Source organism: Moorena sp. SIO4A1 (assembly GCF_010672065.1).
Classification (GTDB): domain Bacteria; phylum Cyanobacteriota; class Cyanobacteriia; order Cyanobacteriales; family Coleofasciculaceae; genus Moorena.
Map to the genome: position 1 here is coordinate 57,672 of NZ_JAAHHX010000002.1, position 115,343 is coordinate 173,014.

General features: G+C 44.0%; 115 protein-coding genes, 1 tRNA gene and 2 pseudogenes (1 of these 118 only partly in view). 69 read left to right on the forward strand and 49 right to left on the reverse strand.

The genetic code is table 11. From position 1 onward, the window contains the following. The 3 genes in view from F6K53_RS01055 to F6K53_RS01065 are tightly spaced (at most 58 nt apart) and all read left to right on the forward strand, a layout consistent with a single transcriptional unit that may run on beyond the window. Positions 1–1,435 carry the 3' end of a formylglycine-generating enzyme family protein gene (locus F6K53_RS01055; protein ID WP_293079658.1) on the forward strand. 1,463 nt of this gene lie to the left of the window's left edge, so only the last 1,435 of its 2,898 coding nucleotides appear in the window; the start codon falls outside the window, past its left edge; it ends in the stop codon at positions 1,433–1,435. Positions 1,436–1,448: 13 nt separating this feature from the next. Further along, on the forward strand, positions 1,449–2,399 hold the full coding sequence (locus F6K53_RS01060) for a formylglycine-generating enzyme family protein (protein ID WP_293079661.1): 951 nt from the start codon (positions 1,449–1,451) through the stop codon (positions 2,397–2,399). 58 nt (positions 2,400–2,457) lie between these two features. Then, positions 2,458–2,814, forward strand: a complete 357-nt coding sequence (locus F6K53_RS01065; protein WP_293079664.1) for a four helix bundle protein — start codon at positions 2,458–2,460, stop codon at positions 2,812–2,814. A gap of 116 nt (positions 2,815–2,930) precedes the next feature. Here the strand turns inward: F6K53_RS01065 and F6K53_RS01070 are convergent, their stop codons facing one another. Further along, complete coding sequence (locus F6K53_RS01070; protein ID WP_293079667.1) at positions 2,931–3,176, reverse strand: hypothetical protein; 246 nt, start codon at positions 3,174–3,176, stop codon at positions 2,931–2,933. A 334-nt stretch (positions 3,177–3,510) separates the two neighbouring features. On the opposite strand from F6K53_RS01070, the gene F6K53_RS01075 reads away from it, so the two are divergent. Further along, positions 3,511–3,738 (forward strand): hypothetical protein, encoded by a 228-nt coding sequence (locus tag F6K53_RS01075; RefSeq protein ID WP_293079670.1) that lies wholly within the window; start codon positions 3,511–3,513, stop codon positions 3,736–3,738. 26 nt (positions 3,739–3,764) lie between these two features. On the opposite strand, the gene psbA is transcribed toward F6K53_RS01075, so the two are convergent. Further along, positions 3,765–4,844: a photosystem II q(b) protein gene (psbA, locus tag F6K53_RS01080; protein WP_293019530.1), complete on the reverse strand. Its 1,080-nt coding sequence runs from the start codon at positions 4,842–4,844 to the stop codon at positions 3,765–3,767. A 543-nt stretch (positions 4,845–5,387) separates the two neighbouring features. Here psbA and F6K53_RS01085 point away from each other — a divergent pair. Together F6K53_RS01085 and F6K53_RS01090 are read left to right on the forward strand one after the other, a co-directional pair. Continuing rightward, positions 5,388–5,729 (forward strand): hypothetical protein, encoded by a 342-nt coding sequence (locus F6K53_RS01085; RefSeq protein WP_293079673.1) that lies wholly within the window; start codon positions 5,388–5,390, stop codon positions 5,727–5,729. Between the two features lie 457 nt (positions 5,730–6,186). Then, positions 6,187–6,912 carry a helix-turn-helix transcriptional regulator gene (locus tag F6K53_RS01090; protein WP_293079676.1) on the forward strand — a complete coding sequence of 242 codons (726 nt, stop codon included), beginning with the start codon at positions 6,187–6,189 and terminating at the stop codon, positions 6,910–6,912. Here F6K53_RS01090 and F6K53_RS01095 read toward each other — a convergent pair. Further along, positions 6,909–7,070 carry a hypothetical protein gene (locus F6K53_RS01095; RefSeq protein ID WP_293079679.1) on the reverse strand — a complete coding sequence of 54 codons (162 nt, stop codon included), beginning with the start codon at positions 7,068–7,070 and terminating at the stop codon, positions 6,909–6,911. The genes F6K53_RS01090 and F6K53_RS01095 overlap by 4 nt on opposite strands. A gap of 55 nt (positions 7,071–7,125) precedes the next feature. Here F6K53_RS01095 and cofG point away from each other — a divergent pair, with 55 nt between their 5' ends. The 5 genes from cofG (at position 7,126) to F6K53_RS01120 (ending at position 11,592) form a co-directional block, all read left to right on the forward strand. After that, positions 7,126–8,124: a 7,8-didemethyl-8-hydroxy-5-deazariboflavin synthase subunit CofG gene (gene cofG / locus F6K53_RS01100; protein WP_293019535.1), complete on the forward strand. Its 999-nt coding sequence runs from the start codon at positions 7,126–7,128 to the stop codon at positions 8,122–8,124. A gap of 364 nt (positions 8,125–8,488) precedes the next feature. Next, positions 8,489–8,977: an SET domain-containing methyltransferase gene (locus F6K53_RS01105; RefSeq protein ID WP_293019536.1), complete on the forward strand. Its 489-nt coding sequence runs from the start codon at positions 8,489–8,491 to the stop codon at positions 8,975–8,977. Positions 8,978–9,199: 222 nt separating this feature from the next. Further along, positions 9,200–10,390, forward strand: a complete 1,191-nt coding sequence (locus F6K53_RS01110) for an LL-diaminopimelate aminotransferase (protein ID WP_293019537.1) — start codon at positions 9,200–9,202, stop codon at positions 10,388–10,390. A gap of 57 nt (positions 10,391–10,447) precedes the next feature. Further along, a complete protein-coding gene (locus F6K53_RS01115; protein ID WP_293019538.1) occupies positions 10,448–11,128 on the forward strand; it encodes a 2OG-Fe(II) oxygenase family protein in 681 nt (226 codons plus the stop codon). A 197-nt stretch (positions 11,129–11,325) separates the two neighbouring features. Further along, positions 11,326–11,592 carry a tetratricopeptide repeat protein gene (locus tag F6K53_RS01120; protein ID WP_293019540.1) on the forward strand — a complete coding sequence of 89 codons (267 nt, stop codon included), beginning with the start codon at positions 11,326–11,328 and terminating at the stop codon, positions 11,590–11,592. Positions 11,593–11,656: 64 nt separating this feature from the next. Here the strand turns inward: F6K53_RS01120 and F6K53_RS01125 are convergent, their stop codons facing one another. Together F6K53_RS01125 and F6K53_RS01130 are read right to left on the reverse strand one after the other, a co-directional pair. Beyond that, complete coding sequence (locus F6K53_RS01125) at positions 11,657–13,831, reverse strand: ABC transporter substrate-binding protein (protein ID WP_293019542.1); 2,175 nt, start codon at positions 13,829–13,831, stop codon at positions 11,657–11,659. A gap of 177 nt (positions 13,832–14,008) precedes the next feature. Then, on the reverse strand, positions 14,009–14,287 hold the full coding sequence (locus F6K53_RS01130; protein ID WP_293079684.1) for a hypothetical protein: 279 nt from the start codon (positions 14,285–14,287) through the stop codon (positions 14,009–14,011). Positions 14,288–14,578: 291 nt separating this feature from the next. Here F6K53_RS01130 and F6K53_RS01135 point away from each other — a divergent pair, with 291 nt between their 5' ends. Then, on the forward strand, positions 14,579–14,809 hold the full coding sequence (locus tag F6K53_RS01135; protein WP_293065228.1) for a hypothetical protein: 231 nt from the start codon (positions 14,579–14,581) through the stop codon (positions 14,807–14,809). Positions 14,810–14,884: 75 nt separating this feature from the next. Here the strand turns inward: F6K53_RS01135 and F6K53_RS01140 are convergent, their stop codons facing one another. Continuing rightward, complete coding sequence (locus F6K53_RS01140) at positions 14,885–15,991, reverse strand: hypothetical protein (protein WP_293079687.1); 1,107 nt, start codon at positions 15,989–15,991, stop codon at positions 14,885–14,887. A gap of 190 nt (positions 15,992–16,181) precedes the next feature. Between F6K53_RS01140 and F6K53_RS01145 the strand changes: the two genes are divergently transcribed. Beyond that, positions 16,182–18,452: a zinc metalloprotease HtpX gene (locus tag F6K53_RS01145; protein WP_293079690.1), complete on the forward strand. Its 2,271-nt coding sequence runs from the start codon at positions 16,182–16,184 to the stop codon at positions 18,450–18,452. Here F6K53_RS01145 and F6K53_RS01150 read toward each other — a convergent pair. After that, positions 18,388–18,606 carry a hypothetical protein gene (locus F6K53_RS01150; RefSeq protein ID WP_293065240.1) on the reverse strand — a complete coding sequence of 73 codons (219 nt, stop codon included), beginning with the start codon at positions 18,604–18,606 and terminating at the stop codon, positions 18,388–18,390. The genes F6K53_RS01145 and F6K53_RS01150 overlap by 65 nt on opposite strands. A gap of 16 nt (positions 18,607–18,622) precedes the next feature. Here F6K53_RS01150 and F6K53_RS01155 point away from each other — a divergent pair, with 16 nt between their 5' ends. From F6K53_RS01155 to F6K53_RS01195, 9 genes are all read left to right on the forward strand, one after another. Then, a complete protein-coding gene (locus F6K53_RS01155) occupies positions 18,623–19,102 on the forward strand; it encodes a cupin domain-containing protein (RefSeq protein ID WP_293065243.1) in 480 nt (159 codons plus the stop codon). A 46-nt stretch (positions 19,103–19,148) separates the two neighbouring features. Beyond that, positions 19,149–19,286: a hypothetical protein gene (locus tag F6K53_RS01160; protein ID WP_293079693.1), complete on the forward strand. Its 138-nt coding sequence runs from the start codon at positions 19,149–19,151 to the stop codon at positions 19,284–19,286. A gap of 231 nt (positions 19,287–19,517) precedes the next feature. Continuing rightward, a complete protein-coding gene (locus tag F6K53_RS01165; protein ID WP_293036622.1) occupies positions 19,518–19,700 on the forward strand; it encodes a hypothetical protein in 183 nt (60 codons plus the stop codon). A gap of 78 nt (positions 19,701–19,778) precedes the next feature. Next, positions 19,779–19,973 carry a hypothetical protein gene (locus F6K53_RS01170; protein ID WP_070395662.1) on the forward strand — a complete coding sequence of 65 codons (195 nt, stop codon included), beginning with the start codon at positions 19,779–19,781 and terminating at the stop codon, positions 19,971–19,973. Positions 19,974–20,461: 488 nt separating this feature from the next. After that, the gene (locus F6K53_RS01175) at positions 20,462–21,220 is read left to right on the forward strand and encodes a phosphoadenylyl-sulfate reductase (protein ID WP_293018643.1); all 759 of its coding nucleotides are present in this window, start codon (positions 20,462–20,464) and stop codon (positions 21,218–21,220) included. A 94-nt stretch (positions 21,221–21,314) separates the two neighbouring features. Continuing rightward, on the forward strand, positions 21,315–21,485 hold the full coding sequence (locus F6K53_RS01180) for a hypothetical protein (RefSeq protein WP_293018633.1): 171 nt from the start codon (positions 21,315–21,317) through the stop codon (positions 21,483–21,485). Between the two features lie 76 nt (positions 21,486–21,561). Then, positions 21,562–21,735, forward strand: a complete 174-nt coding sequence (locus tag F6K53_RS01185; RefSeq protein ID WP_293018631.1) for a hypothetical protein — start codon at positions 21,562–21,564, stop codon at positions 21,733–21,735. A gap of 71 nt (positions 21,736–21,806) precedes the next feature. After that, positions 21,807–24,158, forward strand: coding sequence for a HEAT repeat domain-containing protein (locus F6K53_RS01190; protein WP_293065249.1), 2,352 nt, complete (start codon positions 21,807–21,809; stop codon positions 24,156–24,158). Positions 24,159–24,214: 56 nt separating this feature from the next. After that, on the forward strand, positions 24,215–25,723 hold the full coding sequence (locus tag F6K53_RS01195) for a HEAT repeat domain-containing protein (protein WP_293065252.1): 1,509 nt from the start codon (positions 24,215–24,217) through the stop codon (positions 25,721–25,723). On the opposite strand, the gene F6K53_RS01200 is transcribed toward F6K53_RS01195, so the two are convergent. The 5 genes from F6K53_RS01200 to F6K53_RS01220 all read right to left on the reverse strand — a co-directional run bounded on the left by F6K53_RS01200 (position 25,695) and on the right by F6K53_RS01220 (position 30,884). Then, a complete protein-coding gene (locus tag F6K53_RS01200) occupies positions 25,695–26,018 on the reverse strand; it encodes a hypothetical protein (protein ID WP_293065255.1) in 324 nt (107 codons plus the stop codon). The genes F6K53_RS01195 and F6K53_RS01200 overlap by 29 nt on opposite strands. 350 nt (positions 26,019–26,368) lie before the next feature. Continuing rightward, positions 26,369–27,340 (reverse strand): Rpn family recombination-promoting nuclease/putative transposase, encoded by a 972-nt coding sequence (locus F6K53_RS01205; protein ID WP_293079696.1) that lies wholly within the window; start codon positions 27,338–27,340, stop codon positions 26,369–26,371. A gap of 381 nt (positions 27,341–27,721) precedes the next feature. Beyond that, the gene (locus F6K53_RS01210) at positions 27,722–28,312 is read right to left on the reverse strand and encodes a DUF2808 domain-containing protein (protein WP_293079699.1); all 591 of its coding nucleotides are present in this window, start codon (positions 28,310–28,312) and stop codon (positions 27,722–27,724) included. 265 nt (positions 28,313–28,577) lie between these two features. Further along, on the reverse strand, positions 28,578–30,317 hold the full coding sequence (locus F6K53_RS01215) for a serine/threonine-protein kinase (protein WP_293079702.1): 1,740 nt from the start codon (positions 30,315–30,317) through the stop codon (positions 28,578–28,580). Positions 30,318–30,428: 111 nt separating this feature from the next. Beyond that, entirely contained in the window at positions 30,429–30,884 is a 456-nt protein-coding gene (locus tag F6K53_RS01220) for a helix-turn-helix domain-containing protein (protein ID WP_293079705.1), read from the reverse strand. A gap of 211 nt (positions 30,885–31,095) precedes the next feature. Here F6K53_RS01220 and F6K53_RS01225 point away from each other — a divergent pair, with 211 nt between their 5' ends. Continuing rightward, positions 31,096–32,070 carry a M48 family metallopeptidase gene (locus tag F6K53_RS01225; RefSeq protein ID WP_293079708.1) on the forward strand — a complete coding sequence of 325 codons (975 nt, stop codon included), beginning with the start codon at positions 31,096–31,098 and terminating at the stop codon, positions 32,068–32,070. Between the two features lie 78 nt (positions 32,071–32,148). Here F6K53_RS01225 and F6K53_RS01230 read toward each other — a convergent pair whose 3' ends face one another. Then, a complete protein-coding gene (locus F6K53_RS01230) occupies positions 32,149–32,484 on the reverse strand; it encodes a hypothetical protein (RefSeq protein ID WP_293079711.1) in 336 nt (111 codons plus the stop codon). Between F6K53_RS01230 and F6K53_RS01235 the strand changes: the two genes are divergently transcribed. Next, complete coding sequence (locus tag F6K53_RS01235) at positions 32,472–32,624, forward strand: hypothetical protein (protein ID WP_293065271.1); 153 nt, start codon at positions 32,472–32,474, stop codon at positions 32,622–32,624. The two genes, F6K53_RS01230 and F6K53_RS01235, sit on opposite strands and share 13 nt — an antisense overlap. On the opposite strand, the gene larC is transcribed toward F6K53_RS01235, so the two are convergent. After that, the gene (gene larC, locus F6K53_RS01240; protein WP_293079714.1) at positions 32,609–34,027 is read right to left on the reverse strand and encodes a nickel pincer cofactor biosynthesis protein LarC; all 1,419 of its coding nucleotides are present in this window, start codon (positions 34,025–34,027) and stop codon (positions 32,609–32,611) included. The two genes, F6K53_RS01235 and larC, sit on opposite strands and share 16 nt — an antisense overlap. Before the next feature lie 282 nt (positions 34,028–34,309). Here larC and F6K53_RS01245 point away from each other — a divergent pair, with 282 nt between their 5' ends. The 3 genes from F6K53_RS01245 to F6K53_RS01255 all read left to right on the forward strand — a co-directional run bounded on the left by F6K53_RS01245 (position 34,310) and on the right by F6K53_RS01255 (position 37,685). After that, entirely contained in the window at positions 34,310–34,951 is a 642-nt protein-coding gene (locus F6K53_RS01245; RefSeq protein ID WP_293018607.1) for an L-threonylcarbamoyladenylate synthase, read from the forward strand. Positions 34,952–35,398: 447 nt separating this feature from the next. Further along, positions 35,399–36,607 (forward strand): HetZ-related protein, encoded by a 1,209-nt coding sequence (locus F6K53_RS01250; RefSeq protein WP_293018641.1) that lies wholly within the window; start codon positions 35,399–35,401, stop codon positions 36,605–36,607. A 367-nt stretch (positions 36,608–36,974) separates the two neighbouring features. Then, a complete protein-coding gene (locus tag F6K53_RS01255) occupies positions 36,975–37,685 on the forward strand; it encodes a PHP domain-containing protein (protein WP_293079717.1) in 711 nt (236 codons plus the stop codon). A 226-nt stretch (positions 37,686–37,911) separates the two neighbouring features. On the opposite strand, the gene F6K53_RS01260 is transcribed toward F6K53_RS01255, so the two are convergent. Beyond that, complete coding sequence (locus F6K53_RS01260) at positions 37,912–39,048, reverse strand: zinc ABC transporter substrate-binding protein (RefSeq protein WP_293079720.1); 1,137 nt, start codon at positions 39,046–39,048, stop codon at positions 37,912–37,914. Between the two features lie 125 nt (positions 39,049–39,173). Between F6K53_RS01260 and F6K53_RS01265 the strand changes: the two genes are divergently transcribed. From F6K53_RS01265 to F6K53_RS45645, 7 genes are all read left to right on the forward strand, one after another. After that, a complete protein-coding gene (locus tag F6K53_RS01265) occupies positions 39,174–39,893 on the forward strand; it encodes a metal ABC transporter ATP-binding protein (RefSeq protein WP_293018602.1) in 720 nt (239 codons plus the stop codon). Positions 39,894–40,179: 286 nt separating this feature from the next. After that, positions 40,180–40,662 (forward strand): DUF2656 domain-containing protein, encoded by a 483-nt coding sequence (locus F6K53_RS01270; protein WP_293079724.1) that lies wholly within the window; start codon positions 40,180–40,182, stop codon positions 40,660–40,662. Positions 40,663–40,910: 248 nt separating this feature from the next. Beyond that, a complete protein-coding gene (locus F6K53_RS01275; protein ID WP_293079727.1) occupies positions 40,911–41,108 on the forward strand; it encodes a hypothetical protein in 198 nt (65 codons plus the stop codon). Next, complete coding sequence (locus F6K53_RS01280) at positions 41,092–41,985, forward strand: metal ABC transporter permease (protein WP_366511309.1); 894 nt, start codon at positions 41,092–41,094, stop codon at positions 41,983–41,985. Before F6K53_RS01275 ends, F6K53_RS01280 begins: the two co-directional genes overlap by 17 nt. A 201-nt stretch (positions 41,986–42,186) precedes the next feature. Beyond that, positions 42,187–43,545, forward strand: a complete 1,359-nt coding sequence (locus tag F6K53_RS01285; protein ID WP_293079730.1) for an AAA family ATPase — start codon at positions 42,187–42,189, stop codon at positions 43,543–43,545. A gap of 6 nt (positions 43,546–43,551) precedes the next feature. Continuing rightward, positions 43,552–43,992: a hypothetical protein gene (locus F6K53_RS01290; protein ID WP_293079732.1), complete on the forward strand. Its 441-nt coding sequence runs from the start codon at positions 43,552–43,554 to the stop codon at positions 43,990–43,992. Positions 43,993–44,138: 146 nt separating this feature from the next. Beyond that, a complete protein-coding gene (locus F6K53_RS45645) occupies positions 44,139–44,447 on the forward strand; it encodes a DNA adenine methylase (RefSeq protein WP_366511310.1) in 309 nt (102 codons plus the stop codon). On the opposite strand, the gene F6K53_RS01295 is transcribed toward F6K53_RS45645, so the two are convergent. Further along, the gene (locus F6K53_RS01295; protein ID WP_293066965.1) at positions 44,369–44,635 is read right to left on the reverse strand and encodes a hypothetical protein; all 267 of its coding nucleotides are present in this window, start codon (positions 44,633–44,635) and stop codon (positions 44,369–44,371) included. The genes F6K53_RS45645 and F6K53_RS01295 overlap by 79 nt on opposite strands. Positions 44,636–45,377: 742 nt before the next feature. Between F6K53_RS01295 and F6K53_RS01300 the strand changes: the two genes are divergently transcribed. Beyond that, positions 45,378–46,916, forward strand: a complete 1,539-nt coding sequence (locus F6K53_RS01300; RefSeq protein ID WP_293079735.1) for a reverse transcriptase domain-containing protein — start codon at positions 45,378–45,380, stop codon at positions 46,914–46,916. Between the two features lie 86 nt (positions 46,917–47,002). Here F6K53_RS01300 and F6K53_RS01305 read toward each other — a convergent pair whose 3' ends face one another. The 3 genes from F6K53_RS01305 to F6K53_RS01315 all read right to left on the reverse strand — a co-directional run bounded on the left by F6K53_RS01305 (position 47,003) and on the right by F6K53_RS01315 (position 49,543). Next, complete coding sequence (locus F6K53_RS01305; protein ID WP_293026901.1) at positions 47,003–47,230, reverse strand: hypothetical protein; 228 nt, start codon at positions 47,228–47,230, stop codon at positions 47,003–47,005. 595 nt (positions 47,231–47,825) lie between these two features. Continuing rightward, on the reverse strand, positions 47,826–48,077 hold the full coding sequence (locus F6K53_RS01310; protein ID WP_293079738.1) for a hypothetical protein: 252 nt from the start codon (positions 48,075–48,077) through the stop codon (positions 47,826–47,828). Between the two features lie 1,130 nt (positions 48,078–49,207). Beyond that, the gene (locus F6K53_RS01315; RefSeq protein ID WP_293079741.1) at positions 49,208–49,543 is read right to left on the reverse strand and encodes a XisI protein; all 336 of its coding nucleotides are present in this window, start codon (positions 49,541–49,543) and stop codon (positions 49,208–49,210) included. 370 nt (positions 49,544–49,913) lie between these two features. Between F6K53_RS01315 and F6K53_RS01320 the strand changes: the two genes are divergently transcribed. Next, a complete protein-coding gene (locus F6K53_RS01320; RefSeq protein WP_293026920.1) occupies positions 49,914–50,555 on the forward strand; it encodes an LON peptidase substrate-binding domain-containing protein in 642 nt (213 codons plus the stop codon). Between the two features lie 151 nt (positions 50,556–50,706). On the opposite strand, the gene pheA is transcribed toward F6K53_RS01320, so the two are convergent. Beyond that, positions 50,707–51,567: a prephenate dehydratase gene (pheA, locus tag F6K53_RS01325; RefSeq protein ID WP_293079744.1), complete on the reverse strand. Its 861-nt coding sequence runs from the start codon at positions 51,565–51,567 to the stop codon at positions 50,707–50,709. Between the two features lie 593 nt (positions 51,568–52,160). Here pheA and F6K53_RS45650 point away from each other — a divergent pair. Beyond that, positions 52,161–53,168 (forward strand): annotated as a pseudogene (locus F6K53_RS45650) (cobalamin biosynthesis protein); the annotation flags it as partial. On the opposite strand, the gene F6K53_RS45655 reads toward F6K53_RS45650, so the two are convergent. Continuing rightward, complete coding sequence (locus F6K53_RS45655) at positions 53,163–53,291, reverse strand: pentapeptide repeat-containing protein (RefSeq protein WP_364303417.1); 129 nt, start codon at positions 53,289–53,291, stop codon at positions 53,163–53,165. The pseudogene F6K53_RS45650 and the gene F6K53_RS45655 overlap by 6 nt on opposite strands. Before the next feature lie 357 nt (positions 53,292–53,648). On the opposite strand from F6K53_RS45655, the pseudogene cobJ reads away from it, so the two are divergent. Then, positions 53,649–54,380, forward strand: a pseudogene (gene cobJ, locus F6K53_RS45660) (precorrin-3B C(17)-methyltransferase); the annotation flags it as partial. 95 nt (positions 54,381–54,475) lie between these two features. Here cobJ and F6K53_RS01335 read toward each other — a convergent pair. Next, positions 54,476–54,892 carry a hypothetical protein gene (locus tag F6K53_RS01335; protein ID WP_293026927.1) on the reverse strand — a complete coding sequence of 139 codons (417 nt, stop codon included), beginning with the start codon at positions 54,890–54,892 and terminating at the stop codon, positions 54,476–54,478. 397 nt (positions 54,893–55,289) lie between these two features. On the opposite strand from F6K53_RS01335, the gene F6K53_RS01340 reads away from it, so the two are divergent. Continuing rightward, positions 55,290–56,135, forward strand: coding sequence for an alpha/beta fold hydrolase (locus F6K53_RS01340; RefSeq protein ID WP_293069666.1), 846 nt, complete (start codon positions 55,290–55,292; stop codon positions 56,133–56,135). A 21-nt stretch (positions 56,136–56,156) separates the two neighbouring features. On the opposite strand, the gene F6K53_RS01345 is transcribed toward F6K53_RS01340, so the two are convergent. Both F6K53_RS01345 and F6K53_RS01350 read right to left on the reverse strand, forming a co-directional pair. Continuing rightward, positions 56,157–56,363, reverse strand: a complete 207-nt coding sequence (locus F6K53_RS01345) for a DUF433 domain-containing protein (RefSeq protein WP_293069635.1) — start codon at positions 56,361–56,363, stop codon at positions 56,157–56,159. A 170-nt stretch (positions 56,364–56,533) separates the two neighbouring features. Then, positions 56,534–57,151, reverse strand: coding sequence for a hypothetical protein (locus F6K53_RS01350; protein WP_293026931.1), 618 nt, complete (start codon positions 57,149–57,151; stop codon positions 56,534–56,536). Between the two features lie 926 nt (positions 57,152–58,077). Between F6K53_RS01350 and psbQ the strand changes: the two genes are divergently transcribed. The 4 genes from psbQ (at position 58,078) to F6K53_RS01370 (ending at position 61,760) form a co-directional block, all read left to right on the forward strand. Next, a complete protein-coding gene (psbQ, locus tag F6K53_RS01355; RefSeq protein WP_293079747.1) occupies positions 58,078–58,578 on the forward strand; it encodes a photosystem II protein PsbQ in 501 nt (166 codons plus the stop codon). Positions 58,579–58,813: 235 nt separating this feature from the next. After that, positions 58,814–59,950 carry an FAD-dependent oxidoreductase gene (locus tag F6K53_RS01360; RefSeq protein ID WP_293069639.1) on the forward strand — a complete coding sequence of 379 codons (1,137 nt, stop codon included), beginning with the start codon at positions 58,814–58,816 and terminating at the stop codon, positions 59,948–59,950. Between the two features lie 233 nt (positions 59,951–60,183). Then, the gene (locus F6K53_RS01365) at positions 60,184–60,900 is read left to right on the forward strand and encodes a hypothetical protein (RefSeq protein WP_293069641.1); all 717 of its coding nucleotides are present in this window, start codon (positions 60,184–60,186) and stop codon (positions 60,898–60,900) included. Between the two features lie 29 nt (positions 60,901–60,929). Further along, positions 60,930–61,760, forward strand: a complete 831-nt coding sequence (locus F6K53_RS01370; protein WP_293069643.1) for a biotin--[acetyl-CoA-carboxylase] ligase — start codon at positions 60,930–60,932, stop codon at positions 61,758–61,760. An 85-nt stretch (positions 61,761–61,845) separates the two neighbouring features. On the opposite strand, the gene F6K53_RS01375 is transcribed toward F6K53_RS01370, so the two are convergent. After that, complete coding sequence (locus F6K53_RS01375) at positions 61,846–62,016, reverse strand: hypothetical protein (protein WP_293028244.1); 171 nt, start codon at positions 62,014–62,016, stop codon at positions 61,846–61,848. A gap of 159 nt (positions 62,017–62,175) precedes the next feature. Between F6K53_RS01375 and F6K53_RS01380 the strand changes: the two genes are divergently transcribed. Then, positions 62,176–63,660 carry a peptidoglycan DD-metalloendopeptidase family protein gene (locus F6K53_RS01380; RefSeq protein ID WP_293028247.1) on the forward strand — a complete coding sequence of 495 codons (1,485 nt, stop codon included), beginning with the start codon at positions 62,176–62,178 and terminating at the stop codon, positions 63,658–63,660. 151 nt (positions 63,661–63,811) lie between these two features. Here the strand turns inward: F6K53_RS01380 and F6K53_RS01385 are convergent, their stop codons facing one another. Continuing rightward, positions 63,812–64,777: a GDP-mannose 4,6-dehydratase gene (locus tag F6K53_RS01385; protein WP_293028250.1), complete on the reverse strand. Its 966-nt coding sequence runs from the start codon at positions 64,775–64,777 to the stop codon at positions 63,812–63,814. Positions 64,778–65,854: 1,077 nt separating this feature from the next. Here F6K53_RS01385 and F6K53_RS01390 point away from each other — a divergent pair. Then, on the forward strand, positions 65,855–67,402 hold the full coding sequence (locus F6K53_RS01390) for an SLBB domain-containing protein (RefSeq protein WP_293079844.1): 1,548 nt from the start codon (positions 65,855–65,857) through the stop codon (positions 67,400–67,402). Between the two features lie 174 nt (positions 67,403–67,576). Here the strand turns inward: F6K53_RS01390 and F6K53_RS01395 are convergent, their stop codons facing one another. Next, positions 67,577–68,734, reverse strand: coding sequence for a histidinol-phosphate transaminase (locus F6K53_RS01395; RefSeq protein ID WP_293079750.1), 1,158 nt, complete (start codon positions 68,732–68,734; stop codon positions 67,577–67,579). A gap of 41 nt (positions 68,735–68,775) precedes the next feature. Then, complete coding sequence (locus F6K53_RS01400) at positions 68,776–71,829, reverse strand: CBS domain-containing protein (RefSeq protein ID WP_293018938.1); 3,054 nt, start codon at positions 71,827–71,829, stop codon at positions 68,776–68,778. 328 nt (positions 71,830–72,157) lie between these two features. Between F6K53_RS01400 and psbZ the strand changes: the two genes are divergently transcribed. The 6 genes from psbZ (at position 72,158) to F6K53_RS01430 (ending at position 76,645) form a co-directional block, all read left to right on the forward strand. Continuing rightward, positions 72,158–72,346: a photosystem II reaction center protein PsbZ gene (gene psbZ, locus F6K53_RS01405; protein ID WP_070394766.1), complete on the forward strand. Its 189-nt coding sequence runs from the start codon at positions 72,158–72,160 to the stop codon at positions 72,344–72,346. A 61-nt stretch (positions 72,347–72,407) separates the two neighbouring features. Beyond that, positions 72,408–72,995 (forward strand): 6,7-dimethyl-8-ribityllumazine synthase, encoded by a 588-nt coding sequence (gene ribH, locus F6K53_RS01410; RefSeq protein ID WP_293035875.1) that lies wholly within the window; start codon positions 72,408–72,410, stop codon positions 72,993–72,995. A 112-nt stretch (positions 72,996–73,107) separates the two neighbouring features. After that, a tRNA-Gly gene (locus tag F6K53_RS01415) sits at positions 73,108–73,179 on the forward strand. A gap of 428 nt (positions 73,180–73,607) precedes the next feature. Next, positions 73,608–74,894: an RNA-guided endonuclease IscB gene (iscB, locus tag F6K53_RS01420; protein ID WP_293018935.1), complete on the forward strand. Its 1,287-nt coding sequence runs from the start codon at positions 73,608–73,610 to the stop codon at positions 74,892–74,894. Positions 74,895–74,962: 68 nt separating this feature from the next. Next, complete coding sequence (locus F6K53_RS01425) at positions 74,963–75,370, forward strand: hypothetical protein (RefSeq protein WP_293018933.1); 408 nt, start codon at positions 74,963–74,965, stop codon at positions 75,368–75,370. A gap of 6 nt (positions 75,371–75,376) precedes the next feature. After that, positions 75,377–76,645 carry a glutamate-5-semialdehyde dehydrogenase gene (locus F6K53_RS01430; protein WP_293018932.1) on the forward strand — a complete coding sequence of 423 codons (1,269 nt, stop codon included), beginning with the start codon at positions 75,377–75,379 and terminating at the stop codon, positions 76,643–76,645. On the opposite strand, the gene F6K53_RS01435 is transcribed toward F6K53_RS01430, so the two are convergent. After that, positions 76,642–77,787, reverse strand: coding sequence for a CO2 hydration protein (locus tag F6K53_RS01435; RefSeq protein WP_293065744.1), 1,146 nt, complete (start codon positions 77,785–77,787; stop codon positions 76,642–76,644). The genes F6K53_RS01430 and F6K53_RS01435 overlap by 4 nt on opposite strands. 226 nt (positions 77,788–78,013) lie before the next feature. Here F6K53_RS01435 and F6K53_RS01440 point away from each other — a divergent pair, with 226 nt between their 5' ends. Continuing rightward, a complete protein-coding gene (locus F6K53_RS01440) occupies positions 78,014–78,148 on the forward strand; it encodes a hypothetical protein (RefSeq protein ID WP_293018929.1) in 135 nt (44 codons plus the stop codon). Between the two features lie 3 nt (positions 78,149–78,151). Here the strand turns inward: F6K53_RS01440 and F6K53_RS01445 are convergent, their stop codons facing one another. Together F6K53_RS01445 and F6K53_RS01450 are read right to left on the reverse strand one after the other, a co-directional pair. Beyond that, positions 78,152–79,648, reverse strand: coding sequence for an NADH-quinone oxidoreductase subunit M (locus F6K53_RS01445; RefSeq protein ID WP_293018928.1), 1,497 nt, complete (start codon positions 79,646–79,648; stop codon positions 78,152–78,154). Positions 79,649–79,890: 242 nt separating this feature from the next. Then, positions 79,891–80,067, reverse strand: coding sequence for a hypothetical protein (locus F6K53_RS01450; protein ID WP_293065748.1), 177 nt, complete (start codon positions 80,065–80,067; stop codon positions 79,891–79,893). Here F6K53_RS01450 and F6K53_RS01455 point away from each other — a divergent pair. Beyond that, a complete protein-coding gene (locus tag F6K53_RS01455) occupies positions 80,045–80,419 on the forward strand; it encodes a pentapeptide repeat-containing protein (protein ID WP_293065751.1) in 375 nt (124 codons plus the stop codon). The genes F6K53_RS01450 and F6K53_RS01455 overlap by 23 nt on opposite strands. On the opposite strand, the gene F6K53_RS01460 is transcribed toward F6K53_RS01455, so the two are convergent. Beyond that, positions 80,346–82,238, reverse strand: a complete 1,893-nt coding sequence (locus F6K53_RS01460) for an NAD(P)H-quinone oxidoreductase subunit F (RefSeq protein ID WP_293065754.1) — start codon at positions 82,236–82,238, stop codon at positions 80,346–80,348. The two genes, F6K53_RS01455 and F6K53_RS01460, sit on opposite strands and share 74 nt — an antisense overlap. Positions 82,239–82,473: 235 nt before the next feature. On the opposite strand from F6K53_RS01460, the gene F6K53_RS01465 reads away from it, so the two are divergent. From F6K53_RS01465 to F6K53_RS01495, 7 genes are all read left to right on the forward strand, one after another. After that, positions 82,474–82,656 carry a hypothetical protein gene (locus F6K53_RS01465; protein WP_075902542.1) on the forward strand — a complete coding sequence of 61 codons (183 nt, stop codon included), beginning with the start codon at positions 82,474–82,476 and terminating at the stop codon, positions 82,654–82,656. Between the two features lie 666 nt (positions 82,657–83,322). Beyond that, entirely contained in the window at positions 83,323–83,634 is a 312-nt protein-coding gene (locus F6K53_RS01470; protein WP_008185070.1) for a carbon dioxide-concentrating mechanism protein CcmK, read from the forward strand. 183 nt (positions 83,635–83,817) lie between these two features. Continuing rightward, positions 83,818–84,159, forward strand: a complete 342-nt coding sequence (locus F6K53_RS01475; RefSeq protein WP_293018921.1) for a carbon dioxide-concentrating mechanism protein CcmK — start codon at positions 83,818–83,820, stop codon at positions 84,157–84,159. A gap of 167 nt (positions 84,160–84,326) precedes the next feature. Beyond that, entirely contained in the window at positions 84,327–84,626 is a 300-nt protein-coding gene (locus F6K53_RS01480; RefSeq protein WP_008185074.1) for a EutN/CcmL family microcompartment protein, read from the forward strand. A gap of 316 nt (positions 84,627–84,942) precedes the next feature. Beyond that, complete coding sequence (locus F6K53_RS01485) at positions 84,943–86,619, forward strand: ribulose bisphosphate carboxylase small subunit (protein WP_293079754.1); 1,677 nt, start codon at positions 84,943–84,945, stop codon at positions 86,617–86,619. 40 nt (positions 86,620–86,659) lie between these two features. Continuing rightward, a complete protein-coding gene (locus tag F6K53_RS01490; RefSeq protein WP_293018914.1) occupies positions 86,660–86,821 on the forward strand; it encodes a hypothetical protein in 162 nt (53 codons plus the stop codon). A 144-nt stretch (positions 86,822–86,965) separates the two neighbouring features. Continuing rightward, on the forward strand, positions 86,966–87,661 hold the full coding sequence (locus F6K53_RS01495) for a hypothetical protein (RefSeq protein WP_293079757.1): 696 nt from the start codon (positions 86,966–86,968) through the stop codon (positions 87,659–87,661). Between the two features lie 3 nt (positions 87,662–87,664). On the opposite strand, the gene F6K53_RS01500 is transcribed toward F6K53_RS01495, so the two are convergent. The 3 genes from F6K53_RS01500 to F6K53_RS01510 form a co-directional block, all read right to left on the reverse strand. Then, a complete protein-coding gene (locus tag F6K53_RS01500; RefSeq protein ID WP_293065765.1) occupies positions 87,665–87,820 on the reverse strand; it encodes a hypothetical protein in 156 nt (51 codons plus the stop codon). A gap of 18 nt (positions 87,821–87,838) precedes the next feature. Further along, on the reverse strand, positions 87,839–88,294 hold the full coding sequence (locus F6K53_RS01505) for a cupin domain-containing protein (RefSeq protein ID WP_293065767.1): 456 nt from the start codon (positions 88,292–88,294) through the stop codon (positions 87,839–87,841). 129 nt (positions 88,295–88,423) lie between these two features. Then, on the reverse strand, positions 88,424–89,917 hold the full coding sequence (locus tag F6K53_RS01510; RefSeq protein ID WP_293065770.1) for a transposase: 1,494 nt from the start codon (positions 89,915–89,917) through the stop codon (positions 88,424–88,426). 453 nt (positions 89,918–90,370) lie between these two features. Here F6K53_RS01510 and F6K53_RS01515 point away from each other — a divergent pair, with 453 nt between their 5' ends. From F6K53_RS01515 to F6K53_RS01530, 4 genes are all read left to right on the forward strand, one after another. Then, positions 90,371–90,985: a PEP-CTERM sorting domain-containing protein gene (locus F6K53_RS01515; protein WP_293065773.1), complete on the forward strand. Its 615-nt coding sequence runs from the start codon at positions 90,371–90,373 to the stop codon at positions 90,983–90,985. Between the two features lie 122 nt (positions 90,986–91,107). Further along, entirely contained in the window at positions 91,108–91,518 is a 411-nt protein-coding gene (locus tag F6K53_RS01520; RefSeq protein WP_293065777.1) for a HEPN domain-containing protein, read from the forward strand. Beyond that, positions 91,515–94,172 carry a ParA family protein gene (locus F6K53_RS01525; RefSeq protein ID WP_293018907.1) on the forward strand — a complete coding sequence of 886 codons (2,658 nt, stop codon included), beginning with the start codon at positions 91,515–91,517 and terminating at the stop codon, positions 94,170–94,172. Before F6K53_RS01520 ends, F6K53_RS01525 begins: the two co-directional genes overlap by 4 nt. Positions 94,173–94,465: 293 nt before the next feature. Beyond that, on the forward strand, positions 94,466–94,720 hold the full coding sequence (locus F6K53_RS01530) for a hypothetical protein (protein WP_293018906.1): 255 nt from the start codon (positions 94,466–94,468) through the stop codon (positions 94,718–94,720). 174 nt (positions 94,721–94,894) lie between these two features. Here the strand turns inward: F6K53_RS01530 and F6K53_RS01535 are convergent, their stop codons facing one another. After that, on the reverse strand, positions 94,895–95,080 hold the full coding sequence (locus tag F6K53_RS01535) for a hypothetical protein (protein ID WP_293018905.1): 186 nt from the start codon (positions 95,078–95,080) through the stop codon (positions 94,895–94,897). Between the two features lie 52 nt (positions 95,081–95,132). Between F6K53_RS01535 and modA the strand changes: the two genes are divergently transcribed. Further along, a complete protein-coding gene (gene modA / locus F6K53_RS01540) occupies positions 95,133–95,825 on the forward strand; it encodes a molybdate ABC transporter substrate-binding protein (protein WP_293079760.1) in 693 nt (230 codons plus the stop codon). On the opposite strand, the gene F6K53_RS01545 is transcribed toward modA, so the two are convergent. Then, positions 95,791–95,988, reverse strand: coding sequence for a hypothetical protein (locus F6K53_RS01545; protein WP_293065784.1), 198 nt, complete (start codon positions 95,986–95,988; stop codon positions 95,791–95,793). The two genes, modA and F6K53_RS01545, sit on opposite strands and share 35 nt — an antisense overlap. Positions 95,989–96,005: 17 nt before the next feature. On the opposite strand from F6K53_RS01545, the gene modB reads away from it, so the two are divergent. Next, the gene (gene modB, locus F6K53_RS01550) at positions 96,006–98,003 is read left to right on the forward strand and encodes a molybdate ABC transporter permease subunit (protein ID WP_293065787.1); all 1,998 of its coding nucleotides are present in this window, start codon (positions 96,006–96,008) and stop codon (positions 98,001–98,003) included. A 219-nt stretch (positions 98,004–98,222) separates the two neighbouring features. Here modB and F6K53_RS01555 read toward each other — a convergent pair whose 3' ends face one another. Together F6K53_RS01555 and F6K53_RS01560 are read right to left on the reverse strand one after the other, a co-directional pair. Then, positions 98,223–98,963 carry a hypothetical protein gene (locus tag F6K53_RS01555; protein WP_293065790.1) on the reverse strand — a complete coding sequence of 247 codons (741 nt, stop codon included), beginning with the start codon at positions 98,961–98,963 and terminating at the stop codon, positions 98,223–98,225. A gap of 2 nt (positions 98,964–98,965) precedes the next feature. Next, the gene (locus F6K53_RS01560) at positions 98,966–100,012 is read right to left on the reverse strand and encodes a hypothetical protein (RefSeq protein WP_293035767.1); all 1,047 of its coding nucleotides are present in this window, start codon (positions 100,010–100,012) and stop codon (positions 98,966–98,968) included. A gap of 372 nt (positions 100,013–100,384) precedes the next feature. Here F6K53_RS01560 and F6K53_RS01565 point away from each other — a divergent pair, with 372 nt between their 5' ends. Beyond that, a complete protein-coding gene (locus F6K53_RS01565) occupies positions 100,385–100,615 on the forward strand; it encodes a type II toxin-antitoxin system HicA family toxin (RefSeq protein ID WP_293065793.1) in 231 nt (76 codons plus the stop codon). A 13-nt stretch (positions 100,616–100,628) separates the two neighbouring features. Then, positions 100,629–101,057, forward strand: a complete 429-nt coding sequence (locus F6K53_RS01570) for a hypothetical protein (RefSeq protein ID WP_293018900.1) — start codon at positions 100,629–100,631, stop codon at positions 101,055–101,057. 47 nt (positions 101,058–101,104) lie between these two features. On the opposite strand, the gene F6K53_RS01575 is transcribed toward F6K53_RS01570, so the two are convergent. The 3 genes from F6K53_RS01575 to F6K53_RS01585 form a co-directional block, all read right to left on the reverse strand. Then, complete coding sequence (locus tag F6K53_RS01575) at positions 101,105–101,389, reverse strand: type II toxin-antitoxin system mRNA interferase toxin, RelE/StbE family (RefSeq protein ID WP_293018899.1); 285 nt, start codon at positions 101,387–101,389, stop codon at positions 101,105–101,107. Beyond that, positions 101,386–101,613, reverse strand: coding sequence for a hypothetical protein (locus tag F6K53_RS01580; RefSeq protein ID WP_293018897.1), 228 nt, complete (start codon positions 101,611–101,613; stop codon positions 101,386–101,388). Before F6K53_RS01580 ends, F6K53_RS01575 begins: the two co-directional genes overlap by 4 nt. Before the next feature lie 165 nt (positions 101,614–101,778). Then, positions 101,779–102,030 carry an AbrB/MazE/SpoVT family DNA-binding domain-containing protein gene (locus F6K53_RS01585; protein ID WP_293018895.1) on the reverse strand — a complete coding sequence of 84 codons (252 nt, stop codon included), beginning with the start codon at positions 102,028–102,030 and terminating at the stop codon, positions 101,779–101,781. An 86-nt stretch (positions 102,031–102,116) separates the two neighbouring features. On the opposite strand from F6K53_RS01585, the gene F6K53_RS01590 reads away from it, so the two are divergent. Continuing rightward, positions 102,117–102,242 carry a hypothetical protein gene (locus F6K53_RS01590; protein ID WP_293018893.1) on the forward strand — a complete coding sequence of 42 codons (126 nt, stop codon included), beginning with the start codon at positions 102,117–102,119 and terminating at the stop codon, positions 102,240–102,242. 20 nt (positions 102,243–102,262) lie between these two features. Here F6K53_RS01590 and F6K53_RS01595 read toward each other — a convergent pair whose 3' ends face one another. The 7 genes from F6K53_RS01595 to F6K53_RS01625 all read right to left on the reverse strand — a co-directional run bounded on the left by F6K53_RS01595 (position 102,263) and on the right by F6K53_RS01625 (position 115,146). Continuing rightward, entirely contained in the window at positions 102,263–107,989 is a 5,727-nt protein-coding gene (locus F6K53_RS01595; protein WP_293065798.1) for an AAA family ATPase, read from the reverse strand. A 445-nt stretch (positions 107,990–108,434) separates the two neighbouring features. Beyond that, positions 108,435–108,734: a hypothetical protein gene (locus tag F6K53_RS01600; protein ID WP_293018889.1), complete on the reverse strand. Its 300-nt coding sequence runs from the start codon at positions 108,732–108,734 to the stop codon at positions 108,435–108,437. 42 nt (positions 108,735–108,776) lie between these two features. Further along, positions 108,777–110,177 (reverse strand): tetratricopeptide repeat protein, encoded by a 1,401-nt coding sequence (locus F6K53_RS01605; RefSeq protein WP_293065801.1) that lies wholly within the window; start codon positions 110,175–110,177, stop codon positions 108,777–108,779. 273 nt (positions 110,178–110,450) lie between these two features. Next, complete coding sequence (locus F6K53_RS01610) at positions 110,451–111,359, reverse strand: tetratricopeptide repeat protein (RefSeq protein ID WP_293018885.1); 909 nt, start codon at positions 111,357–111,359, stop codon at positions 110,451–110,453. Next, complete coding sequence (locus tag F6K53_RS01615; RefSeq protein ID WP_293065804.1) at positions 111,359–112,204, reverse strand: SAM-dependent methyltransferase; 846 nt, start codon at positions 112,202–112,204, stop codon at positions 111,359–111,361. Before F6K53_RS01615 ends, F6K53_RS01610 begins: the two co-directional genes overlap by 1 nt. A gap of 533 nt (positions 112,205–112,737) precedes the next feature. Next, a complete protein-coding gene (locus F6K53_RS01620) occupies positions 112,738–114,135 on the reverse strand; it encodes an AAA-like domain-containing protein (protein ID WP_293018881.1) in 1,398 nt (465 codons plus the stop codon). Between the two features lie 873 nt (positions 114,136–115,008). Beyond that, positions 115,009–115,146 carry a hypothetical protein gene (locus tag F6K53_RS01625; protein ID WP_293018879.1) on the reverse strand — a complete coding sequence of 46 codons (138 nt, stop codon included), beginning with the start codon at positions 115,144–115,146 and terminating at the stop codon, positions 115,009–115,011. Positions 115,147–115,343: the final 197 nt, after the last annotated feature.

Genomic DNA, 115,343 nt, shown 5'->3' on the forward strand with positions numbered 1-115,343 from the left:
ACACTGGCATCTGGCAGAAGTTTTTTTTAGTGGTCTTATCCGAAAGTCTTCCTTGGGGCCAGACCAGGCAACTGTTCCCGAAACTTGGTATGAATTTCGTCCGGGAATTCGGGAGTTACTGCTAGGAAATAGTCCAGTTCAACGCACCACTGAGATTTGGCGGGAAATTGGAGATTTCATAGAGCACCGTTATGGTAGTCTCCGGGATTTTCCAGCACGGATTCCCAACCCAGCCGGGTCTGTTCCAGGTATTGCTGGGGATCGAGACCTCTATTTTGCTGAAGTCAAAGCAGCAGTTCTCACCACTTGGGGAGGAGAATACGCCAATTTAGCACAGGAACTCAGTGAAAAAGTAGCAAAACGCAAACGGGAGAAAGATGAGATTGGTAAGGGGACAGTTGATCTCACTGACAACTTAGAACCTTTTGAATTTGAAGCGGAAGTTCCCATCATTGTTTTTGAAGAGGAGCCAGAGGAGGATGAAGAGAAATTACAACAGTGGACATTTAAAACCCCGACTGTTAACCATCAGGGGGAAATTACCGAAACAACCACCTACACTGCCTCTTACTTCACCGACACCCTAACCGATAATGTCGAATTGGAAATGGTGGCTATCCCTGGAGGAACGTTTACAATGGGTTCCCCTGAAAGCGAAAAAAATAGCTATGACGATGAAAGACCTCAACATGATGTCACACTCCAACCCTTCTTTATGGGGAAATATCCTGTCACTCAAGCCCAATGGAAAGCGATCGCATTAATGACAGACTTGAAAGTCCAGAGAGACTTAAATCCAGACCCCTCAAGGTTTAAAGGAGAGAACCGCCCCGTTGAAAAAGTCAATTGGTATGAAGCAGTAGAGTTCTGTGACCGCCTTTCTCAGCTAACAGGAAGGGAGTATAGACTACCTTCTGAAGCCCAATGGGAATATGCTTGTCGAGGTGTCACAAAACCCCTCAACCTTGATACTGGAAAATCCTATCCCCCATTCTACTTTGGAGAGACGATTACCGGACAGTTAGCAAATTACGACGCCTCAATAACTTATGGGGATGAACCAGAAGGAGAAGAAAGCCAGAAAACCAACCCTGTGGGTGAATTTCCTCCGAATCCCTTTGGGTTATATGATATGCACGGGAATGTTTGGGAATGGTGCGCTGATGATTGGCATGATAACTACAAAGGTGCGCCCACAGATGGCAGTGCTTGGATTGAAGATAATGAAGCGGAAAATGTCAATGCTGAAAATAAGTCAGATTCAGATAAAAATGAGAATAATAGATTATATTCTTTGCTCAGAGGCAGCTCCTGGGCTAATCGGCCTAGGCACTGCCGTTCTGCGATTCGCAGCGAGAGCCTTAGGCGCGACGAGCGCCTCGACATTGTTGGTTTTCGTGTAATGTGCGTATCCGGAATGAAGTTTGAAGTTTGAAGTTTGAAGAATTATGCCAAAATTGGCAATAAAACGCCCAAAACAAACCTTTCGAGGCTACAGAGAATACATAGACGGTATCCCTCTCGAAATGGTCTTAATCCCTGATGGAACCTTCACAATGGGCGCACCGGAGAGTGAAGAAGGGAGTCGCAACAATGAAAGACCCCAACATGATGTAACTATTTCCTCGTTTTTAATGGGACGTTACCCCATTACTCAAGCTCAATGGAAAGCGATCGCATCTCGATCTGACCTTAAGGTTAATCAAGATTTAAATCCAGACCCCTCTTATTTTAAAGAGCCCTATCAAGGAATAGATAGATGGCAAAGACCTGTTGAACTAGTCAATTGGTATGATGCTGTCGAGTTCTGTAACCGCCTTTCTAAGCTAACAGGAAGGGATTATAGACTACCTTCTGAAGCCCAATGGGAATATGCCTGTCGAGGGGTTACAAAACCCCTGAACCTCGAAAACGGAGAATCCTATCCCCCATTCCACCTCGGAGAAACCATTACAACAAATTTGGCTAATTATCGCGGGGCGGATGATAAACACTCTAGATGGTCAGGATCTTATGGTAGAGGGCCACAAGGAGAATACCGTGGGCAAACAACACCAGTAGGCTATTTTAAAGTCGTCAACTCTTTTGGACTGAGTGATATGCACGGGAACGTTTGGGAATGGTGCGCTGATGATTGGCATAATAACTATAAAGGTGCGCCCACTGACGGCAGTGCTTGGATTGATAATAATGAACTGGAAAATGTCAATACTGAAAATCAGTCATATTTAGACAAAAATGATGATAAAAGCTTGTATTCAGTGATGCGGGGGGGCTCATGGTTCGACTATCCTTCTTACTGCCGTTCTGCGCTTCGCTTCATCGACTTTAGGCGCGTGGACTGCGACGACTTTCTTGGTGTTCGTGTAGTGTGCGCTGGGATGAAGTCAGAAGTTTGAAGTCAGAAGTTTGAAGTTTGAAGTTTGAAGTTTGAAGTTTGAAGTTTGAAGAAATAATTTGAGTTATCAACAAGTTTCAATTCAGGACAGAACAAAAAAGTTTGCGGTTAGAATAGTCAAAGCTTGCATTTGGTTAGAAGAAGAATCTAAAGTTCCTAGAACGTTAGCAAATCAGTTATTAAGGTCAGGAACTTCTATCGGAGCTAATTGTAGTGAAGCTCAGTCAGCCCAATCCCGCAGAGATTTTATCAGTAAATATGAAATTGCTCTCAAGGAAGCAAGAGAAACAAAATACTGGCTAGAGGTTCTAATAGAAGCTGAACTAGTTTCTTCAGAAAAGTTCAAAGGACTAATCCAAGAAACCGAAGAAATTATTAAAATATTAGTCACCACCGTCAAAAAACTCAAAGAATAGACTTCTGACTTCAAGCTTCTGACTTCAAACTTCTGACTTCTGACTTAATAAAAACTTCTGACTTCAAACTTCTGAATTCTGACTTAATAAAAACTTCTGACTTCTGACTTCAAACTTCAAACTTCTGGTAATTTTTCCATCTCCTGAGCAATTAGCGTCTGAAATTCTTCTCCACAATGAACATTTAGATGAATTGCAGCAGCCAGCAATTCTGCCAGAATCTCAGCTTGTTGTCTAGCACTGAGGTGAGGTGACTTAAGCTGATAGATTAATCCCGTAACCGTTTGGCATTCTGAGCCTAATTCTGTAATTAATGTTTTCAGAGTATTGCTAGTAATAGGAATGGAGCGATCGCGAAACATATAACTTATATCATTTTCGGTTGAACAGTTATAAATATTAGGTAATAGGGAACAGGGAATAGGGAACAGGGAACAGGGGATGGAGATTACCTACTAGAAGAAAGCTATAGCAATTCTCTGTCTTGATGCAGTCGCTCATGGGGGAAACCCCCAAGACCGCGCTGCATCGCTATGCCATGATGTACAAAGGGATCCCCCTAAATCCCCCTTATCAAGGGGGACTTTGAGCTTGAAAAGCGTACTTCATAAATCCTATAAACGCTATTTTTTTATAACTGATTATCTGAATTTGATATTAGATATTGCACCAGTACAAAAAAAATTAATAACGGAAGTGATAACAATCAATTTCAGTACTGACATAGTCAAATATTATCACTGTTCCCGATTCCCGATTCCCGATTCCCGATTCCCGATTCCCGATTCCCGATTCCCGATTCCCGATTCCCGATTCCCGATTCCCGATTCCCGATTCCCGATTCCCGATTCCCGATTCCCGATTCCCGATTCCCCTTATATAAAAACAAAAAAGCGCCCCCCAAACGGAGAGCGCTCTATTTGAATTTAACCAATTAAGTCAAATTTATATTAGCCGTTGATAACTGGAGCAGTTAAAGCAACAGGAGTAGCTTCACCAGCAGCTAGATCTAGAGGGAAGTTGTGAGCGTTACGCTCGTGCATTACCTCGAAACCTAGGTTAGCGCGGTTAAGAACATCAGCCCAAGTGTTGATTACATGACCTTGAGAGTCAATAACACTCTGGTTGAAGTTGAAGCCATTGAGGTTGAACGCCATGGTGCTGATGCCCAAAGCGGTAAACCAGATGCCTACTACAGGCCAAGCACCCAAGAAGAAGTGCAAGGAACGGCTGTTGTTGAAGGACGCATATTGGAAGATCAAACGACCGAAGTAGCCGTGAGCTGCAACGATGTTGTAAGTTTCTTCCTCTTGTCCGAACTTGTAACCATAGTTCTGAGACTCGGTTTCGGTGGTCTCACGCACTAAGGAGGAGGTCACCAAAGAACCGTGCATAGCACTAAACAGCGAACCGCCGAATACGCCAGCTACACCCAGCATGTGGAAGGGGTGCATAAGAATGTTGTGCTCAGCTTGGAACACGAACATGAAGTTGAAGGTACCGCTGATTCCCAAAGGCATACCATCGGAGAAGGAACCTTGTCCAATGGGGTAGATTAGGAACACGGAGGTAGCAGCAGCCAAGGGAGCGCTGTAAGCAACGCAGATCCAAGGACGCATGCCTAGACGGTAGCTCAGCTCCCACTGACGACCCATGTAGGTGAAGATACCAACAAGGAAGTGGAAGATGATTAGCTGGTAAGGACCACCATTGTAGAGCCACTCATCTAAGGAAGCTGCTTCCCAGATTGGGTAGAAGTGCAAACCAATGGCGTTAGAAGAAGGAACAACAGCACCAGAGATGATGTTGTTGCCATAGATCAAGGAGCCAGCAACAGGCTCACGGATGCCATCGATGTCCACAGGGGGAGCAGCGATGAAGGCGATGATGAAGCAGATGGTAGCGGTTAGCAATGTGGGGATCATCAGTACACCGAACCAGCCTACATAAAGGCGGTTGTTGGTGGAAGTGATCCAATCGCAGAACCGATCCCACACGTTAGCGTTACGCTGGTTTAATGTGGTAGTCATGTTCGGATGATTGCGTTTATTTGATTATCTAGGTTCAGCAGGCTTGTTTCGCCTGTCTGTATTTATCCTAATACAATGCTGAAGATAAATACATTTTCGGGGTTTAATCGTAACTTTATTTAAAACTACTTAACTCTACTTAAGAAAAACTATGCGATCGCTTTCGTTAATGATTACTGAAAGCTGGCACCATTTTGCTTAATCCGAGGGATGAATCAAAGGGATTAATCCTATACTGGGCAAGACTTAGGCCATTATATGGCCAGCTTGGTTAATCCGTTTGATCCAGTGCTATATTAGCTTAACATTGCTTAACAAAAATAGCAGTGATTGCTTTAGTCAATGATTGCTCAGAGCTGGGAAAATTTTGATTAATCCTAGGGATTAATCCTAGGGTGGGCACTGCCTACCAACGCTATGACAAGCTTCTGAATCTGTCTGATTGACTGCTATAACAACTTAACATTACTTAATAAAAAAGGTGCGATCGCTTTCGTGACCATATATTAGGTTTGTTAGACCTGTGGGCAGGAAACGGGCAAGATGCCCGTTCCACAACGGGCAAGATGCCCGTTCCACAACGGGCAAGATGCCCGTTCCACAACGGGCAAGATGCCCGTTCCACAACGGGCAAGATGCCCGTTCCACAACGGGCAAGATGCCGATTCCACAGGATTAATCTTGGGGTGGGCAGTGCTTACCAAAGTGCTTTGCAAGCTTGATTATCTGTCTGATCCACTGCCCACCCTACTACTGTCGGCAGAGAACAGGCAAGCAAGAAGAATCCTAGGGTGGGCAGTGCTTACCAAAGTGCTTTGCAAGCTTGATTATCTGTCTGATCCACTGCCCACCCTACTACTGTCGGCAGAGAACAGGCTTTTCTAGCGCCAGAGTATAGACGTAGTAGTATGAGTACAGGCTGAAAAACCGCAGGCTGAGCCGGGAGAGAGACCCGTAACTTATCGACCTGAAAGTAGTAATGCTCCCAGGGCAGGGAAAATCCTCCTTAAAAACCCAATCATTGGCCGTAGGCCACGCTACGCGAACGACTACCAATCGGTGTGTGAACCCAGGAAAATCACAACTTGAGAGGCGCCCGGGCCCCACACTTCCGATCTTTTTTACAAATATGAGATGCACCCCGGTCCCTTCACCCGGCTGCCCTTGATTGCAAACAAATGCAACGAATTTGAGAAATCTGTAGCTTGCTCATTGTAGCTACAGGAGTTCGCCTATAACAATGACTGTATCAGTAAGCCAGAACGAGTTACTCAATTCAGCCATCTCTGTATAGAGTTCTTGGGTAATTCGCATGCGTTATGGGTATTGAAGGAGATTCAACATGTATAGCTTAGAGTCCCAGATTAACCAGCAAGTCAAAGGTTTCGATCGCGTAGCGTGGCCTTCCGCCAATCGCTTAGCGTGCCCTTCCGCCAATCCCGTAGCGTGGCCTTGCGCCAATCGCGTAGCGTGGCCTTCCGCCAATCAGCTCAGTCATTCAGAAAATAAGTATCAGGTTACTAGTTTACAATCGAAGAACCCTCAATTTCTTCTAGAAGAAATTCTTGAAGGGTTTGTTGACGGTGTCTTGATTCTGACGTCTCAAGGAAAGTGGGTTCATGCTAATGAACGTGGGCGTCGCATTTGTCGTCAACTCTGTCAATATCAGTCACAGATGAGTTCTATCCCTGAGTCAATTTGGCGAGTGTGCGAAGGGTTAATTGATAGTTGCGATTGGTTTTCTGGGCAAAAAATGATTCTTGAGTCGGAAATCCAAACGGATAATTCCTTAAAGTTTCGAGTTAGGGTCAGATGGTTAGTCTTGGATAATCAAGCACAGCATTATCTGTTAGTCACTCTAGAGAATCGCCATAGTTCTGGCTATAATGCTGCTATTACTGATGCTAAAAAATATGGATTGACTAACCGGGAAGCTGAAGTTTGGTTGCTTAAGAAAGCTAAACTGTCTTACAAAGAAATTGCGGCTCGGCTTTATATTACTACCAATACTGTTAAGAAGCATATGAAAAATATTTATGCTAAACAACAGGCATTAGTTAGTAGCTAATAGGGAGTAGGGAGTAGGGAGTAGGGAGTAGGGAGTAGGGAGTAGGGAGTAGGGAGTAGGGAATAGGGAACAGGGAACAGGGAACAGGGAACAGGGAACATTGATATAGCACTACGCATTAAGATGTTTGACATTCCTAAACTCCGAAACTTAGTCATAGCTTACTTTTGACTTCTGACTTCTGACTTCTAACTTGCGCGGGTGTTTTTTCCTATGAACGTTTCTGATTGCCAATCTGATTCCCAAATCATTACCTACAGCCCTGCCTACACTTTGGTTCCCACTTATGAATGCTTTAATCGCTGTAGCTACTGCAATTTTCGTGCTGAACCGGGTAGCAGTCCTTGGTTGACTCTGGAGGATGCTGAAAATCAGTTAAGGTTGCTTCAGTCTCAGGGTGTTTGTGAAATTCTGATTCTCAGTGGTGAGGTTCATCCTAGGTCTTCACGGCGCAAAGCTTGGTTTCAACGAATTTATGATTTGTGTGACCTGGCTTTGTCTCTGGGATTTTTGCCCCATACTAATGTTGGACCCTTGAGTTGGGAGGAGATGGCGGCACTCAAGCAGGTGAATGTGTCTATGGGGTTGATGTTGGAACAATTGACACCGGAGTTGCTCAAAACCGTTCATTGCTATGCTCCCAGTAAGATACCAGAAGTTAGACTACAACAGTTGCAATGGGCGGGAGAATTGGGGATTCCCTTTACGACCGGTTTGTTGTTGGGGATTGGTGAGAGTGAGGAGGATTGGTGGGAAAGTTTAAATGCGATCGCACAAATTCATCGTGAGTATGGTCATATCCAAGAGGTGATCCTGCAACCTTATAGTCAGGGCACTACAGAAATGTTTCATAGTCAGTCTTTCGGGATTAATCAGCTGCCAAAGGTGATTCGGAAGGCGCGTCAGATTTTGCCCTTGGATATTACTATCCAAATTCCTCCCAATTTAGTTGATACTGTTGGGGAATTGCCTCAACGGTCTTCTGCTCTATTAGCGTGTTTGGAGGCTGGCGCACGGGATTTAGGAGGAATTAGTCCCAAGGATGAGGTGAATCCCGATTATCCTCATCCCCATAGTTATCGATTGCGGGAAGTGATTGAACCAGCTGGGTGGAAGTTAGTAGCGCGTTTGCCTGTTTATCCTAAGTATGACAGTTGGTTACCTGCGCGATTGCGACAAGTGGTTAAGAGATGGCGGATTGGTGATAGGTAATTGGTTATGGGTAATTGGTAATTGGTAGACGTGTTGAACACGGAAATGTCGGAACTGTGAGCAGATGGGAAGATGGGGAGTTAAATTGGCAACTGGTGTGGTTTCCAAGGGAGCAATTAGGTTGGCATGCCAGGCATATGCCTAGACTTTATTTTATTTAACCTTGTCGATAGATGATATATTAGAATGTATAACGATTTGGCAGTGACCATAAAACTCAAGTTCAGTTTTGAGCAATCAGAGCTAAGTTTTGATAAGTTTACCATATATTAGAACGCAAAATAGTCTAAAATATGGCAACAATCAATAACGTCTATCCCCAAAAGTAAATTACAGATTGTAGTTATCGGAGACTTGAATTTAAATGCAGGTTACTGTACAAATAACAAAAGTAAAAGATTTTGCTGAAATCCGCGAGTGTCCCACAACTGGGAGCAAATCCCTACATGCCACCGCCGAGTTTATGCCCGGACAGTTCATCCATAATTTTGGGCCTAAAGAAGTCCTCGATCGCCCCAACTATTTAAGCGTCCAAATTAGCGATCACCAACATATTATGCTCGACCCCGAGTTTTTGCAATACATAAATCATAGTTGCGATCCCAATGTTTGCTTCGATACTAAAAATATGGTGGTTAGGGCACTCCGAAAAATAGAAATAGGAGAAGAATTCACATTCTTTTATCCATCAACGGAATGGTCTATGGATCGGGGATTTGATTGTATGTGTGGAAGTGAAAATTGCCTGGAATACATTCAAGGTGCTGCCCACTTACCCCTAGAGGTTTTGAAAAACTATCAACTTTCGGAGTACATAGAGCAAAAGCTAGCAATTTCGCCTAGGCATATATAGCAATTCTATTTCCCATGAGGTACAAAGGGATCCCCCTAAATCCCCCTTAAAAAGGGGGACTTTGAGGTTGATAATTTTACCTCATAAATCCAATAATCGCTATAAGCCATAAATCCTTAGTGTTAAGGGCGATTGAGCCTTCAACAGAAAAAAATGCTAAAGCTCTTGGTGCAGATGCTACCAAGGCGATAGTCACTCATCTGTTATCCATTCCGATTCAAGATGGCCACTAAAAATTTATCTCTGAGTCAGTTAAGTGGAGGAAAAACCTATACCGAAATCGTTTTTAACCAAGTTTGGGGTAAGGTTGAAGCCTATCGAGCAAGCCATCCACAACAACAACTATTTATGATGGCTTTTGGTGACACTACTCAGCCTTTGCCACCTACAGTGGTGCGGGCTTTAGTAGAGGCAGCAAATCGCTTGGGCGATCGCCAAACTTATACGGGTTATGAAGATATTACCGGAAATCCAGCCCTGAGATCGGCAGTTTGTGCCGACTATTACCAGAAAAAAATGGACATCGATCCGTCCGAAGTTTTTATCAGCGATGGCGCTCAATCGGTTTCGGTCAATATTCAAGAACTGTTTGCTCCAGATAATACAGTAGCAGTACAAAACCCCACTTACCCCTCTTTTGTGGAAGGAACCTTAGTGGCAGGTCGTCCATTGGTAAACTTGCCCTGTCGCGAGGACAATAATTTTGTGCCCAAGCTTCCGGATGAAAAAGTAGATCTGATTTATCTGTGCTTTCCCAATAACCCCACGGGAGCGGTTGCTACTCCCGAACAGCTCCAAGCTTTTGTGGACTATGCCAGAAGTCACCAAGCTGTAATTATTTTCGATGCTGTTTACAGCCCATTTATTACGACCCCAAACATACCCCAGAGTATTTATGAAATCGAAGGGGCCAAAGAATGCGCCATTGAAATTGGCAGTTTTTCCAAATGGGCAAATTTCACCGGTTTGAGGGTGGGGTGGTGCGTTATTCCTCAAGGGCTAACCATTAAAAATACAGTGCCAGGAGAATTAAATGATTTGTGGCGGCTCCGCCATGCTGTTAAGTTTTGGGGTACGGCTAATGTTGCCCAGCACGGAGCGATCGCTGCTTTATCCCCAGCAGGGCAACAGGAATGTCAAGAAGTGGTACAGTATTACCTGAAAAATGCTCGCTTGCTCCGACAGGGTTTGGCAGCAACGGGGCTAACGTGCTTTGGTGGCATTGATAGTCCTTTTGTTTGGGTCAAGGCACCCCAAGGCTTGTCATCCTGGCAGTTTTTTCAAAAAATGTTGCAATCGACCGGGATTGTGGGCGTCCCTGGTTCCGTGTTTGGGGATTGTGGAGAAGGATACTTGCGTTTGGTGGCATTAGGACCGAGAGAGGAGATTGAAGCGGCTGTCAAAAATTTGTGATGGATCAGCAACCGCGCCTTTTCGATCTGGAAAATAACAAAAATAAGGAGTTGAATTATGACTGTTATTGAACTCGAGCGATATCCGATAATTGATGAATTGGATGGAACAGAAGCAAATCTCATCGATAAAGTAAGAGATTACTTGAATAAGTTTGGTTTTTTTTATGTTAAGGATGCCATTGAAGCCAGAGTCAAAATAGATCAAGATCTAGAAAATATCCAAGATTCAGTTGATGTCTATTACGGAGAAGATGCCTACACCGGTGAAGGCTCTGTTTTTCATGGGACTTATAGCCGATTTGAAGTGGGAGAAAGTACAACGACAGAGCAATACTTTGATTTTTTTAACCAGCTACTGGACATCATCTCTCGTGCTTTGGGATACCCGGAAGAATTTTTAAAAGAATTTTCGCAACAAGAAAACTATGGGTTGTATATTTACGATCGAGAAGAAGAGTATATGAAATACATCAAAAAGGTCGATTCCGAAGAGATTTCGATTGCACCTCATAAGGATAGATCCTTAATTACGATTATAATTTCGATTGCAGGGTTTGAAGGCTACAAACAAGAGTATGGCTGGTTTTCTATTCCAGATCGGGAAGGTTACCTGATGGTTCAGGCAGGCACGCTTTTGCAGGATTTAACTAAGGAAGCAATTAAAGCAAACATTCATCGGGTTCGAGGATATGATTCCTCGAAAGCATTATTTTGGAGTAATTTAATCCCGGTCTAGTCAAAACAGCGATCAGCATGTAGGGTGGGCAAAAACATTTTGTTTTTTTTTAGTTTTATAGATAAAAGAACTTTGCCCACCCTGCTTTAATTGGTATTTTGTTTACGGAATTCCCTAATGCTGCGAGGTATGTTGAGATCAAATCTGTAGCCCAAGGGTATCTTAGAGGAAGATAGGGACAAACTACTAGAAACCTCATGGCATCTATTCCTAATCCAACTCTGGCAGCTGGTCTAGAAGCTCTGAAACAGGGCAATTACCAGGATGCGATCGCACACTTAGAAGGTGTCTGTGAGATGGAGTTGGATGACTCCATTGTGACGGAAGCCTCTCAATCCCTAGTGCAGGCATATCCTAAGCATGGTCAACCGGAAAAAGCGATCGCACTTTGCCAACACCTGAGGGAACACCCTGACCCCCAGATACAGGAATGGGCAGCTAAAATCGAGGCTGAGCTGAATTGAACAAAATGTCTCGCGCAGTGCGTTCAAGATTGTAGGGTGGGCAAAAACATTTTGGTTATTTTGACTATTCCCCATCAGCGACGGCATTAGAAAAGTACCAAAGATGGGCATTCCAATTAGTATCGAAATCGTTGGGTAATCGCTCCTGAAGACTAGAAGATTGTAGGTGAAGTAGCTCTGGTTTTTTGAGGGGAATTGGGATTACAGTCCAATTTTTCCTGTTCTTGAACTGGCTATGGAGTTTCTCAGTATATGGTAGCACTGCCGCACTATACTTTTGACTACTTACCACCTCTGTGACTGCATCAAGCTGCCCTAGGACAGAAATCACAATACGATCCAATCGTGGCGCACCTTTTACATAGTTGGGAAAGGCATTCAGTACAATTTCTTTGCCTGAGTCAAATGTCTCAACCTGGAAAGGTCCACTGCCAATGGGCTTCAGCTGAAAGCTTTTTTGATTGTAAGCGTGGCGCGGTACTATACCGATAGTCATCACAGAGGCAATGTAGCGTGGTAGTTGAGACTCAACAATGTCAATGGGGCGGGGGCGTGATTGGTCAACGATTTCGATAGACTCAATCTGATCAGACTCAATCTGATCAATGTTCTGCCTAGACTGAATCTGATCCCGGTCAATGGGCGTAATGGTATCATCCTTATCAATATCAACTTGATCAGAATTATCGTCTTTGCGTTCCTCTTCTTTGAGAAAAGGCCACAGTACTTCAAAGCTGATTATCCGATCATTAACGACATTGATACCTCTGATTATGTTTATTACCCGCGTATTTGGGCTTGAGTTAAGTTTTTTAATATATACCTGATAGGTAAACTCCACATCAGCTGTAGTAAGCTGTTTTCCGTCATGGAAACTCACATTTTCAGACAGCTGGAAAGAAATTAGTCGAGTATTCTTGTCCCTATTTTCACTCCACCACCAACGAGTGGCAATATCCGGCACGAAAGCCCCTCTTTTTGGATCAAGACGACCCAAACCACGGAAGACTAGGCTCAACACATCCCCTGGACCGTAGTTTATATCCGCTGAAGGGTAGTTGATGTTCACTAATGGGTCAAGGGTATTGATCTCACGAAAATCAGCAATGGTTAGTTGGTTTAGACCTTTAACCTCAATCTGTCTGGTAAAGGTGCTGTTAGCTCGGTTGAGGTCTAAATGCTTGTGGTTGGGATCAGCAGTGAAGCGGATGGTGTGGGAACCAGCTTCGAGTCTGAGCTGGCGACGGATACTGCTGTCTTGCGATCGCTGATTGGGCTGCAAGGGACCATGGGATTGGATTGGCTGCGGCTTGTTATCCACTGTCCACTGTACCTCGAAGGCATCAGAAGAACTATTCCCTTGATTGATTAGATCAGCTTCAATGGTAATCAGCTCTCCTGCTGATGGTTGATCTGGTATGATAGTAATATTGCGCACTCGTAAATCAACGCTGATTGCTTCCCAAGACAGCAGATTAGTGGTTTGACCATCGATAACCACAAACAAGACACCAGAGCCAGTTACTTCGGGCATGGTAACTATTAAACGGGACTTGCTCCACTCCAGAATCTGTGCTGGTTGACCTTGGAACAAAACTGCGGCATTAGGGTCGCGATCGCCAAAATTATCTCCCTCAATCACAACCTGACTTCCCGGTAGTCCTTTTGCTGGCTTGACCTCACTCAAGAACGGTAGCTGTCGCCATATCCGAATCCGTGAATCAGCAATTCCAGTTTTGCGGCTGAGTTCAGCTACCATTGCTGCTGTTTGGGTGTAGCCTTCAAGGTCATTAACTGAGTAAATCCCAATCCCATTTAATTGTTTTATCTCAGCTTCGGTAATACCAGGTAGAGTAGCCAGGGGCCTGGTGCTGATGGGTTGATCAAGTTGCTTACGCACTCCTTGTAACTGGCTTTCTAGGACTTGGGCAAAATCCAGTTTGATAATAGTAGCGCTATTTTCTCCAGGGTCTGTAGTCCGAAATAATATTTTCCCGTCAGAGGTACGGCGCAGCTTAACTTCTATATCCAGTTTAAGCTGTTTAATCGCCATCGACTTGCCACGGGCATAAGATTTCAAAGAAAGGGTATCTTCAGCACGGTCAATTTCAGCAGCGATCGCATCAACCATCTCCGCTAGCTGCCATTCCGTGTTTTCGTCTTTATTGCTGTTTGTATTGTTTTTTGTATTACTTTTTGTATTATCGTTGCTGGCTGTTAATGATTCCTCATTAGTCATAGTAGTTTACTAGCAAATTAAACTTCGGAATAGTAGTCTTATCAGCGCGTTTGTATTTGATATTTAAACCTGTATGGTCTTTTTTTATTAGACAATAAAACTCTAGATCTGTTTCCCCTCCTGGGAGGGGTTAGGGGTGGGTTCCTATTGCCTATTGCCTTGCCCGTAGCGCTATAGTTATTTTTCAGGAGCGATAGTCATGCGGATCCGACCTAGTTTACCGACAGGGGGAGTTTCTAGGGTTGAAGGTAAACTAATCATTACTCGTGATGTGGTTTCCTCTTGATTTAAAAATTGCCCATCGGTTTGTAGGTATAAATGGGCTGGAATATCAAAATAAACATCCGTAACCTGTAAATTCGTTTCTGTAGTGCTGTCAGAATTTGTCTGGTCGAGGGTGCCAGATACTTCTTGAAGGAGCAGGGCAATTAAGTTGCCTAGTGTGATGTCAGCCATAGGTAATGATGCACAGGGGATGATTGAGGTTACTTAATAAGGGAGCAGGGAATCGGGAATCGGGAATCGGGAATCGGGAATCGGGAATCGGGAATCGGGAATCGGGAATCGGGAATCGGGAATTGGAACAAAATCTTGTGTACCTTATTACTATTAGAACAGTAATGTGAGCACTGCTAGATATAATTTACGGATAATTACCCTTAATAAAAATCCTAAGCACTCAGCCCTCAGCTGTCAGCCGTCAGCCTTTGGCTGATAGGACTTAAAGTGGCGTTGCTTAATAATGGAATGATTTTAAGAGTGAGGTGGAATGGGCATCTTGCCGTGGAATGGGCATCAGGCGTGGAACTGGCATCTTGCCAGTTTCATGCTTATTTTCGGGCGGGCAGGATGCCCACTCTACGAATATTAATTCTTGTGGAGCGGGCAGGATGCCCACTCTACGAATATTCATTCTTGTGGGGCGGGCAGGATGCCCACTCTAGGAATATTCATTCGAAGATTCAGCAACGCCCTTAAAGTAGCGTGCCCGTAGCGTATTAGCTGATAGCTGATCGCTGATCGCTGATTGCTGAATGCTTACAGATGATCAAGTTATCCGTTCGATTCTACTATTGGGAAGGTCTCGGTGCGGAAGCGAATTTTAACCTGACCAATGATTTCAGTACTCATGGTGACGTTATCAAATGAACTTTCATTGGTTGCTTTGACTTTTAGTTTGTTGAAGTTCGCTCCAACAGAAGCGCGACCCCATCCCCACCTAGCACTGGCTCGGAGATAAGCGCCAGCTTGTAAACGGTCGTACTCGCTTTTTCGTCTAGTTTCTGTTTCGGTAGCAGTAACGTTAAAGGTAAGTTTAGAAAAGATTTCACCATCGGTGATCACAATCCGTGCCATACCCTGCCTTGCCATCTCCCGGAGATGATCAATCAAGCTTTGTGCCAGTGACTCAGAGAGTTTCCGACGAATTAGTTGGACTTGAGCAACTGTGAAAGAATTCTTCTGCTCTGGTGTGATAGTGAGTTTAAGGGGTTTTTCCAGGTTGGCCGTTTCTGCTTCTAATGCTCTTGCTACCTCCTTTAATTTAGTAACACCAGCCTTGCCAGGATTGCCGGTGTTTTGGTCTGTAGGTGTGTTTGGAAATATATAGTTCGCCCGTACAACAGTGCCGCCATTTCCATCCGGGTAGTTTTCATTAAGGTGTGCGTTAATCTCCGCATCAGAGACATTCTCAGCCTCGAACTGCTTGAGGGTTTTAGCTAGGTTAGCAACCAGCTCAGCATAGGCTTCGATCTGTCTGATTGTCGCAGCGATAATAGCATCGAAAGTGCCGTTAATTAAGCCAGCAGTAAACTCCACAAAGCCTAGGTCTTGTACTTGCTTGGCGGCATTAATACCGGTATTAACAGCATCACCGATAGCCATGCCTCCAACCATGGATATCTGAGACTGCTGCTGATTCAGTTTTTCTTCAACTAACTCCTGGAGTGTGTTACCGAGGATATCAGCAATACCATGGCGCACTAGTTGCCGCTCTTGCTGGTCGCTAATCCGTGCTAGCGCTGAATCAACAATCTCGGTGACGATGCGGTTAACACCTTCTTGCACTAGTGCTTCACTAGACGGATTTTTATCCGTGGACTGAATTTCTGGGTTTGGCATATCACCTAACTGTGGCGGAATTGGATTTTCTGAAGTCATGGCATGATGTCCTTAAAATTAAATGGGATAAATCGGGTTAACTTATCTAGCCCTATATTATTTATTACTGAATTCTGGATCGTGCCTCCTCCTCAACACCCGTGAATTCATTACATCGAACTGAGGCGAGATCAAATCCTTAGCCCAAGGGTATCTTAGAGGAAGATAGGGACAAACTACTAGAAACCTCATGGCATCTATTCCTAATCCAACTCTGGCAGCTGGTCTAGAAGCTCTGAAACAGGGCAATTACCAGGATGCGATCGCACACTTAGAAGGTGTCTGTGAGATGGAGTTGGATGACTCCATTGTGACGGAAGCCTCTCAATCCCTAGTGCAGGCATATCCTAAGCATGGTCAACCGGAAAAAGCGATCGCACTTTGCCAACACCTGAGGGAACACCCTGACCCCCAGATACAGGAATGGGCAGCGAAAACTGAGGCTGAGTTAATTACCAAGTATCCTGTTGCTGCTAAATCCCCTGCTGATGCCACAGGGTTTACCCCCCTAGAGGATAAGGCGTCTAGCCCACTGAAACTGAGCCGTAAACCAAACCAGACTGCTTCATCCTCTTCCCTATTACCAGTTCCCTACTCTCCCCCGGATATTCCCACCCTCTACACTCCTCGTCCTCGATGGCGCAACTGTGGACGAGCACAGCATTGGCATCCCCTGAAATCTCCCAAGATGGAACGGTTGTGGTTAGTAGCAATCACGGTTGCGATCGCATTTTTCTGGCTACTGCGCTTAAGCGTCGAATTCGCCATGGAAACCATCAATTCGATCTTGGTAGAGTTACCGTGGTTCCAACCCTTCCAATTGTTATACCGTGACCCAACTCTAGCCCTAGGAATTACCATAGCAATCCTATTTATCCTATCGCCCTGGTTAATGGATGGATTGCTAAAACAGTTTCATGGTCTTGAACCCTTATCCCTAACTCAACTAGCTTCCCGCCATCCAGAATCCGCTAAAGTCATCCAAAAGGTTTGCCGCAAACGACGTCTGCCCTTACCGAGCTTAAAAGTCTTACCCACAGACGCCACCGTAGCCCTGACCTATGGTAACTTACCTCGCACTGCTCGCATTGTAGTTAGTCAGGGATTATTAGACCAGCTCAAAGATGATGAAATTGCCAACATCTACGCTGGTCAGCTAGGACATATTATCAATCGGGATTTCATGTTGATGTCCCTAGGGGTACTAATTATTCAAATCCCTTACACTATCTATTGGCAAATCCCTCAGTGGGCAGAGAAGCTAAAGGAATTACTGCTAGTTAAATTACCTGGTGCTAGGGGATGGTTAAGCGCAATCCTTTTAGGAATTACCGGTACTGTTGCTTCCCTCTGTTACAGCATTTACTGGGTATTGAGCTTACCGCTGCTATGGTTATCTAGAGCTAGAGTTTACTATAGCGATCGCATCGCCATCTCAATCACTGGTAATCCCAATGGCTTGACCCGCGCCTTACTAAAAATTGCCCTAGGGATAAGCGAAGACATCCAAATTTCCGGCCAAACCAGTGGGCTATTAGAAAGCTTTGATGTCTTACTGCCCGTCGGTTATCAGCAAGCCATAGTTATCGGCAGTTTTTCCCCCACCACCCCCTTTGAAGACATCTTAAAATGGGACTGTACTAATCCCTACCGCTACTGGTTAATCATCAACTCTGCCCATCCCCTACTGGGAGAACGCTTACATTTACCTAAGCGCTATGCCCACTTTCTCAAGCTTAATCCGGAACTAGATTTACCCGCCCTAATTCCTGCCAGTCGCAATCGAGCTGAATTTTTCTCTAAACTCAGCAACAGTTACAAAGCCTTACCCCTGCTACAAAGTACCCTAATTTTTGGCGTAATAATGGGGGCAGCCCTAAGAGGGATACTTTGGATAATTGGTAAACTGTCTGACCTCTTCGACATTTGGCAGTTAATTTGGCTACATAATGCCAATTCCTTTATCGATGCTTGTATCTTAATTGCCTTTAGTATCAGTGTCTTTCTCTGGATTAATAATTACTTTCCCGACCTCAAACCTACTAATATCGGTACTGACCCCGACTTAGGAGATTATTTCGCCACTAACGCTACCCTACCTCCCGATAGTCGTCCTGTTATCTTAAGCGGAAAACTATTAGGACGTTCGGGATTAAGCAATTGGCTCGGACAAGATTTAATATTACAAACATCAACAGGTTTAGTCAGACTAAATTACTGTTCCTATCTCGGACCACTAGGTAATATCCTACCTCAACCCACCCGTGTTAGTAATTTAGTTAACCAGACCGTGATTGTCACTGGTTGGTTTCGCCGGGGTGTTAATCCCTGGATTGATATTGAAACCATCAGTATCGAAGAAGATAAAGTAATTCGCAGCTACTATCCCATTTGGATTACCATCCTCGCCACAGTAGCAGCCCTATCCGGCGCTTATCTGATTTTCCAAGTGGGAGCATGAAATTATTACGAGGGAATCGGGAATCGGGAATCGGGAATCGGGAATCGGGAATCGGGAATCGGGAATCGGGAATCGGGAAGTTGAGATCAGCTCCCTGTTCCCTGTTCCCTGTTCCCTGTTCCCTTTTTAGTTCAATTCTATATTCACAACCCAAATCCAAACACTATAGTATGAAAAAACTGTTTCTGATTTTACCATTAGCTATCTTAACTTTTGGAAGTATAGTTGTTAACAGCCAAGAAACCTCCTCACCCAATAGTTACACTCAATCGGTTACCAGTGAAGTGTTAGGTAGTGGTTATCCGACTCAAGAAAAAAAGGAAATTATTGAACTTATTCGCCATACCATCAAACCCAGAACAAAACTGCCTCATCATACTCATACCGGCATGCAAATTGCACTAGTAGAGGCTGGCACGTTAACGTTTACTGTTGTGAAAGGAGAGGCTAAAGTAAGGAAAGCTAATGGCACAGAATTAATTATGCAAGCAGGGCAGACTACACAACTAACCGTTGGAGATTCTCTAGTTGAATCTAGCGGAATGGTTCATTATGGTGAAAACAAAACAAACAAACCAGTTATTCTTCTGTCCGCTTCTCTATTTGATGTTGACCAACCAAAAACTATTTTACTCGATCCAGAAAAATGAAGAATAAAGTGTAAGCGGTCAGCTGTCAGTGGTCAGCGGTCAGCCGTTGGCCTTGCTCGGAAGCTCCCGACTCCCGACTCCCGACTCCCGACTCCCGACTCCCGACTCCCGACTCCCGACTCCCGAAAAAAATATTAAGAAATGTTGCGTTATCTGTAAATATTCGTTACATTTATTTACATAACTGATTACCAGAGGACCACTACGTCCTTAAGACCTTGAGCTCACAGCCAGGGATAAAGGCACACTGTAAGCGTATTGGCCCTAGGTTTTCTCCTCCCAACACAGCAAGTATCACCAGCCCCTGTCAATGGCTGGTTTTTTTATATAGACTTCTTGCAGAAGTCGGGAACAGGGAACAGGGAACAGGGAACAGTGGATAAGAATTGACGCAAACACTATCAGAAAACTACTTTTGCAAGAGGTCTTATCTAGAAATTCTCCATTGAGTCTCTATTCCCGGCTCCCGACTCCCGATTCCCGACTCCCGATTCCCGATTCCCGATTCCCTCCAAAATTTGTTACAAAAGTTTTTAAATTATGTTATAATATTGGTTTTTTATGTTATCATAAAATTGCCCCAGACGTTAAACGTTAAACGGGAAGAGCCAGCCTGAAGATATTGCAGGCTGAAGGCTGGCTCTAGGACCCCTTATAACAGGAGATACATTAGATTATGTCCTATGCTGAACGCCTACATCCATGGGTGGTGGTGCGCCTATTGCCCAAGATGCAACGAGTGATTGTTGCTCGGTTCCGCAAACGTTCGGATGCCGAGGGTCATATGCAGGCTCTGAAACGGCTAATGCCTGATGCTCAATTTGTGATTATATTTGATATCGGAGAGCCGATCACTGAAGAAGACTCTTAGGATTATAGGGAGTAGGGAGTAGGGAGTAGGGAGTAGGGAGTAGGGAGTAGGGAGTAGGGAGTAGGGAGTAGGGAATCGGGAGTCGGGAGTCGGGAGTCGGGAATCGGGATTAGGGGTAAGAAAATTGACTATACCTCATCAGTATGATCGAGCCTATACCAATTCTGGAAATTACTACTACACATTAATTTCATCTCCCCTCTCCCCACACTCCCCACACTTCCCACACTTCCCACACTTCCCACACTTCCCACACTCCCCACCCTCTTGCCTCTTGCCTCTTGCCTCTCCCCAAAGAGATTATTCACGAATAAACTACCATAGCAATATATCCAGAGTACAAACAAGACACTACCACCATGCCGCGACTGAATCTGATCGCTTCTGATCAAGCTTCTGGAAATCAACAGGCTGCACCTATCGAAAGCCCTAATCACTTCGATGGGAATGGGAAAACAAAGCAGCCTCAATCTCAGCAGTCAGACCCCATGACCGGGGTGACATCAAACCAAATTGAGCTGGATTTGGAAGCAGTGAATCAGCAACTTGCTGAGGCTAGCCCTACCAAAATCGTAGAATGGGCAGCTGAAACCTTTGGTGATGGCTTAGTGATGAGTAGCAGCTTTGGGATCCAGTCAGCGGTCATGCTGCACTTGGTCACTACTGTGGTGCCAGATATACCAGTAATTTGGGTAGATACGGGCTACCTACCGGTGAAAACCTATCGATTTGCCCAGGAGTTGATCGAACGGCTCAACTTGAATGTAAAAGTGTACCAGTCTGCCATGAGTCCAGCACGGATGGAAGCGTTGTATGACAGACTCTGGGAAAAGAATGATGTAGAATCCCTCAACCGCTACGACCAAATCCGCAAGGTCGAACCGATGCAGCGGGCTTTGCGGGAACTGAACGCAACGGGATGGTTAGCAGGATTGCGCAAGCAACAGACTGACCACCGCAAGACGATGGGCTGGGTTAACAAGCAGGGAGAGCAGCACAAGATTTTGCCAATTCTTAACTGGCACTCTAGGGATATCTATCAGTATTTGACAGCTCACGACTTACCCTATCATCCCATGTTTGATGAGGGTTATACAACCGTCGGTGATTGGCATTCCAGCCGACCTTTATCCTTCGATGATCAGGATGAACGGGATACCCGTTTTCATGGCCTTAAGCAAGAGTGTGGTATACACTTGCCTGAAACTCCTGGTGAAGCGGCAAGTCTTGATTCTAGTTCGCTTTAATTTTAATAGGGAGTAGGGAGTAGGGAGTAGGGAGTAGGGAATTAGAATGCGATTGACCTTTGGTCACGCTACGCGAACGCATTCTATTCCGATAATGCCTCTACAACTAATCGGTAGAACTGGCATCTTGCCAGTTTGCTGGGGGCATCAGGCGTGGAACTGGCATCTTGCCAGTTTGCTACAGTCTAGAAATAATGCGATTGACCTTTGGTCACGCTACGCGAACGCATTCTATTCCGATAATGCCTCTACAACTAATCGGTAGAACTGGCATCTTGCCAGTTTGCTACTATCACAGATGCGATCGCATACTAGTTTAATAGTGCCTCTACAACTAATTGGTGGAACTGGCATCTTGCCAGTTTGCTACTATCACAGACGCGATCGCACTCTACTTCAATAGTGCCTCTACAATCATGCGATTGACCTTTGGTCACGCTACGCGAACGCATTCTGCTTCAACCTTAACCCTTCAACCTTGGCCTATTGGCCACGCTACGCGAACAACCAACTAACCTTCAACTTTCAACCCGATTAAACCTTCAACCCGATTAAACCTTCAACCAACTAACCTTCAACCTTCAACATGGCCAATTGGGATCCCTATCTAGAATCAATCCGTAAAACCTACGCCCAATGGTGGCAAGTTTATACCCCGACCGATATCGAAGACCGCAAGCGCAAGCAGCAGCAACAGACCCCGATGCTGTTCAACTTTGACCTAATGGTCGAAACCATGAAGTCGGAGCAGCCAGCAAGAGACCAGAATCAAGAAGAAACCGAGTGCTTACCTGTCCTAGAAGGATTGCGCAAGTATGCTGATGACCATGTATTACTGGTGGGACGTCCGGGTTCCGGCAAATCCACAGCCTTAGTGCAATTGCTGGCAGATGAAGGGATACAAGGGAAAATTCCCGTGCTGGTGGAACTGCGATATTACCAGATATCGGTGCTGGAGTTAGTGCGGAATTTTCTGAAACGCCATGGTGTATGGCTCGACTCCACCGAGGAGATCGAAAGACTACTGTTTAAAGGGCAATTCTGGTTACTGATCGATGGCGTGAACGAGCTACCCTCAGAAGCAGCACGCCTAGATTTGACTCAGTTTCGGCAGGATTACCAGAAGACTACTCCCATGATTTTCACCACCAGGGATTTAGGAGTTGGTGGTGACTTGGGGATTCAGAAGAAGTTGGAAATGCAACCCTTGAGTGCAGACCAAATGTCGGAGTTTGTCCGCAAGTATTTGCCTGAAAAGGGAGAGCAAATGCTTGAGCAGTTGGGCGATCGCTTACGGGAGTTTGGGCAAACTCCCCTACTATTGATGATGCTATGTTCCCTGTTTCAAAATAAGGGAGAGATACCGTCAAATCTGGGTTTAGTGTTTCGCTCATTTACCCAGTTCTATTCTGATAACATCAAGCAAGATGTTAAGGTTTCCAAGCAATCAAGAGTATTTTGGCCAGACCTGCTGCAACAGTTAGGATTTGTAATGACAACAGGGGATAACCCCAAGCAGATAAGTGTTGGTATTCCTAAGACAAAAGCCGAGGAAATTTTAACTGATTATCTACTGAACAAAGATTTTATTGATCCTGATATTCGCGCCAAGACTTGGCTTGATGACTTACTAAACCATCACTTGATTCAACAATCAGGAGAGTTGATTGAGTTTCGACACCAACTGCTCCAAGAATACTATACAGCAGAATATTTATTGAAGCAATTACCACGTATTACGGATCAGCAGTTGCAACAGACCTATCTCAATTATTGGAAATGGACAGAACCTCTGGTCATGATGCTGCAATTGGTAGACAATCAAGCCCAAGCCCAGCGGGTGGTAAGGTTAGGGTTAGATTTTGATTGGCAACTGGGAGCCAGGTTAGCAGGAGCAGTAAAACCGGAATTTCAGCAAGATACTGTCCAGTTGGTAGCTCGGTTAAATGTTCCGAAGTCTCTTAAGGTTCAGCTGTTGGGAGTAACTCAATCAGAAACAGCCATACCTGAGCTAATTAAATACCTGGATGATGACAATTTATACGTGCGAATAAATGCGGCAGAAGCTCTAGGGGAAATAGGGACAGAAGCCACGATTGACCCGTTAATTAAATTCCTCGATGATCCCGACCCATCTGTGCGGATAAGTGCAGCATCTGCTCTAGGGGAAATAGGGACAGAAACCAGGATTGAACCATTAATTAAATCCCTGGATGATCCCGACTATTCTGTGCGGAGGATGGCGGTATCTGCTCTGGGGGAAATCGGGACAGAAGTGGCGATTGACCGGTTAATTAAATCCCTGGATGATCCCGACTATTCTGTGCGGAAGATGGCGGTATCTGCTCTGGGGGAAATCGGGACAGAAGCCACGATTGACCGGTTAATTAAATCCCTGGATGATCCCGACTCATCTGTGCGTGAAAGGGCGGCAGAAGCTCTGGGCAAAATTGGGACAGAAGTGGCGATTGAGCCGTTAATTAAATCCCTGGATGATCCCGACTCATCTGTGCGTGGAAGAGCGGCAGAATCTCTCGGGGAAATTGGTACAGAAATGACGATTGAGCCGTTAATTAAATCCCTGGATGATCCCGACTCATCTGTGCGTGGAAGAGCGGCAGAATCTCTCGGGGAAATTGGTACAGAAATGACGATTGAGCCGTTAATTAAATTGCTAGATGATGATAACTATTTTGTGCAGATAAATGCGGCAGATTCTCTCGGTAAAATTAAGGCAGAAGTAGCGATTGATCCATTAATTAAATCCCTGAATAATCCCGAATCATCTGTGCGGATAAGTGCGGCAGATGCTCTTGGAAAAATTGGTAACAAAGTAGCGATTAATCCGTTAAAAAAATGCCTGGGTGATCCCGAATCATCTGTGCGTGAAAGTGCAGAATATGCTCTAAAAAAAATCGGGCAGAGAAGCCAGGATTGACTAGTTAAATAAATGCCTAGATGATAAAAACTTAGATGTGCGTGGAAGGAGGGCAGATGCTCTGGGTAAAATTGGGACAGAAGGCAATTAACCGATTAATTAGATGCCTGGATGATCCCGACCCATCTGTGCGGATAAGTGCAGCAAAAGCTCTGGGCAAAATTGGGACAGAAGTGGCGATAGACCGGTTAATTAAATCCCTGGATGATCCCGACCCATCTGTGCGGATAAGTGCGGCAAATGCTCTGGGTAAAATTGGTACAGAAATGGGGATTGAACTGTTAATTAAATGCCTGGATAATGATCAATCATATCTACGTGTAATGGCGGCAGATGCTCTGGGTGAAATTGGTACAGACGCCACTATTCCTAAACTGATTAATCTGCTGAAAAACCAAGAATTTGCAGCAACTATTGCAGAAACTAATGATGAAGATACTTTTCAGAAAACCATGAAAGCCCTTGAAGCCAGTCAAGAGCGCTACCAATTGTACAAAGCAATCGATAATCCCAAACCTACTCCCAAACCCGATAATCCTGAACCGATTACCAATCAAAGCATATCCATACTCCACCTCTCGGACCTCCACATCACCACCCCTGAGCAAGCTACCCGTTGGTCAAACCAACTCGCCCAAGACCTGAAGCAAGACCTTCAAATCCCTCACCTTGATGCTCTTATCCTCTCCGGTGATATCGCGAATTATTCTACTCCAGACGAATACCAGGCTGCACAACAGTTTCTCCACAACCTCCGCCAAGACTTCCCCCTAGACCCGAAGCAAATTGTTCTAGTTCCCGGTAACCATGACCTAAACTGGGAACTAGCAGAGGAGGCTTATGAGTTACAGTATCGCAAAAAATACCACGGTGAACTAAAAGAGGGTCACTACATCAAAGTCAGTGAAGAGGTGATTGAAGTCCGAGACGAAGCCAAATACCAACAACGCTTTGCCAACTTCAGTCAATTCTATCAAGCTATCAAAACTGAACCCTATCCTCTCGACTATCACCAGCAAGCCATTATCGACCATTTCCCAGACCAAAACTTGCTGATTCTAGGACTAAACTCCGCTTGGCAACTGGATCACCACTTCAAAGACCGTGCTAGCATTCACCCAATTGCTCTAACCAACGCCCTCAGAGAGATTCGCGGTAATCCAAACTACCACAACTGCCTGAAAATAGCGGTTTGGCACCATCCCCTCAATAGTGGTGGAAGCGATAGGATTATCGACCAAGGATTCATGGAAGAACTTGCTGTTGCTAGATTCCGCTTCTTCCTCCACGGACAAATCCACAAAGCCCAAGCCAGCGTTTTCCCTTACGACCTCAGTCCAGATGGGCGCAAACTGGACGGAATTTGTGCTGGCACCTTTGGCGCACCGACCCTTGAACTAAGAACTGGTTATCCCTGGCAATATAATCTACTGAAAATTAACGGTAATCAGCTCACTGTCCGCACTCGCCGCCGGGAAGAAGCTAATGGTGCTTGGAAACCTGATTCACGGTGGACTCAGGGTCCGGGAGAAGGTGCTAAAGATCATTATTCCATTGAGTTGTAGGGAGTCGGGAGTGATGTTGTGCCAAGAGCTGCTCAAATTCCTCCAGGGAGTTACTCTCAAGAGAGTGATCAATCAGCTGTTTCAACACAGAGATATCTTCTATGGCATTAATCTCTGCCACCAATTCCGCTGATACCGATTCAAAGTGATTTTGTAAAATTTTAACTACTGTCTCTTGTAAGCCTTCCCGATATTCTTGAAGTCCTTGTTGAAGTCCTTGTTGAAATCCTTGTTGAAATCCTTTTTCAAAACCCCTCTTCATTGCCCTTTCTTCGACTCGACTAATTAAAGGCATCTGTCTTTCCTCCTGATAACGTTCAAGTTCTTAATTCAGCTCCTCTTGTAACTATTCCGGTCAAGCCATGATCTAGTCAATACAGTGGCTGCAAGTGATTAATTCCATGGTGGGCAGTGCTTAGCAACATCCGCCCAGCTGATTTGATCTGTTTGATGCACTGCCCACCCTACATCAACTTCTCAACTATTCCGGTCAAGCCATGATCTAGTCAATACAGTGGCTGCAAGTGATTAATTCCATGGTGGGCATTGCTTAGCAACACCCGCCCAGGTAATTTTATCTGTTTGATGCACTGCCCACCCTACATCAACTTGGTGGAACGGGCATCTTGCCCGTTTCCATACTCTTCAATTCTCCTGACTAACCTGATGTTGTGCCAATAGCTGCTCAAATTCCTCAAGGGATTTACTCTTAAGAGAGTGATCAATCAACTGTTTCAACACAGAGATATCTTCTATTGAATTAATCGCTGCCACCAATTCCGGTGATACCGATTCAAAGTGATTTTGTAAAATTTTAACCACTGTCTCTTGAAGTCCTTGTTTAAGTCCTTGTTCCAGACCCCTCTTCATTGCCCTTTCTTCCACTCGACTAATCAAAGGCATCTGTCTTTCCTCCTGATAACGTTCAAGTTCTTGATTCAGCTCCAGTTCTAACTCTTCCGGTAAAGCCATCATTTGGTCAATACACTGGAACAGTTTCACTATATCGTTTTTACTATAACCTCGTTCAAAAAGTCTCCGAATCAGGTACCACTTCCATCGCTTGCGCTCCATTGGTTGTTTATGGGTTGCTTTCGTCTTCAAATGAGCCATCACCACTACTGCGAAGGGATTAGTACTCGATTCCAACACCTGCCACATTGACTGATAGTTCAGTAATTTAACTATCGGAAATTCTAGACTCAGGCGACAACCTCCCAAGCCATATTCATAGGACGATGGAGACCAAGACGCATTTTCATCTCCCAATACCGCTAAGCTAATCACAGGTTTTTCGTACAGGTCAAATGCCCTGTAATGATATTGGTACATTCGCTTAGCAAAAGTTGATTCTTTTTGGCTTTGTACCTCTACATGAATCAACACCCAAGTTTCATTTCCACTACAGAGCCAGACCTGGAATAATTTATCAGCGATTCTTTTTCCTGATTCGGCTGCACCAACTATCTGCTGTAGCTCTGTATCAAGGGATTTAGGTGTCTGATTCCAATCAATCAGAGTGTGGACTTGGGGAAAACAAAACTGCAAAAATGAATCGAAATAGGCTTGTAATGCTTCTTTCCAAGGATTGTCATAGTCAGCTATCGGTTCGCTCATTTCTATTTTTTACTTCTAGACTAATCCTAAAAACCATCTCATCAAAAAGAGATCACTGCTCTCGTTGCTGTCATGGTATTCAGTGTAGTAAATTGTATAGTAAAATAGCGGATTGTGGGGAGATTAATACTAAAAATAATGAAAGCAATTTCTAGGATTTATAAAATAGGTTAAGTTCACAAGTTTATAATTTTAGGTAATAGGGATGCAGCCAGGAAAAAGGGGAGCCAGTTGCTGATATGACTCCCCTTCTCCCACAGTTTCCTGTGTTTCATTATACCGATCAGGTGACTGGGATCAGAAATGCGATCGCTAAAAGCGATCGGTGTAATCCACTGCCCACCCTACATGTGGAACTAACTACATCTGCTAGACTTGTCGTTAGTCTCCAAACTCATCAAAAAACAACCTACGGCTACCTAGGAATAAACCAGGGCTATTGTCTCCAGTGGAAAAAGCAGTGACTCCAAATAAATAAGAACCACTAAACTCAGGATTTTCCTTAGCTCTAACCGAAACTGTAATGGTTTCACCAGGAGTAACCGGTGGATCAAACACAACAGTTACTTGATCCGAGTTAGACGATTCACTACCGCCAATATTAGCCAAAGTCAGGGATGAGCCACCAGCAAAAGAATCGCCAACAAATGCACGACTCTTTCTCGGATCAAATTTGACTTTCTCGATATTAGTTTTATTCTGGGTAATCGTTACAGCTTGCAAAGACTCTCCAGCATCTTCCGGTAATCTGAGGGTGAATTGGTACGTTGCTGGCACCCTTACTCTAGTAAAGCTCGTAGCTGCCCTAACTAAACGCGGAGCACGATTAAACACAGTCTTACCATTACCGATTTCAATCGTCTTAGCAGGTAAGCCATAAAGAGTAGTTGGTAGCAATATACCCAATAAAAAAGCACCAGAGCCTATAAGACGAGCCTTAGTTAATTCCCAACGTGCTATAGTGTTAGTCATCTGAATCACCTCTAATCAAGAAAGCGTCCGAAAGAAATTTACTATTTAACGAAAAATTGTTAATTAACCAATACCCTTCAAGGATAACTACTCTACCGGACTTAATCTTAAGTATCAGACTCTTCCGTTAAAATTACGTGATATCTACCTTAGAAAACCATAATAAAACCGAATATAGCTTTGCTCATACCTATTAGATACACATAATTTTTTACCACTTCCAACTTCCCTACTCCCCACTCCCTACTCCCTACTCCCTATTCCCTTAACGCCAGCCAAACCAACGCATTACTGGCACTAGCAGGTAATAACTCACCCCTAGCCAAAATCCTTGTAATATAGCCAAAATAGCAAAAAAAGTCATCGGGTGATAGAAATCCAGTTTACCGGTTCTAGAAAAGGAAAAGATATTAACCACAAATCCTGCTGGCAATAGATCAGATGACACTAGACCCCCAAATACGCCACCAGTTCCTGCTGCCACCACTAAGGCATGAACAAGATTATGACTGGGTAGCCCTAATCCTAGTACCAGGAGCATTACTGTAACCGCAGTAATCCATGGCAGCAACCCCTGGTCAGGTACATAAGACAGCAATAATAGCGTAGGTACCGTTGCCTGCCACATCAACCATCCCAGGCTATAACCAAAAATACCCATTATCCCTGCCACTAAAAAACGCCGCTGCTGACCAAAGCCTCTTGCAGCCGTCAACCCCCAAGCTGTACCTAAGCCAGCCGCCGCAAACAATAGCATTTCTTGCCACATTGTTATTTGTAGCGAAGGCAAGATCATAGACAGTTCCCCAGAGAGCCAATTTGTCACTTTCTCCCCAAGACTTGTCCAATTCAATACCATAAACCCAACCGTTGCACAAAAAACTCCCCCAAAAGCTCCGAGGAACATCTCCCAGGCACTATCGAGACAGGCTAGTGCGATGGTGATCACTACTGCTAAAAAGAAATGTTTTACGGATGTGATCGAGTGAGTCAAGCCTGTCACAGATTGTCTTAGTTTACGGCTAGATAACCCCAGAGCAGCTACCTGATTTCCTTGAGATGAAGGTACTGGTGCTGGGATAGGTTGGTAACTAGTGCTAGGAGTCATACCTAGACGCAGATGAATCTCAATCGTAGTTGTTGGTCTTTGTTGGGGTACTACGCTGAGCATTTCATCCAGCAAGTCCGCCAAGTCATGACTTACCACTGCCTGCTCTCGCCATCGAAATTCACCAGTTACTGGGTCTTGTAAATCCTTCAACTCAATACCCGTCAGTAAATGAATCATGGTTCGGCTCAGGGCATAGAAATCAGCAGCGGGTCCAATTGCTGCACCAGCTATCTGTTCCGGTGGAGAGTAACCTGGAGTAATCAACCGAGTCGAATCGTTCTGAGAAGACTCAGAACCCACACTCAATTGTTTAGCTCCCCCAAAATCAATCGCCACTAGCTCTCCCGTGGTTTCCCGCAGCATTAAGTTTGACGGTTTGATGTCACGGTGAATCACTCCACAACTGTGCAAGACCTGTAAAATTTCTGCTGCCTGGTAGAGCCAGTCCCGCACTAATATCTCTGGACATCCCTGAGGATGATCTGTGAGCATTTGCTCCAAGGTTGAACCGTTGATTTTTTCCATCACCAAACAGTGCAGGTCCTGTGGCTCAAGACCTAGATTGACGACAAAATAGCTATCTTGGTCAACTTTGGGAATGCCTGGATGATCCAGACGTTGCAAAACATCTGCCTCTTGCTGAAATAGCTGCAATACCTTCGGTTTAGTATCTAGCAATACCTTCAGCACCTTTTCTGTATTCGACCGCAAATCCCAAACGGTGTATATGTTGGCAAATCCTCCTGAACCCAAGAGCTGGAGAGGTAAGTAGCGATTCTTGAGCTTTAACTTTGCTCCACAACCATTGCAAAAGTTGTTATCCCTTGGCTGAGGGTAGGGTGCTGGGCAATTGGGATTAATGCAATGAATTGATTCAGCAACAAATAGATGCACAATACAGCTCAAGAGACATTGTGATTTGATTTTATCGAACTGAGGAATTTTCTGATTAGTTATGAGTGGTTTTTGAATTGAAATTTTGATGAAACGACCTTTACGTTTGTCCTAAGCACCACTGGCCGGAAAACTGCCACCGATAAAGTGAATATCACTGAAGGTTTCGATCCACAGACGAGCTCCACAATCAAGAGGGTTATCCGGCTGATACACAATCCTACACGGACCGAGGATTTCTACCTGGTTGCCATAGGTATTGTCGCCACTTCGTTTTACCGAAATCACTGGCAGCCGCTGTTCACGGCTTTTGTGGTTATTGGAGCCAATCCGATTACGATTGACATTAATTTTCGCTAAAGCAGGAGGACGACTTTTACGCCAAGTTCCTTTCGGTCCCCGGTTCTTCTTGGTAATTTGTGGCAGATAGTTGAACAGGGGAATAATCCAGAACTTACCGCTTTTATAAGCACCCCTTACTCTACCGGAGTCAAGCAATTGCCGTAATCGTCGAGGAGAAATACCCAACAGAGATGCTGCTTCAGTAGTTCCAACGCACTTATTCATAAGTTTATTTTCCTCTCACTTCCTTTACTATTCCGATATCAGTATTATAACGAATCATCAAAGAATTGGCAAGGACACAAGCCAGATTGAGGTGTTAGGTTTTAGGTGTTAGGTTTTGGGTTTTGGGTTTAGTACTTAATGCCTAGGACCTAATGTCTAATGTCTAATGTCTAATGCTTAAAGAAATAGACCACTAAAGTACTGGACTACTATGGCCACCTATCCCGGAATTTCCAGCGACGCCTTCAAGCACCCCCTTGACCAACAAGCGGAGCAAGCTTTACGCAGTGTCCCTGGTTTTGACTTAGTTTCTCGTAAGTTTGTGGAATTTCTTTACGAGCGTCCCCAGTTTGTCTATCTTATGGGCAACAGTATCCAAGTCGGACCGCGCCAGTATGCTAATATTTATCACTTATTCCGAGAATGTGTTCGGGATTTAGATGTAAATCCCGAACCAGCCCTATTTGTTAGTCAAAACGCTCAGGTTAATAGCTATGCTTTAGGTCAAGATAATCCTTACATCGTTATCAACACTGGCTTATTAGACTTACTGAATGAAGCAGAAATCCGTACTATCCTGGCTCACGAATTAGGACATATCAAGTGCGGTCACACCATCTTAATTCAGATGGCGATGTGGGCAATGAATGCTGCCTCTATGTTAAGTGAAATGACCTTTGGCTTAGGGAATATCGTCAGCACTGGCTTAATTTTCGCCTTTTATGAATGGCGTCGCAAAGCTGAATTATCCGCTGACCGTGCTGCTTTACTAGTGATAGATGACCTGAAGACTGTGATGCAAACGATGATGAAAGTCTCTGGTGGCAGTGCTAAGCATCTACAGGAATGCAGTCTTGATGAATTTATCCGTCAATCAGAAAATTATCAAGAACTAGACCAAGACAGTCTGAATCAAATCTATAAGTTCTTACTCTATAATGGTGGTATTAATCGTCAATTTCTGAGCCATCCCTTTCCAGTTGAACGCATACACTACCTGCGAAAGTGGGCAAATTCCGAGGAATATCGTCAAATTTGTCAGGGTAATTATCAACGTGTTACCAAAAAGGGAGCAGTTGACGTTGACTCGAATCCACCATCGAACAACTCAGTGAATGAAGCGGAACAGTTGCAGCGTCAAATCCAGGAATTGCAACGGGAAATTAATCGCATCAAGAATAAGTAAGAGGGAACAGGGAATAGGGAACAGGGAATAGTGGAAAGAGGTCGTATTCATAAAATTTTGTTAGGTGCGCTCTTACCATTAATAATTAAATTCGCCACGGGTCGCACCTGTTGAATAGGCTAATTTTCCTGTCTTGGAATCAATAGCAGTAGAGTGGGCATCCTGCCCGCCCAAAAATAAGCATGAAACTGGCAAGATGCCATTTCCACACTCAAAAATAAGCATGAAACTGGCAAGATGCCAGTTCCACGCCCGAAAATAAGCATGAAACTGGCAAGATGCCAGTTTCACGCCCGAAAATAAGCATGAAACTGGCAAGATGCCAGTTCCACGCCCGAAAATAAGCATAAAACTGGCAAGATGCCAGTTCCACGCCCGAAAATAAGCATGAAACTGGCAAGATGCCAGTTCCACGCCAGATGCCCATTCCACCGATCGCACCGCTCCCGACTCCCGATTCCCGATTCCCGACTCCCGACTCCCGACTCCCGACTCCCGACTCCCGACTCCCGATTCCCGATTCCCTGCTCCCTGTTCCCTATTCCCTATATTGAGAATACCAGGCAGAGAGTGCTAGGTGATGTACTTCTAACCAAGAGCAGTTATTGTCCTTGGCTAACTTAGCGCAATCTTGGTATTCTGGGTGGACATTCATAATCGTTTTGTGAGGTGAGCGATCGCTCCAAGCCACTTTCACACTAATTTGGCCATACTTAGTCTGTACCTGCTGGATTTCCCGAGGTAAGATCGCTCGTTGCTGAGTTAGACGTCGCACTCCTAAGGTAGTGGTTTCTCGGAATAATACTGCCTGACAGGCGTCTAGATCTTGAGGATGACAGATGACACTGAGCAGGATACCTGGTCGAGATTTCTTCATGCCAATAGCTTGAGTAAACACATCCACAGCACCAGCGTTAAATAACTCTTGGAATACATAGCCAATGGCTTGAGGATTGAGGTCATCAATTTGAGTCTCTAGCACTGAGATAGTTTCTAGGGAAGAGTTAGCAGAAGAAGAGTTAGCAGAAAGGGATGACTGGTGTAGGGTTTGTGGGGGTAAGTTTGACGGTTTAACCTTAAACTTGCCAAGATTGACGGCTTCTGACGATTCACCAATCCACAATCGCAACATATTGGGAATGGGTAATTGTCGAGAACCGGCACCATTACCTATTTTTTGGATAGTCATTGCTGGTGGTGAACCAAAGCTAGTGGCTAAGGTAACGGCAATAGCTGCTCCCGTTGGTGTTACTAATTCCCGCTCAATCCCATTACTGTAAACTGGCACCTGACGGGATTCCCACAATTTCAGTACTGCTGGTACTGGCACCGGTAGGCGACCATGAGCTGCCCATACTGTCCCGCCACCAGTGGGCAGTGGAGAACAATAGATTTGATCAATTCCTAGCCAATCTAAGCCTAAGCAAGTACCAACTATATCGATAATGGCATCGGTAGCGCCTACTTCATGGAAGTGAACCTTGTCTGGGGAAATACCATGAACGGCTCCTTCCGCTTCTGCTAGTTTGCGGAAGATAGCAAGACTCCACTGGCATACTCTTGAGGGTAATTTTGCTGCTGTAATTAATTTCTCTATGTCTGGTAAGTGTCGTGTGGGATGATGATGATGATTCTGCTCAGGTGTACTGATCTCTGTTATGCCTGACCTGTGTTCATGGTGGTGTTCATGGTAGTGTTCATCGCCGTGTTCATGGTGGTGTTCCTGTTGATGGTGATGATGCTGATGGTCTTGATCTGGTAAATCTACATGAACTTTGGTTGCCAACTGACCATTGTGGTGTACTTGGCTAAGTCTTAAGTGATACTCTTGCTCAATTCCGAGTCTTGCTAGCTTTTCCACTAAATATTCCCACGGTACACCCGCAGAAACTAGTGCTCCTAGGCACATATCACCAGCAATTCCAGTGGGACAATCTAAGTAAGCTAGCTTTGTCATTCTAGATCCTATTGATTAAGACAAATTAATTAAAACAAATTAATTAAGACAAAAGGATTTGGAGCAATTCATCCCCCACAAACCCTACAGGTCTAGATCAGGGAATTATGGCCAGATCTTGCTAACTATACTGACCTCTGAGTCAGAAAAAGCCAAACTGGCAACACACTTAGGTGGCAGTAGTTTTTAATCCTTTGGCAGAACCGTTTCTATGTCTGGCCTTGGTGAATTTTCCCAAGGTTAGGCTTTAGCAATTCAATATTGAGGAATTCAACAATATTTATGGCTACTATTTATACTATCCATCCGGAAACACCTCAAATACGTCGAATAGAGAAAATAAGAGAGTATCTCGAAGATGGTGCAGTGATGCTCTATCCCACTGACACTGTCTATGCAATTGGTTGTGATTTACATGTGAAGTCCGCAGTGCAACGAGTTAGGCGTTTGAAGCAACTATCCAATGATAAACCCCTGACGTTTTTGTGTTCGTCTCTGTCCAATATTGCTAAATATGCTCGGGTAAGTGATCCAGCTTACCGAATTATGAAGCATTTGATTCCCGGACCGTATACGTTCTTGTTACCAGCAACCAAGTTAGTACCTAAGCTGGTGATGAGTCCCAATCGTAAAACTACTGGTATCCGAGTCCCAGATCATAACGTTTGTCAGGCGTTGCTTTCAGCTCTAGGTCATCCAATTATTTCTACCTCGGCTCATCTACCCAATCAGGATGGTGACACTCCGACGGTGGGATTGGAACCGGCTAAACTATTTGATGCTCTCGATGGTCTCGTAGACATCATTGTGGACAATGACTTAGAACCGGGATTTAAAGTCTCAACTATCCTCGACCTGACTGGTTCAGAACCGATGATGGTGCGGCAGGGTTTGGGATGGGATAAAGCGATCGCTTGGATTTAGCTAGTGCTTTAGCTAGTTATTTAGCTAGTGATTAACTAGTCAGCTCAGGTTGGGTCATGAGAGTATCAAGCACCCTATGACTACAAGAAAACGTTAGTCGTTTACGGAAAAGTCATCACTAGTTCAGTCAGTTTCTGGATTGACCACTGCTCAGGTTTTGGTCATCCTGAATCAGCTTGATGCTGGAAAGTCTTGAACGCTATATCTAGTAAGGATTTCAGCCTTAGGTAATCCTACGGAAACTACAGGAGTGCTGGGGGTCACAACTAGTCAGCTTAGAGTAGTCACACACTCACCCGACCAGGGCTAGACTCACGAGTCTACATTTAGGGTGGACAAGGACAAAGGACAGCGGACCACTCCAAGGTTTGTAGATCACATTCACACACATTTCCTCTGTTGCTTGTTTCATGGCAATTCTGTGAATCTATTTTTGGGGGCAATACCATGCAAGTCAAAACTGTTACTAATAATCAAAATTCCGCTACTAATAATCAGGCTCCGGAAATTACTCTAGATCATCAAACCCAAAACTTGACCCAGGTCTTAGTGGAGGAAATCCAGTCGGAAATTGGAGCTAAATCCAGGAGTATTCAAGCCGTTGCCCACCGGATCACCTTGGAGGTAGAACGGATTTGCACTAAGAGCGATCGCATCCAGAATTCCGGTGAAATTGATACTTGGAAGTTTAATCTAGCACGTCACCGACTGCACAAATGTCTTTCATACTACAAACTAGGTTCTCGGCAGGGTCGTGTCGAACTCCATAGTAACCTCAGTACCATGGTTTATCGCCATGTGGCACCGTCCCAATCTCAGTTAAACTTTTCCGCTCGATACAATTTGATTGAGGACTTTTTACAGGACTTTTACGCTGAGTGCCTCAAAGCTTTCCGCCGGGAAAATCCTGTGGATTCTGACTACACTCCCCGTACCCAGCTAGAACTAGCGGAGTACATGGGCTTTAGTGAGCAATATGCTAAGCGGCGCATTACCCTACGTGGTCGCGGTAGCCAGCAGTTGATTGTACTCAGAGCACAAAGCTTTGCCCGACGGCAGCCTAATGAAACCCCTGTGGATATTGAACAGGCTGTGGAGTATGGTAGGGATGAAGAAGCCCAAGAGCACAACCGTTCAGCTACTGCACAACAGGTACGCTCAAACCTGATTGAGAAAACCATTGACCCCAGCGATGCTGTTTTACGCGATCGCATTATCTCCGAGTTGATCAAATACCTAGAGTCTAACGGTCATAATGACTGTGCTGATTATCTGGTGCTAAAGCTGCAAGACCTGGCTGCACCAGAGATTGACGAAATCATGGGTTTAACACCCCGTCAGCGGGATTATCTACAACAGCGCTTTAAATACCATGTAGAAAAGTTCTCTCGTTCAGCTCAGTGGAAACTGGTACACCAATGGCTAGGAGCAGACCTGGATCAAAAACTAGGGATGTCATCGAAGCAGTGGGAGGTCTTTGTGGCCCAACTCGATAGCCAACAGCTAGCGTTACTGCCCCTCAAACAGGCGCAAAAGAGTGATCAAGAAATTTCCAAAGCCCTCAAGTGTACCCAAAAACAAGTGCAAAAGCGCTGGACTAAGGTTTTGGAACTAGCTTGGAAGACTCGTAACTCAGAAATTCGCCATGGCAATTAGAATTAAATCTCCTTCTGGAACTAAGTAAGGAGGAGAGTTAGCTAAAGCTTAAGTAGTTAAGCCAACACCGACAAAGTATTAAGTTTGCTAAGGTTATGTTAACAACTGAAAACTCGTACCGCGTATTTCTATTTATTTTTATTCTAGGTTTTAGGCTAATGGAGTTCGGGATTAGGTACAGCAGGGGCAGTTGACAGCCTCCGTTCTCAAGTCGGGGCGCTTCATATGCTTGTCAGAAGCATAGAGCGATTTAACCTAGAGCGATTCAACCTAGAGCGATTCAACCATTGGCCTAGACCCTTAAAAGTATTTCGCGGCTGCAGATCCAATCTGGTCAATCAACCAATAGTCATTACAGTAAGTATCTATGGTAGTCAATATTGCTCAAGGGTCTGCTTCACCAAAGATAGCAGCAAAAAATCAACAAGCTCTCCGGCAAGTGTGGGAAACGATTGAGCCTGATAGCTGTCCCTATCGCTACAATTTCCATATGCACACGATTTACTCTGATGGTCGGCTCAAACCGGAAGAGTTGATCAAGCAAGCAATTACCATTGGTCTTAAGGGATTTGCCATCACCGATCACCACTCCGTTAGTGGTTATCAAGTTGCTCAAGCTTGCATAGAAAAATGGCAGCAGGAGCCATCTTTCTGTGATTCATTACCCCACTTGTGGACTGGTGTCGAAATTACCGCCAACCTCCTCGATGATGACATTCATATCCTTGGCTATGCTTTTGAGCCAGAACATCCTAGTTTAAAGCGCTATTTCACTGGAACCGCACCGACCGGTAATGATGCTGAAGCTGGTGCAGTGATTGATGCTATCCATCAGGCCGGTGGTTTAGCAGTGTTGGCTCATCCAGCCCGTTACCGTAAGTCAGCAGATGAGTTAATTACTGCTATAGCCAACTTAGGGATTGATGGTGTTGAAACTTACTATGCCTACACCAATCCTGAACCCTGGCAACCTAGTCCAAAACAAACTAAGCAGGTGAAACAGTTGAGTGCTACCTACAATCTATTTAATACCTGTGGCACTGATACTCATGGGTTAAGCTTGCTCAAGCGTATTTGAAAGAAAGATCTCATTAGACTCCTTTGCTTGTAGTTAATTTAGGGAGCAGGGAGCTTCGGAGCAGCGGATCTGGGCAGAAATAAGAGATAACTTCGGAATAGGTAAAAAATCCTGGCTAAGCAGGTGCGCAAAATTAATTACACATTTTCCCAAACTCAAAGTCTTACAATGTAAAGGTTACAGAGATTGGGAGTAGGTAATTAATTCTGCGATCGTTGCTTATATATCAGTTAGCAGCTTTGCCATCAAAAGAAGAACAATTTCCCCCCAAACCATCCACAATGGCACAGGTATTGCTAGTAATCATGCCAATATAATTTCCAGTATCACTCCCTTTTTCTCCTAGACCATCAGCCAATAACTTTTGGTCTGAGAGTTTAACCTTTGCTTCTCTGGCGACAGTGCCAATAACCTTATCATTTGCTGTTACTTCAGCGAAAATTGTTGGTACCTTACTTTTCTTAATCTTCTGTACCAGTTCTTTCACCCGTGCTGCTGTCGGTGCTTCTTCTCCGCTAATCCCTTGCAACGCATCAGAATCAGAAAAACCGTAAGCGTTAATGTAGTACCCTAGGCCATCATGGGTAGTAATTAGTTGGCGTTGCCCTTTGGGTATGGTGGCAACTTGTGCTTTGACCCAAGCATCCAACTGTTCAAGCTTTGTGGTTAGCTGTTTGGCATTCTTAGCATACAATTCCTGATCATCTGGGTTAAGTGCTGCCAGTTGGCTACGAATTACTTCCACCATCTTGATAACATTTTGGACATTATGCCAAATATGGGGGTCGGGCTCTAGTTCCTCATCACTGTGAGCTGATCCTGTCTTTTCTTCCTCATGGTCATGGTCATGGTGATCATCATGGTGATCATCATGGTCATCCTTATGGTCATCCTTATGGTCATCCTTATGGTCATCCTTATGGTCATCCTTATGGTCATCCTTTTCTTGCTCGTGATCATGGTGGTGATGTGCGTCCGCCATAATTGGATTAGGCACAGCTTGATCATGCACTGCTATTTTAGGAGCTGGTGTATTAGTGGCTTGAACTAATTTAATAATTTCTGGTTCAAAGTCGTAGCCACCGTATAGAACTAGTTGAGCTTGCTCTAGGGCTTGGCGAGCTAAAGTCGTAGCTTTGTAGCTATGAGGGTCTTGACCTGGTTCAATCAGACAGGTCATATCAATGGTATCTTGGGCGATTTCTGTTGTTAAGTCACAAAGCACACTGTAGGATGCTACCACTAGTGGCTTATCTCTTGATGAGGTTTCACTGCTTTGACTACAACCACCTAGTGCTACCCCAAGGGCGAGAGCAGCACTAGCTAAGAGCGTCCGAAGTTTAACTGGTAAGGGTTTGAGCATAGATCGACCCGTTTAAATTAGTAGCTATCAAGAACAAGAATCATTTTACAAGGCTTATGCTGAGAACGACAATCAGTTGCAAACACGCTACACTATGATAGCGGTAGTCGTTCTCACAAAACCTAATGTTAGAAGTCCATAACCTAGGAGTCTGTTACCGAGACACTTGGGCTATTTGTGATATATCCTTCTCCCTCCAGCCAGGACAATTAACTGGCTTACTGGGACCCAATGGTGCTGGTAAAAGTACTATGGTGAAGGCGATGCTGGGACTAATTCCAGCAGTGAAGGGGGTAGTGAAATTGGCAGCCCGTCCCCTGAGGAGTCAATTAAAACGAGTCGCTTATGTTCCTCAGCGATCGCAAATTGATTGGGACTATCCGATTACGGTATGGAATGTAGTGATGATGGGTCGTACAGTCCACACCGGTTGGTTTAGGTCTCCTAGTCGTCAATCTAGAGAAATTGTTAAGGATGCGTTAGAACGGGTGGGCATGTTCGAGTATCGCCACCGTCAAATTGGCGAACTCTCTGGTGGACAGCAGCAGCGGGTATTTTTAGCGCGGGCTCTAGCTCAACAAGCCGAGTTATTATTTTTTGATGAGCCATTTGTGGGCATCGACAAAAAGACGGAAGAGATTATTTTTGAGGTTTTTAGTGAACTTAAATCCCAAGACAAAACGTTACTAGTGATCAGCCATGACTTAGGAGAAACCTTAGCTCATTATGATCAACTCCTGTTATTGAATAAGCAACTGATTGCTGTGGGTTCAAGGGCCCAAGTGCTGACACCAGAAAACCTGAGCAAGGCTTATGGTAAGGTGATGACTTTGCTCACAGATTGAGGGCTGAGTGTTGAGTGCTTAGTTCTGAGTGCGGAGTGCGCTAACTCCGTCAGTCCCAAAGTTGGAGAGTAATACCAATCCGTGTAGGAATTGTGATAATTTTTGTTCCCTGTTCCCTACTCCCTGTTCCCTACTCCCTGTTCCCTGTTCTCTGTTCCCTGTTCCCTGTTCCCTGTTCCCTTTGGTAAATACGTGTTAGGGTTCATTGTTCACCAATGAACCCAACCTAATATATACTGATCCTTGCTGGGCTGGAAAATTGATCAAGCAGGATATCACAGGACTCATGACTGACTCTCAAACTGGTCGGATGTTGCTTTCCCATAACTTTGAACTATCAGACGATAGTTTTCCTGAACTAAACCGGGAAGAATTTACTCAGGTATTTGCTGAAGGATTAAGTAACTATCCATCGTTAAGCTGTCGTAAATTAGATCATCCCCATTGGATGGTTGAAATTTTATTCCCTACTCAAGAGTTTACCCCACCTCAAGTTGGAGAATTGTGCGCTAAAGCTCTAGACGAGAAGCGGATTAGTCAAAAAAAGGGAGATTTTATGCCAGATATCTTAATATTAGGAGGTTTAAAGAAAACTCCACCCTTAAGTAATTCTCCTGATACTCTCCAAACGGGAGAATGGGGAGTTGATGTTGTAGAAACGACCTCAGCATACCAATTTTTAACAGCCCTAGGATGGGAAGAAAAAACAGCTGGTAAAACTATTGAGAATGTTTTCAAGATTGAAAAAATAAATAATACTGCATCCTAACGTTACAGCAGTTTTAAATTGGGTGAGGTACAAATTATTTGCTTTTAGGGAGCAGGGAGCAGGGAGCAGTATCAAATAGTTTGGATAATTTTTGGTATTATTAAAAATCCGCAAGTAAGATTCTTAATGATATATTTATATAGCAATTATCTATGCCATGAGGTACAAAGGTATCCCCCTAAATCCCCCTTATAAAGGGGGACTTTGAGATTGAAAAGCGTACCTCATAAATCCTATAAACGCTATAAATGCTATTGACACTTAATAAAAATCTCCCCATCTCCCCATCTCCCCATCTCCCCATCTCCCCATCTCCCCATCTCCCCACACTCCCTACTCCCTACTCCCTACTCCCTACTCCCTACTCCCTACTCCCTACTCCCTACTCCCTACTCCCTACTCCCTACTCCCTACTCCCTTTTATTTATTATGAATTGGCTGATTGAGCCCCTAGGTTTTGAATTTATGCGGAATGCGATCGCAACGGCTGTGCTGTTGGGGATATTAGGCGCAGTGGTAGGCAGCTACTTAATTGTACAACAAATGAGCCTGATTAGTAGTGTAATTGCCCATGCGGTTTTACCTGGTCTCTCAATCGCATTTTTTTTAGGAATAAATATCTCTATTGGTGCCTTGATTGCAGGTGTCCTTAGCGCTTTAGTTGTCGCCGTGATTCCTCAGCGTACGCGAGTCAAAGTGGATGCAGCAATGGCGTTGACTTTCAGCAGTTTTTTAGGCTTAGGAGTCATCCTAATTACGGTGCTGAAAACTAACCAACTTGACTTAGAAGATATTCTTTTTGGTGACATCTTAGGAGTGAGACCAGCCGATGTCTGGCAAACCCTGGTGATTACAGCAGTAATTTTACTATTAACAAAGTTGTTCTATAAAGAGCTATTATTTTATACTTTTGATCCTTTGGGAGCGCAAGCTAGCGGTTTACCGGTAAAAGTCATTTATTTTGGGTTAATCTTGGCGATTACTCTCACCATTGTCGCCAGTATGCAGACGGTAGGGGTGTTGCTGGTTATTTCTATGTTAATCGGACCCGCGACTACGGCTTATTTATTAGTAAAAGAATTACATCACATGATGGGTTTAGGCTCAATGATTGGAATTATTTCCAGTGTCAGTGGGATGTATATAAGCTATTATTTTAATTGGCCATCAGGTCCCGCTATTGTAATGGTAATCTTTGGCTTATTTTTCCTAGCATTTTTGTTTAGCCCAAGGCAAGGTATTCTCACGGAGCCAGCGATAGCAGGTCGCCCGGCTAAGTTATTGACTTTGCTGAAAGAGTTATTGAGATTGAATCGAGGGTAAGCAATCAGCAATCAGCAATCAGCAATCAGCTATTAGCTATCAGCAATCAGCTATCAGCTATCAGCTATCAGCTATCAGCATATTGAACATGGTAATAGCATGTTCAACATGGTAAACTATAATTAAATAACTCAAGACTAGTGTAGTGTAACGGCTAGCAACACCCATACACTACAGCTCAGCTTACTCTAATCTCTGGTCATGGCTGAAAAACTTACAGTTAAAAATTTTGCTGGTATCGAGGAACTAGAGATTGAGGTTAAACGAATCAATATCGTGATTGGACCTCAAGCTAGTGGCAAAAGTGTATGTGCTAAACTTCTTTTTTACTTTAAAAACTTTGTTTGGAAAATTTTAGATACAGTAGAAAACGAACAAACTAAGCCTGACATAGATTTAAGCTACTCTCAAACTTTTCAAGAGTACTTTCCTCCAGATTCATGGGGCGATCATGATTTCTATATTAAGTATGAAATTTATGATGTTTTTATCGAAATTAGTAGAAACCCAGAAAATCAAAATAAAATTAATCTTAATTACTCAGAATTTTTTAAAAAAATCAAACAAGAACTCTTAGGTAAGCTATTAATAAATTTAGATAAACTATTAGAGGATAGACTCTTAGAAAATATCCAAAAATTGCTGCTGAGAAAAACTATCGAAAAAAAATCTGATAAAAATCCTGACTTCGAGCTGCTTAAAAGAAGATTTTTGTTCAGTAGTGGAATTATAAGAGAACAGTTAATAGAATTTTTGAGGAGTTCATTATGCGATGAGGCAGCTTATACCCAGCTTTTTATTCCTGCTGGTCGCTCTTTCTTTGCTAATCTCCAAAGTAGTATATTTTCATTGATTTCTAATAAGATCGTTATCGAGCCCTTTATGATCGAGTTTGGTTCCACTTACGAAACTATAAAACGTTTGAATGCGAGAATTATTAATGAACCTGAAAATATACAAGAAAAAGAGATAAATGATGAAATAGAAACGCTGATCAAGGAAGTTTTATGTGGAGAACATATACAGGAAAAAGGCGAAGATTTTCTGAGAATGGCAGATGGAAGACGGATTAGTATTGCTAACTCTTATTCTGGTCAGCAAGCAACATTTCCCCTGACAATTATACTGTCAGCATTACCTTTTTTAGTTGATGCTAGTTCGGCTGGACAAACTGTTTATATTGAGGAACCAGAAGCTCATCTATTTCCAAGCGCACAACGAAACATGGTTGAGTTAATCGCCTGTGTTTTTAATTCTGATCGGGAAAAACTTCAATTCTTTATCACCACCCATAGTCCTTACATCCTAACTTCAATTAATAATCTTATTCAAGCTGGTATGCTCTATGAAGAATCTAGCGAGGATGTCTTACCTAAATTAGAAAAAATCGTTCCTAGCTATAAAGCCCTGAGTACGTCTTATTTATCAGCCTATGTCCTAGAAAATGGCAAGGCTGAAAATATTTTAGACAAAGAGACAGATCTGATCTATGCCAATCTTATTGACGGTGTTTCTGATGAGCTAGCTATTCAGTTTGATCAACTTCTGGACTTAGCGTGAGTATTTATGAAATCTTGCCCAAACTGTGAGGAATTTAAAGATGACAATGAAATCGTATTCAAGGAAAACAAAAGTAAACTAACTTTTGAGAATTCCAATCGAGATAAAATATTAAAAATTAAAGTTGATGGCTGCGCTATCCGAGATAATAAAACTCTGCGCTGTGATTACGCCCTTGTTTGTAGTAACGGAGTAGAAATTTATGTAGAGTTAAAAGGAAGTAAGATTGCCCATGCATTTGAGCAAATAGAATCGACGATTAACTTACTTTCAGATAACCCACAAAAAATCGACAAGCGGTGCTTTGTAGTTTTTACTCGCTTTGGCCTACCCAAAGGAAGAACGAATATACAAATTATAAAAAGTAAGTTTAATAAGAAATATAATGCTACTTTAATAGTTGATAAAACTCCATATACTTATGATTTAAGTCAGGTCACCATCTAGGAAAAAAGTACGTAAGCCTATGGTTAGGTTTCTTCTTCTTGACTTTCTTGAGAGTAAAGTCACTGTATGCTACTTCAGTCTCCTGATTTTGAGCGTAACTGTTAGAGCTGTGTCTATTTTATAGGGAAGTCTGAAGAAAGGTGACAATGACTCAACTTGAGCTATTTAATACTGCCTCTCTCACCAGTCCTAAAAAAGTCATAAATGTAGCTAGTGTCCCCCAACGTAGACCATTTCGCTATGCTGGTGGTAAAACTTGGCTAATACCCCAAATTCGCCAATGGTTGTATAATAAAGGTGGTACAGATAAGGAACTTTTTGAACCTTTTGCTGGTGGAGATCGTGAAACCCGCGAATGTAGAATGAACAGGAATCTTTATAACTCCGATGCTGAAAGTCGCCCTTCCATTGGCTCGTATTCATCTTCCAACAGCCAAGTTTGGGTTTCATCATAGGTTGCTCCAGTAAACACAACCTTGTAATTCTCAGCAGGATCGTACACACGACAACTACCTGATGAATTACCGAGTAACAGCAGGATGTAGGGAGGGGATAGCATGGGGTCAATCCAAACTTCAGCGAAATCCCACTCACTATTGGCTGGGTCGAGTACGGGGAATAACATGGTATTGGTTTTTTCCATCAATTTTCACCTCTCCATAAAACAAGGGAGTGCTTGGGCTACCATCGGGGCTGATTCTGTAACCAAGTGCGGCTTGTTCTGAGTAGGAACTACTCATAGAGTAGATTATGACTCAGGTAACTCGCGGGATAACATCCCAAAGGTTATAACTATCCACATAAGATGGCGGTGAAAACCCGCCCCTTCAGGAGTGAAGTGACTCCCTACCTGGCCACACCGAGCAGGTGACATCCTAGCAGAGTGAAGCTGGCAGCAGGCCGCAATCAGACGTCAATCAGATGGGCGACACTGGTGGTAATGGGGAGGTGACATGGGTAACAGTAGCAAAAGTCCTGAAAAAGTGTCTAACAGAAAAACCGCAATCTGATTAATACATGCGAGATTTAATTCCCGATTATTCTCACGGCGTTCTTTGGTTGATAGCCGTAATCTCCGAGAAGGGAATAGGCAAAATGGTTAGAAGTTACCGCAAGAATAGTGGAGCCTTTATAGTTAGTCGGCTATGGGTAAAAGGGTTAAAAATTTTGTAGTAAGGCTCCACTATTCTAAGGTTTCATCTCCGGACTGCCCTAAATCACCATAACAATCTAGTGGATGGAACAAGTAAAAACGACAGCAATAATGAGTCTGTAGACCGGTCGAATCTACGGTAAGAGATGTCACTCTTAATCCTCACTGTCGGGTAGGATGTGGGCGAATAACTGCCCACGGGTATTCAGAAATATAGGAGTTGGAGAAGAGCATGGTTAGACACAGCCAATCGGCTAGTGAACTTTGGAAAAGTCAACAGTGGAAGAAACTCCGCCAAAACTTATTCCGCCTACAAAAACGACTATATAAAGCAGTTCGAGCTGGAGACCTTAAGAAAGCTAGGTCACTACAGAAACTAATTCTGAAATCTCGTGCAGCACAGCTTTTAGCAGTTCGTCAAGTCACACAATTAAATAAAGGGAAGAAAACGGCTGGAATTGATGGAAAGTCCTCCCTCAATTACCAAGAGCGCATGGAACTGGTAGAAACATTGAGCGACTATGCTTCAGACTGGAAACATAGCCGACTTCGTGAAATCCCTATCCCTAAAAAGAATGGGAAAGTAAGGATGTTGAAGATACCAACCATAGCAGACCGAGCATGGCAATGTCTAGTAAAATTTGCGCTGGAACCAGCCCATGAGGCCACCTTCAGCGCAGATAGTTACGGATTCCGAACGGGACGAAGCGCACAAGATGTGCAAAAACGACTGTTCAACCATCTAAAGGCCAGTAAAAACGGCTCCAACATGGTTAAGAGAATCATAGAACTAGACATCAAGAAATGCTTTGACCGCATCGCACACAGCTCAATCATGGATAGATTGCTAGCTCCTGCGTGCCTAAAACAGGGGATTTTCAGGTGCTTAAAAGCAGGCATCAATCCGGAATTCCCAGAGCAAGGAACACCCCAAGGCGGTGTGGTCAGTCCCTTATTGGCGAACATAGCACTAAATGGCATAGAGGACATTCATACCAGCCTTCGGTACGCCGATGACATGGTATTCATCCTTAAACCAAAAGATGATGCAGAGAAAATCCTCCAAAAAGTCAAGGAATTCTTGGCTGAAAGAGGAATGGAAATTAGTGAAGAAAAGACCAAGTTAACTAAAGCGACAGACGGATTTAACTTCCTGGGGTGGAAATTCCGCGTCAGAAAGGATGGAAAGTTCTCATGTACTCCCTCAGAGGATAATCACAGAGCAATCCGCCAGAAGATTAAAGCCGTAGTCAACAACTCGAATTATGGTGCCGAAGTAAAAACCAAGAAACTAGCCCCCATCGTCCGTGGATGGCGTAACTACCACAGCAGCTGTGATATGAGCAGCGCTCGGGATACTTTATGGTTCATGAATAAAACCGCCCACCGGAAATTCCGAAAGGAAAAGAAAGTAGACCGGTATAAAGCAACTGAACTATGTAAAAAGGCATTCCCAAAAGTAGGTTACAAACAGAACCAACACGTGAACGTTTTGGGGACTAAGTCACCCTACGACGGTGACCTAGTCTACTGGAGTAACCGGAACTCAAGGTTATATTCAGATGCTACCTCCGATGCATTGAAAAGGCAAAACCATTCCTGTGGTTATTGTGGGTTGAGGTTCATGGAAGATGAGTCTGTACACCTTCATCACGTCGATGGAAACCACGACAACTGGTCTAAAAAGAACCTACTAGCAGTACATCAAAGCTGCCACCAACAATTACACTGGAGCACTCCGTGCATGAGAGAATATCTAGGAGCTGGGTGAGGTGAAAGTCTCACGCCCAGTTCTGTTCGCGCAGCGTCGGCCTTAGCCGAAAGGAGAGGTGCCCTGGGTCATACCAGGCATCGACTCTAACTTGAATCAGCGAAGAACAAACCGTAACGCTCATATCCTCGTATGACTCCGGTAAACTCTCCTGTCTCTATGATGGCTTGAGCAACTCTTTCCATTGTGGCTTGATTGTTAAAAACATGAGCCGATCGGCCTCGCCTGAGTAACCGCTGTACTTGTGGTGTGCCAGGTAGATGCTTGGCAATGTGTCTAGAATCCAGAAAAATCTCACGATCGATGCCACTCATACACTAGAAAGATCGAGTGTTTTGATCATACCAAATTTATGGTATCGAGCAAGACCACAAAACCCCCTCAACTGCAGCAGACAAAAACCTCTCCTTGAGACTAGAAATACATCAGCAACTTTCGGGATGACTGATCGCCTCCACCCCCTAGAGCATCTGCTGTGATAAATGGTTAGGAAACCAAGCAACCTCAAAAATTCCAGCACTTTTGTGCTTAGCAGACTAACCGTCAATTAATGATGGGTTACGCTATCACTAACCCATCCTACTGGACTTACTGATTACTGACGGCTTTGAGGTTTGGGGGTGCTACTTAAGATCGTATTGGTTTTCTCCATGCTTGATTGAATGTTCAGCAACAATCGGAGATTAAACGGTTTATGGAATTCTCCCATCAAGCTTTAGTCTAAACTCCAGTTCTACGATACGGCTTGCTTGCATTACCTTGAAGACTTTGCATCTCTTCTTGAACAGTTATTCCAATTTGGATAGCTTCATTGAATAACCGACCATATTCACTCGATTGCTCACTCAGCTTTAGAATCTGTAAAGGTTCTAAATTGACGGCAAAACTATTTGAAGTGAAATCTGGATTTTATCTAAATATTTTTTCGAGTTTTAAAGCAGCAATTAAATCAGCTCTAATAATTGTCAGAGCTTCAATCACTTTTTCTTTATTTTCCAATCTTTCTAAACCAAATGAACGCCCAGCCTGATCTAAGGCGTCAACTCCTTCAACAAGAGAATTAAATTTTTTTACTGATTTATATAGCCTCTTGATATGCCTGAATTTTTGGTGATATTTTTTTATTTTTTTTAGAGTTGCTTTGATTAATAAAGAACCCATAAAACCAATAATTAGATACGTTAAAATTAAATAAACTCCATTAATGTCATTGTTTAGATAAAAAAAGTATCATATGCTTCTATTATTAGAAGCAAAATACAAAATATCTCAAAAACAACAACAGCAAATATTAAGATACCAATCTCCTTGTCATTAGTCTCAATAACGCCATCAAATAATTATTTTTTACAGTTTGAAGCCTGTAAAACCTCTGTATGGGATATCTTTAGATTTGCAGGGTCATATTTATGCATAATTAATTTAAAATTTTGTCTAAAGTTAACTGTGCAAGCAAGCAGGGATATATAGGATAGTATGCTGGGGGGGTGACATGCCAGCTAAAACCCTTACTGGGTAATATTTTCAGCCGATTTGTCACAAAAAGATACATGGTGTTTTGGGCTGACCTTGGACGTAGTTATAAGGGTTTGAGCTTTCAGAAAATCACAGGAGGGTCAATTTGGGAGTTGATAAATTCTTATTAATTGGCATCAAAGCCTTATATAGTAAGCTTTTCAGGGCTCATGTCACCCCCTCAGGATAGTATAGCGCTACGCGCAAGTCAGAAGTTAGAAGTCAGAAGTCAGAAGTAAGCTATGACTAAGTTTCAGAGTTTAGGAATGTCCTAAGCTTAATGCGTAGTGCTATATGTATATAAAAAATATCAAGAAAAACTCCTGAGAGGGAGCAATTGGAAAAAATAATAGGTAAAAATCAGCTACAATTAGTCAGTGGAGATGAGTCGTCAATCCTACAGAACTGATTTGAGTAACCAACACTGGAAATTAATTCAGCCTTTTTTCCCCTCCCCTAAATCAGAAACAGGAAGAGTAAAAATTTGCTTGGTTAGGTAAACAAAGAGATTTAATTAAGATTATGAGAGACTGCCAGAAGTAAGTTAATCAGTTGCTTATGTGGCACGGATTCCACTAATGTAAAATTCTCTGACTACTTAATAGTCTAGTTATAGAAACTTTCTAGTGTCAAGCTCACTGGCGGTAGAAATATTTCGGCAATGCAACAGATCGCCAGTGCTTCCAGTGCATCGACCCTTCCGATAACTGCAATTTTGTTGCCTGCAAGCCTTTTGTCTGATAACTACGGCAAGGTCTGATGGCAGCGTTACTATATCAAGCGACACCATAATCAGTGTACTGCCGCTTGTAAGGAGCCTGTAAACCCAAGACAATATCCTCTCTTGGAACGCCCATTTCAACTAACTCCTCAGCAGGATTGAGATCTGTGAGATTTTGCTGGAGCCAAATTTTTCCGTCTTTGATATCTAAATGCACTATAGAACGGTAAATCCGATTACAATCTTCCCAACCCACATTCATCCACTGGTAATGATCCCGAACAGTGTCAAAAATTAGTTGTACTTCCACCTCATCATTAGAAACATCATCCTTGGCGTAGTCGTTCAGTAATCTCTGAACGTACTCACGGTATTGAGCTACTTTCTCCATTCAACAATCACCTCTTTGGCTGAATCATACACAATTATCAAGACCTGATACTGTTGTATACCAGCATGCTTTAGCGTAAAGATCCGCTGTAAGAGTTGGAAGTTATAGCACTAGGCATTAATATGTTTGACATTTCTAAACTCCGAAACCTAATCCTAGCTTACTTTTGACTTCTGACTTTTAACTTCTGACTTGCGCGTAGCGCTATATCACTGCTATTGCTGACAAGCTCAAGCCTACACTCCCCTACCCTCGTGAGTGTAGCTATGTCACTACAAAAGACTACAGGACGAATTATGCCTTGGAGTGTCAAACACAAAATCCGTTACAGTATGTAAATAAGCGAAGTTACCTTTTTAACCCAGGCACAATGGTATCCTCATCCTCGATTGCTGTCAGAGAACTCCCCATATTTCCCCTACCTGAAGTCGTTTTATTTCCTGGACGCCCTCTGCCGTTACACATTTTTGAATTTCGCTACCGAATCATGATGAACACGATTTTGGAGAGCGATCGCAGATTTGGTGTCTTAATGTGGGATCCTGTAAAACAGGAACCAGCTACAGTTGGCTGTTGCGCTGAAATTATTCACTTTCAGCGTCTTCCCGATGACCGGATGAAAATAGTAACGTTAGGTCAGCAGCGGTTTCGGGTCTTAGAGTACGTTCGTGAAAAGCCCTATCGGGTTGGACTAGTGGAATGGATTGAAGACCAGCCACCCGCTGAAGACCTCAGACCAAAGGCAAAAGAGGTGGCACAGTTATTGCGGGATGTTGTGCGTCTTTCCGCGAAGTTGACCAACCAGAAAATTGAGCTACCAGAAGACCTGCCCGATCTACCGATTGAGTTGTCTTACTGGGTTGCTAGCAATCTGTACGGTGTAGCCTTAGAACAACAGGCACTTTTAGAGACCCTGGACACCGCACAACGTCTAGAACGGGAAACAGAAATTCTCACTTCAACTCGCAATCACTTAGCAGCACGCACTGTACTCAAAGATGCATTGACTTAAGCTTTATCTATGAGGTACACAGGATTTTTTGCCAGATCCGCTGCTCTCGACTCCCGACTCCCGACTCCCGACTCCCTACTTCCATTAACCCAGAACGAAAGTACCTCACCCAATTAGTAACTGCTATAACAGTTTTGTTCACGGTTGACGGTTAACTGTTGAAAGTCAAATTATCAACATTTATGAGGGTGTAGCTGCCAAAAATCTTGAGGATTTCCTGATCAGGAATTATTTCCTCAAGAGCAGCTTTAAATAATGGTGCATAGAGATCTGATTCGAGTTCAATAAAGAATATGTACTCACCAAGTAATCGCTTGGTGGGACGAGACTCAATCCGACTTAAATTAATGCCTCGACGGGCAAACACCTGGAGTGGTTTAGACAATGATCCAGGTATATTAGCAGGAGGACTAAATGCTAAGGAGGTATGACTACCTCCAGGAGATGGCTTTAAACTCAGCACCCAAAATCGAGTGAAATTATCGGGATAGTCATTAATGTTAGATGCGAGTACTGGTAGAGTATAAAGCTTTGCTGCTCGTTCAGATGCGATCGCTCCTGCATTGTGATCTTTGTCCAAAAACTGTAGCGCTTCAGTAGTGGAGTTGGTAGGTACCAGTTGCACTGATGGCAGAAACTGCTCTAACCACCGCTGACACTGAGCCAGGGCTTGGGGATGGGAATAAACCGTTTTAATTTCTGCTATGGTTGATGCCCGTGACATCAGACAATGTCTGATTGGCAAAACCAGAGCCTGTTGGATTTGGAGCTGATCTAGTTGCCAAAGCCGATCTAGTGTCATGGCGACACTGCCTTCAATGGAATTCTCTACAGGTACCACTGCTAGATCAGCTTGTTGGTTAGCTACTGATTGTAAGGTTTGGGCAATGCTGGGATAAGGACACAACAGGGATTGCTGAGCCTGTTGTTTCTGGAGTCGCTCAGCATAAGCTGTGGCAGCGGCTTCTGTATAGGTTCCTGGTGGTCCGAGATAGGCAATAGAAACTGACATAATAGACAATATAATTTGAGTTGTGAACAGAATCGTTTAGGGAAGGGCAAGAGGCAAGAGGCAAGAGGAACCCACCCCTAACCCCTCCCAGGAGGGGAAGGCAAGAGGCAAGAGGCAAGAGGCAAGAGGAACCCACCCCTAACCCCTCCCAGGAGGGGAAGGCAAGAGGCAAGAGGCAAGAGGCAAGAGTTAATCAACTATATAATAGTAATTTTTGGTAATATCAAAAACTGTAATCCTTGTCTTGATGCAGTCGCTATGATAATTTTTTGGTGTGATCATAAATCAGGATTGGATTTGATGATATAGTTGGAAATGCTATCTAGGTTATGGGAGTTTAATTGTAATAAAATAATCAATAATAAATTAGAATTAGATCAGATTTTTATGTGCTTTGTATTGCTCAAGAAGTAAACTGTAAAATATTGAAAAAAATAGCCCAAGTTCGTCATTATATCAGTTGTTATTAGCCTGGGTATTTTTATGCTGGTTTGGGAATCGAGGAACCGATAAACAGCAAGCGCGAATATTCTATTTTAAGAGTAAAGCTGGGTATCTTAAGTGTGCCCTAGGTAAGGTCTATTTCTTTCATGATGGCATCGGTTTTTGAAAATTTCCAACCCCTAGCTGCGATCGCTACCACTCCTACTGGGGCTCAAATACTGCAACCCCTCTGTCAAACTACTGGTGGAACCCTTTGGGTACCTAATTCTCTGAGCACCCTAGAACAGGTTGCTGTCTACAAGGGTTCCCTCAAAGACCACATTGCCTCCCTCTGGCCAAACCACCGTGCCTTGGTGTTTTGTTTGGCAGCTGGAGCAGTGGTGCGCTTAATTGCTCCTTTGTTAACGGATAAATCCAGTGATCCAGCGGTGGTGGTGGTTGATCAAGGGGGAGGTTTTGTAATTAGTTTGTGTAGTGGTCATCAAGGGGGAGCAGATCAACTGACACGGTTAATTGCGTCCCAACTGGACTCAACGCCTATTTTAACGGGAGCAGCAGCAGATTTAGGTCTACCTGGAGTTGATGTCTTAGGTATTCCCTTTGGCTGGTATCGGGGAGAAGGGGATTGGACTAGAGTAAGTGCTGTGGTTGCCCGTGGGGAAATAGTACAGGTAATTCAAGAGGCTGGTTCCACTCTTTGGCAAGCTCATCTTAGAGATGGACATCCTTTCTATTTCGGATTTCCAGACAATCGCGCTACAACTGAATCCGAGTCGATCTCACCCAAAGCCAGGATTTGGATTAGTGCCACCCAACAGCAATTTTCCCCAGAATCGGATTTACCAAACGTCCAGTGGTATCCACGGGTACTGTGGTTGGGAATTGGTTGTGAGCGAGGGACATCGAAGCAGTTGATTGAAATGGCGATTCGGCAGACCTGTGAGGGTTATGGTCTATCAGAAAATGCGATCGCAGGAATTGCGACTATTGACCTGAAAGCCGATGAAGTCGGTATAGTCCAATTGTGCCAAGAGCGCCATTGGCCCTTACGCACTTTCCCAGCTGAGGTACTCCGTTCCGTAACTGTACCCAACCCATCGGATGTGGTGGCGGCAGAAGTTGGTACTCCCAGCGTTGCCGAAGCAGCAGCTCTATGTGGGGCTAGAGGGTTGAAGGTTAGCACGTTGGAGGTTAGCACGTTGGAGGTTAGCACGTTGGAGGTTAGCACGTTGGAGGTTAGCACGTTGGAGGTTGTTCGCGAAGCGTGGCCTTTTGGCCAAGGTTCTAACCTACAACCGACTAACCTTCAATCAACTAACTTACAACCGACTAACCTCCAATCGACTAACTTACAACCGACTAACCTTCAATCGACTAACTTACAACCGACTAACCTTCAACCGACTAACTTACAACCGATTAACGTTCAACCAACTAACCTACAACCAACTAACCTTCAACCGACTAACCTTGGCCAAAAGGCCACGCTTTCGGCAAAGCCGACGCTGCGCGAACGCGAACAACCTTTATTAGTTCCCAAACAAATAGTTAAATCAGCGAATCAAGTAGGAGCCGTAACTGTAGCGATCGCTCAATCCCCAGTAGAATACACTGGACGTATTGGCAAACTGTTGCTAGTTGGTATCGGTCCGGGAAATCTTGACCAAATAACCCCAGCAGCTAAAACAGCTATATCCAGCGCTGATGCTGTGATTGGTTACTCGCTATATATCAATTTAATTGCAACCTTGCGACGTCCAGGACAAATTATCGAAGCATTACCGATTACCCAAGAAACCCAACGAGCAAAACGTGCCATTGAACTAGCTGAGTGGGGATTAACGGTAGCAGTGGTTTCTTCTGGTGACTGCGGTATCTATGGTATGGCAGGGTTAGTGTTAGAAGAATTGCGCTCTAGGGGCTGGGATGGTAAGACACCCGAGGTGCAAGTGTTTCCTGGTATTACAGCCTTACAAGCTGCTGCCTCTCGTGTGGGAGCACCCCTGATGCATGATTTTTGTGCCATTAGTTTGAGTGACCTATTGACCCCTTGGGAAGTAATCGAAAAGCGTCTAGAAGCCTCAGCCGCAGCAGATTTTGTGACTGCGTTGTACAATCCGCGATCGCGTAATCGTACTGAACAGATTGCGATCGCACAACGGATATTTCTCAAGCATCGTAAACCTGATACCCCTGTAGCCATTGTGGTTTCCGCCTATCGAGAGGATGAAAAAATCACTCTCACAACTCTTGACAAAATGCTAGAAATACCCATTGATATGCTGACTATGGTGCTGATTGGTAATCAAAGCACTGATATTCATCAGGATTGGATGATTACACCAAGGGGATATCGGATTGAAGGTTGAAGGTTTAAGGTTGTTCGCGTAGCGTGGCCAAAGGCCAAGGTTATTTGGTTGAAGGTTTAAGGTTATTTGGTTGAAAGCAGATTTGGCAAGTTAAATCAGAGAAACAACTCAAACACCTGACGACAGAAATGTTTTAGCTTCTCCCCCACTTCAGCTGATGGCTGACAACTACCGATAATTTGCCAACGCTCCACTGTGGAGAGTCGCCAAGCTTCTCCTTGATGGTTAAAGGCGGTCGCTTCCAAACCAATCAGCCGATGAGATTGATCTAACTGGTCTTTATGAAACCGAATCTGTAACAAAATACTTCGACTTTGGAAGCGTCTACTCCAGCCAGGGAAGTGAAAGCCAATGTCAATGGAGTTAGGATCCACGAGTTCTCGGGTTTCCGGGTCATTTGTCCAAGGCTTGAGGTCAGCCTTGGCATCAGGGAATTCAGACTTAAACAAATTCACAACAGCCGCAATTTTGGTGGTGACTTCTAAGCCGATTGCTTGTTCAGCTGCGTTCACGCCTAATCTCCTATGGTTAACTGCTAGTAACGTAATTTGTATCTTTTTATTACAACCTAATACAAATCTACCCAATTATTTATAAAAATTTATACTTTTGTAGTATAAGTTAAATATTTAATCAAAACTAGAACCAGGTCTTCTGACATGGGGGCATTTCCTATAACTGCCCCGCTTCTCCTACTTCCGTTCCGCTTTAGATAAATCATCCTCCTAAGTTGCCTAAATTACCACTCAGCGGTAAGCTCATATAGCAATCCCAGCTGAAAAGTGGACAGTAACAGTTCTTACTCAAAACTCAGCACTCAGGACTGACGAACTATTTTCAATGGAAGTATTGTTCACAAGTCGATCAGGATTGCCACACGACAAGCAACAGCGTAAAGGCAAAACAACCGTGTCAATCAGTGAACAATCTATAGAAGTCGGGTCTTGGGAATGGTTCTATCGGGAAGCTAAACCAGTTGGGGATAGTAGAGGAGTGCCAGTAATACTTCTTCATGGCTTACCATCCCAGAGTTTTTGCTGGTGTGAGATCATGCCAGATTTAGCTAAAGTAGGCTACGATGCGATCGCACCAGATTGGCTCGGTTCTGGATTATCCGCAAAACCGGACCGGCTTGACTTTCCCTACACACCAGATGCTTTCATTGAAGCCTTAGGCGATTTCCTTAAACACCTCGAAATCGAAAGGTTTTCCTTAGTTGTCCAAGGGTTTCTCGCCTCAGTGGGACTTCAATATGCCTTGCGTCACTCAGACCAGATTGAGCGTCTAGTGATTCTAAATACACCTGTCTCCTCGGCTGCCAAGTTACCCAGCAAAATGCAGCAATGGGGATGGCCATTCATCGGAGATATGTTAACCCAAGACCCCTTGTTAGTTGACCGAACTCTGGAAGGGGGGTCGCGCTATCGCATTGAAGACAACTATTTAGATCTCTATCGCAAGCCCTTTCTGAAAAGTTCCGATCCTGGACGTTCTCTGGTAGCGACTATCAAGAATATCCAGATGAACAAGTGTATGGCAGAAATTGAATCAGGTTTCCGCAACTGGGACAAGCCAACCTTAATTGTTTGGGGACTCAAAGACCCTTGGCTTCCGGTTGAACAAGCTGAGCAATTTGCTAATCAGCTTAAGAATAGGGAATTAGTGAAGCTGGAGGAAGCTGGACATTACCCTCAGGAGCATTGGTCGAAGGAAATTAGTGAAATCCTGGTGCCGTTTCTACGACGGAAAGCTTGAATTGTTTAGTATCCGTGCCAATTAAAGGATGTTGCGATCAGCAGCAAATTCTAGGCAAGCTTTAATGTCTGTTTTGCTCAATTCTGGAAAGTCATCGACAATTTCGGCGTGAGACATACCAGCTGCTAGCCAGCCTAAAACGTCATCAACTGTTATGCGCATCTGTCGAATAAAAGGTTTACCACCTCGCTTATCCGCTTCGATGGTAATAATATTGCGATCGCTCATTTTGCCAATAGGTTCGGTCTTATTAGTCTCATTCTATAGCATACTAATACTGGGCTGCAACGGAAAAAAGCATTAACAACTATAGTGCTGCATCGCTACTCCCTGCTGCAAACCTCCCTGCTCCCATTAACCTACTCCTAGCGGTGCGACCCTAGGGCGATTTACTCGCCCTAGGAGGGGCGCACCGTAGATGACTTCGCAGCTAACTCCACAACAGAGCAAACCGAACCAAATACCTCACTTAAGTCATTAATAGTTACCCTAGAATAATTCTTGGTAAAATGTTTTCCATCCAGCTTTCCAAACTGCCACAACTCAGCATCAGTAACTATTCCATATACCACCAGACTCTCAGTTTTATTTAACTTTTGTGCAGCTACTAATTCTGCCAAACATTGCCCCCAACCTTTCATGAAATCGTTTTGTTTTGCCTCTACAATCAAAATCAGCGGATACTCTATTACGTTTTTACCCAGTTCTGAACGTTTACCAAAAATATAATCTGGTGTTCCCGTTAAAATACTATCTGCATAAATCGATTTATGGCTCCAGATTGAATATTGTTCAACAAACTTTTTACATGCTTCACGTAAAATCGGGTAGATAACGTTTTCACAGCGGGCAGCCTCGGATGAGAAAATATCAAAGTTTTGCCTGCTAAACTCGTAATCTTGAATAAATTGCTCTGGTGGCGAGACAGAAGAAATGGGAAGAAAGTCTTCTTCGGTATAGTTGATTCGATATGCCTTCTGTACTTCGTCAGCAGATTTAAAATCTGTAAATGCCATGATATATAGCAGTTCTCAATTCGGTAAGGTACTTAGGCCCTTAGATTAGGGAGTAGGGAGTAGGGAGTAGGGAGTAGGGAACAGCGGATATGGGAATAGTAAAAAAGATATCCAAGGATTATTTACTATTATAAATCAGATTTGCTTTTATGATAGCTTGGTAAAAGCTATAGTTATAGCAATCCTAAATCAATTGTGATAATTTTTGATGCAATATTCCCTACTCCGGTGATCCGCTGTTCCGGTGATCCGCTGTTCCGGTGATCCGTTGTTCCCTTTGCTATAGAAACTTTTTAATATTATATCTGTACAGCTCATCTACAAGCTTGAGAAAGGCAAACAGCTTTCAGCAGCGTCTACCTAAGCAGATCGTGAATTGATTAGTATTTCGCCAACCAAGATCTTGCTGAAAGTAGTGCTTGGGTCGGTAAGCTTTGACACAATCAGTGGTCAAGCTGCCATATTGAGTATTAAACTTTGCGTTTGATGTGACCAATATTAGGTTATAGTACTTGACCAAAAATTTTGGGTTTAAAGCCCCGTTATTCTAGGACGGCTTTTAAGTAAAGTGTGATAGAATAAACATGTAGCCTAGTACAGGCAGGATTCGTCGGTACTGCCAATTTAAAACAACGACGTAAAGCGATACTAGTACACGAGGAGCGCGCATACCTCGCCAAAACGCATGGATCTTAACAGATACCGAAACCCCAGTAAAATAACCTTTTAAAACTAAACGTACCGTGGGGCACACGGGAACGGGGGAGACCCAACGCTTAGGGAGATAAGCCCACGCTCGTTTAGTTAAATTAGGCTCGATATGCGCGTTTTTAAACGGCTATTTGGCTTAAGTACTGCCTTTGACGGATAACTAATTTTAAGGCGTGTCGTAGAACTAAGAATCCCCGCTCATAAGCGGGCGGGGAGTGTCAAGAACCTTAAATAGTTTTCCCGATCGGTTGGCTAGCGAACAAACAATGATGATGAGAAGTTATCGGTCTATTCTGACTGTGATTCTGGCAATGGTGATGACCTTTTTGGTCAGCTGTGGTAGCCCAAGTGCCACCAAGGCTCCTACCTACACCCCTGAAAAAATTGCCCAAATCCAGACAAGTGCTACTAGAGTGCTTGAGCTTCGCGAGAAAATGCCAGTTCTCGAAGCCAACATTCAAGACGAAAACTGGGTAGATATTAGTTCATTTATCCATGGTCCGTTAGGAGATCTAGGGCGCAGCAGTAACTATCTGGCTGGTCAACTTCTTCCCAAAGACCAGAAAGCTGCCAAGCAAGCGGCTGAAGTATTGTTGAAATCTTTGGTGAAAATTGACAAAGCTTCTGTAGAGCGCAACTCCGAGCTAGCACTCAAAAACTACGCAGCAGCGCTGAAAAACTTTGATGACTTTTTGGAATTAATTCCCACTAGTTAAAAAGTTATGAAGTATGAAGTGTGAAGTGTGAAGTGTGAAGTGTGAAGTGTAAAGTGTAAAGGGTAAAGTGTGAAGTGTAAAGTGTAAAGTGTAAAGGGTAAAGTGTGAAGTGTAAAGGTGGAATAAAAACCTTATCCATAAGCATAATTCATAATTAACACTTCTGAAATAACACTTCACACTTCATAATTCATAATTCATAATTCAAACTTTAAACTTTAAACTTCATAAAATTGTGAGTAAAGTCGCTATTATTGGATGCGGTATCGTTGGAGCAGCGATCGCATATGAACTTAGTCGGGTAAATGGGCTAAGTATCACTGTCCTCGACCAGCATCTGCCAGCACAAGGCTCTACTGGTGCTGCTTTAGGGGTACTCATGGGTGCCATTAGTAAGAAAGTCAAGGGTAGGGCGTGGCAGCTGCGCCAAGCCAGTATCCAGCGCTATCAGAGCCTGATTCCTGAATTAGAGGCACTCACGGGATACCAGATTCCAGTTAATCGCAACGGTATCTTGAAGCTGTGTTTGCCTGGAGAGGACTTGGCGTCTTGGGAAAAACTAGTACAAACTCGCCTCTCCCAAGGTTGGCAATTAGAAATTTGGGATGTTCCCCAAGTTAAGCACCGTTGTCCTCAGCTAAGTCAAGATAAATTTATTGCTGGAATCTATTCTCCCCAAGACCTACAAATTGATCCAACTATCCTAACTCAAGTATTAGTGGCTGGTGCTGAGGCCAATGGGGTTAGGTTTAATTTTGGAATCACAGTTAGAGGGTTTGAATCCATAGGTTCCGAGCTCAACAATTCTCTCAATTGCTCCCAAATCTATACGGATGCTGGAACCCTAGAGATAGATTGGCTAGTAGTGGCTGCTGGGTTAGGTTCATCTGGGTTGATTAAGATGCTCCAACCACAAGACTTGCAAGTTAGTCAAGCTCTACCTGTGAGTATAAAACCAGTACTGGGACAAGCATTAAAATTGCGGCTGCCCCAGCCCATGGGAGATGAAGATTTTCAGCCAGTGATTACTCGTGATGATGTTCATATTTTGCCAGTAGGTAAGCAAGACTACTGGGTGGGCGCAACGGTTGAGTTTCCCGATGATGCAGGTCATGTGGAAGCACAACCAGCCTTACTGGAGGTGGTCAGACAGAATGCGATCGCATATTGCCCTCCTCTAGCCACAGCAGAGATTATCCACACATGGTACGGGTTACGCCCTCGTCCAGAAGGACGACCTGCCCCTGTTATTGATCAACTGCCTGGTTACAATAATGTTTGGCTAGCAACAGGTCATTATCGCAATGGTGTACTCCTTGCTCCGGCTACAGCACAACTAATTCGGGAACAAATTATTGGATCAGGAAAATAGCTAGAGGTGCGACCCGTGGCGAATTTAATAATTAGATGCGGAAAGCGCACCTATGGTTTTTGTTGAGAGTTAATCTTGACATTTCACAGTTAACCGTCAATCGTCAAAAAACACCGATCAATTAAAATATATAGGTTAAATGTTCATTAACTGATCTTTGTAGGAGGCGCGGCGCAACCTCTCAGGTTTAACCCCAATGGGGTGTCAGGGGAGTATCCAGCCGTGAATTTTTGATGAAATCTCGATGGTTAATCACGAGTTTGCTGATGGTGCTGATGAGCTGTGGCGAGTCGCCTACTCCACCACCTAAGACAACAACAAGTTCCCAACCGATGCCAAGCCCGCCTAATTTAGAGGACACATCTAAATCTGGCAGTTCAAAGTCCACAGCCAAACTGTCTCCTCCGGCATCAGATGCCTTTACTATCTCTGCTAAAGGAATTGGACCGGCTAAGTTGGGAATGACTTTGGGACAGCTAAAACAATCCCTAGGGGATAAAGCAAAATTTGAGGTGAAGTCACCGTTTATTGTCGGTTTCGATGCGATCGCAGTTATCCAATCAGGACAACCCCAATACTATATTCTTTACCCTGCGGGGACACCTATGGGGAATTCAAGCGTAATCGAAGCGTTATTCACCACAAATTCTAACTATCGTACCAGCAAAGGTGTTGGTCCTGGCACATCCGTCAAACTAGCTGAGCAAGCCTACGGTGACGCTACCTTGTCCTTTAACTATGCCAGCGAGTCTAGGGAATACGTCAATTTTGCCAACCTATCACAAGATATAGCCTTTCGCATGGGAGTAGCCGCCAATGATACTAATAATCAGTTTTCTGGCCTTTATGCCTCACCCTTGAAAGAATATAACCAAACCCAGAACTATCGCGACTCAGCGACAATTAAATCTCTAGAAGTCTATTGCCGAGATAAATGTCCTTCACCCTAAATACTCATTTACGTGAGCTTATCATTTAAATGCATGAGAGCTCATTTAATCAACAAGCGTTTGAAATTGCTCTGGAAGCAGTAAGGGAAAAGTTGCCCCTCAACTCCCCAGGCATGGGGAAATTCTCACCAATTCCCCTACAGGTATTTGACACTCTCCCATCCACCAACCAAACCCTTTGGGAATTGCTCAACCAAGGTGCAACAGTTCCCTCGATGGTTATTGCTGGGCAACAGACAGCAGGGCGGGGACAGTGGGGACGACAATGGCAATCTCCAAAAGGTGGACTCTACTTATCCTTAGCTTTAGCTCCCAAGTTACAGGCATTGGACAGCGCCCAGCTAACCATGTGTAGTGCTTGGGGAATTGCTACAGCCTTGAGAGCTTACGCTATGCCAGTGTCTCTGAAGTGGCCCAATGACCTACTGCTTAAGGGACGCAAACTTGGAGGTATTCTAACACAAACCCGTGTGCAACAGGGTCAAATTACCAAAGCAGTCGTGGGTGTCGGAATCAACTGGAGCAATGAGGTGCCGGAATCTGGCATCAATTTGTGCTCATTTTGGCAACCCGAGCCCTCTCCCACTGTGACTTCTATAGAAATGCTGGCTGCCATTGTTTTACAAGGACTACTGTCCGGATATCAACTCTGGTCAGAGGAAGGAATGAATAGTTTGCTACCACGATATCTAGCGCTATTCAATTATCAAGGAAGCCAAGTCATGGTAGAAGGAAATCCAGGCATCATAACAGGGGTAACCCCTAGGGGCGAACTGCGAGTGCATCTACACGATACTCCGACCCCAAAAGAAATTTTGCTCAAGCCCGGTACAATCAGTCTTGGCTATCGTAGTTGTTGAGAACTATTACGGTTAAGGGTCAAATGTTAAGCATCAACTAATCAACAAAACAGGAATTATGGCGTTGCTTAATAATGGAATGATTTTAAGAGTTTTGTGGAATGGGCATCTTGCCCGTTCCTGGCGGTGCGACCCGTGGCGAATTTAATTCGCCAACGGTCGCACCTGTGGAATGGGCATCTGGCCGTGGCATGGGCATCTGGCCGTGGAATGGGCATCTGGCCGTGGCATGGGCATCTGGCCGTGGAATGGGCATCTGGCCGTGGCATGGGCATCTGGCCCGTTACAATTTTCGGGCGGGCAGGATGCCCACTCTACTCCTATTCATTCGAAGACTGACGCAAGGCCGGAATTATGGCTGATAGCTAACAAGCGCGAGTATAACTGTGTAGTAATTATTTTTAGTGAGTCGTAAATGACCAAAGAAAACTCCCCTGGTAGCACCCTGTATAGCATTTTCTACCGATGCCCAAAACTCATCCATGGACTGAGTGTGATGAGTAGTATTGGTGTCCTCAGCAGCGGTATGGTTGTGGCAAAAACTCAGTCACCCATAGAAGCTGTATCAGTCAACACCACTACCAAATCTATAACGGAAGCAGCATTTGATCCAACTCTTATTGCTGCTTTGCCTAAACCTACACCCCCAAGCTCCTTTCCGGTGCCAGCTGTGCCAGTGGCAAAACCAGCTCCAGCAAAAGCTGCTGTCATACCAGTAGCAGCAACCAAGGTCACTAAACCCATTGCCCCACGAGCACCAAAAGCTGCCCGGAAATCAGTAGCTCCCTCCGTGGCTATCAAGGTCAAGAAACCGATTGCTCCACCAGCTAGGAAATCTGTCCGGACAAAAGCGATCGCAGTCAAACCAGTACAGCGTAGAACCCAATTCTCTGTACCAGCTAAAGCCACTGTCGCCAAGCCACCAAAAGTCAAGCTCAATCCAGTAGCATTACAGCCTAGTGTTCCAAAAACCGCTGCTAAAAATAGCTATATTGACCGCACAAACTACAATGTTGGTGCCACTAAACGGTACACTCCCCCCTCGGCAGTTGTCTTAACTGAACGGTCAAGGGGTTGTCGCACCGTAGCCAGAAATGGGCAACTCAGGGGGAATTGTGGTGTTGCCCCGAGGCGTCAACCAATTGCTATCACTGGAGGTAGACGGAACGGTAGAGTAACTCAATTACCCAGACCACGAGTAATTAGTACTCAAACTGCTAGATATAATCCCGTTCGACCAGTCAGATATAATTCAGTTCAACCGGTCAGATTTAATCGGGTCAAACCTGCCAAAACTCGTCCAGCTAAATGGGTTCCTCGTGGGATTAGCGTTGCTCGGAGGAATCGGTCTGTAAGGAAACTTCCTACAGCCTTAGCCTACTACAATCTCACCCAACGACCCTCAGGATTGGCCAATTTCAGGCAATCCAGCTTTGTGTTCCCCGTAACCATTCCTTCTGCCATTAGCTCCCTATTCGGCTGGCGGATTCATCCGATTTCCGGTAATCGCCGTTTCCACGCTGGTACAGATATAGCAGCACCCCTAGGTACTCCAGTTGTTGCTGCCGCTGATGGTGAAGTAGTAACAGCTGACTTCTTAGGTGGCTACGGTTTGACCGTTATGGTGCGCCATGAGGAAGGTACCCAAGAAAGCCGCTACGCTCACCTATCAGAAATCTTCGTCCAACCTGGGGAATGGGTACAAAAAGGAACTGTAATTGGCCGCGTTGGCAGCACCGGTAATTCTACTGGTCCCCACCTACACTTTGAATGGCGGCATGCCACTCCCCAAGGCTGGGTAGCAGTGGATGCTGGCTCCCATTTGAAATATTCTTTAGGTCAACTAGTCCAAGCCTTACAGGTAGCCCAAAATACCTCCTTTTCCCTACGAGGATTTTAGGCTGGTGATAGGGTTATGGGGTGATGCAGTGATGGGGTGATGGGGTAATGGGGACAGAGTTATATCAGCAGCACCAGTTATATCACCGTCTCAGTCCCCAGTCCCTTTTCACCCTTTACCCTTTACCCTTTGCATCCAACCATGCAAGCCTTCACTCAGACAAACTCTCCAACCGAGCTTCCACCATCATTCGCACCACATCCGGCATTTTGTATTGGGCTTGCCAGCCTAACTTATCCCTTGCCTTAGCTGGGTTAGATTTCCCTAAAGCCAAATCAGTTGGTCGGAACAAGCTGCTATCGGTCACCACATGGTCTTGCCAGTCCAAGTCAACTGTAGCAAACGCCGTTGCCACGAAATCTTCTAATTTATAACTCTCCCCTGTCGCTATTACATAATCATCTGGCTGGTCTTGCTGTAGCATTAAATACATTCCTTCAACATATTCAGGAGCCCAACCCCAGTCACGCTTAATTGCCATATTGCCCAAACGAAGCTTCTCTTGACTACCGTTAGCAATCCGACAAGCAGCACTAACAATTTTTTGGGTCACAAATCGTTCTGGTCGTAGGGGAGACTCATGATTAAATAAAATACCAGAGCAGGCAAATAACCCATAGGCTTCACGGTAGTTAGCTACTTCCCAAAACGCTGCTGCTTTAGCAACACCATAGGGACTTCTGGGACGAAAGGGAGTCTGTTCATCAGCTGCTTGTTCTCCTGTATCCCCAAAGCACTCACTAGAACCAGCGTTATAGAGTTTAATGGGAGCACCAGTAAAGCGAATTGCCTCTAGTAAATTAATCGTGCCAGTCGCTATGCTTTCTAGGGTTTCTACCGGTTGTCCAAAAGACAAACCCACTGAGCTTTGCCCCGCCAAGTTGTAGACTTCATAGGGTTGGAATTTTGTCAGCACTTGCAAGACACTGCGAAAATCCGTGAGTGTCATTGATTCCAACTTAACTTGGTCTCGGATACCCAAATACACCAAGTTACTAAAGGAGGACATTTGAGCATCCCGTGACGTGCCACAGACAGTATAGCCTTTGTCTAAGAGCAATTTCGCTAAATAGGCTCCATCTTGACCAGATACTCCACAAACCAGTGCCTTTTTCATTAACTTTTCTCAGGAAATAAACGATTCATGTCATGATAATATTAACTATCCATGTTAGATATCACGAATCGAATTGTACACTATAATAAAGAACAAGAATGCTAATTGATAGCCCTGAGCGACAGTCTTTTAAATTCAGGTAATCATCCTAGATTGTCGTTAAAGTATGGCTAATGCTAATTCATTGACAGCGGTTTGCAATTCAGTCAGGTACAAATTCTTGGGTTTTAGGGAGCAGGGAGCAGGGAGCAGGGAGCAGGGAGCAGGGAGCAGGGAAGAGGGAAGAAGGAGAAAATCCTGTGTACTTGATAGTTATGCAAACCTCCGTATGGATAAATAGGGATAGATATAAATAGGGAGATTATGAGTGAAAGATTAAGGTTAGTGTTGGCAATATCTAAACGCGAGGCCAGCTCTAAATATAGATAGGATTTAGTTGATTACCTAGGTAAATAAAACTATTATAGCATAACTTATAATTATTATTTTAATAATAACTCTTGTTGAAAAAATATTTTCTTGATGCTGTTTTAATCAAGTATTAGTACCTGTTACCTGTTCACGACAACTGCAGCTAAATCTATTGTGTTATTAAATAACTTTTGTTCTATTTTAAATCGTCAAAAAAAAAATAAGACCCCCTTCTGTCTTGATGAATAGCAAACTACTAGTCAAGTATAACCTGCTGACTTAGAGTTGGCAAAGGGTAACAGATTGGTGTCAGTGCTATTATGTGGGTATTAAGAATTAAGTATGACTAATAACTTATAGCAGCAGTTGCTCAGATAGGGAACTTTCCAGCTACGAGTATCCTCTAAGTAGAACAAACCGATAACGGCTCTTTAACAATGTTGCTCTACCAGGCTAATCTATGTGTTCACCAATTGTCAGTTGTCAATTGTTATCAAATCCCAACCACAATCAGAGACGTCATAGTAGTGAGTGCGCTTTACCTATAGCTTGCCGATGAAGGGATGAAACCCTAGACCAGATCAAGCTCACCAATAACCAATAACCAATTACAAATGACAGGCCAAAGAAAGCGTCAACGAAGCCTAAACAACCCTAAACACATTGGTGAGGTGGCTTGAGTCACAACATATTCCGGATTTTCTGCACAATTTAGTGTGTCTTTATCTAGCAAGAGTCAATATGTTTATGATCAATACAGTTAACCTAGGGAAAAAAAGACCCCAAGAGATATTAAGCGAAATTGCTAAGAATCACAGTATTACACCACGATTGACTAGACCAGTTGTGGGTGTAAGCTTACTGGTGGTTTCCGCTATTACCCTACCTACACCTACCCTAGCTCAAATTCCTTCAATCAAGGTACCAGCTTCAACATCCCCGAGCCAGGTACCAGCTCCACCATCCCCGAGCGAGGCACCAGCTCCACCATCCATTGCTGACTTCATTAAGGTGAATCAGAGTAACACGGTATCAGCAGCCACACCCCCTGTGCGTAACTCTTTACCACCAGACAGAGCTTATACCCTTGATGCTGGAGATGTTCTTACCCTGAATATCTTTGATGTTGATGAATACAGTGGTCAGTATCAAGTACTGGTGAACGGTTCCCTTAACTTACCCTTGATTGGTAGTGTATTTGTAAGGGGAAAAACTCTCGATCAAGCTAGCGAACTCGTCACCAGTGCCTTTTCAGTTTACATCAAACGCCCAGTAGTTTCCTTGAGTCTGGTGAAACCCCGTCCTTTAAAAATTTCCGTGGCTGGGGAAGTGAGTCGCCCTGGAGCCTACACCATGGGTCTGAATGAAGGACAGCAATTTCCCTCCCTGACTCAAGCGATTAATTTGGCTGGGGGGGCTACCCTAACAGCAGACGTTAAGCAAGTAGAACTTCGGCGTCTTGAAGGCTCTGGGCAGCGCAATACTTATTATATCAATCTCCAGCAATTGATTAATAGAAGTGATATCAGGCAGGATGTTACCTTGCGGGATGGGGATGAAATCTTGCTCCGAACTACTACTGCTATCAACCCAGAGCAAACCCGTCTATTGTCCAATGCCAGTTTTGCAGCTAATGCCAGCCGTCCGATTCAAGTGGCTGTGGTAGGGGAAGTGGTTAACCCAGGAGCTTATGTGGTCAAGGGAGAAACTCTGGGTAATAATAACATTAACATCGGTAGTGCTGATATCCGTAGCACCAATGCACCACCAACTGTAACTCAAGCGATCGCGATCGCTGGAGGCATTACCCAAGACGCTAATGTTCGCCAGGTTAAAGTGCGACGTTTGACCCAAGGGGGTACACAACAAGAAATTGCCTTGGATTTTTGGCAATTGTTGCGACAGGGTGACCTAACTCAGGATATCCTCTTAAAGGAGGGAGATACAATTCTTGTCACCAAAGCTGACGAAATTGCTCCAGAGGTAGCATTGGCATTAGCAGATTCCAACCTTTCTGCTGCTGCTATCCCGGTCAATGTGGTTGGTCAAGTTAAACAACCTGGTAATATCGAAGTCAAGCCCAATGCTCCTTTGAATGAAGCCTTGCTTGCCGCTGGGGGATTTGATGACGTTCGTGCTGAAAAGGGTTCTGTTGAATTAGTTCGCCTGAATCGCAATGGCACAGTTGAAAAAAGAGAGGAGATAGGGAGATAGGGAGATAGGGAGATAGGGAGATAGGGAGATAGGGAGATAGGGAGATAGGGAGATAGGGAGATAGGGAGATAGGGAGATAGGGAGATAGGGAGATAGGGAGATAGGGAGATTGGCGGAAGAGAAAGTTGTACGTTTGAGCGCAACTTGGTATAAGTAAATTAGGGTATAAGTAAATTAGGCGAGAACTCCTTGTAATCGTTGCAATGTACGAGTATTCTCCTCAGGAGATCCCACAGTGATCCGCAATCCTCCTCCAGTATGACGTAATAGGGTGCCTTGATCTTTCATAGCCTGAGTTACCTGAGTCAGGTCTTTGCTAGTAGACTCGTTGCCGGATTGTGCTAGACGCAGGTAGATGAAGTTAGAAGCACTTGGCCAAACCTGTAAGGCTGGATGTTCTGATAGGGCTTTTAGTAACTTATCTCGCTCAGCGATAATCTCAGGAATTGATGCTAGCAGAGTTTGTCTGTGATTGAGAGCGAGTATGGCAGCAGCTTGGGAAAAACTGGGTAAGTTGTAGGGTAAGCGAATTTTTTCGAGAGCAGCAATTAGTTCTGGGTGAGCGATGCTATAACCAACACGGTGAGTAGCTAAACGAAATGCTTTGGAAAATGTCCTCAATACTATCCAGTTGGGATGGTCGGCTAATTCTGAGACTACTGAGGCTTGGCTGAATTCAAAGTAGGCTTCATCAATAACTACTAAAATAGTCTCTGTTAGACCACGTAGCCACTCTAATTCCTGGGGAGTCAAGGGGTTGGCGGTGGGAGAGTTAGGATGAACCACAAATACTACTCGTATTGGTGGTCCTTGGGTCGAGGTTTCTGTTACGGTCTGTTCAATGGCTGCTTGGGCATCGTCGATCTTGATTTGAAAGTTTTCTTCCCGACGCCCGACACTCACTACTGGTATTCCTAAGGTCTGTGCGAGTATAGAATACATCGAGAAGGTGGGATTAGCGATTAGGATCGAGCCTTCTCCTCCTAAGCAGGTGGCTATTAAAATAGAACGAATTAGTTCATCGGAACCGTTGCCTACGGAAATCTGGTTTGCTGTTACTACCTTTTCTAGGGCAGCCGATTCGTTAACGTATTCTGCGATCGCATTTTTGAGTTCCCCATGTCCGCCATCGGGATATCGATTAGCTTGAATCAGCTGTTGATAGCTCCAAGCTAATTTTTCCTTTAACTCTTCTGGTAAGTCAAAGGGGCATTCATTAGTATCCAGGCGATCTAGGGGAACAGTTGATTCTGGTGTTTTCCCTTCCTCGCCCCCAGGATGAGGTGTGTAGGCCGTTAATTCGGCTAGATCTGACCGGATGAATTCTAGCATTATCTGTTCTATGTTGTCGGTTTGCTTTGTTACCTTTTACCTTATTCTTTCTCAAGAGGTGGATAGTGTATTGCCAGAAATGCTTTAGCCTCAGCCTGATCCTGAATCACCCTGTCTAGGGTGGCGTCTAAGAGTGCATCCAGAATTTCCCGATACTGTGCTCCTGGCTTATAGCCTAACGTTCTGAGATCATTGCCATCCAGTGGTGGTTTAACATGCCTCCAAGTGGTGAGATACTGCCAAATTTTACGTCGGATCGCTCTAGGACTATACACCCCAATCAATACTAAGGTAGGTAATTTATACTCGCGCAACATGTGGACGATTTGACTGTTGAGCTGGCATGTTGTTAGAGATTCTAGGATATCAGCTTGCCATCCCTCAAGTTTTTCAAGACGCTCAACACTGTCTACGGGCAACTGTAAATTCTTGGCTACCTTAACCCGTTCGTCTGGTGCTAGATCAGCAATTAATACTTCCAAACGCATCTGCCAGTGCCTTAAGGTTTGCTTTGGGTCAAATCTCTGTAGCCAGCGCCCAACCAAACGCACTCGCCACCATAATGGTTTATCTAGGGTCAGGGTAGGATGAAGACACTGCAACGCTCCCAATGAGGACAATAACTGCAATGCTGGTTGCCAGTAGGGGGCTTGCAACATATAGTTAAGTTCTGCTTTGAGTCGGGTTTGGAGTGCTGGTACTTTGGTGTTTTCGGCTAGGGTGCGCTGATATACCCCACTCTCAATGGCATAGTGGATATATTCCTTGGTTTGGGGTTCAATGTCAAATCCCAATCGCACCGCAAACCTTACGGCTCGATAGATTCGGGTTGGGTCTTCAATAAAGCTATTGGCGTGTAGGACTCGAATTTTTTGCGATCGCAAATCTAACATACCCCCAAAAAAGTCCAACAGGGGCAATTGAGATTGGGGATTAACCTTTGTCAGCCTTGCCGCCATGGCGTTGATGGTAAAGTCTCGGCGGTAAAGGTCTTGACGAATGGAACTAGCTTCGACTTGAGGATTGGCGGCGGGATAAGGATAAAACTCGGTACGAGCAGTGGCAATATCTACACAAAGGGAGCCAAATGTCGGGTCATTATGCCATAGCAAGGCAGCGGTTTGAAAAGACCCGTGTACTTCCAAGCGCACCTTACGGTAAATTTTACGGAGTTCCTTGGCAAGGGTGACTCCTGCGATCGCATCCGCTGAGCGGTTAAAGCCATCGACAACCAAGTCTATATCATTTAGGAGTAGTTGCTTTTTCCCATCCGCTAGTAACAAGTCTCTGACAGCTCCCCCAACTAGGTACAGATGCCAACCCCGCTCCTGAGCTTTCTCGGCAGCTATGGTCAGAAGTTCCCATAGGGGCGAAGCCAACAGAGGTTTTAAGTTAGCCGGTTTCAGGTTAGCCGGTTTCAGGTTTGACCCATCAACCTTCAACTGCTTAACCTTCAACTCTTCCTGAAACAGTTGCCGCAATACATCAGTGCGGGTCACAATCCCCATTAGTTGCCCATCCTCTAGAACGGGTAAACGCCCAATATCGTAAGTCACCATCAAGGACTGAATGTCTGCCATCGAGGTTTCCGGAGTAATGGTCTTAACATCCTTCGTCATGTAGCCCTTGACTGGGGCATGGCCAAAACCGTGGTGCAAGGCTAAATCCAGGTCTCTTCGAGAGATAATTCCCACCAGCTGGTCTAGTTTATCTACTACTGAAAGCCCCGAATGACCATAGCGCAACAAAATTCTCTGGGCTTCCTTAATCTTGGTATTGGGGCGAATGGTGCGCACGGGGGAGGACATTAAATCCCGAGCGGTCAGAGGTTGGGGAATTTGGTCTTTTAGTTGGTTGACCAGCTGCTCTAGGATTGTCTGGGCATCACAGTCTCGTAAGGTAACCGCAGCGGCTTGGGAATGTCCACCCCCTCCTAGGGGTTGCAACAACTGGTTCAAATCCGTCCCCTCAATTCGCGTCCGCCCAATTATAGTCAGCTTTGTAACTGAGGTTGACAGTTGTTCACCCTTGGCCTTCGAGTAGGGTAGGTTAGTGTCGGTTGAAGGTTGAAGGTTATTTGGTTGAAGGTTATTTGGTTGAAGGTTATTTGCTTGAAGGTTATTTGGTTGAAGGTTATTTGGTTGAAGGTTATTTGGTTGAAAGTTAGTCTGGGATTGAGTTTCAAGGTTATTTTGGCTTGGAGGTTGTATTTTGAAATTTTGCTTGTTATAATAATTTCCAGAACCTTCAACCGTTAAACCGCCAACCGGCAACGGTGAATAACCTTCAACCTGAAACCTTACAACTGGTAAATCTGCCGGTTGTAAGGTTTCCCCTTTGGACTTTCGTTTATACTCAGCCCCCAAAAGCAGGGCATCGCTTTCAGTTACTTCTAGTAAGCGTGATGCCAAACTGGATAAGCCAGGCACATGCCCAGGAGTCTTTAGGAATACCCAAGAAATGGTGTAACCCAAGTGGGTTTGTCGCTGCAAAAGGTCTAGAGATTGCCTAAATAATTTTTCCAATTGAGGAGATAGCCCTGGCTCAACATACTGAGCTATCTGCCGCAGATTAGCTCCCTGCTCCATTAACCAGGTCAAAGCAGCCCCATCTCTTGGTGTTGTCTGGTCAAAGGTCAAGGAACCTGTATCCACATGGATTCCCAATGCCATCACCGTGGCTTCAGCAGTAGTTAACTGGATTTGGGATTGCTGTAATTGCTCCACAATTAAGGTGGTGGTTGCTCCGACAGGTTCAATCTGTGTATAGGTAGCCTGGATATCAGTTTGGGGTACGGGATGATGGTCGTAAATTTCAATAGCCTTTAACTGTGGTAAGTCTAACCACTCAGCTGCTTTCCCTAAGCGATCGCGTTTTTGAGTATCTACAATAATTACGGAATTAATCTGAGCCAATTGTACAGAGCGGTGCTCGATCAGGGCATACTCATCCCGATGCAGTGCCAAAAAATCTCTTACAGCCGGATGAGTCCCCCCAGTTAGTACAGCTTTGGCTCCTGGCTTGAGGCGAGTCAGTCCTACAGCTGCTCCTAGGGCATCAAAGTCAGCAGTGGTATGACACAAAATCAGATCCATAGTGATTAGTCTACCAATTCTGGAAATTAAGGCTAAACATCAATTTCATCTGGCCATCTCCCCATCTCTCCCTTTTGACTTTATTGATGCTATTAATCTATCAATAGTTTACACTTTTTTAACCCTTTATTCCCTATCCCCACACTCCTCGCATTCCCCACACTCCTCGCACTCATCACCTGGATCGGAAAGTTCAAACCGCATTGATTGCAACAAATTTTGGCAGAAAAGGTAAAACCATCTGGTAGAATCTATAGTGCTTAGCTAGGCATTAGCCTGTTTTAAACAAGTTTTAGGAAAGTTTAGCGTCAAGGTATCAGCACAGAAAATGACTATTATATTCCAACTATTACTCACTGCTCTAGTCCTATTGTCATTTGTCTTGGTAGTCGGTGTACCAGTAGCTTATGCCACACCTCAGAACTGGGAGCAATCAAAACGCTTGCTTTGGCTTGGTTCAGGGGTCTGGGTGCTTCTAGTGCTTCTAGTCGGTGCCCTCAACTTTTTGGTGGTTTAGGTTATAATTGCCCTCAGCTAGACCTAAATTATTACTGTAATCAGCCTTTAGAACGATAGTCATGGCAGTTTTCGAGGGAAATTTTACGTCATCTACCTCCCTGAGGTTTGCGATTATCATTGGTCGCTTTAATGACCTAGTGACAGGTAAACTCTTAGAGGGGTGTAAAGATTGCTTAAAACGCCATGGCATTGATCCCAATCCCCAAGGTACTCAAGTTGACTATATTTGGGTACCGGGTAGCTTTGAAATTTCATTGATGGCTCGCCAAGCTGCTCTTAGCGGTCGTTATGATGCAGTGATTTGCTTGGGCTCAGTGATTCGGGGTCAAACTCCCCATTTTGATTATGTCGCTGCTGAAGTAGCCAAGGGCATTGCTGCTGCCGGTTTTCAAACCGGGGTACCTGTTATTTTTGGTATTCTAACCGTAGATACCATGCAGCAAGCTCTAGAACGGGCGGGAATCAAGAGCAATAAAGGTTGGGATTATGCCATGAATGCCATAGAAATGGCTAACCTGATCCGGAGTTTTCGGGGTCAAGAGTCAATATTAGGCTATGAAGAGTCTGAACAGGGAACTTTGGGCCAACAAACTCTACCATTCTCGACAAATTGGACAATTGCTTCAGAATCTGACCCTGATTCCTAACATATGAGTTAATCTTGGAACATTTTCCTAATTTTCTTGAATCTGAAAACTCAGTAGAAGGGGTTGACAAATTTTGGCGGATCTGACATACTAGAAGGAGATAAGTTGAGGTGCGGGTATAGCTCAGTGGTAGAGCGTCACCTTGCCAAGGTGAATGTCGCGCGTTCGAATCGCGTTACCCGCTTGCGAATAGTAAATAAACCTGTCAGACCTAGAGTAAGGGAACCTGAGGGAGGCTGTGTTAAGCTTAAGCATCCCACTTGATGCCAACCGTGGCAATGAATAAGCTTATATAATAGATGGGGACATGCTTGGCTTTGTAGTGTCCCTATATTTAATTAAATCAAGCAGCACTACCAACCAATTAAAGGTTTTTTGATAAACCTAACCACCTAGTTTAAGCCTAGGCAATTCCCGGTAATTTCTGGGATTGCCGACTAGGTTGCAGACTAAGGATTTGTTTCCTACGTTGTTTTGGTCAAGATACCCAAGGATGAACTCCAGTCCCTGGCTCTATCGTTAACCATTAAGGTGAAGGCAAATGTGTGGTTAACCTAACAAGCTATTACAACCTTGTCGAGGAAAACATTACCGAATTGAGATGCACTAAAAATGCAGAATTATGTATTTGTCATTGACACAAACAAACAACCATTAAACCCCATTCCACCAAAGAAGGCACGAAGGTTATTAGACAAAGGCAAAGCGGCGGTTTTTAGGATGTACCCTTTTACTATTATTTTGAAAACTGCGATTCTGCAAAGCCGACGCTGCGCGAACGAGAATCCTGTTGTTACCAACTGTCAACTAAAAATTGATCCTGGTAGCCAGGTCACTGGGTTTGCTCTAGTCCAAAACAATCAGGTTATTTGGGGAATGGAATTAGAGCACAGGGGAGGACTAATCAAGAAAAAACTAGAATCTAGAAGAGCTGTAAGACACCGAAGACGTAATCGCAATACCCGTTACAGAAAGCCAAGATTCCTTAACCGCAAACGTTCAGAGGGCTGGCTTCCACCTAGTTTAGAGCATAGGATTTTGACTATTGAGACTTGGGTAAAACGATTAATCAAATTTTGTCCGGTTAACGAGATTTGGATCGAAAGAGTTAAATTTGATGCTCAAAAGATGCAGAATCCTGAAATCAGCGGCGTTGAGTACCAGCAAGGTGAGCGACGCGGATATGAGGTGAGAGAGTACTTACTAGAAAAATGGGGAAGGGAATGCACTTACTGCGGTAAACAATCCGTACCATTGCAAATCGAACACATTCACCCAAAGTCTAAGGGAGGAAGTAATCGGGTGAGCAATCTTTGTCTAGCCTGCGAGAAATGTAATCAACGGAAAGGTAATAAACCAATAGAAGAGTTTTTGAACAAGAAACCAAGCTTACTTCAGAAAATCAAGACCAAAGCCAAACAACCATTGAAAGATGCAGCGGCAGTCAATGCAACTCGCCAAAAATTAGTAAAAGTGCTTCGAGCAATCAAGTCTGTGGTTACTGGAACCGGAGCACAAACCAAGTACAACCGGACTAAGTTAGGTTTTCCTAAAGAGCATTGGATTGACGCTGCCTGTGTTGGGGATATTGAGCCTTTATGGTTAAGGACAAATCAACCACTATTAGTTACCTGCAAAGGGCAGGGAGGTAGACAGAAGGCAGCGCTCAATAAGTATGGCTATCCCATTAGGCACAACCCATTAAAGCCGATTAAGGGCTGGTGCAGTGGAGATATAGCCAAGAATGTGTTAACCGGTGAGTTTGGAAGAGTCAACCCTAGGAGTAAAAGCAATTCTTTCAATTACACAGTTCCAGGGAAAAAGGCCGTGAGCTTACACGTTAAAAATTTGACTAAAGTCCATAAAAAAGATGGATACGTTTACAACTTTTGCAAATAAATACCAGGAATTACCTGGGAATAATCGTCCTATCCCATCCAGATGTCTTTTGGTTTTTAATAACGCTTGTGCAATCTCAAAAAGGTCAAAAGATTGACTTAAACTCTGAGTATCCCTGCCCTTGTCGGCGTCGGGGTCATTTAGTGCCAATTACACTGACAGAAGCCCTTGGCTGCCATCGCTGTCAGCAAATTTTTGTGGTAGACGAAAGTGGTTATGTGATTGAGCAACTATCCACCCACTACCCCTATAAAAAAGCTTGGCGTTGGACAGGACATCGTTGGAATACAATCCATGGTAGTCTTGGGGAAAGCTACTTACCTGTAGCGTTGGGTATTGTATTAGTTCTGCTGATTGTCTGGTTGCCTTTGGCACTTCACTCCCAAAAAGGGCCAGGTATCATAGTCTGGGCATTACTGGCAGTACTGCTAGCAGTACTTCCGGCTATGATGGTTTGGCTAGCTTACCGGCGTTAACTAACAATGAACACAGACTCTGGGAGCAAGGCCTCGAAGTTACATGATTTAATGGCCAGTGTCCACCATGCTTCTCGGGCATTGGCAAACACCAAGGGAGAAGAGCGCTCTCGTGGCATCGAGGCCATGGCTCAAGGAATGCGAAATTCCTTTGATGATATTTTGGAAGCTAACACCCTAGATCTGGAAACCAGTAGGGACATGGCAGTGCCAGACCTAATTTTGGACTGGCTGAAGCTAACACCAGAAAGGCTACAGATGGCTATCGGGATCCTGGAAAGGATTGGAAAGTTATCTGATCCAATCCGGCGGGTAATGAACGCTTCCTATCAAACTGACCAATCTCAGACCTACTGTCAGCTAATGCCGTTGGGAGTGATTGCTCTAATTTATGAGGCATTCCCTGAACTAGGTGCAATTGCCGCAGGCTTTTGTCTCAAAACTGGTAACTCCCTGATTCTCAAAGGCAGTAGCGAAGCCAGTCAATCTAACCAGGTGATTGCTCAAGCGTTGCAAAATGCTTTGGATGAGGTCGGTTTGCCAACGGGATGTCTGGAACTATTCCCCTCTGGACAGGGAGCTTCGATTCGGGATTTGGTCACTCAAAATCCATATCTGAATTTGGTAATTCCCCACGGACGACCAACCCTGCTCAAGCAGGTGATCCAGCAATCAACTGCACCAGTTTTGCAATCGGCCATTGGTAACTGCTACCTTTACTGGTCTGCTAATGGTAACGTCGATCTGCTTAGGCATATGGTTTTAGATAGCCACGCCAGTCAGCCGGATCCCGTCAATGCTATTGAAAAAATTCTGATTAATCAGAATCAAAAAACCTCTGCCTTAGTTACCCTGTTGAACAACCTCAAGGAAAACGGTTTTGAACTCAGAGGTGATGCCAATCTAGTGGCTAAGTTTCCTGAACAATTGACCTTGGCAGCAGAATCCGAGTGGGGTCAAGCCTACTTGACCAAAACTATTGCGTTGAAAGTGGTAGATTCTATAGAATCAGGCATTGCTTGGATTAATCAATATAGTAGTGGTCATGCTGACTGCCTGGTGACAGATTCTTATCAGGAAAGCCGTCAGTTTGCCTTAGGTGTAGATAGTGCATCGGTTTACATTAATTCTTCACCAAGATTTTCACGGAATCCGCAACCAGGAGACTCCGTGTTTCTAGGTATGTCTAATCAAAAAGGACATTCTCGCGGCATGATTAGCCTGGAGACTCTCACTACCCTTAAACACGTAGTTCAGGGTAATGGGCAGTTTTAGGCGTTGGTCATTTGACCATTGGCTGCTCTTAAGCGGGAGGGGATCAATCGATCCATCCAGTATTCCAAATAGGCTCGATTTTCCTCAAGTTCAGCAGGATCCGTGGTATCCATCGGATGAGGTGCTAGCCCCAAAATCGCAGCTGTAGTGACACAAAACATAGATTTCTGGAAAGTTTGGCAAATTTTGACCCGCAAGTCAATTTCACCCCGATGCGATCGCATAAAAAAATCGCTGAGATACTTGGGTAGATAATGCCTCATATCCTGCATCAGCAATGTCGGTGGAATTCCAGCACCACCAATAGGCAATGGGTCAGCATACAATGCGCCATAGGTAAATCGGGTTTGATCTGGGGAAATCTGGTAGGCTTGGGCATTCAGAGATACTGTCCCCAGAAAGGGTGTTCCCCGGAAGAAAATTGCCTCTACATAGGGTACTCCTGTATCAGACAAGAAAGTCAAACCAACCGATTCGGGAATAATCTCATACCTTTGAGCGCCAATCTGAGGGGCATAGGTAATGGGTTTGTTTGCTGCTGCGACTAACCCTGCTTTAATATGGTCTACTACTTGGGGAATCGACTTAATTTCCCCTTCGTCATAGCCCTGAGATAGGGACATGAATATATCACTCATCACCCGCCAGAATTGCCCTAATCCACTGGTATAGGCAAGCATTCGCACTTGTTCGGGCAGGAATTCAGGAAATAGCTTGTTCATTCCCAGCATCAAGGGATTGCTCTTAAACTTTGCCTGAATTGCTTCGGCACATCGCTGCTCAAATTCATCGGTATCGAGATGAGTATCTAAGCCCCCACCACCGTGCCATAACATCGAGCGCATACAGTATTCAGCGTACTCAAAGTTAATTCGGTCGTGCCACCAATGACGTAAAAGCTTTGAGAATGAAATGTCGCCATTGAAGTATTTAAAGAAGGGAAAAAATACTAAAAATTGATGATCTGCAGTGTAGATAAGATTGCGGGAGTAAGCATCTAAAACAATGCCGTAGCTGTGAAGTATACCGACTACTTCCATCAGGTTTTCTGGGGAATCCGATAGCAGGGCACTACCAGTTTGTAGTCGCTTTATATACTCCTCTAGGGGATGAGTTCGTTTCGTTTTCTGGCTAACTAACATAATAATTAGGGTGAAGGGTGAAGGTTGAAAGTTGTTGAAGGTTGAAGGTTGTTTAAGGTTGAAAGTTTAAGGTTGAAGGTTGTTTAAGGTTTAAAGTTTAAGGTTTAAAGTTTAAGGTTTAAAGTTTAAGGTTTTTTAGGTGTTGAACGCGCACGCGTGGCCTTTTGGCTAAGGTTGAATGCGTTCGCTGAAAGCGGGCCTATCGGCAGAGCCGTTCGCCTTTGGCGTGGCCTACGGCCTCCGCTACGCGAACGTCCATCGCATTCAACCAGCTAACTTTCAACCAGCTAACTTTCAACCTGTTAACTTTCAACCTGTTAACCTACCCTACACCGAACGCCAAGGGCAAACAACCTGTTAACCTTCAACTATTGCTTGATACATTCACAGCTACATTCGGTGGTGTCGTTACCAAAGTTGCTGTGATCGGTTCACTTAAATTAAGTAACCATCCTGGTTGTAGTCCCAGAACCACAATCAATAGTGCTAAAACCAGCCCTGGTAATTGTTCTGTGAACTTAACGGTTGGTAAATCAGTTAAATGGTTAGCCAGACGACCAAAGAAGGCTCCACCAACTAGTTGTAAAAAGTAAACAACCGTTAAACCGGTGCTGAGCATGCATAGGATAGTTGGGATTGGTAATACCTGGAGACTACCCCAGTAGACCAGAAACTCAGAGATAAATCCCACCATGCCAGGGATACCAGCACTAGCCATTACACCAAGCACTATCAAACTACCAACTACTGGCATACCCCGTTCCGGATTTAATAGACCATTGAGGATAGTGATATCCCGTGAGCCAGTTTTCTTATAAATGATACCGACTAATAAAAACAGTAGCGCTGATATTAAACCGTGACTGATCATATGCAAAACTGAGGCTACCAACGCTAGCTTAGTGGCAGCAGCAGCAGCTAACAGAATGTATGCCATGTGAGCGACAGAACTATATGCCACCATTTTTTTCATATCTTTCTGGACAATGGCATTGAATGCTCCGTAAAGGGAACTCACTGCTGCCCAAATTCCCAACCAAGGTGCCAGAATTGTCCAAGGTTCCGGAAACAAACCTAAGCCAAACCGCAACAAACCATAGGTACCTAATTTCAGGAGCACACCAGCTAATAGAATTGAAACTGGGGTTGATGCTTCCACGTGGGCATCTGGCAACCAGGTATGGAATGGCACAAAGGGAATTTTAATCCCGAAGCCAATTAGAACCGCTCCTAAGAGAATTAATTGCTGAGCAACGGGTAGTAATGATGCCAGCTCCCTGGTCTCGGCGTAGCTAAAGCTAGAGGAACCACTCAAAAACACTAAGCCCAGGAATGACGCTAGAACCAAGGCTCCGGAAAGGGCTGTGTAGAGGAGAAACTTGGTTGCAGCATAGCCTCTGCGCTTACCCCCCCAAATTGCAATCAACAAATATAGGGGAATCAGTTCCAGCTCATAGAAGATAAAAAACAGCAGTAAATCCTGAGCTAGGAAGGCACCGGCAACAGCGCCATTTAGCAACAGCATCAGAGCGTAATACAACCTAGGGCGAATGACGTTGGAATCTGTGCAGTACAGGGCAATTGCGGTTAGCAGACCATTTAGGATTAGTAAGGGCAACGATAGACCATCTACCCCTAAACTATAGGTCAAACCAATCACCTGAATCCAAGGAAGATTTTCCTGAAATTGTAGATTCACGTCACCGGGGTTAAACATGGTCATCAATATTACTGACCAGAGGAAAATACCACCAGTAACCACCAAGGCAACTTGACGAGCTGCTTTAGCGGTGACATTCCCGGGCCAAAACCCCACTATAGCGGCACTCAGTATTGGTACCAAAATCAAGGCACTCAACATAAATCGACCAGTCTCCTAATCATTTGTTTACTTGTTGTTATGGGGTTGGTTTGTTGAAGGTTGAAGGTTGGTTTGTTGAAGGTTGAAGGTTGGTTTGTTGAAGGTTGAAGGTTGGTTTGTTGAAGGTTGTTTGGTTGAAGGTTGGTTTGTTGAAGGTTGTTTGGTTGAAGGTTGAAGGTTGGTTTGTTGAAGGTTGTTTGGTTGAAGGTTGTTTGGTTGAAGGTTGTTTGGTTGCAGGTTGTTTAGTTGAACGCGATGGACGTTCGCGTAGCGTCGGCTCTGCCGATAGGCCCGCTTTCAGCGATCGCGTGGCCTTTTGGCCAAGGTTGATTGGTTGAACGCGATGGACGTTCGCGTAGCGTCGGCTCTGCCGATAGGCCCGCTTTCAGCGATCGCGTGGCCTTTTGGCCAAGGTTCAACAGTCAAAGGGCTAACTTTCAACGGGCTCACCTTGGCCTATTGGCCACGCTACGCGAACAACCTGCTCACCTTCAACCTGCTCACCTTCAACCTGCTCACCTTCAACCTGCTAACTTTCAACCTGCTCACCTTCAACCTGCTCACCTTCAACCTGCTCACCTTCAACCTGCTCACCTTCAACGGGCTAACCTTCAACGGGCTAACCTTCAACGGGCTAACCTTCAACGGGCTAACCTTCAACCTGCTAACCTTCAACCTGCTAACCTTCAACCTTTAACTAATGACCTATCAACAAAGACCACTGCTCCAAAGACCACTGACTCAAAGACCACTGATTCAAGGGCCAGGTGATGAAGATTGCTAATAAGCTGATTCCTAAAAGGATAGTCAGTACATAAAACTGTGATTTACCGGAAACGCTGTATTTTAAGCTTTGACCACTAAATACTGTTCCTAAACCAACCAGATTGACTAACCCATCAACGATATATCTATCAACCCAAGCTGTAATCTTGGAAAATAGGAGAACAGCAAACACGATGGTGTAACGATACAGTTCGTCCAGGTAAAAGTCATAGGCGAATAGGTCTTGGAACAATTTCAACGGCATCCGAATTGACCGCGACCAGGTTCTGGGTAGGTAAATTAAAGCCCCTGCAGTGCAACCTACGACACCAGAGATTATCAAGGTTACCTCGGCTAGGAGATTGAGATCCTCCCATTCCGATAGCAATTCCATCGGACGTATTAGCACTGGTACCAGCAATGTCAGTATGGTTAACGCTACCATTGGTAAGGCCATAGCCCACGGTACTTCTGGTGCTCGACGGGTCTTCGCTTGGGGTTTCCCTAGGAAAACTAGCCGAAACACCCGGACTAAACCTAAGGCAGTAACTGCGTTAACGAAGAGAAAGGGTATGACCAGAAGAGGGGCATCAAACCAAAAGGCGTTAATCCCTTCACTCATTGCCCAAAAGCCACCCAGGGGGAAAAGTCCAATCAGACCAACGATACCCACGGCAAAGGCAGTGCTAGTAGCGGGCATTTTTGACCCTAAGCCCCCCAATTCAGCTAAATTTTGGTTATTAGTGTTGAAGATTACCCCCCCGATGCTCATAAACATCAAGGCTTTAGCAAAGGCATGGGCAACCAGTAAAATCACACCAATATCAGCGCGCTGCATTCCAACCGCGATAAATACTAAACCAATGTAAGCGCTGGTGGAATGGGAAAGCGATCGCTTAATATCGATTTGTGCGATCGCTACCATTGAGGTGCCTAGTGCTGTGATAGTACCAATAACTACTAACACCGATAAGGTCAACGGTGAGACCATGGTCACGATCGGCACCAGTTTAATCAGCACATAAGTACCACAAGTCACCACCAAGGAATTCCGCAGTACTGAAGCGGGATTGGGTCCCTCCATCGCCTCATCCAACCATAAATTCAAGGGGAATTGGGCACATTTACCAATTGGACCAGCAATCAAAGCCAATCCCAGTAAGTTACCCACTAGTGGCGGTAGATTAGCTGAATAAGCCCAGGTATACAAGTCTGAAAAGGTTAAGCTTCCCGCAAAGGTGGCTAAGCTCACCACCCCAACTAGCAGCAAGATATCTCCTACACGCTTGGTTAGAAAAGCATCTCGGGCAGCTTTGAGTGCTAAAGGCTGAGCGTACCAAAAACCCACAATGAGCAAAGTACACACCGTGAGCATCTCCAACAGAGCATAGGTCAGGAATAAGGAATTACTCAAGACAATTCCGATCAATGCCCCTTCAAAAAATCCCATCAGGGCAAAGAAGCGAGCTAATCCCCAATCTTTCTCCATATATCCGAGAGCATAGAGTTGCGCCAATAGACTTAGGCTGGTGATAAACTCCATTGCTGCAGTACTCACTGGTGAGACTTCCAGAACAAATGATATGTCAATATCAGCAACCATTAGCCAGTGAAACTCTATCTCTTGCACCGCTTCCTGTAATGAAGCTTGGAAGATCAGCCAGCCATGAATGCAGGCGAAAAGTGTCATCAACAGGTTAAAGTAAGCCGCTGGTCTCGGTCCCGTACGACGCACTATTCCTGTTGCCCAGGGGATAGTTAAAAATGCCCCAATCCAACTGTAAATGGGAACTACCCAAATCGTCTGAGTAAGCAACTCAGTCATCACGCCTTGACCTCATCATTTCTGCAATCAATTAAATAAAAATCGGTACTAATTAGCCCAAACGTCTTTTTAAAGTGACGATTTTCCTCGGTTTACAGCTAATAATGTGGTGATTTGTCTTAAATCATTACTATTTTTACAACTTTATCAGTTAAGGGTTATCTTGGACATAATCCAGGCTTATTTTTTCCGAATATTTTTTTGATTATTACCATAAAACACTGCTTTTGGAATCATGACAAGTAACCTTTATAGAACCCATCAAGCTAACTTATTCAAGGTCAAGTCTGGCTTGACAACCGATCAAGCTAAGGGATTAAAGCTCAAATCAGGCTTGACAACCCATCTATCCACCCATCTATCCTTAGTCAGGTTAGAGCGACCCAGTTCCCAGTGCCGTAACCCAGGAACTCGGTGACCGCACTCAAATTCTGGCGCTTAGTGAGGATTACTTATCTAAAAGTTATAAAAAAATTATAAAACAAAAGCAACCATTCTCCAAAACGGTGAATTTTCGTTAACTAATCTAGCTGACCCCCTCGGAATGTTAAGTTTTGTTAAGGTCTCTCATTAAGAAGTATTATCATATTTTATATTGTCAAATACGCCAAGGTTCTCTATGCTTAGTTTTGGTTGTCCTTTAAACAAAGATGTTGAGGGCATTCCCCGTCTACTATCTTTGTTTCAGCCGGGGTGTTAGCGTAGCGTGGCCGAAAGGCCAGGGAAACAATCACTTTTGGTTAGGCAAACCCACACCCCCCTCCACCCTTTAATCCCCCCCAAACTAACCATGAGGCGGATTAAGACCGGAGCAAGGGAAGCACAGAAGCACGACCAATACAGTTAGCTACCTGAATTAGCTAGGTGAATTAGCTAGGTCAGTTAGCTAGCTAAGTTAGCTACCTGCTATGACGTTGGTCGGCTCACGTTCTGACGGTGTATCGAAAAGGCCGATTTACCCGGCAACATTGCAGTTATCTGCAATACCACAGAAACCCTAACTACACTGCCCTAACTACACTGCAAGGTTAGTTAGGGAGCGTTAATCACTCTTATTTGACTAATCCACTAGGAGAAAAGCGAAATGCCAATTGCTGTTGGAATGATTGAAACTGAGGGCTTTCCAGCTGTTGTAGAAGCAGCTGATGCGATGGTTAAAGCCGCTCGCGTCACCCTTGTGGGTTATGAAAAAATCGGTAGCGCTCGTGTAACCGTGATTGTGCGGGGAGATGTCTCCGAGGTGCAAGCTTCCGTATCCGCTGGGATAGAATCAGCAAACCGGGTGAATGGAGGTAAGGTGGTATCAACCCACATCATCGCTCGTCCCCATGAAAACTTAGAGTATGTCCTACCAATTCGTTACAGCGAAGCTGTGGAACAGTTCCGTAGCTACTAGCCAAGATGCTCCTAAAAACCATAGAGAGTCTAGAGGCAATTGGCACAAGCTTGGGTGCTGAACTCGTTGGTATGCAGTGACTATAGGTTTAGCAAAGAGCGCTTATATGCCGTCACAACCATCCCACGTGTGGTCAGCGCGTGGGTTGATCAAAATCTTGATAAACGTCTAGGAGTAAAATTCATGTCAATTGCTGTGGGAATGGTGGAAACCCTTGGTTTTCCAGCGGTTGTAGAAGCCGCAGATGCGATGGTGAAAGCGGCTCGTGTCACCCTTGTGGGTTATGAAAAAATTGGTAGCGCTCGTGTAACCGTGATTGTGCGGGGAGATGTTTCCGAAGTGCAAGCCTCGGTAGCTGCTGGAATTGATAACGTTAAGCGTGTCAATGGAGGTCAGGTATTATCTACCCATATTATTGCTCGACCTCACGAAAACCTGGAGTATGTTCTACCAATTCGTTATACCGAAGATGTGGAACAGTTCCGGGAGAGTACTAACGCCATCCGTCCGATGAACCGTCCATAATCGTCCGCCAATTTGAGATTCAAGACATGCCGGTGTCAAGTAGGGGATGTGCTTACCATGAGGGGAGAGATTGCTTGATCCACTAGTTTTGGCTTGGCCATATAACTGCTCCCTAATCCATCTCCCCCCAAGTCCTGTCACCCCAAGTCCTGTAATAATTTAGGTCAATGCAAATTGCCAAGGTCCGAGGCACGGTCGTTAGTACTTATAAAGATCCTAGTCTTAGAGGAACTAAATTCCTTTTCCTGCAATACCTAGATGATGCAGGAGAACCACTGCCCAAGTATGAGGTAGCTGCTGACATAGTCGGTGCTGGTATAAATGAGTGGGTGCTAGTCAGCCGTGGCAGCGCGGCTCGGCAAGTTGGTGAGAGTGACAAGCGTCCCATCGACGCTATGGTGGTGGGGATTATTGACACGGTCAGTGTGGACAATAGCATGCTCTACAGCAAAAAAGACCAGTATTAGTGAGTAGGTTCGGACAATAGTAGCTTTGGGTAGTAGCTTTGGGTAGTAGCTTTGGGTAGTAGCTTTGGGTAGTAGCTTATGGCTTGTTATCCATTGCTCGATTCTGACCCGACCCCTATAGCTTTCCAAAGCAGTTATTTGTAACGATAAGCCATAACGGTAGAGGTTAACTATTAACAATCCAGCAATTTCTGCATGATTACATTTCCCGAGTGGGAGCAGCAGAAATAACTAACCCCAATCCTCAAGTGTGGGGCTTGACAAAAATCTATTTCATGACAGTGTATCTCAAATAAAAATTAGGAGGAAAACATCTATGGCATTTAGCACCCAGGCAGCTCCCCCAACACCTTGGTCACGGGATCTGGCTGAACCAAAAATTGATGACACAGCTTATGTCCATTCTTTTTCCAACATTATTGGAGATGTAGAGATTGGGCCAAATGTATTGATTGCCTCGGGAACCTCGATTCGAGCTGATGAAGGGGGACCATTTTACATCGGTGAAGGTACCAATATTCAAGATGGTGTTGTGATTCATGGTCTTGAAGAAGGTCGGGTTGTTGGGGATGACCAGAAAGAGTACTCGGTGTGGATTGGCAAGAATGCATCGATTACCCACATGAGCCTGATTCATGGTCCTGCTTATATCGGGGATGATTGCTTTATTGGCTTTCGCTCTACGGTGTTTAATGCTAGAGTTGGCAAGGGCTGTATTGTGATGATGCATGCCCTTGTTCAGGATGTCGAAATTCCTCCCGGTAAATATGTTCCTTCCGGAGCGGTGATTACTAATCAGCAGCAAGCTGACCGACTACCGGATGTAGAAGAGCAAGATAGAACGTTTGCTAACCATGTGGTGGCAATCAATGAGGCATTGCGGGCGGGTTATCAGTGTGCAGAGGATGATTCCTGCATGATGCCCATCCGCAAAGAAATTGCTGAAAATGCTGACTCTAATGGTCATAGTAGCCCTGATAGTTCCCATAAATCTTTCAGATCAATGTCTTCAAATACAGGATTAAGTTCAGAGCTTCAACAACGAGTTCGTCAACTGTTAGGCCAAGGATACCGAATTGGTGCTGAATATGCTGATGAGCGTCGCTTCCGTACTAGTTCCTGGAAGAGTGCTTCCGGAATACACTCCGATCGTGAATCAGAAGTGCTCCAATCCTTGGGTGATTGTCTGGCAGACCACGCTGGTGAGTATGTCCGACTAATTGGGATTGACCCGAAAGCTAAACGCCGGGTGTGTGAAGAGATTATCCAAAAACCGGGTGGCCCTGTTTCTGGAAGTTCCACTGGATCTGGTTCAAGAAGCTACAGCCCCTACAGCTCTGCTCCTCAACCTACTGCGGGTTTCTCTAGCAATGGCTTAGACTCATCAGTGGATGATCTAGTTCGTCAACTGTTGTCCCAAGGGTATCGGATTGGTATTGAGTATGCTGATGAGCGTCGCTTCCGGACTAGTTCCTGGAAGAGTGCTCCTGGAATCAACTCCGATAATGTATCACAGGCTTTGGCAGACCTAGGGGCTTGTTTGGCAGACCACGCTGGTGAGTATGTCCGACTGATTGGGATTGACCCGCAAGCCAAGCGCCGGGTGATGGAAAAGATTATTCAAAAACCAGGGGACACTGCAAAGCCTGCTGCTAAACCTAGTAGTAGTTATAGCTATACTCCCCGTTCAACCCAATCCTCAGGATTCAATGGCAGCAAGGTTTCTGGTTCATCCTTGAGTCAAGATATCGTTGAGCAGATCCGTAACCTGTTGTCCCAAGGTTATCGCATTGGTACTGAACATGCGGATAAACGTCGATTCCGCACCAGTTCTTGGCAGACTTGCTCCCCCATTGACTCTACTCGGGTTTCAGACGTGGTTGAAGGTCTAGAAACCTGCTTGGTTCAACATTCGGGTGAGTATGTACGGTTGATTGGTATTGATCCGAAAGCTAAACGGCGTGTTCTAGAGACGCTGATTCAAAAGCCTTAATTTATAAGCATAGCACAGGGAACAGGGAACAGATAGGGAAGTGTGGGAAGTGTGGGAAGTGTGGGAAGTGTGGGTAGATGGGGGGAAGCCCCAATACCGCACTGCATCCCTTAGAAAACAAACCGTCAAACCCTATCCCCCTACTCCCTTGCTGCGAGAACCATTTAATTTAAATCAAGACCAGCTTATTTATAGGTATTAGACTTCTTGCAACGGTAAAGAAGCCCTCAAAAATGATAGTGCTAGAGTCAAATTTAATCCCAAAACCCTTTACCCAAAACCCTTTACCCCCAAAACTGCGGCGAAGTCTACTGTGCCAAAAATTATGCACTTGCCTAAACTTCAATTGAGTAATAATTCTCATATATACGTGGAAGGAAATGTGAGCGTTGATCCTAGTGCTGTTATTTCAGCAGGGGTAATTTTGCGAGCGGATCGAGATAGTAAAATAACGATTGCAGCCGGTGTTTGTATCGGTATGGGAGCAATTATTCATGCTCACAAAGGTACTGTGGAGGTGGAATCAGGAGCGAGTTTAGGCGCTGGGGTTCTGGTCGTGGGGAAGGGAAAAATTGGCGCTAATGCTAGTATTGGCTCCCTGACCACAATTTGGAATCATTCTGTAGAATCCCTACAAGTGGTGCCATCAGCGTCGGTGTTGGGAGATAAGGGGCGTCCATTACCGGAAGAGTCTCAACCAAATCCTGATAGCTTGGAGCAGAAACCTCAGGAGTCGTCATCAACTGTACCTGAAAACAGCTTTACCACGGAATCTGTGAATGGTCAAGTGCCATCCACCAGTAATACGGTGGCTACAGAGACAACAGAGACTAATACAACAGAGACTAATACTACAGATACCAATTCTACAGAGACTAACACAACAGAAACTATTGAGGCTGAGACGACGGCTGAGTCGCAGACAGAATCACCAGCCCCGAAGACTCAACCTACTGTTCATGGGCAGGGGAGCTTGAACCGATTACTGGATACTCTGTTTCCTTACAATCAATCTTTCAATAGTCCTAGCAAAGATACATAACAGCTACCTAGACTCATCTCTTTTATGCGATCGCTTAATTTGTGTTCGCGCAGCGTGACCAAAGGTCAATCGAGTAATTTGCGAACGCGCCCCGCGTGACCATTCGCGTAGCGTGGCCTTTTGGCCAAGGTCAATCCCATAGCGGCTCGCTAGAACCATCCCATAACAGCTCCTCAATCACAATAACTCCCGGCTGATCTGAGGGAAAACTCCGCTTTCTGCCAACTCAAAGTCGGCAAAGTCAAAGCCTGGTGCAACAACGCAGCTCACCAGAGAAAAACTATCATCTTGTGAAGGAATCGCCCCAAACCATGTACCGCCTGGCAAACAATAGTAAGGATGAGCACCGTCTGTCAAACTGGCTCCCAGTAGTATGCCCCGTTGTGAACCGGTCTCGTCAAGGTAGTTGAGACACAATGGTACACCAGCATGATAAAACCACAGTTCATCAGACCTGATACGATGCCACGATGAATATTCACCACTACGGAGGAGATAATAGATTGAGGTAGCAACAGACCGTACTCCAAAAGGTGTCTTTACGACCTGATCTGATCGATACATCTCTCGATAAAACCCCCCCTCAGGATGTGGTACGAGTTGCAATGCTTGTATAATGTACTCGGCTTCCATATCTGTTCTATCGTTTTTACAAAAGTTAGATATTGATAGTTTTTCGGAAAGATGTAGTTATTTTGGCATTGCTTCGTTTTAGAATCAATCCTATGTTTGCCACAGCTGAGGTCTGCCTAGGTGACGTTCCTACACTTCACTATCCGTTAAGTGTAAGCTTCTAGCACTCCTTAGAGCTACTAAAACTTCCTTTGAGGTACTATTAGTTATAGAGCTATCTATAACCGGATTCCCCTTACAGCGTTTTATAGTGGGGAACACGCCCAGCCCCACTCGTTTTAGGTTAATTGCGGCATTAATATCGCGGTCAACCAATAACATTTCTTGCTCATCCCAATACTCGCGGAGGTCGCAATCCGTGAATACAAACTCGTCTCGATAGCTTAACAGCTGAGAGGTATAGGCAGGGTTACACTTTTTCGTTACTGCTCCAGCTTTTCCAGCTATGTAGTCCAGTACCTCAAAGAACTGCCCAAACCCTGCGTCCAACCAAGACTTATTTAATCCAGATTTAGCGGACTGTCCATTAGGCAAATATCCACCCTTCCCATCTGGCTTGGGTTTATTTCGTTTATTTAAACCAGTAAGGTTCAAATTTTCATAATAGAAAACTTTTTTTCCGCTTCTAACCAGAACATGAGCTGTTTTATAGGCATGATCCTTTCGGCTCCTAGCAATCCGTTGATGTATTCTCGCTTCACGGGATTGCAATTTCCTTCTAGCTTTACTACCTTTTGTCTTGGCATTCTTTTTTGTCTGTACCTTTTCTAAATAGGACTTACGCACAGAATCCATGGGTAGGGTGGGCAAGGTTTTGCCCACCCTACAGGTAGCGTTAAATTGAGGGATTTGCGTAAGTCCTACTAAATAAGAATGATTCTTACGGTAAGACTTAAGTGAAGGTAGTTTGGTATTTTCAGATGTTGCTAGATAATCGTCTCCGTAAAGTACGGCATCCAACCCTATGCCATTATCCCAAGTGGGAATAACACTTTCTGGTGTAAACGCTGGTACTGTAGAATCTTCTAAGCATAAGGTTGTGTACCAACCATCGGTTTTCTTGGTGATTAGAATATTCTTGATCTTAAACCCGTCGGGCAGCGGACGATGTAGGCGTACTTTGAGCCAGCCCTTGAGTTTACTTATCTTTAGCCATATCCATTTCCTCTCGATTCTAGCTACAGAAAAACAGTCTTTCCCATCTATCTTTAAAGTCCTATATCTAGCTTGATTTTTAAATCTAGGTTTTCCGCTACGACTACCATTACAATCGCCTTTGATGAATCGACTGAAAGCTAGGTCTGCTCTTTTACATACGTCCTGTAAAGTATTCGCCGGAACTCGGGTAAAGTCCAGCAATTCACCTGAGTGGACAACTGTCACCAAGTCTTTTTTCCAGATTGGTAACAGCTTTTTTTGACTGAAATAACCGGGGTTATCTCTGAGTTCTGGTAGATAAGTAATCAACGGACAAGAATTAACAGCAGTGCGGTTTTCATTCCACCACCGAAAGCGATCGCCCAACTGCCAGTTGTACCAGTACCGACAAATCCGTAGCCAATCATTTAGTTCTAGTTTTTGTTGAGTACTTGGATAAGCCTGGTATTGGTAGTTGAGCAGCATCACGATCACCTCCTAGTTTTTATTGCGCTTTACATATTATAGACTGTTCTAAATTGGGTGAGGGACTTTCGTCTTAGGGAGTAGGGAAATGGGGAGATGGGGAGATGGGGAGATGGGGAGATGGGGAGATGGGGAGATGGGGAGATGAAGAGATGGGGAGATGGGGAGATGGGGATTTTATTATAATTTTTGCCTAATTTCAAAATTAATTAATTCATTACTATTATCAATCCTATACTAATCAGGCAATTTGGCATCGTCAATTTTAGGGCTTTTTATCAAGTATTGACATTTATTTTTTATGTGACTATAATTCAAGCTAAATTTATTAGTTTAAAAGCGATTATGATAAATCATAATAATTTATCATAACAAAAAAATCCTGTTAACTATTTCTTGCTGTTCCCTGCTCCCTGTTCCCTATTATCTACATACTGAAGGAGGATACTTTCTGTGACTAATATTTATCACCAATTAGCTCTTGTTACTACTGCTGTCGCTTTAACCTCTGCTACTGTTGCCGTTTTACCGGCTGCTGCTGAGCAAATAATTAACCAAGAATTCAGTGGCGAACTTGAATTGTCGGATTTTCCTAGTTTTCTGCCAGAGCCTCCTCCCAAAACTAGAGATTACGAGGGGTTTGTTGAGTACAATCCTGAAGGAGAATTACTTTCTTGGTTTCTTGATGTAGAAGGGTTAGAGCAAGTCGGTTCTGATATTACTCTTGAACCGTTTCCTTCTCCGTTTCCTCTTCCTCCTAGAACCTTTGTTACTACCTTTAACGCTACCCCTGATAGTTGGATTATAGATATCGATTTTGGTAGGGCTTTTGATGCCGGGGCTTATATCCTTACCTGGAACAGAGAGTCAGGAATTACCTTTACTCTTGGAGGTTCCCTATTACCTCCAACTGTCTATGTTGATCCCAATCCTAATTTTAAGGAAACTATCACCGAGGATCCTTCAAAGCCAGATGCAACCAGTGTACCTGAACCTGCTTCTGGATTAGCGCTGCTGGGACTTAGTGCTTTAGGTGCTGGTTCTTTTTTGAAAAGAAAGGATAAATAATAAGGGATTCTGGTTCAGTCCTATCAACTAAAAATATCACCATAATTGTAGAGCGAGTTAAGTCCATTATTATGGACTTTTTTTTATGATAATCTATAAAATTAATTGCAATTATACTTGTAATGGATCCTAATAATTACAAAGACTGGCTAGATATTGCAAATGAACGGGCGGCAGATGCAGACGCTATACTCAAAAATAGAAGTCAATCAATTGGATCAGTTTATATGGCAGGCTATGCCATTGAATGTAGTCTCAAGGCTTTATTACGATCTAGAAATAAATCATTTCCGAAACATGGCAATCAGGGGCATAATCTACGGGGTTTATGGGAAGCAGCGGGATTTCGTCTCTCCGATATCCGTGACTCTACAGGTGCAAAGACATTTTTTATAGAAAACTGGGATACATCCCTACGTTATCAAATAACCTGTAATAGTAGCCTGACAATGGCGGAGTTGGTAGATGGAGCAAAGCAGTTAACAAACTTTATAAAGTTTAAAATTAGTCCTAAATCCGGGAGGCGCAGATGAACCATTCAGAAATCAAAGAGCGTATTCATCAAAATATGTCACGTGCAGCTTTAGAGATTACGGAGCTGCGGGTTCAACCGGATCCGTTTCTAGGCTGGCGTATTGCTGTCATTTCCCGAGGATTTGATGACAAATCCAAACAAGAACGTAAGAACATTGCTCTAGAGGGACTAAAAGAATTGACCATTCAGTGGTTAGATTTACTAACTCCTGAAGAGCAGCAATGGGCTGGCCCTCTTCCCATTGATTCTACCCTGGAAAACGTACCTTTTTGGCCTGAAGCTCTGGCTCGCTCTCGCTCTGGCTCTAGTAATCCTGAAGCAATCCTATTTCCATCGGATCTAGACGAAGACCTTGACCGACCGATCGTTGCAACATTTTATTCCCTCAGAGGAGGAGTTGGTCGCTCAACTGCCCTGGCTTATACTGCCCGAATTCTTGCTAGTCGTGGACGCACTGTGCTCTGTGTTGACATGGATTTAGAAGCTCCAGGATTAGCGGCTTTGTTTGGAAAGGAAGACGAGGTTAAGGATCAACAGGGGTTGGTATTTGTGTTACTAAGTTTGGAGCAAGGGGAAGAGCCTGACATCCGTAATCATATTCTGAGGGTTTCTGAAACTGATGAGATTTACTGTATTCCGGCAGGTTTGCCCAATGCCAATTATGCGCGTTTACTGAGCTTTATGGAACCTGGAGCTTGGTATCGGGAAGATAGAAATCCATTACGTGAACTGATTCAGATTTTAAGTAGTGATCGTCTTCCTTTCAAACCTGATGTCATTTTACTAGATGCTCGCACAGGAATGACTCCTCTCAATGGACCGCTCCTGTTTGACTTGGCTGATCTGGCAATTATTGTGTTCTTTCCTCATCCTCAAGCTCAAAGGGGTACGGGTGAACTGGTTCGTGCATTGCTTGCTGCTGAGACTAGACGAACTGAAACTGAACAGCGGCTTACTCCAGAGCCACGATTTATTGTGTCTCCAATTCCTGCTAGTAAAGCACCAGAAGTTGTGGAACGATATCAACATAGAGCTATTGAATGGATTGGAGAGTGGCTCTCTATTCTGAGGGATAAACAATCGAGATCAGAGCCGATTAAAGAATCAGATATTACACATTTTATTCCCTATCGAGAAGAGATTGCTACATCAGATAAAATCTTATCTAATCAAGAAACGTGGCGTGACTTTGAGCCGGTTGCTGAATGGTTAGAACGTTTTATCCCTACAGCTAGTGAAGAAGAGCTACCGGATAGTTTACCCGATAGTAAGGGGCAAATTTTACAGGAATTAGAATTTTCTGCAGGAACAGCAGAATACCAAGATAATTTTCTGGAAACCTTTGTAGAAACACAGTTAGTCAATCGCGCCCTTAAGCCTAACATAGTTCTAATCCGTGGTCGTAAAGGTACTGGTAAAACGGCTATTTTCCGCCGCCTCCTGGAAGATTCTAAGCAAGATTCCATTGTAGTGTTATCTCCCAGTCCTCTTAAAGGCGATCGCCCGTGGGTTATTAACTCTGAAGGTTTCAAGGCCATTGATGAGGCTTTAGAAACTACGGGAAAAAGCTGGCGTGACTTTTGGTTACTCCAGACTTGTCTTGCCTGTCACCTATCCTGGCGTGGAGAGAAGCCTCAACCAGATGACGCTGTCTCACAAGTTCTAGGAACTGATCCTACTAACGAATTAGAACTTGTCCGATGGTTTCAGAATTTACTACCACAATCTCAAATTGGTTTATTGGCAAGAGATTGGCTGACTCGTTTCGATGGTGCTGCACAATCTACTATTCTTCTTCTTTTCGATGGACTGGATACAGGATTTGGAAATACACAGGCAGATCGAGAAAGACGCACTAAAGCCATTGAAGGACTGCTTTCGTTGATTACTGACTTAGGGGACAATATGAAAAACTTAAAATTCAAAGTTCTATTGCGAGAAGATATCTGGCGTAGCCTTCGTTTCGATAATAAAAGTCACTTTTTCGGGCGATCTGTAGTCCTTGAATGGCGTGAGCGATCAGATTTTTTTAAAGTTATAATTAAGCAAGCTCTGAAATCGGATAGATTTAAAGGACTTGTAGTAGACTCAATTCAGCAAGGTAGTTTGTTATCAAATTTGTCATCAAGTAGTGACGCCTTTAGTGACTATTTGAGTGAATCACAGGTCTTTGAAATTTGGAATCTTTTGGTTGGTGAGCGGATGAAAGGGGGTAAATCTGCCTTTACTCGGAACTGGGTCTGGAAGCGAATTGCTGATGGCAGTAACAACCATAGTCCCCGTGCTCTGTTACAACTTTTTGCTGAGGCGAAAGATTGGGAAATAAACGAACAAGAGCGAAATCCTTATCAGAAAACTATCATCCGACCACGGGCTTTGAGTTCATCTCTTGAAAAGGTATCAGAAAAAGCATTAGATGCTTTGATAAATGAAGAGTTTAGTGAACTTCAAGAGTTGATTGATTGTCTTAAAGGAATAGGACGTTCGCCCTTCTATGCAACTGATGTAAGTGAATTATATGATGAATTGAGTTTTGCTAGAGAAGTGGGTTTGTTATCTATTTATGAAGGGACTAAAGATGATGTTAAACGTTATAAAGTTCCTGATCTTTATCTTTCTGGTATCGGTATGACGCGAAAGGGGCAAGCATAAATAATATATTATTGCACCAAGCTTAAACTTGATCTGTAAAGGTAGGGAATAGGGAATAGGGAACAGGGAACAGGGAATAGGGAACAGGGAAAAAAAATTGTTTACCTAATTAGCCTACAGACCGCTATACAAAAAAAGCGATCGCATAATCTTTGCGATGCTCTGAAAGAGCCGCTACGCGATCGCTTTTTTTTACCATTAAAATACCCCCCCCAAAAAAATTCTAAAAACCCTTGACAATAAAATATATAATCATTACAATAATCAAATAAACTAAATTAAACTATTGAGCTATGTCGCAAGAATTTATCCCTAACCCCGACAATAATCCTGAAGATCAAATTCCCGGAATTAATCTTGAAGATTTTTTCCCAAAGCAACAACCTGTTCAGCACATTTTAAAGGGGCCTCGTCAAGGAGTAACTAATACTATTCATACCCTGTCTGCCATGAACTACGCACAGGCTTCCGAGTGGAGTCCTCTGCAACCTACGGGCATGCCAGGGGAGGTGATTACGATCATCACTAAGTATTGGATGCTCCGTTAAAACGTTAGTTTCTGGGGGGGTTGCCCCCCCTTGGCAAAAACAAAAGTTCCGGTATGATTAAATAGGAGCATTTCTCGATAGGTTCGGGAACTGAGTGACATAGCGATTTGAATCCACTTACTGTGGACTTGAAATAGCCGTGGACATTATTTCTACGGCTATTTTTTTTTGTTGTTAAGTATCTAATTGGGTAGGGAGTAGGGAGTAGGGAGTAGGGAGTAGGGAGTAGGGAAGAAAATTTAAATGTATATCACGGTTACTATAAAATGCTATAACTCTACTAATAACTTTTATGATTAAATCCCTAACTAGATCATGGTTTCTGTGCTTAAGTCTATCCTTAGTGTTAATAGCTTGCAATGCTCTTACCTTTAACAATCAACAGCCAGAAGTGGTGAGCCTAACGGTATCAGTGGCTGCTAGCTTACAAGATGCGATGAAAGCTATCAAAGTACTCTACACTAAGGAAACACCAGATGTTACCATTATTTATAATTTTGCATCCTCTGGTTCGTTGCAGCAACAAATCGAACAGGGAGCGCCAGTGGATGTTTTTATTTCAGCAGCTCCGAAACAGATGAATGCTCTGGAATCTAAGGGGCTTTTACTAGAAGGGACAAGGCAAAGTCTTCTTAATAATCAGGTAGTTTTAGTTACTCCTAAAGACCAGACTGGTATCTCTAATTTTAAGGACTTAAGGTCTGATAACATCAGTAAAATAGCAATGGGAGATCCGGAAAGTGTACCAGCTGGACACTACGCTAAGGAAGTTCTCTCTAGTCTTAATTTGTTTGAGCAGCTCAAACCGAAGTTGGTTTTTGGCAAAGATGTTCGCCAAGTTCTATCCTATGTGGAAACAGGTAATGTGGATGCTGGATTGGTGTATGCAACAGATGCTAAGGTATCAAACCAAGTTAAACGAGTTGCTACTGCTCCGCCAGAGTCTTACTCCCGGATTATCTACCCAGTAGCAGTATTAAAGGAGTCTAAAAACCCTGATCATGCTAACCAGTTTGTACAGTTTATAATCAGTGATTCAGCTAAAACTATATTTTTGAGGTATGGGTTTATTATGGCGGATAAGGGAGTAGGGAGTAGGGAGTAGGGAATAGGGAATAGGGAACAGGGAATAGGGAATAGGGAGTCGGGAGTCGGGAGTCGGGAGTCGGGAGTCGGGGTAATAAAATTGAATTTGCATTATAACTATTAGAGACCCTATATATGCCGTTTTTTCTGCCCACACTACCCACACTTTCCACACTACCCATACTCTTTGTTCAACACTATGGAAGATTTATCTCCTTTATGGATTTCCCTAAAGACTGCTGGCTTGGCTACTATCTTTGCTTTCTTTCTGGGAATTACAGTAGCGGGTTGGATGTTTAGCTATCAAGGGAAAGCTAAAGGAATTATTGATAGTATCTTAACCCTTCCGATAGTGCTACCGCCTACAGTAGTTGGCTTCTTATTACTGTTGTTACTAGGTAGAAATAGCCCAGTGGGACAGCTATTAAGGCAATTGGGATTATCTGTAATCTTGTCTTGGCCTGCTACTGTGATTGCTGCTACTGTCGTTGCCTTTCCTTTGATGTATAAAACTGTATTGGGAGCTTTCAAACAAGTTAATCAGGATTTGATTAACTGTGCCCGTACGTTGGGGGCTTCTGAATGTAGGGTATTTTGGCAAGTGTTGCTACCGTTGGCTTGGCCAGGGGTGATGGCGGGGACAGTTCTGGCTTTTGCTAGAGCTTTGGGAGAGTTTGGCGCTACGTTAATGCTAGCCGGGAGTATTCCTGGCAGAACCCAAACCATTGCGATCGCTATCTTTTTTGCAGCCCAAGCCGGGAGGATGGGGGAAGCACTACTATGGGTGTTGATTATGGTTGCGATCGCTCTCGTGGCAATCACCATCATTAACTATGAGCAGGGAGCAGGGAACAGGGAGCAGGGAGCAGGGAGCAGGGAGCAGGGAGCAGGGACAAAATCTAACATAGAAGTAAGTAAGGGATCCCCCCTAACCCCCCTTATTAAGGGGGGGACTAGAGCTTCCCTTATTAAGGGGGGAAAAGAACAGGGAATAGGGAAAAAATCTAACATAGAAGTAAGGAAGGGATCCCCCCTAACCCCCCTTAATAAGGGGGGGACTAGAGCTTTCCTTAATCAGGGGGGAAAAGAACAGGGAACAGGGAAAAAATCTAACATAGAACCAAGTCAAGGACTTTTAGTAGAGTTACGAAAAGAGGTAAGCTCTAGCTTTACCCTAGATGCTAAATTTACTGCTAATGGTAAGCCCTTAGGTATCTTAGGGGCTTCTGGTTCTGGTAAAAGTATGACGCTACGGTGTATTGCTGGTTTGGCTACACCCACTCAAGGCCGCATTGTCTTGAACGGAAGAGTTTTGTTTGATTCTAAACAGGGTATTAATCTTCCTCCTCACCAACGTCGCATTGGTTTTGTGTTTCAAAACTACGCCCTCTTTCCCCACATGAATGTTGCTCAAAATATCGGCTTTGGCTTGCAGGAATTGCCGAAAGCCCAAAGGAATGAACGGGTATGGAAATACATTGAACTGATGCATTTACAGGGACTAGAAAAGCGCTATCCTCACGAACTTTCTGGGGGACAGCAGCAGCGGGTAGCCTTGGCAAGAGCAATGGCGATCGCACCAGAAGCGTTACTATTAGATGAGCCCCTTTCTGCCCTTGATACCTATCTCCGGAATCAGATCGAAAGGCTATTAACTGAAATTTTCTCTACCTATCAAGGAGCGACTCTTTTCGTCACCCATAAATTAGAGGAAGCTTACCGAGTTTGTGGTAATCTGTTAGTACTTTCCGAAGGAAAGGTTATTGCTTCTGGCTCTAAAGAAGCTATTTTTGAGCATCCTCCTAGCTTTAGGGTAGCACAATTAACGGAGTGTAAAAACTTTTCTCGGGTTGAAATTATTGAGGACCAAAAAATTCAAGCCCTGGACTGGAACTGTAGTCTTTCAGTTGTGGAACCGATCACGAAATCGTTAGCTTATGTTGGCATCCGTGCCCATCATCTGATATTTCTAAACGAGCCAAATCACGATAATACTTTTCCCTGTTGGCTGGTGACGATGAGTGAAACCCAACACCGAGTTACACTGTATCTGAGTTTATATACTGCTTCTAGGAATCCTCAGCAATACCACCTCCAAGCTGAAGTTTTTAAGGAAAAATGGCATCAGATTAAAGCTTGGCCTGAGCCATGGTATGTGCAGTTAGATGCTTTGAGGTTGATTTTGATGGAGAGTTGAAAAAAATCGTTTTTCAGACTAGCCATTGTTGAATTGAAGTATGAATGCGCGATCGTCTGGTTTTGGTAAAGCCCCCCATTGGTTCTCCAACTTTGGGGGACTTTGAGAGTTTTGTTCCCCCCAAAATTGGAGGTTAGGGGGGCGATACTAACTAAATTTATAAGTCCTATTTTATTTAAAAAAGTGGCTCCGTTAACATAGCCAAGTGGTTATCCTATTCTAGAGTTGTCTGCAGAATAACTTCACACGACTTATACAACTGACGCAGTATCTTCCACCATCTGTATCGATGGCACGTGCTCCCACAACGTAATGTCCTTCAGGACAAAAAGCATCATTACTTCTATCAGTAGTAGCTTCCTGTCTTGTACCATCCCATCGATTGCCGTTAATCAGTAGGTTACCCTGAACAACCGTCTTATCTGCATTAGTAGTCAAGCCTTGAAGTTTGTTTGACAAAGTCTGAACTTCATTCGAGATTCTCTGATTAACACCAGATTCAATGTTACTAATCTTCTGACCGAGCTTTTGATCCTCCTGAGTAGATGTATTGGCTAAATTATCTAATTCTTGATCTAGATTATCCTGATTTGCTTTAAGGGACTGAATCCTAGTATTTAAGCCTTGCACACTATTACTTAAATCTTGATGATTTTGATTCATTTGCTCACGATTATTACTAATTTTACTAAAATTTTGTTCTAGTTTATTAGTTGCATTTCCCAACTTTTCATTGAGCAACTTTACTTCGTTTCTAACACTTTCAAGTTCTTGAAGCTTTGTTTGTAACTCTTGGTTCATTAAACGAATTTCCGATAATGTTGCTTCATAACATTGAAAAGCCGTAGAGTTTTTATCACACTCCTGGCGACTGTTTTGACTGTTTACTAATCGAGTACAAGAAGCTACTCCTATACCAACTGTAAGGATGATCGTGCTTAATGCCATTAAACGTTTCATAATTATTCTCCTTGTGAGCTATTTGTTAGATAATTTTTCCAAAAACGAGTTTTTATTCCGTATTCTAACCAGTCTCCTTTTATTTGATCATGTAGATCTGGTGCAATATCTTTAGCTAAACAAGCCATTCGACTAGCATTGAGTTGAAGTTGTCCGTAGTTATCTGCAATTTGCTGCACAGTCAATGTATGTCCACGCTGATTGATAATTTTGTTAATTTCACACTCAGATACACGGTAAAAATATATATCACTGCCTTCTTGGTATACCTGACGCATTTCTTTTTCACAAGAGGTACGACGACGAAATATGGAAAAAGGTAGGGTGCTGCGAGCCTTTTCAATTATTTTATTAAAGCTAATTCGTAAATCTTCAATAGTGCCTGCCCTAGAGCAATTAAGTGTTTTTACAAGTTCATCTAACTTAATGAAAATATCTCGCTCAAGGTTCTCCAATCTTGTAATTGTAGGGTCAAACAGTTCTTTGTAAAAAGTACCTGGCGTTTTTTGCACAATCTTATCAACTTGAGCAAGAAGCGTCATCATCTCTAAAGCAATTTGGTTGATTCGCGCTTCTAGGGATTGATCAACAGTACCAAGAGTATAGCGGACATCAATAAGAGTCTCTGCACGAGCACGATTAATCTCTAAGAAGGTTTCCCGCATTGCGCCACGATAGCGCTCATCTACTCTTTCCAAGATATGATCAATATCCTCAACCACTTGATTTTCAATAGCTAGGATATTGTCTTTACTATGGTCTAAAAGTCTCTGAGCAGCTTCCTCAGTGCGGAGAATGTTATTTGCTGCTACCCGATCAACTTTATTGATTACATCATCACTAAAGGGGCGTATTGAACTATTAAAAAATTCCTCAAATTCTTTTAATGCTTTATCGCTTGCACCTTCAGCAACACCTTCAGCAACAATTTTAAATGGTCTTTTAAGAGCGTCTTCGACGCTATCGAATAATTTGCTAAGAGCTAAAGCTCTAGGTTGCATTGAAGCAAGGATCACGCATACAAAAGGTAATAATTTCAGAGTCTTCATTATTTGAGTTTTTAGGCGTTGCTTAATAATGGAATGATTTTAATAGTTTTGTGGAATGGGCATCTTGCCCGTTCCTAATCTTTTCGGTCGTGCAGGATGCCCACCCTACTTATATTCATTCCTTGATTCAGCAACGCCGGATAATTACCCTTAATACAAATCTGCCCCATCTTCCCATCTCCCCATCAATCTTCTTGATGACTGAAGTTAACTAATACATTTATTTTATTAATTTATAAAAGCTTGACTGTGCTGACATTATAGTAAAGTCTTGATTTAATGACAATCGCTGACGAAAGAAAGAGGCTTTGGGAAGGCGGTTTCGGGAGCAAAGCCCTCACGGATCCCTTCACCCTTGACTAGCGGACAATAATGTCCCATAGTTTTATCATGAAAGGAAGTGAGTTCATTAGGAGGGTAAAAAAGTTAGCCAGAGAGCGTGGTCTCGAAGCTCGTGTTGACAAAAAGCGCGGGAAAGGAAGCCACGTCACACTCTATTTTGGTGACCGATTTACTATTGTCCGCAATCCCAAAGATGAACTCAAGACTGGGACATTGAAGGCAATGCTACGTCAGCTTGGTCTACAGGAAGATGAGATTTAACCATGCCATTACTATGAGTCGATTTTCATTCCCAGCTACATTTACCCCTGACGAGTCGGATGGCGGGTTTGTGGTAACTTTTCAGGATCTGCCAGAAGCTATTACTCAGGGAGATTCCATGGAACAAGGCTTGGCTGAAGCAGCGGACTGTTTGGAAGAAGCGATCGCTGCGAGGATTGATGACCAACTCGACATCCCCAACCCCTCACCCCCGGCAGGCGGAGACTATTTAGTCCCAGTGCCAATTCAGACTGCCTTAAAAGCTGCCCTTTACCTGGCCATGTCCGAGGCAGGGATCACATCACTCCAATTAGCCCATACTCTCAATACCGATGAACAGGAAGTCAGGCGCATTCTCAACCCCGATCACGGGACGAAACTTCCTACACTGGAACGGGCACTAGCTGCTTTAGGTAAGCGGATTGAACTTCGCCTTTTTTAGGGGAATGTGGTCAATATCATCAAGACGGGAATACCCACAATGCACCCTCAATACACCTCATCGTGGGTGCCAATATCGAGTAAAATAATTACTTCATCTTGAATCTGTTGGTCTGTCTCAATGGAAAACACAATCCGGCAATCGTATCCACAGGAGCAGGCTTTGAGGCCCAATAACTCTCCTTTCAGAGAATGGGTACCTAGTTTTGGGTCAAAAACATCTTCTTCCATTTGCCTCAGGGTGTTTTCAATGCGTTTCTGGAGTTTGGCGTTGCGAGAGACAAACTTACGATAAGCCCGCTTAAATTTTGGGGTAAGTACCAGTTGCCTCATGGGTTTTCGTCAAGAGCCTTTTGCAATTGAGAAATTACAGTCTCTGCTGACTGAGGTCGTAACTTGCCCTGTTTAAATCTAGCAATCGATTCTTTGGCATCCTCAGCAATTTCTTTACGACGGGATTCGATCAGACGGTTTTGGATGATTTCAACCAGCATAGCCTGCTGTTCAGGAGGCAGTTGACTAACCGTGTTGAGGGCTTCTTCAAGGGAAGTTGTCATTGGCTTAACAGAGAGGTTTGGTCGCTAGATTCAATTCTATCGGGTTGAATACTTACACGCTTGCGCCGAATCGAAGATCGAAGTTGGAGCCGCTACGCGATCGCATTCTCTTGTAGCTTGGTTTGAAGCAAGGAAACCCAACACTATCTTTTGGCTTAGAAATCGCTACCATTTCCAATCCTCTTCATCCCAATAATTTTTAATCCGATCATCAATTAATAATTCATCATCACCATTTTCTGCCATTTCTTTAAACGCTTCTTCCCATCCTTGACGAGACTGGGATACTGGCGAAATGATTACCTTCCCATCTTCTACTGTTATTTCAACTACATTGGCTAAACCACATTCTTCAATAATTGCTTTAGGAATTCTAATTCCTTGGGAATCTCCAATACGTACAATGGCAGCTTTCATCAGCTTAATTAATAGATAAACTTATTGGTAATTAATATCTTAGCACTAATAATTAATAATCTCTATATAGTGTACCTAAATGAATTGTGAGTGATAATTTTTGTCCCCTGTTTCCTACTCCCTACTCCCTACTCCCTACTCTCTGTTTCCTACTCCCTACTCCCTACTCCCTACTCCCTACTCCCTATTCCCTATTCCCTTTACTATTTTAATTGAAGATCCAAGATCTCAGTTATACATGCTGCTCAACCCAACTGCGGTCAAAGATGGATTCATAAATCCGGTTATTGACTCTCAGACATCCCTGTTGCTTCACCACTAACCCAGACAACAGCAATTCCTTTTCCTCTGGACTGTCAACAGCCACCACTTCTCCCTGCTCGACAATTTGTCGATAGATTTCCAGTAGCCCTACAGATTGTTTACTCTCCAGGATGCGATCGCGTATAGTTCTCAAATGCTCTGGTTCATCCTGGGATTCCCAATTTTCTATCACCTTGGTTCGCACCAAATTTTCAATCCATTCAGCTTCGTCGTTGGTAGGGATAGCAGATGAAGTACTGCGGATGAATTGACAGATCTTTTGGGTCAAAAAAGGCTGACCACTCGTCCATGCTAACAGTTCTTTGAGCAGTGTTTGAGGATTGCTCACTTTCTCTGCTAATCCTTGAAGCAAAGGTTGGGCTTCATGCTCTTTAAAGCCCTCCAGTTGAATCGCCTGACCAATATTAAAAGGAGTTCTTTGGTGGTCTGTAATTAAGCCAGAGGGGGTAGCAACCCCAAACAGAGCAAAGGTTAAATTGCCATAGTCTGGATTGATAGTACGCTGATTATAGCAAGAGCGAATCAGAGCAAAAAAGTCATTAACTGGAAAATTCAAGCCCAAGACGCTATCAACTTCATCGATAAAAACTACCCGTTTATTCGGTAAACTGTTATCTGGTTGATCAACCTCACCCAGTAAGACTTCTTCAATAAATTGACTCAACCGCTGAACCGTAGAAATATCTCCTCGTTCATTCCACCACTTTTTTAAATTCACCTTTCTTAGTAAACCAAAACTTCGCCATAGCTCTACTGCCAATCCCTTATACCATTGGTCAGGGGTAACATTTTCGCTGCCAATCCGAGTCAGGTCAATCGCCGCGCAGCTAATCCCCTCATTGTTCAGGTGGTTAATCATACGTACCATCAGGCTTGACTTGCCCATCTGGCGGGGATTGAGAATATAACAAAACTCCCCTTGCTTTAAAGCTTTATAGAGAGTTCTGTCAGCAGAACGCACCACATAAGTGAGAGCATCCATCGGTAAACTTCCCCCCACTTGATAATCAAAATTCGCGGCTTGTTCGTCACTCTTGAGTAACTCGTTTTCAAATATTAGTTCCGCTTGAGTAGCTTTGAGAACGTCCAAAGTTTGAGATAGTTCTTGAGTGCGCTCTTCTACTTTAAGCTCTAGATTGCGGTTATAGTCTTCTAACTGTCCATACAGACGAGCATTTTCAATAGAGATAGCAGCTTGACCAGAAAGCATTCTTAACACTTCAATGCGATCGCTGGTAAATGCGTCTGTGGTTAAATTATTTTCTAAATATAAAATACCGCTTAGTTTACCTTGATTTAACAAAGGACTACAGATAATCGATTTGGGTTGAGTGGCAACAATGTAGGGGTCACGAGTAAATTGTCCTTGATTAGCCGCATCACTTAAAACTAAATTTTCCTGGGTGCGAGCCACATAATTGACGATAGAGACTGACAAGACCGGGGTTTTACTGGCAGCATCCACAGAGTCTACTGGCAGGGATTGCAGTGTAGTCACCTGATCAGAATCCACTTTTCCTTCAGCTTCAATTACCCAATCACCGTCCTTATCCAGTATCATAAAACCTTTTTGAGCCCCAGCATTCTCAATCAGGATTTTCATTAACTTTTCCAGCAACTTGTCTGGGATAATTTCCCCAGAAATAGTTTGCGATGCTTTGAGAATGCTATTGATATCCAAAACACCGGATGTAGTTTTACCTGAGTCGGTAATTGACGGATTTAAGCTAGTTTTAATACTATCTGTTGAAACTGTAGCCAAAAATTGTGGGTATCGAGCTTCCAAATCCTTTACCTTAGCCACAGCTCCCCAGCCTTGATAAGTATAGTGGGCATCTTGTAGGTAGTGGCGAGCAACGTGGTTTTGGTTTCTAGCTAAATAGAATTTGCCTGCTAGTTCATAAGCTAGGGCTTCTTCGTTGAGATAGTCGTTTTTATGGGCTAAGGTAATAGCGCGGTCGTAATAGTCTCTAGCTTCGCTATCTTTGCCTAAAACTCGGGCTCGTTCAGCTTCGACTAGATAAAATTTGTGTAGAAAATTCATCGGAGCTTGCTTTGCCCAGAGTTCCATTTTTTCTTGTTTAGCAGCAACCTTGGTCAAAATTTCTGCTCTTTCAGTCTCTGAAGCATCAGGATAAAATGCTAGCCGAGCCAGGGCATCATAGAAGTAAGCAGTGGTAAGGATGAATGATGAGCCAGCATTAGCAGCATAGTCTTCAAACTGGTCTGCATTTTCAACCGCTTGCTGAAATTCCTGGAAAAGATAACACAGAGCGAGTTTATGGGAATAAGCATGCATCAGTGCCGTGCGATCTCCACTGCCTAGATGGACTGGCATCATCTTTTCTTCATCGTATGCTTCACCAATCAAACGGCAGGGATTTTCTGTTTCTCCCATCAAGTTAAGGATAGCCTGCATATAGGTTTGAGTCCAATGAAGGTAAGCTTCCTGCTGAGTTTGAATAGTAGCTACAATTGCTTTCGCCGTCTCTTTCTTAGCATCCGTCAGCTCAATGCCACTTAGGTATAAAGCGTAGGCATAGGTAACCATAGCACTAGCAGCATATTCAAGATCTCCAGTTTCTATTCCACTTTGATAAGCTTCCGTGGAAACAGATGATATATCCCTGAGCGGTTCCTTCCAATGCTTTAGAGAGAAATTATATATTGCATAAGTTCTGGCTTTGAATGTTTTATCTTTGAATCGTTCTAGTAACTTCAAAGCCAGTTGACCAAACTGATAGCCAGCCTCCAGCTCTCCTCTTAAGCAGAGGATAAGCCCGTAACCGGCATAGGGAAAAGCGAAATCAGGGGAATTACCAAACTGAATCGATAAATTCACCTGTCGGCACCAATTTACCAAGCTGAGTTGATTCATTGCTATGTAGGCAGGGCTCAACAAGTAGTTCATAACCCCCATAGCTGCTAGTTTATGGGGATCGGTCATTTGGGGTAAGTCCATTAGCTGCTGGGCTTGCCTGCCCCCCAAGGCAGACTTGATCTGCTCTATCTCTCCCGTCAGATCACACTGGTTGGGTTGTTCGGGTAATTCGATCCCAAGTAATTTCAGAACGTCTAGCCCAGTTTTGACTGCTTCTATAAATTTTCTTTGAGCACAATAGGCTTGCATTTTGACTTCATAGACTTTGACTTTGTCTAGCAGTGTTTGGGCTTTTTGCAAGACTATCTCAGTCAAGGGCTCCATTTGGTCGTAGTTGGCAATTGTATAAGCTGCTTCTGCTGCCTCCACATACAAATCTAAGCTGAGGTTATACTGCTGCGACCAACTCTGGTTACCTAATAAACTTAAGCCGGTCTGGAGATAATTGAAACCAAGTTGACGAGCAGCTGAAGATTTTGCTTTTTTGCCTGCCCGCAGATTTAATCGAGCTAACTCATCTCGCTCTGTTTGTTCCTCAATTAGCTCCCGACCTTTGTTCAACTGGTTAACAATCTCAAACAGCTTCTGTTCAGATTCTTCAGAGGATTTATTTTGCAGTAACAACTTGCCAATACCCAGATGTACTGCTTGGGTATCTACTTTGGGAATGAGCGAGTAAACTGCTTGTTGGATACGGTCGTGGGCAAATTTGTATTCTACAACTAACTGATTTGACAACCCTTCGATATCAAGTTCCACCAACTGGTAGGCATAGCTAAGGGGTACAATTAGACCAGATTGGAGTGCTGACTGTAAATCCGTTGCAGTTTCCTGTATAGATTTTTCATATATCACTGCCAGTGTTTTCAGATAAAACTGGTTCCCTATGCAAGCTGCTAATTTTAATAATGCCTGAGTTGCTGTCGGTATTTTTTTTACCTTTTTGATCATCAACTCCACCACATTATCTGTAATTGGTTGCGCTTTTATTTGCTCTATATCCCACTCCCATTTATGAGAATGATAGTTAAAATACAACCAACCTTCAGAATACATAGATTTTATAAACTCATTGATAAAAAACGGATTTCCACCCGTTTTTTCCTGTATCAATTCGGCAAGCTGCTTGGCAGTTATTGAATCTACTAAAAAGGTATCAACGATAAGTTGAGTAACATCGGTTAAGGCTAAGGGGAGAAGTAGTATTCTCTTAATTGTTACTCTTGCTTTTTCAAGCTGTTCCAAGCTTTGAGTCAAAGGATGTACGTCGTTTACTTCATTATCCCGATATGCCCCAATTATAAACAGATATTTATTATCTGCTGCTGTCATCAGTAGTTGAATTAATTTCAACGAAGCTCTATCTGCCCACTGTAAGTCGTCAAGGAAAATGACTAACGGATGTTCGGGTTGAGTGAATATCTTAATAAATTTTTGAAAAACAAAATTAAAGCGATTCCGCAATTCTGATGGCGGAAGCTCTGGGACAGGTGGTTGTGGACCAATAATCAGTTCTACTTCAGGAATAAATTCAATGATTACCTGTCCATTTTTCCCTAATTCCCCTTGCAGCTTCTCTCGCCAATTGTGAATCTCTGCTTGACTTTCTGTGAGTAACTGTTGTACTAATGACCGAAATGCCTGAATTAAGGAAGCGTAAGGAATATTTCGTTGAAACTGGTCAAACTTACCAGAAATAAAATAGCCATGTTGGCGAGTCAGTGGCTTATATACCTCCTGTATTAATACGGACTTGCCAATACCAGAATACCCCGAAACCAGCATGATTTCACTAGCTCCTTGGCTGACTCGTTCAAAGGCAGCTAATAGGGTAGAAATCTCCTGTTCTCGCCCATACAGTTTTTGTGGTATTTGAAATTGATCGGAAACATTGTGCTGATCGATCACGAAAGCATCAATTTGCCCTTTGGTTTGCCACTGTCTGAAACATTCTTCTAAATCTGCCTTGATCCGATAGGCTGATAGATAGCGTTCTTCAGCATTTTTCGCCATCAATTTCAACAGGAGCGCTGAAAGAATTGCTGGAATCTCTGGTTTTAGTTCCTGTGGTGGTGTCGGTTGTTTAGCAATATGACAATGGACTAATTCCAAAACATCATTGCTGGGGAAGGGTAACTCTCCCGTCAGCAATTCATAAAAGGTCACCCCCAGGGAGTAAAAATCAGTGCGGTAATCGATGGCTCGATTCATTCGACCCGTTTGTTCTGGGGAGATATAAGCTAGGGTTCCTTCTAATACATTCGGGTTGCGAAAGGTTGAGATTTCTCGCGACAGTGTGGTTGAAATACCAAAATCAATTAGCTTAAGCTTACCAGTATTCTGATTTAAGATAATATTTGATGGGTTAATATCTTTGTGAATAATATGCTGCTGGTGAACCTGACCGAGAATGTCAACAATCTCAATGGCCAGGTGGAGAAACTCACCAATTGTGAATTCCTGCTTCGGAATGATCCGATTGAGAGATTCGCCCCCAAAATCTTCTAACACCATTACCCAGTTAGTTTCTAGGTTTTCCCAGCTGTAAACATCTATGACACCGGGTAAGTTAATAGTTTGGGTTGTTTCATACTCTCGCTTGAACCAAGCAATGCTTTCAGGGGAAGGATAAGCCTGTTTGAGCATTTTAAGGATAACAGGTTGGTGATCTGCTCGCCGATGTCCGCGATAGACTAAGGAGTTGGTGCTCTCATGGAGTTTTTCCGTAACTTGGTAACCTGATAAATCGCGCATACTTACCTCCTTTAAAGGAGTTTTTATGATAAAAAACCGCACTGGTTGTGGTTTGAGCTGATCAAATAATAATCCACTTTTCCAAGTGTACAAAGTTATCAGTGATTTAAAATTAACAACCCCACCTAACCTAACGGTTAAGTGAGGTGCATTTCCTAAAAGCTGTTTGACCCGGTGGGTGGAATGGGCACCTTTACAAAAGCGATGCAGCTTCTTCGGTGTTGCTGATTATGGGTATGGTTTCGCCCCCCTAGCCCCCCAATTCTGGGGGGAACAAAACTCTCAAGCGATGCAGCGCGGTCTTGGGGAGGCAGCGCGGTCTTGGGGGTTCCCCCCACTCGCTATTGCCGTGGTTTCCCCCATGAGCGACTGCATCAAGACAAGTCCCCCAGAATTGGGGGATTTAGGGGGCTTTAATAAAACCAGATGTCCGCGCATTCATTCCTTAATTCAGCGATGCAGCTTCTTCTTCTTCTTCTGATGGAGAAGGGTCTGGATCTGGCATCGGAAAAGGGTCTGGATCTGGCAAGGGATCGGGACCGGGATCGCCAATACTTAAGGCAAGAGGAACTTGTTCATCAGCAAATAACGCTGTAATTTTAGCAGCTTCTTTGCTGATCATCGCCGTCTGCTCTGCTTCAGATAAACCCACCTTGTCCATTACCGAACTGGGGTTATTGATAAAAACACTTTGTTTCTTGGGATCAAGGGCCAAATCGGTTAATAAATGAAATAGTTTACTCATGAAATATCCTGCTAATTTTTAATCTAGTCACGAATCAAGAATCTAAGCTAATGGTAGTGGTTTTATCGACGGCAACAATTTCTTAAATTCTTTTTCCCGTTCTGCTTCTGACAATGTTGCAGTTTGATAAAGCCTTTCCAGTGCGTATTGATCATAGATTATCAAGGCAAGCTCTCGATAAGGCAATGGTTCACCAGTTATATCATCATAGTGTTGATCAAAATATCGCAGAACTTCACTTAAATCAGCAAGGAAGGAAAGAGCACTGGCAGATCCTTCGACCCATCCAAAGTTTTGCCACAGCCATAATTGTGCCTCTGCTTTAATCTCAGGATTGTTGGGTTCAATATTTTTGGGTTCAATATTTTTGGGTTCAATATTGTTGGGAAACTTCTTGAGGACATCATCAACAAGCTTCTTTAATTTATGTCCTGACATACCTTCTGCCTGAGCCAGCATCTCCAACTTATGCTTGGTTTTAGGCTCAGCCTTTATCATGTATATCAATACTGCTTTACATATCTCAGCAAGCTTGGCATCTATCTTTTCAATAAGTATTTTGCATTCTTTTATAAATTTATTATTAAGTTTATCTTCTTCATTCTTTTGTGTACCTTCAATTACCTTTAAAATGAGTTGACCTATCAAATCACCTGGCTTCAGGATCAAGATTTGTTGGGCACAAGCGATCGCTCCACTATAGTATCTCTCTTTCTTTTCTGAGTTATCTTGTATCTTCGTTAAATAAAAAAACAGAAATGCATGTTCATAAAGACTTACCCTCCTGCTTACTAAGAATGGAACAGGAGAAGGAGAGTGTTGTAAAGTCTCCATGTCTGGAGATATTTGTGTTTCTACTCCCAAATCCCACAATGACTCCTCGTATTCTTGAGCTAATCTGTGAACTGTCGATCGCATACCCCAAGCCCAGGCATATGTGGGCATAAGTTCAATCGCTCTGTCAAGATAATTCAAAGCTTGTTTTTTACTTTTTTCATCTATCTCATTCTTGGCTAATTTATTCTTATCCAGAGTTATTTTCAGGCGGTAGGTTGCTCCCAAGTGAGCTAATGCCCACCCATAGTTGCTGTTTTCTGGTGCTTTATGATCAAGCGCTGTTTTGAAATGTCTTATAGCTGATTTAATAGATTCATTTTTCTGCTCTTTATCATTTTCTGTAATTGCTCGTAGACGGTAGGTTTCACCTAGATGTGCATGAGCCCAGAGATACTTATGATTCTTTTCGACGGCTTTTGTCAAGTATTTTTCGGCCTTACCATAATCCATCAACTGGTAGTAAGTTGTTCCTAGGTGGGCATTGATCCAAGCATTGTCCGAGTCACTTTTTTGAAGTTCTTCAAATTTCTCTATCGCCTGTTCATAAGCTCCTGACAAGCGAAGAGTTTCTGCTTTTTGAGCAAGAGCCCAAGTGTTATTATCCATCTGGATCAAATTCCTCCTTGACTGTTATTTGAAACTTAATTGATTGAGCTTTGTTGTTTCAAACCCTTAACTATAGGGGTTTTCAATTGGGTGAGGTGCATGTTTTTAGGGAGCAGGGAGCAGGGAGCAGGGAAGAGTAACCCACCCCTAACCCCTCCCAGGAGGGGAACAGGGAACAGGGAAAAAATCCTGTGTACCTCATTAGGCTATAAAACGCTATATAGCAATCCCTGTAGGAATTGTGAGCATTGTTGATGCCATATTCCCTACTCCCTACTCCCTACTCCCTACTCCCTTTCCTATAGCGAGTAATGCCTGAGTTTTCGGGTGATCTCGCCACTCCATCCAAGCTGGGTCGTGACTGACTAACTCAATGGCTTCATCATTAATAGGAATAGCTTCTTCTAGATATTCCCATGCTTGTTCGCAGTTACCTACCAAGATGGCTAAGGCGCTCAGTCGGTACAGAATATCTCCTCGATCCCCTGTGTCCCATTGAGACAGCAATACTGTCCGCGTAAGCTCAATCTCGCTTTTGGCCTGGGTCAATCCCTGCCAGCGAGCCTTCGCTACTGCAATACAGTATAAAGCTGTAGTGTCATCAGGAACTTCCTCTAACCTCTGCTGGCAACAAGCGATCGCCTCAGCATATTGGCCGTCATAGCAAAGGATTAACCCTCTCTCAATCCGCCAATTTTTCACAAATATCGTTTTGTCAAGGGCGATCGCTCGGTCAAAATCAATCAGGGCTTTCTGGTAGCACTTCATCAGCTCATAAACTCGGGCACGATAGGCAATTGCCCAAAGGTAATCCGGCTTCAGCTCAATGGCTCGATCCAAGTCAGCCACTGCCATTGTGTAATATGCTTCCCCCATAAAGCGGTAGGTTACGCCCCGGTGAGCAAGGGCCCAAAGGTAGTTAGGGTTGAGATCAATAGCGCGGCTAAAATCTGTTCGGGCTTCCTGATAACGTTTGATCTGATAGTAGGTTTCTCCACGGTGAGCGAGAGCCCAAGGGTAGTTAGAATTTAGCTCAAGGGCATCGGTGAACTTAGCGAGGGCAGCTTCAAAATCTCCCATCAGCCGATCAGCCTCACCTTGCTGAGCTAGAGCCTTAGCTTTCTCAGGGTTCTGTGCGATCGCTAACTTGAGGTTGGACACAGTTTGTTGATAAGCTGTCATCAGATCTGTTTCTCCCCTGTAGCTTCTTTAACAAAAGACATACCTAAGCGCGCCATCATGTCTTTGTCCACAGGTGCTAGAGCGTGAGGCGGAATATAAAGGGTTGAAACCTCAGTAACACTGCTCTGTGGTAGCTTGGACAGAGGAATACGCTGGATAACTGGTTTGCAAACTGGATAATAAACAGCTGCTTCGTAAACAATCACTTCATGGTCACCTCCATAATGTGTTTTTAAGACCTCGGTCAATATAGTTAGAGGACGAAACTGTTCCTCCGGTTTGTAAAAACCGAGATTGCCAACCATGGCAATCTGCCACAAAATCAAGGGGCTAGTGGGGTCAAATTTACGCCGTCGAATCAAAAAGTCCGTTGCTTCAAAACTTTGACACCCGTTTCGACCAGGATCGAGACCAAGGTCAGCAAATAAGCAATCTTCCGCAGAAATCCCAGGTAGCATCTGTGCTCTGAAGCCTTCACGATGTGCCTGTTTAATAGCTGCCTGGGCTGGATTGGCAAAAACCCCAGGATGACCGTAAAACACAGCACAGACATTCAGCCCCTTACGAACGTCTGTCAATATCCTTTCGGTCATTTCTTGATAAGTGTCTCTGCGCCATTGATTGTTCCGGTTATATGGCAAAGCTTCTGCTGTGGCATTCAATTCTTTGAGCCATTTAGCCGTTACTGGGTCAGCCAAAGCATATAAAACCTTGTCCGCTTGTTCTATCCAGGCTTTCGCCCCCAAGGTCAGATGACTTACCAATTGAATCCCCGTACCAACAATTGTTAAGGAGCCAGTTTCCAAATTCAATTTACTCTTCAGCTTATAATCGGAGTTTTTCATCAGACTAACAGACACAAGACACAGACATTGAACTGGGATTTATGGAGCATTGTTTTAGTTCGTAGGGTGCGTTAGGGGCGGACTTGCCCTTATTTTTCGCCTCGAGCGCCAGCGTTGGGATAGTCCGCACCGTAACGCACCACCCAAGGGCTCGCCCTCATTTTCCGTCTCGAGCGCCAGGGTTGGGACAGCCCGCCCCTAACGCACCCTACGCACTACCAAAAGAGGTTTATTTTAAGCATTAAGCTGACCGCTGACCGCTGACCGCTGAATACTTACTATATTAGTTTGACTTTTGACCTACTAAACTCATAAAACTCATCTCATAACTCATATAAAATCTCATGAAAAAACTAATAAACAAAACATTGAATCGTGAACGGAGCATTAAAAACTGATCGTAAGCATTCAGCTATCAGCTAATGCGCTAGATCACAGGCTAGAAGCCTGTGCCACAAAGCACCTCAAGTCGCGAATGGCTGACCGCTGACCGCTGACCGCTGACCGCTGACCGCTGATCAATCATGATTAGGCTACGAGACAGATGCTGTATACATAAACTGTTGCTCTCCCTTGTTCGTAAAAAACTGCCGATACAATTCACAAGCTGCGATCGCTTGAGCACCTGAAAGTTTAATCAACCCCATACTGCTTAACTTGTGAGTTAGGATGGGGTCTAAGGGCACAGGTTCAGTGGCCTTGAGAACCGTATCAAGAGCTTGTGCTAATTCCGGCTGTTTTGCCAATGTTGCCCAATGACGCTGCAAGTGATTAGCATAAATTCCGGTAGCAGTGGGAGCACTTGCTAGCAGTTGGGAAAGAGTTATATCCTTGCGACTAAGATGATAGAGCGTTAAGTTTACCAGTGCCGGATGTCCCCCCAGCATTACCATTAATTGTTTAGCATCTTCGGGACCTATCCAGTCGAGTCCGTAGCGTTGAGCTAACTGCTGCACCTCGTCCTGGCTGAAGTTGTTTAACTGAACCGGCAGCCCCACATTGAAAGGAGACTGGTTAAGCTCGAGGGGAACGTAAATTTCCGTGGAGTGAACCACTACCAGGCGAAGCTTTTGCCAGATGGGCAGTCTTTTCCCTTCTTCGTACCAAGAACGCAACAGAGGTAAAAAATCCTTGGCGACTTGGGGATGCTCGAAAATCTGGCTCACCTCATCCAATGCCAAGATTAGGGGAGTATCAATTAAATCTAGTAGATAGTCTTGGAAGTAGAGGGTGCAGCTAATTTTACTGCCCAGGTCTTCATCCCAATACTCATCTAGCATCGGTTTACGCTGAAGCTGTTGAGCGATGTTGGCACACAGCCAGCGCAAAAATTGATTCAAATTGCTCAAAATTCCCTGCTCGACTTGCTCTAGGTTCAAGCTGACAGTATGGTAGCCCAGGCGGTTGCCATGGTCAAGAATCCTCAGCAGCAGAGAGGTTTTGCCCATTTCTCTGGGAGCTTTAATCCTGATTAACGCTCCCGGTTTCTTGATTTCTTGATAAACTTGCTCCTCAAGGGAAGAGCGTTCTAGGTAAAAGGGAGAGTTGATAGGGATTGAGCCACTGGGATAGCAAGGTAGTATCTCATGGGTTTCATTGGCAGCATTTCCCGTCAGCTCTGGCTTCACCAGATCTGGGTTCAAAGGGTTTGTCTCTGGGGATGCTTGGGTGGTGGCATAAGACTCCAGCAGCACCCGACAGTTTTTCTTGTTTACCCGCTGGCCAATCACCTGGGAGAGTCGCTGATACAAATCTGGAGCAACGACATTAGTAAGGTAGCCTGCACTATAACCTGCTTCGAGGGCAATTTGGTTATAAGTTCTATACTGCCAAATCCCACCCAGCATCATAACTTCTGTGGATGTAAGGGGTCGATGTTGACTCTCTTTTAGTTGACGGTCAACAATTTCCAGAATACAATCAATATTCATCTAAAATGTCACCCCAATTTATAAACAAGCACCTTTTAAGTGCTCGAGCAAACGTGACACACCGAAACGAGCGATCGAAGTTTTGCCCTCCCCTTTTGAGAACTAAAAGCTATAGTGTTTGTTGAATTTAAAAAACACTATTATGTATATAGGAATCAGCAAATTAGATGGGTTTCCCCTGAATGAGCCACCAATTTTAGAGCTGATGACTGGGCAATGGCACCCCAGTTAACCAGCAGTTAACCATAGGAGGTTTAATAACTAGTATTAATAACTAGTTATTACTAGTTATTTCCTATGATACCTAGTCTTGGTGGGGAGTCTTGGTGGGTATCAATCATACCCATAAATCAGAATTTACGAATATACGAATAGATAGCTAGTCTTGATTGACACTCCCCGCCCGCTTATGAGCGGGGATTCTTAGTTCTTCGACATGCCTTAAAGCTAGTTATCCGCCAAAGGCAATACTTAAGCCGAGTATCCGTTTAAAAACAAAATACCTAGCCTAACTTAACTAACCCCAGTGGGCTTATCTCCGTTAGCGTTGAGCTTCCTCAGTTTCCGTGTGCCGGAGACGAAACCTTATCAGAGGGTCGCCTTTATGGTTAGTCGGCTATGGGTAAAAGGGTTAAAACTTTGCCGATTTTGGCTCCACTCTTCTTACGGTAACTTCTAACCCCACGGTACTTTTAGTTTTTAAGGAAAGCTTTACTGGTTTTCGGTATCTGGCACGGATCCATACGTTTTTAATGAGGTTTTTCGCGCCTCACGTGCTAACATCGCAAAACGCTCGTGGGGTTTATGACAGTACCGACGAATCCTGTCTGTGTTAGGCCACTCTTTGATTATAACTAATCAGATAAAAGCCGTCTAACCAAGGACGGGGCTTGAAACCCAATTTTTTTCAGCTACCAGTCGATTAAAGGGATAATAGCACTCCTCTCGGTGGAACGGGCATCTTGCCCGTTTCTTGCGAGTAGGGAGCTTACCGATATGGCAGGCATTCAAGGCTTACTTTCCTCCTTTGATTTATTATCCTGACCTTAAATTATCATACCTTATATAATTTCCAGCTGAATATTAAATATTGTTAACTATTTTTATTGCTGGGACTCCCTGACAGGGGAGTGTAATAATAGCAGATAATAGCAGATAATAGCAGATAATAGGCAATATAGGGGGGTTGCTCCCCTCACAGCCATTGA

Coding starts and splice junctions, on each gene's coding strand:
- F6K53_RS01475 (WP_293018921.1), top strand. CDS start 83,818: ATGTCAATTGCTGTGGGAATGGTGGAAACCCTTGGTTTTCCAGCGGTT.
- F6K53_RS01095 (WP_293079679.1), bottom strand. CDS start 7,070: ATGACTAAGTTTCGGAGTTTAGGAATGTCAAACATCTTAATGCGTAGT.
- F6K53_RS01170 (WP_070395662.1), top strand. CDS start 19,779: ATGTCCTATGCTGAACGCCTACATCCATGGGTGGTGGTGCGCCTATTG.
- F6K53_RS01210 (WP_293079699.1), bottom strand. CDS start 28,312: ATGACTAACACTATAGCACGTTGGGAATTAACTAAGGCTCGTCTTATA.
- F6K53_RS01485 (WP_293079754.1), top strand. CDS start 84,943: ATGGCATTTAGCACCCAGGCAGCTCCCCCAACACCTTGGTCACGGGAT.
- F6K53_RS01115 (WP_293019538.1), top strand. CDS start 10,448: ATGACTGTTATTGAACTCGAGCGATATCCGATAATTGATGAATTGGAT.
- F6K53_RS01435 (WP_293065744.1), bottom strand. CDS start 77,787: ATGTTAGTTAGCCAGAAAACGAAACGAACTCATCCCCTAGAGGAGTAT.
- psbZ (WP_070394766.1), top strand. CDS start 72,158: ATGACTATTATATTCCAACTATTACTCACTGCTCTAGTCCTATTGTCA.
- F6K53_RS01400 (WP_293018938.1), bottom strand. CDS start 71,829: ATGGATCTGATTTTGTGTCATACCACTGCTGACTTTGATGCCCTAGGA.
- F6K53_RS01315 (WP_293079741.1), bottom strand. CDS start 49,543: ATGGAGAAAGTAGCTCAATACCGTGAGTACGTTCAGAGATTACTGAAC.
- F6K53_RS01205 (WP_293079696.1), bottom strand. CDS start 27,340: ATGAGCGAACCGATAGCTGACTATGACAATCCTTGGAAAGAAGCATTA.
- F6K53_RS01350 (WP_293026931.1), bottom strand. CDS start 57,151: ATGGCATTTACAGATTTTAAATCTGCTGACGAAGTACAGAAGGCATAT.
- F6K53_RS01460 (WP_293065754.1), bottom strand. CDS start 82,238: ATGACTGAGTTGCTTACTCAGACGATTTGGGTAGTTCCCATTTACAGT.
- F6K53_RS01610 (WP_293018885.1), bottom strand. CDS start 111,359: ATGACAGCTTATCAACAAACTGTGTCCAACCTCAAGTTAGCGATCGCA.
- F6K53_RS01615 (WP_293065804.1), bottom strand. CDS start 112,204: ATGAAAAACTCCGATTATAAGCTGAAGAGTAAATTGAATTTGGAAACT.
- F6K53_RS01190 (WP_293065249.1), top strand. CDS start 21,807: ATGGCCAATTGGGATCCCTATCTAGAATCAATCCGTAAAACCTACGCC.
- F6K53_RS01200 (WP_293065255.1), bottom strand. CDS start 26,018: ATGCCTTTAATTAGTCGAGTCGAAGAAAGGGCAATGAAGAGGGGTTTT.
- F6K53_RS01600 (WP_293018889.1), bottom strand. CDS start 108,734: ATGAGTAAACTATTTCATTTATTAACCGATTTGGCCCTTGATCCCAAG.
- F6K53_RS01110 (WP_293019537.1), top strand. CDS start 9,200: ATGGCCACTAAAAATTTATCTCTGAGTCAGTTAAGTGGAGGAAAAACC.
- F6K53_RS01280 (WP_366511309.1), top strand. CDS start 41,092: ATGAATTGGCTGATTGAGCCCCTAGGTTTTGAATTTATGCGGAATGCG.
- F6K53_RS01375 (WP_293028244.1), bottom strand. CDS start 62,016: ATGCCCATTCCACGGCCAGATGCCCATGCCACGGCCAGATGCCCATTC.
- F6K53_RS01060 (WP_293079661.1), top strand. CDS start 1,449: ATGCCAAAATTGGCAATAAAACGCCCAAAACAAACCTTTCGAGGCTAC.
- F6K53_RS01580 (WP_293018897.1), bottom strand. CDS start 101,613: ATGACAACTTCCCTTGAAGAAGCCCTCAACACGGTTAGTCAACTGCCT.
- F6K53_RS01125 (WP_293019542.1), bottom strand. CDS start 13,831: ATGACTAATGAGGAATCATTAACAGCCAGCAACGATAATACAAAAAGT.
- psbA (WP_293019530.1), bottom strand. CDS start 4,844: ATGACTACCACATTAAACCAGCGTAACGCTAACGTGTGGGATCGGTTC.
- F6K53_RS01140 (WP_293079687.1), bottom strand. CDS start 15,991: ATGACTTCAGAAAATCCAATTCCGCCACAGTTAGGTGATATGCCAAAC.
- F6K53_RS01180 (WP_293018633.1), top strand. CDS start 21,315: ATGCCTCTACAACTAATCGGTAGAACTGGCATCTTGCCAGTTTGCTGG.
- F6K53_RS01500 (WP_293065765.1), bottom strand. CDS start 87,820: ATGGTTCTAGCGAGCCGCTATGGGATTGACCTTGGCCAAAAGGCCACG.
- F6K53_RS01120 (WP_293019540.1), top strand. CDS start 11,326: ATGGCATCTATTCCTAATCCAACTCTGGCAGCTGGTCTAGAAGCTCTG.
- F6K53_RS01445 (WP_293018928.1), bottom strand. CDS start 79,648: ATGTTGAGTGCCTTGATTTTGGTACCAATACTGAGTGCCGCTATAGTG.
- F6K53_RS01470 (WP_008185070.1), top strand. CDS start 83,323: ATGCCAATTGCTGTTGGAATGATTGAAACTGAGGGCTTTCCAGCTGTT.
- F6K53_RS01130 (WP_293079684.1), bottom strand. CDS start 14,287: ATGGCTGACATCACACTAGGCAACTTAATTGCCCTGCTCCTTCAAGAA.
- F6K53_RS01620 (WP_293018881.1), bottom strand. CDS start 114,135: ATGAATATTGATTGTATTCTGGAAATTGTTGACCGTCAACTAAAAGAG.
- larC (WP_293079714.1), bottom strand. CDS start 34,027: ATGACAAAGCTAGCTTACTTAGATTGTCCCACTGGAATTGCTGGTGAT.
- F6K53_RS01265 (WP_293018602.1), top strand. CDS start 39,174: ATGTTAGAAGTCCATAACCTAGGAGTCTGTTACCGAGACACTTGGGCT.
- F6K53_RS01285 (WP_293079730.1), top strand. CDS start 42,187: ATGGCTGAAAAACTTACAGTTAAAAATTTTGCTGGTATCGAGGAACTA.
- F6K53_RS01225 (WP_293079708.1), top strand. CDS start 31,096: ATGGCCACCTATCCCGGAATTTCCAGCGACGCCTTCAAGCACCCCCTT.
- F6K53_RS01245 (WP_293018607.1), top strand. CDS start 34,310: ATGGCTACTATTTATACTATCCATCCGGAAACACCTCAAATACGTCGA.
- F6K53_RS01260 (WP_293079720.1), bottom strand. CDS start 39,048: ATGCTCAAACCCTTACCAGTTAAACTTCGGACGCTCTTAGCTAGTGCT.
- cofG (WP_293019535.1), top strand. CDS start 7,126: ATGAACGTTTCTGATTGCCAATCTGATTCCCAAATCATTACCTACAGC.
- F6K53_RS01175 (WP_293018643.1), top strand. CDS start 20,462: ATGACCGGGGTGACATCAAACCAAATTGAGCTGGATTTGGAAGCAGTG.
- F6K53_RS01295 (WP_293066965.1), bottom strand. CDS start 44,635: ATGGAAAAAACCAATACCATGTTATTCCCCGTACTCGACCCAGCCAAT.
- F6K53_RS01320 (WP_293026920.1), top strand. CDS start 49,914: ATGGTATCCTCATCCTCGATTGCTGTCAGAGAACTCCCCATATTTCCC.
- F6K53_RS01345 (WP_293069635.1), bottom strand. CDS start 56,363: ATGAGCGATCGCAATATTATTACCATCGAAGCGGATAAGCGAGGTGGT.
- F6K53_RS01505 (WP_293065767.1), bottom strand. CDS start 88,294: ATGGAAGCCGAGTACATTATACAAGCATTGCAACTCGTACCACATCCT.
- F6K53_RS01145 (WP_293079690.1), top strand. CDS start 16,182: ATGGCATCTATTCCTAATCCAACTCTGGCAGCTGGTCTAGAAGCTCTG.
- F6K53_RS01255 (WP_293079717.1), top strand. CDS start 36,975: ATGGTAGTCAATATTGCTCAAGGGTCTGCTTCACCAAAGATAGCAGCA.
- F6K53_RS01300 (WP_293079735.1), top strand. CDS start 45,378: ATGGTTAGACACAGCCAATCGGCTAGTGAACTTTGGAAAAGTCAACAG.
- F6K53_RS01250 (WP_293018641.1), top strand. CDS start 35,399: ATGCAAGTCAAAACTGTTACTAATAATCAAAATTCCGCTACTAATAAT.
- F6K53_RS45645 (WP_366511310.1), top strand. CDS start 44,139: ATGACTCAACTTGAGCTATTTAATACTGCCTCTCTCACCAGTCCTAAA.
- F6K53_RS01585 (WP_293018895.1), bottom strand. CDS start 102,030: ATGAAAGCTGCCATTGTACGTATTGGAGATTCCCAAGGAATTAGAATT.
- F6K53_RS01235 (WP_293065271.1), top strand. CDS start 32,472: ATGCCAGTTCCACGCCAGATGCCCATTCCACCGATCGCACCGCTCCCG.
- F6K53_RS01090 (WP_293079676.1), top strand. CDS start 6,187: ATGTATAGCTTAGAGTCCCAGATTAACCAGCAAGTCAAAGGTTTCGAT.
- pheA (WP_293079744.1), bottom strand. CDS start 51,567: ATGTCAGTTTCTATTGCCTATCTCGGACCACCAGGAACCTATACAGAA.
- F6K53_RS01085 (WP_293079673.1), top strand. CDS start 5,388: ATGCCCGTTCCACAACGGGCAAGATGCCCGTTCCACAACGGGCAAGAT.
- F6K53_RS01520 (WP_293065777.1), top strand. CDS start 91,108: ATGGATCCTAATAATTACAAAGACTGGCTAGATATTGCAAATGAACGG.
- F6K53_RS01395 (WP_293079750.1), bottom strand. CDS start 68,734: ATGCTAGAATTCATCCGGTCAGATCTAGCCGAATTAACGGCCTACACA.
- F6K53_RS01570 (WP_293018900.1), top strand. CDS start 100,629: ATGAGTCGATTTTCATTCCCAGCTACATTTACCCCTGACGAGTCGGAT.
- F6K53_RS01545 (WP_293065784.1), bottom strand. CDS start 95,988: ATGGGTAGTGTGGAAAGTGTGGGTAGTGTGGGCAGAAAAAACGGCATA.
- F6K53_RS01220 (WP_293079705.1), bottom strand. CDS start 30,884: ATGAATAAGTGCGTTGGAACTACTGAAGCAGCATCTCTGTTGGGTATT.
- F6K53_RS01305 (WP_293026901.1), bottom strand. CDS start 47,230: ATGAGTGGCATCGATCGTGAGATTTTTCTGGATTCTAGACACATTGCC.
- F6K53_RS01560 (WP_293035767.1), bottom strand. CDS start 100,012: ATGAAGACTCTGAAATTATTACCTTTTGTATGCGTGATCCTTGCTTCA.
- F6K53_RS01430 (WP_293018932.1), top strand. CDS start 75,377: ATGAACACAGACTCTGGGAGCAAGGCCTCGAAGTTACATGATTTAATG.
- F6K53_RS01370 (WP_293069643.1), top strand. CDS start 60,930: ATGCATGAGAGCTCATTTAATCAACAAGCGTTTGAAATTGCTCTGGAA.
- F6K53_RS01565 (WP_293065793.1), top strand. CDS start 100,385: ATGTCCCATAGTTTTATCATGAAAGGAAGTGAGTTCATTAGGAGGGTA.
- F6K53_RS01070 (WP_293079667.1), bottom strand. CDS start 3,176: ATGTTTCGCGATCGCTCCATTCCTATTACTAGCAATACTCTGAAAACA.
- F6K53_RS01605 (WP_293065801.1), bottom strand. CDS start 110,177: ATGGATAATAACACTTGGGCTCTTGCTCAAAAAGCAGAAACTCTTCGC.
- F6K53_RS01105 (WP_293019536.1), top strand. CDS start 8,489: ATGCAGGTTACTGTACAAATAACAAAAGTAAAAGATTTTGCTGAAATC.
- modB (WP_293065787.1), top strand. CDS start 96,006: ATGGAAGATTTATCTCCTTTATGGATTTCCCTAAAGACTGCTGGCTTG.
- F6K53_RS01275 (WP_293079727.1), top strand. CDS start 40,911: ATGCTATTGACACTTAATAAAAATCTCCCCATCTCCCCATCTCCCCAT.
- F6K53_RS01480 (WP_008185074.1), top strand. CDS start 84,327: ATGCAAATTGCCAAGGTCCGAGGCACGGTCGTTAGTACTTATAAAGAT.
- F6K53_RS01465 (WP_075902542.1), top strand. CDS start 82,474: ATGACAAGTAACCTTTATAGAACCCATCAAGCTAACTTATTCAAGGTC.
- F6K53_RS01310 (WP_293079738.1), bottom strand. CDS start 48,077: ATGGGTTCTTTATTAATCAAAGCAACTCTAAAAAAAATAAAAAAATAT.
- F6K53_RS01575 (WP_293018899.1), bottom strand. CDS start 101,389: ATGAGGCAACTGGTACTTACCCCAAAATTTAAGCGGGCTTATCGTAAG.
- ribH (WP_293035875.1), top strand. CDS start 72,408: ATGGCAGTTTTCGAGGGAAATTTTACGTCATCTACCTCCCTGAGGTTT.
- F6K53_RS01155 (WP_293065243.1), top strand. CDS start 18,623: ATGAAAAAACTGTTTCTGATTTTACCATTAGCTATCTTAACTTTTGGA.
- F6K53_RS01530 (WP_293018906.1), top strand. CDS start 94,466: ATGTCGCAAGAATTTATCCCTAACCCCGACAATAATCCTGAAGATCAA.
- F6K53_RS01380 (WP_293028247.1), top strand. CDS start 62,176: ATGACCAAAGAAAACTCCCCTGGTAGCACCCTGTATAGCATTTTCTAC.
- iscB (WP_293018935.1), top strand. CDS start 73,608: ATGCAGAATTATGTATTTGTCATTGACACAAACAAACAACCATTAAAC.
- F6K53_RS01135 (WP_293065228.1), top strand. CDS start 14,579: ATGATTTTAAGAGTGAGGTGGAATGGGCATCTTGCCGTGGAATGGGCA.
- F6K53_RS01365 (WP_293069641.1), top strand. CDS start 60,184: ATGAAATCTCGATGGTTAATCACGAGTTTGCTGATGGTGCTGATGAGC.
- F6K53_RS01595 (WP_293065798.1), bottom strand. CDS start 107,989: ATGCGCGATTTATCAGGTTACCAAGTTACGGAAAAACTCCATGAGAGC.
- F6K53_RS01510 (WP_293065770.1), bottom strand. CDS start 89,917: ATGCTGCTCAACTACCAATACCAGGCTTATCCAAGTACTCAACAAAAA.
- F6K53_RS01555 (WP_293065790.1), bottom strand. CDS start 98,963: ATGAAACGTTTAATGGCATTAAGCACGATCATCCTTACAGTTGGTATA.
- F6K53_RS01385 (WP_293028250.1), bottom strand. CDS start 64,777: ATGAAAAAGGCACTGGTTTGTGGAGTATCTGGTCAAGATGGAGCCTAT.
- F6K53_RS01195 (WP_293065252.1), top strand. CDS start 24,215: ATGCTCTGGGTAAAATTGGGACAGAAGGCAATTAACCGATTAATTAGA.
- F6K53_RS01525 (WP_293018907.1), top strand. CDS start 91,515: ATGAACCATTCAGAAATCAAAGAGCGTATTCATCAAAATATGTCACGT.
- F6K53_RS01270 (WP_293079724.1), top strand. CDS start 40,180: ATGACTGACTCTCAAACTGGTCGGATGTTGCTTTCCCATAACTTTGAA.
- F6K53_RS01290 (WP_293079732.1), top strand. CDS start 43,552: ATGAAATCTTGCCCAAACTGTGAGGAATTTAAAGATGACAATGAAATC.